This window comes from Pseudomonas sp. CFBP 13727 (genome assembly GCF_014841915.1).
GTDB lineage: Bacteria > Pseudomonadota > Gammaproteobacteria > Pseudomonadales > Pseudomonadaceae > Aquipseudomonas > Aquipseudomonas baltica.
Genome location: NZ_JACYUT010000007.1, coordinates 1 through 115,343, shown reverse-complemented (window position 1 = coordinate 115,343; position 115,343 = coordinate 1). Strand labels below are relative to the sequence as shown.

Sequence of the window (115,343 nt, the reverse complement as noted above, 5' to 3'; positions counted from 1 at the left end):
GATCGACGATGTAAAACTGCTGATCGATGGGAAGTGGGTCGCCTCGACCACCCAGGAATGGCGCGACATCGTCAACCCGGCCACCCAGCAAGTGCTGGCGCGGGTGCCCTTCGCCACGACCGACGAGGTCGATGCCGCAGTAGCCGCCGCGCAGCGTGCGTTCAAGACCTGGCGCCTGACGCCACTGGGTGCGCGCATGCGCATCATGCTCAAGCTGCAGGCATTGATCCGGGAACATTCCAAGCGCATTGCGCAGACCTTGAGTGCCGAGCAGGGCAAGACCATTGCCGATGCCGAGGGCGATATCTTCCGCGGCCTGGAAGTGGTCGAGCATGCGTGCTCCATCGGCAGCCTGCAGATGGGCGAGTTCGCCGAGAACGTCGCCGGTGGCGTCGATACCTACACGTTGCGTCAGCCCATCGGTGTGTGCGCGGGAATCACGCCGTTCAACTTCCCGGCGATGATTCCGCTGTGGATGTTCCCCATGGCGATCGTCTGCGGCAACACCTTCGTGCTCAAGCCTTCGGAGCAGGATCCGCTGTCCACGGTCCAGCTGGTGGAGCTGGCATTGGAAGCAGGCGTGCCGCCGGGTGTATTGAACATGGTGCACGGTGGCAAGGACGTCGTCGATGCGCTGTGCACCCATGCCGACATCAAGGCGGTGTCGTTCGTCGGTTCGACCGCTGTCGGCACCCATGTGTATGACCTGGCCGGCCGGCATGGGAAGCGCGTGCAGTCGATGATGGGCGCGAAGAATCACGCCGTGATATTGCCGGACGCCAACCGCGAGCAAACGCTCAACGCCTTGGTCGGCGCCGCCTTCGGTGCAGCCGGGCAACGTTGCATGGCCACATCGGTCGCCGTGCTGGTGGGCAAGTCGCGCGAGTGGATTCCCGATATGAAGGCGCTGGCGCAGAAGCTCAAGGTCAACGCTGGCAATGAACCGGGCACCGACGTCGGCCCGGTGATTTCCCGCCGTGCGCTCGAGCGTGTGACGGCCTTGATCGACAGTGGCGTCGAGGAAGGCGCGACGTTGGAACTCGACGGTCGCGGTGTGCAGGTGCCTGGCTACGAGCAGGGCAACTTCGTTGGCCCGACCTTGTTCAGCGGGGTCACCACGGACATGCAGATCTACACCCAGGAGATTTTCGGGCCGGTGCTGATCACCCTGGAGGTGGATACCCTCGATGAAGCCATCGCTCTGGTCAATGCCAACCCGTTCGGCAACGGCGTGGGTTTGTTCACCCAGAGCGGCGCGGCGGCGCGCAAGTTCCAGAGCGAGATCGACGTGGGCCAGGTAGGCATCAACATCCCGATTCCCGTGCCGGTGCCGTCGTTCAGCTTCACCGGGTCGCGCGGTTCCAAGCTTGGCGACCTGGGGCCCTACGGCAAGCAGGTGGTGCAGTTCTACACGCAGACCAAGACGGTCACCGCGCGCTGGTTCGACGATGACAGCGTGAACGACGGCGTCAACACCACCATCAACTTGAAATAGGGCATTGCCATGAACATTGCTTTCATAGGCCTGGGCAACATGGGCGCGCCCATGGCGCGCAACCTGCTCAAGGCAGGCCACACGCTGGATGTGTTCGATCTGAACCAGGACGTACTGGCGGAATTGGCGCAGTTGGGCGGCCACGTCAGTGCTTCGCCCAAGAACGCCGCTGCCCAGGGCGAACTGGTGATCACCATGTTGCCGGCAGCGGCGCACGTGCGCAGCGTCTACCTGGGTGAGGAAGGCGTGCTTGCTGGCATTCGCGCGGGTACGCCAGCAGTGGATTGCAGCACCATCGATCCGCAGACTGCGCGCGATATCGCTGCCGCAGCCTCCAGGCAGGGCGTTGATCTGGCCGATGCGCCTGTGTCGGGCGGCACCGGTGGCGCTCAGGCGGGTACCTTGACCTTCATGGTCGGTGCGTCGGCGCAATTGTTCGGCCAGCTGCAGCCGGTGCTGGCGCAGATGGGCCGCAACATCGTCCACTGTGGCGAGGTCGGCACCGGACAGATCGCCAAGATCTGCAACAATCTGCTGCTGGGCATCTCCATGGTCGGCGTGTCGGAAGCCATGGCATTGGGCAATGCCCTGGGCATCGACACACAGGTGCTGGCGGGCATCATCAACAGCTCTACCGGGCGTTGCTGGAGTTCGGACACCTACAACCCCTGGCCAGGGGTCATTGAAACAGCGCCCGCGGCCCGCGGGTACAGTGGGGGGTTCGGCGCCGAGCTGATGTTGAAGGACCTGGGGCTGGCTACCGAAGCGGCGAAGCAGGCACGCCAGCCGGTGATTCTGGGGGCCGTAGCACAACAGCTGTATCAGGCAATGAGCTTGCGGGGAGAGGGGCAGCTGGATTTTTCTGCGATCGTGAAGGCGTATCAGCGTCCTGCCGAGTAACACGGTCGCATAGCAAACGGGGGAGGGTGCGCGGTGCAGCGGACGCGGTTGCGCCGCTGCTACGCGCGGATTTCCAAATGGGCACAAGGGGACTAGACTCGGCTGATAGCTGAATCGATTCACCGCGTGATCCATAACTCCAAGAAAGGGCCCCCCCATGAAACTGCTTCCCCTCGCCTGTGCCATCTCCGCATTCACCCTCAGCGCCCACGCTCTGGCCCGGGACTTCGTGTTGCTGGACAGCGACAAGCCTGCGCAGAACCAGCGCATCACCAGCGAACAGTTGGGCGTCAAGGTCGACAAGCCGTTCTCCATCACGATGCGCACCCTGCACGGGGGGCGCCAGGAAGGTGTCAGCCTGATCGACATCGATAACGGCACCATGAAGCTGACGCTGGTGCCCACACGGGGCATGAACGTGCTCCACGCCCAGGTGGGCGACGCGCGCATGGGCTGGGATTCGCCCGTGAAAGAAGTGGTCAATCCGGCCTTCATCGAGCTCAACGGCCGGGGAGGCCTGGGCTGGCTGGAGGGCTTCAACGAACTGGTGACGCGCTGCGGCTACGAATGGGTCGGCCATCCGGGCATGGACAACGGTGAGCTGCTGACCCTGCACGGTCGTGCCGCGAACATTCCGGCCAGCAAGGTCACGGTGCACATCGACGAGGCGCCGCCGTATGCGATTCATGTGCGTGGCGAGCTGCAGGAGCAGGCCTTCAAGAAGGTCGATTTCACCGCGCAGACCGAGCTGGTGACCGAACCGGGGACGGCCCGTTTCGTGCTCAACGACACCTTGACCAACAACGGCGACTACCCCAAGGAATACCAGGCGCTGTATCACAGCAACTTCAGCACACCGTTCCTGGAAGAGGGCGCGCGGTTTGCGGCGGCGGTGAAGCAGGTGTCGCCTTTCAACGACAAGGCCAAGGCTGATCTGGGCGATTGGCAGACCTATCGCGCACCCACCAGGGACTATGACGAAACCGTGTACAACGTGGTGCCCTATGGCGATGCCAAGGGCGACACGCTGACCGTGCTGCACAACAAGGCCGGCAGCCTGGGCGTGGCGGTGGGTTTCAACGTCCAGCAGTTGCCGGTGTTCTCGTTGTGGAAGAACACCGACACGCAAGGCCAGGGCTATGTGACCGGGCTGGAGCCGGGCACCAGCTTTTCCTATAACCGCCGTTATCAGCGGCCTCTGAATCTGGTCCCGACCATCGAGCCCAAACAGCAGAAGCACTTCAGCATCAGCTACAGCCTGCTGGCGGACAAACCGGCCGTGGACAAGGCGCTGAAAACCATCCAGACGATTCAGGGCGAGCGCCAGACCGAAGTGCGGCAGACGCCGCTGGTGGACCTGACCAAGGAGTAGCAACAGCGTTGGCGGCAACCGCTCAGCCTTGCTCCGCGACGGTAGGGCCAGGGCGAGTTGCTGCCGACGACTACGCAACAATGGCTATTCATTCGTGACTCTCAAGCAAGAGAGATTTGCGCGCCGCCTGCTTACTCCTCACTGACAAGGCCTCTAGACTGCGCCCATCGACATTTCTCGCACAGTCAACGAGGCCACATTCATGAAAAAGATTCTCCTGCTCAACGGCGGCAAGCAGTTCGCCCACTCCGACGGTCGCTACAACCAGACCCTGCATGACGCCGCCGTGGCCTACCTGGACCGCGCCGGCTTCGACGTGAAGCAGACCTTCATCGACGGTGGCTACGACATTGCCGAGGAAGTGCAGAAATATCTCTGGGCCGACGTGGTCATCTACCAGATGCCGGGCTGGTGGATGGGGGCGCCGTGGACCGTGAAAAAATACATCGACGAGGTGTTCACCGAAGGCCATGGCAGCTTGTATGCCAATGACGGCCGGACCCGTTCCGATGCGTCGCAGCGATATGGCAGCGGTGGCTTGCTCAAGGGCAAGCAGTACATGATTTCGGCCACCTGGAACGCGCCGCAGCAGGCGTTCGACGATCCGGCCGACTTCTTCGAGGGCAAAGGCGTGGACGCGGTGTATTTTCCGTTCCACAAGGCCAACGAATTTCTCGACATGACCGCTTTGCCCACCTTCCTCAGCGTCGACGTGATGAAGATGCCGAACATCGACAACGATGTCGCACGGTATCAGGCGCACCTGGCCAAGGTGCTGGGCTGACGGCACGCTCGCCAGGGCGGGGATTGGTGTATGTTTCGCAGGTCCTGGTAGATCCGATGAGGCCTGCGTTGAAATCTCGATCCGATGAGCTGCAAGTCTTCGTCGCCGTCATTCAGAGCGGCTCCATTTCTGCCGCCGCCGAGCAGTTTGGTCAGACCCCTTCGGCGGTCAGCCGCACCTTGTCCAAGCTCGAGGCCAAGCTGGACACCACCTTGATCAACCGCACCACGCGGCGTATGGACCTGACCGAAGAGGGGCGGTTTTTCTTCGAGCAGGCCAAGGAGATCCTGGCGCGCATGGACGAGTTGGAAGAGCGCTTGGCGCTGCGTCACCAGACGCCGGCCGGACGCTTGCGCATCAATGCCGCGTCACCGTTCATGCTGCACGCGATCGTGCCGTACGTGGCGGAGTTTTGTCAGCGCTACCCGGACATTCTGCTGGAGCTCAACAGCAATGATCTGATCATCGATCTGATCGAGCACAGCACCGATGTCGCCATCCGTATCGGGGTATTGGCCGACTCTACCCTGCACGCCCGGTCGCTGGGTTGCAGCCCGCTGAACATCCTCGCCAGCCCCGCCTACCTCGAGCGCCACGGCGTGCCGGAAACGGTCGAGGCCTTGAGCCAGCACGTGCTGCTGGGCTTCACCCAGACCGAAACGCTCAACCACTGGCCGTTGCGCCATGCCGAGGGCGATCGACTGCAGATCCAGCCACGCATGGCGGCGTCCAGTGGCGAAACGTTACGGCAACTGGCGCTGGAAGGGCAGGGGATCGTCTGCCTGTCGCACTTCATGACCCACGAAGACATTCGCCAGGGGCGCTTGCAGGTGGTGCTGGCCGATGCCAACAGCGGTTACCGCCAGCCGATCAATGCGGTGTACTACCGCAACTCACAGCTGGCGTTGCGGATTCAGTGCTTTCTGGACTTCATTCAGGACAAGTTGGCGGCCTACGCCTGCTGAAGCGGCGGCGGGTGGATTGCGCCGCTTTCGATACGCCGCTTACCATGACGCCTGATCGCCATTCCCGGGACTCATCATGAAGCGCATCGCATTGCTCGCCGCCCTCGTCACTCTGGCCAGTTGTTCCAGCAAGGGGCCTGACGACGGCAGCCTTGGCAACGAACAGGCGCAGGACATGTTCAAGGAGGCGATGTCGCAGCCGCCCGTGCCGCAGAGTGTGCTGCGCAACGGTGATCGCCTGAGCTTCATGTTGCTGCAGCCCAAGACCGACACGTCGCCGTTCGGCTTTCTGCTGCAAGTCGAGGCGGCGTGTTCCAGCCCCAGCGCCAGCCTGATCTATCTGGACGGGGTAAAACGCATCTATTTCGCCAGCCCCGATGGCAAGTATGCGCCGGCCCGTCCGATCCCGGCTGCGCAGGTAGCGGCGTTGAATGCCAATCCCGCTTTCCAGCGCGCCTGCGCCGCCACTCCCCAGCCCGATTGGCGGGTGCTGTTGGGCAAGGGCGATGAACAATGGGTGCTGATCGACCGTAACAGTTTGGCTACCGTCGAGGGGCAGTTGCAGTTCTGGGCGGCCTACGACTCGCCGACCATCGGCCACGATCAGCCACACAACGCGCCCTATGCACAGAAACGCGAGCGCTATGCCCTGGACTGCGCCAAGCAGACGTTCAGCCTGCTGGCCGGGTATGACCTGGATGAGCACAACACGGTGACCGATGGTGGGGTGTTCTTCGAGCCCAAGACTTACAACGTGAAGGACAGCGACCCGGATTATCGACGGGTGTTCGACGCTGCCTGCGGCAAGCCCGAAGGCCTGGCCGGATTGCCGGCGTTCAAGCCGCGGAGCAAGGCTCCGTTGGTGCTGGCCACCCCGCGCGTGCAGGCGCCGGCGCTGTCGGCGGTCAAGCAGTTGAACCTGCCGAAACCGGTAAAGGTGCTGAAACGGGTAGTGGAAACCGGTACGGCCCATCTCAAAGGGCAGAGCGCACCGTTCACCGAGGAAAAATCGTTCAGCCAGGACAAGGCGTCGGGGCTGCTCTCGGTGCGCACCAAAGGCAGCAATTTCGAGGGGCAGGCGGTGAGCTTTCGCGGCTTGGTCGCGTTGGCCCAGCAAACCGTGTACAGCGGCGAAGCGCCGATGGTGGACAACGTCGGTTTGAATGCCATTGCGTTCAGCGGGGACTGGAAGAACATGCCGGTGGGTGCGCAGCTGGGCTATGTGACCGATGGCAAGATGAGCAACAGCGTGGTCGGCGAGTACGGCAAGCCGCGTCAGGCGTTCGACTGCCGTGTCGAGCAGCAGTTGCCTGCGACCCAGGTCAATGGCCGCTTGAGCGGTCAGGCGAAGAAGCTGCGCTGTGCGCATTTGGAAGACAATCTCAAGCGGGTGGAGACGCTGTATTACCTGGAGGATTACGGGTACTTTTTCCGCGCGGGTGTGGACCCGAACGCGTTCTTTCATGAAGAGCGGGTGTTGAAGGAAGTGGAGTGAGCGGGTTGGATCGTGTTGCGGCCGGACGCGGCTTGCGCCGCTGCTACAGGGGATCGGTTTCCGTAGCAGCGGCGTGAGCCGCGTCAGGATGTGAGCGTGCTTTCTTAGACGCGGAAATGGCTGACCATCATTTGCAACTGATTGCCCAGGCGTGCCAACTCGACGCTTGAGGCGGCCGTTTCTTCACTGGCGGCGGCCGTCTGCTCCGATACATCGCGCACGTTGATGATGCTGCGGCTGATTTCCTCGGCAACCGAGCTTTGCTGTTCGGCTGCAGCTGCAATCTGCTGGTTCATCGCCTGGATGCTGGACACCGTGCGGGTAATGTTCGCAAGCGAAGTGCCGGCGCGGCGTGTCAGCTCGACACTGCTGTCAGTCAGGCCACGGCTGCTCAACATCACACTGGCGACCTGTTGCGTACCCATCTGCAGACCGGCCACCAGACCTTCGATTTCCTCGGTGGATTTCTGCGTACGCTGGGCCAGACCGCGAACCTCATCGGCCACCACGGCAAAGCCACGTCCGGCCTCGCCTGCGCGGGCCGCCTCGATGGCTGCGTTGAGGGCCAACAGGTTAGTCTGCTCGGCGACTGCCTTGATCACGTCCATGACGCTGCCGATCTTGTCGCTTTCCTTTTGCAGAGCATTCATCGCTTCGGTGGAACGACGGACTTCGTCGGCTAGTTTCTCGATCTGCGCGATGGCTTCGCCTACCACCTTGTCACCTTCACGCGCTTCGTCGTCAGCGGTGGTGGCGGCCACCGAGGCCTGTTCGGCGTTGCGCGCCACTTCCTGAACGGTCGCGGTCATCTCGTGCATGGCGGTGGCGACCTGATCGGTTTCGACTTTTTGGTTGTTGACCCCGGCACTGGTCTGTTCGGTGACGGCGGATAATTCTTCGGCAGCGCTGGCGATCTGGGTGACGCTGTCGCGGATGCCGCCGATCAGCTCGCGCAGGGTTGCGCCCATGCGCTGAATGCCTTGTTGCAGCACGCCCAGCTCGTCCTTGCGGGTGACTTGCAGGTTCTGACTCAGGTCGCCGCCGGCAATGCGCTCGACAACTTCCAAGGTCTGCTGCAACGGGCGAGTGATCTGGCGGGTAATGATCCACGCGGCAAGGATCCCGAAGATCAGGGCCAGCAGCGCGGCGCCGATTTGATAGCTGCGCGCTTCGGCGCTTTCGGCATCGCGCCGCTGAATCTGGATCTTGTACAGCTCGTCGCTCAGGCGGACGATTTCAGCGCCTTCCACGGTCATCTCGGCACGCGCCGTAGCGATGTTGGCGATTGCCGCCTTGAAGCCGGCGACTGCAGTGCGGTAGTTGCCCAGCGCGGCGTTGAGTTGCTGGAAGCGGGACTGCTCGGTGGGCAGGCGGGCGGACAGCTGCTGCAGCTCGGCCACGGCGCGGTCCATCTGGGCGAAGGCGGCCTGTTCGGATTTTTCATTGACGTTGCTGGTATAGGCGAGCACGTCGTAGCGCGTCTGCTGGATCAGTTCACGGACGCGGGTAATGGCCTGGAATTCGTCGAAGCGCAGGTCGCCGTCGGGCACTGCAAGCACCGCCTGATTGATCTGGTTGACCAGCTCTGTGGAAGCCGTCGCCGTGGCGGTCATGTTCTGCCGCGCGACATTGCTGGCCTTGTAGCCGTCGCGCATCTGGTTCAGCGACTTCTGATACGCGTCGATCTGCTCGGACTGGGCCTTGAGGCGCTGCAGGTTCTCGGGGCTCTTGAAGCCGTCGATCAAGTTCTTCTGCTGGGTCTCGAAAGCGTCCAGTTGGGTCTGCACGGTTTGCGCAGACGCATCATCGCCGTTGGCGAGCATGTACTGCAGGCGCACGATGCGCAGCTTGGTCAGGCTGTTGTTCAGTTCGGAAATGTCGCTCATCCAGTTGCTGCGCTGGATCAGGCTGCTCAAGCTGGTCCAGCCGGTCAGCGCCAGCAGCGCGGTCAATACCAGCACCAGGCCAAAGCCCAGCGCAAGTTTTCGGGTAACGCTGATATTGCCGAACCAGCCGTTCATAAATGTGCTCCTGACAGTAAAGGATCAGACCTGGACGACCGTCGTTGTGGTTATGGGTGGTCGCCATGAAAAGGTCTTCTTGATCCCCCCATATCGGCACCTCGTCGCAGAGCTGAAACAAAAAGTCGGATCACCGAGGCAAAAAAAAACGGCGCGATCGAGATCGCGCCGTCTGGCTGTTGCGGCCGTTGCATCAAGCGATCGGCTGCGAACTCCACTCACCGTTCACCAGGCGTTGCAGGCCCAGCGGGTTGGCATTGCGCAGCGCTTCGGGCAGCAGCGCGTCCGGGTAGTTCTGGTAGCAGACCGGACGCAGGAAGCGGTCGATCGCCAGGGTGCCGACAGAGGTACCGCGCGCATCCGAGGTGGCTGGGTAAGGGCCGCCGTGGACCATGGCGTCGGACACTTCCACACCAGTCGGGTAGCCGTTGACCAGAATGCGGCCGACTTTCTGTTCCAGCACCGGCACCAGCCATTGGTACTTGACCAGGTCGGTGGCCGGTTCGCCGATCAGGGTGGCGGTCAGCTGTCCGCGCAGCGATTGCAGCGCGGTTTTGAGCTCGGCATCGTCGGCGACTTCGATCACCACGGTGGCCGGGCCGAAGACTTCTTCCTGCAACAGTTCGTCGCCATTGAGCAGCAGGCTCACATCAGCCTTGAACAGTTGCGCCTGAGCCTGTTGGCCTTCCTGCGGGTTACCGGCCAGGTGCGTGATGCCTTCATGGGCCAGCAGGTGTTCGACACCTTTGCTGTAGCTGCGCAGACCACCGGCATTGAGCATGGTTTGCGGCGCCTGGGCAGCCATCTGCGTTTGCAGCTGCTCGAGGAAAGCGCTGAAGGCCGGCGAGCGAACGCCGATCACCAGGCCCGGGTTGGTGCAGAACTGGCCACCGCCCATCACCACGGACGCCGCCAGTTCCTTGGCCACGGTTTCGCCGCGGGTGGCCAAGGCGTCCGGCAGCAGGACGACCGGGTTGATACTGGACATTTCAGCGAACACCGGGATCGGCTGGGCACGCTCGGCGGCCATTTTGCACAGCGCATTGCCGCCGTTCAGCGAGCCGGTGAAGCCGACCGCTTGAATGGCCGGATGCTTGACCAGCGGCTCGCCGACGCCGGCACCGAAGATCATGTTGAACACGCCCTTGGGCATGCCGGTCTTTTCTGCAGCACGGATGATGGCGGTGCCGACCAGATCGGCTGTCGCCATGTGCCCGCTGTGGGCCTTGAATACAACCGGGCAACCCGAGGCCAGCGCGGCGGCGGTGTCGCCACCGGCCGTGGAGAACGCCAGGGGGAAGTTGCTGGCGCCGAACACGGCAACCGGGCCGACGCCGATGCGGTACTGGCGCAGGTCGACGCGCGGCAGCGGCTTGCGGTCGGGCAGGGCGAGGTCGATCCGGGCACCGAGGAAGTCGCCACGGCGCAGTACTTTGGCGAACAGACGCATCTGGCCGCTGGTGCGACCGCGTTCGCCTTGGATGCGGCCGGCAGGCAGGGCGGTTTCCTGGCAGACGACTGCCACGAAATCATCACCCAGCGCATCGAGTTCGTCAGCGATGGCATCGAGGAATTCAGCGCGGCGAGCGGGGCTCAGCTGGCGATATTCCAGGAAAGCATCGTCGGCCGCCTGGCAGGCGGCGTCGACTTCGGCATCGGTGGCTTGGTAGAAGCTATAAGGAAGCGCCTCGCCAGTGGTGGCGTCGACACTCTTGAGTTTGGGCTCGCCACTGGCGCTGCGGTTGCCGCCGATGAAGTTGTGACCGAGGATGTTAGGCATTGTTGTCTCCGTGTCCTGTGGGCGGGTTGTTAACAGACATCATACAACTTGAGCATATACCGGGCAAGTTGCCCCCCGAACCCCCTACTGTAGCAGCGGCGCGAGCCGCGTCGGTGGTTGATGGGGTGAATCAGGTACAACGCAGCAGGGCCGGACGCGGCTTGCGCCGCTGCTACAGAGGCCTGTCGTGATCGATTCGCAACCCCTGTAGCAGCGGCGCAAGCCGCGTCGGCGGTCGATGCGGTGAATCAGGCAGACCGCGGTGAGCCCGGACGCGGCTTGCACCGCTGCTACAGAGGCCTGTCGTGATCGATTCGCAACCCCTGTAGCAGCGGCGCGAGACGCGTCGGTGGTTGAGGCGGTGAATCAGGCAGACCGCGGTGAGCCCGGACGCGGCTTGCGCCGCTGCTACAGAGGCCTGTCGTGGTCGATTCGCAACCCTTGTAGCAGCGGCGCAAGCCGCGTCGGCGGTCTATGCGGTGAATCAGGCTGAACGCGGTAAGCCACCTCGGCATTCGCGCCGAAAGAAAGCAAATAGCCAGCACGCAAGGTAGCGGCGAACAGGGCCTTGGAGGTAAGGTGAGCAATGGTGCATCAATGGCGATCATGCGCGTCGCCCCATGAAGAGAACGAGAGGCCATGCCGCCCATTCCCCTGCTGATCTGCGATGACTCGAACATGGCCCGCAAGCAGCTGCTGCGCGCCCTGCCAGCGGATTGGGACACCACCATCACCCAAGCGGTGAACGGCCGCCAGGCGCTCGAGGCGATTCGCGAGGGCAAGGGCGATGTCATGTTGCTCGACCTGACCATGCCCGACATGGACGGTTATCAAGTCCTGGCAGCACTGCGTGAGCACGGTTTGCGCTGCAAGGTCATCGTCGTCTCCGGCGACGTGCAGGATCAGGCCCTGCGCCGGGTACGCGAACTCGGTGCGCTGGCCTTCATCAAGAAGCCGGCCGAGCCCGACGAGTTGCGCCGAGTCCTGCTCCAGGCCGGCCTGCTGGAAAAGACCACCGGCGGCCCCTTGCGCGGCGGCAGCGACAGCACCATCCACATCGGCTTCATCGACGCTCTGCGCGAGGCCATCAACGTTGCCATGGGCCAGGCTGCTGCCATGCTGGCCAAGGTGCTCGGCGTGTTCATCCACTTGCCCGTACCCAACGTCAACCTGCTCGAAGCCAGCGAGTTGCACATGGTCCTGGCCGACGTGCAGAGTACACAGCCGATCACGGCAATCTGCCAAGGCTTCATCGGCGGCGGCATCGCCGGTGAAGCGATGCTGATCTTCCACGACTGCGACATCGCCGACCTGGCTCGACTGATGAACCGCAGTGCGCTGGACTACTCCGACCAGGAAATGCTTCTGGACCTCTCGTCGGTCATCATCGGCGCCTGCCTCAGCGGCCTGGCCCAGCAGTTGGACGTGATGTTCTCCCAGAGCCATCCGCACCTTCTCGGCGACCACGGGGCGATCGACGACCTGATCGAAGTCGGCAGGCACCGCTGGAAAAAGACCCTGACTGTCGAAATCAGCTACGCGCTGGAAGGCCACTGCATTCATTTCGACTTGCTGTTGCTGTTCACCGAAGACTCGGTGCAGTTGCTGCGCGACAAGCTCGACTACCTGATGAACTGAGCCATGAACAGACCTATCGAACTGGACGAATTTCACTGGCTGCTGGCGATCACGCAGAGCATCGACGTTGGCGTGGTGGTGCTCGACAGCGACTACCAGGTGCAGGTCTGGAACACCTTCATGGAAAACCGCTCCGGCGTGCAACCCAAGGACGCCATCGGCCAGGCCTTCTTCAGCCTGTTCCCGGAGATCGACCGCGAGTGGTTCCGCAAGAAGGTCAGCAGCGTGGTCACCCTCGGCACGCCGGCCTTCACCATCTGGGAACAACGCCCGTACCTGGTGCGCTTCAAGAACTATCAGCCGATCACCGGGCACGAAGCGTTCATGTACCAGAACACCACCATCCTGCCGTTGCGCTCCACCAACAGCGAGATCAAGCACATCTGCGTGGTCATCTACGACGTGACCGACGTGGCCACCAACCGCCGTCAGTTGCAGGCGTCGAACCTGCAACTGCAGAAGCTTTCCAGCACCGATCGCCTGACCGGGTTGTACAACCGTGGTCACTGGGAGGAAGCACTCAAGGTCGAGTACGCACGACACGGGCGCTACGGCCACGCGACCTCGTTGATCATGTTCGACATCGACCACTTCAAACGGGTCAACGACACCTATGGCCACCAGGTGGGCGACCAGGTCATCCAGCGCGTGTCGCAGGTGCTGCGCGCGATGGTCCGTGACTCGGACATTGCCGGACGCTACGGCGGCGAAGAGTTCGCCGTGCTGCTGCCGGACACCGACAAGGCGGGCGGTGCCATATTGGCCGATCGGCTGCGGCTGGCTATCGAAGCCGAAGTGGTCGAGCACGAAAGCGGCCCGGTGCGGTTCACCATCAGTCTGGGCGTCGCCGACCTGGGCTACCCCAGCAACGAGCACCAGCAGCTGATCGAATGGGCCGACCAGGCGCTGTATGCCTCCAAGCGCGGCGGCCGCAATCGCGTGAGCGTCTACGAGCGGCCCTGACGGCGCCGATCAGTCCTTGGTGGCATGCGCCCAGCGATAGTCCAGGCGTGGCGCGCGGACCTTGATCCGGCGCTGGGCCTTGCTGAAAAACGGCTCGTGCACCGGCTCCGGATCCTTCAGGAACACCGTCAGCACCGCACTCAACGCATACAGGCCGGTAAACGCCCATACCACCCCTTCCAGGCCGAAGCTTTCATTGAAGATCGCCACCACCGCAGGCCCCACCCAGGTGGAAGCACCCGCGCCCAGGCTCAACACCGACAGCGCCGCTGCCTTGTTGTGCGGCGCCAGTGCCGGTGCCAGTGCCGACAGCGGCACGAAGCACGCCAGTGTCAGGCCATACAGCGCGCCGAACACCGAGGCCAGCAGGAAGTTATCCGGGAAGGCTTGCGGCATGAAGAAGAACAGCGGCGTGGTGATCGTGCTGCCCACCGCGCCCAGCCAGAGGATGGTATTGCGGTAGCCGATGCGCGTGCTGATGACGCTGGAACCCATGTTGCCGATGATGTTGAACACGAAGACGATGGTCAGCAGCTGCAGCCATTGCTCCAGGGTGAAACCCACCGTGTCCATGAAGTACCCCGGCAGTACCACGAGAAAGCCGAACATCGACGAGGTATTGATGATGCGCACCACACCGGCGAGCGTGACCTTGGGGTGCGACCACATGATGGTGACGTTCTTGGCCATCGACACCAGCGGCTTTTCACCTTCGGGTGCCAGGCGCCGCATGCCGTGGGCCTCACGCATGCCGACCAGACCGATCACGCCGCCAACCACCACCAGCGCGAACGACAGCCAGAACGTCTGCAGCGCACCGATCAGTGGAATGCTCACGCTCGCCACCAATGAACCCAGGGTCGGCAGACCGGCTGCATAGGCCACCCAGAACCAGCCCACGGCCAGGCCCATCTTGCGCGACGGCGTCGCCGCGGCGATCCACACCAGAAATCCGTAGGCGAACAGCGGATAGCCAAAGCCGCGCAGGCCATAGGTCAGCAAGATCATCTGGTAGCTCAGGGTTTCCAGGCCGTAGATCAGGAACAGCACTTCGAACACGCTCCAGATCAACAGCCCGAGCATCATCACCCGTTTCGGGCCCCAGATATTGGACAGGGCACCGGCCAGCCATGACGAGATACCCACGGTGACGCCATACAGCGTGAACACCATGGCGATTTCACCGTCGGGCATGCCGCGGTCGCTGAGAAAAGGGGAGAGGTAGCCGAGTTCGACACCGTCGCCGATCATGAAAATCAACAGGCCGACGAAGCCCCAGAACAGGGGATAGGGAATGCCGATCTTGTCGCACAGGCGAGAGAGGCGGGTGTTCGGAGTGGATTGATTGCTCAATGGTCCGTTCCTTGTGTGCAGCACGGCGCTTGGGCGCGCCGAATGAATGGCCTCGATGAGGTTGAAAGGCAGGCTCGGTCAGGAGCAGGAGAACGCCACGAAGGGGTGGCACAAACGGCAGAGGCGGGCGCATGAGGATCGCCGATGTACGGCGTGCATGGGCCCTTTGATCTGCTTTATTCGAGATTTTCGCGCCGTTTGCTTATTTGTTATCGCATCTGAAACGATTCAGCGCAACCGCATGGCGGCCTGTTGCCTGCGACAACGTGCCCGGTGGTAATGGCCGCAGGCCACGTCTTATGGCGGCTAAGGTGTTGCAAAAAATGACTGAAAAAAAATGCCAGGAATGGCCTCGGGTCATGCCTTCGTCTCAGCATGTGAGAGCATGGCCGCATCCCTGCCAGAAGGGTTGCCGCTGGCCGTGCCAGAGCGTAAACCTTGGGTATCGACCTCGGCAGGAAGTCCCATGTACCCGCTCATTTCCCACGTCGACAGCGACACCTCACTGCCTGACAGCGCCGATGTGGTGATCATCGGTGGCGGCATTGTCGGGGTGTGCACCGCGTTTTTCCTGGCCGAACGGGGCGTGTCGGTGGTGCTGGTGGAAAAAAGTGGCATCGCCCATGAGCAGTCGTCGCGCAACTGGGGCTGGGTGCGCACCATGGGTCGCGATGTGGCCGAGGTGCCGTTGGCTATCGCCAGTCTCAAGCTGTGGGACGGTTGGGCGGCGAAATTGCAGCACGACACCGGCTTCACCCGCTCCGGCATTCTCTATGCCTGCGAATCCGCCGCAGAGCTGGCGGCCAAGGTGACCTGGCTGGATCAGGCGAAACCGCTGGGCATCGAGGCGCGGCTGCTCGACACCGCGCAGATTCAAGCCCGCCTCCAGGCCAAGGTCCCGTCCTCCTGGACCGGCGCGCTGTTCACCGAGAGCGACGGTCGCGCCGAGCCGGACATTGCCACCGCGGCCATCGCCGAAGGCGCCCGAGCACGCGGCGCGAAGCTGTTCGTGCGCTGCGCCGCGCGCAGTGTTGAAACCTCGGGCGGCAAGATCAGCTCCGTAGTTACCGAGCTGGGCGAAATCAAATGCAACAGCGTGGTGCTCGCGGCCGGTGCCTGGTCGAGCCTGTTCTGCGGCAACCTGGGTATCCGTCTGCCGCAACTGCGCGTGCTGGGTTCGGTGATGCGCACGGCGCCGTTACCGGGCGGACCGGAGTGCGCGGTAGCGACCGAAAAAGTCTCCTTCAGAAAGCGTGCCGACGGCGGCTACACCGTCGCCCTGCGCAACGCCAACGTCGCGGCGTTGGTACCGGACAGCTTTCGCTACCTGCCCGACTTCCTGCCCATGGTCAGGGCTCACCACCATGAATACCGCCTGCGCGTGACCCGCCAGAGCTGGCAGGAACTCAACACGCCCAAGCGCTGGAGCAATGCCCAGGCTTCACCGTTCGAGACACAGCGCCTGTATGACCCCAAGCCGGTGGATGCTTACCTCGACCAGGCTTTGAGCATGCTTGCCGAGCAGTTTCCGATCTTCGCCCAGGCCAGGATCGAGCAGCGCTGGGCCGGATTGATCGACGTCACGCCCGATATCGTGCCGGTGATGGACCAGGTGCAGAGCCTGCCCGGTTTCTACTTGGCCACCGGCTTCTCCGGGCACGGTTTCGGTATCGGTCCGGGCGCTGGGCATTTGATGGCGGACCTGATTACCGGCAGCGCGCCTTTGGTCGATCCCGCGCCGTTTCGTTTCGCTCGGTTCGCCCGATGACATTCTCATCTTCAAGCCCCGAGCCGTTGCGCAATGCGGTCCGCTTCCTGGCGCATGGCTTGCACCAGCCGTTGCTGATAAAGCGGGGTCATGCGCACGCTCGGCAGGGCGCAGCTCAGCGCGCCCACGGGGGCTGCGTCGGCGTCCAGAATCGGCACCGCCACGCCGGTGTGCAGCGGCAGTACCCGATCGGCCAGGCCGCAGGCGTAACCCTGTTGGCGCACCTGCTTGAAGGTCGAGCGCAGGGCGCTGTCGCTGATGGCGTATTCACGCAGCAGGCGCGGTGCGTTGTGTTCCAGAATCTGCGCGCGTGCCGCAGTGGGCAGGTGGCTGAGCAATGCCAGCGAGCCCTGGCCGACGCCGCTGAGCACGCGCGCGCCCACGCAATCGGCAAAGCTCTGGGTAGGATTGGCGCCCTCATGCAGTTCCAGGCACAAGGCGTAGTAGCCATCCTGAACGAACAGAAAGAAGCTGTCCTGGAAGGTTTCGCACAGGCGCAGCAGGGCTGGGCGGGCGAGCTCGCGCACGCCGCCGGTGTTGCCGGCCTGGGCACCCAGGCTGAGCAACTGGTAACCCAGGAAGTAAGGCCCGCGCAGCCGTGGCAGGCGCACGAAGCCGTAGGATTTCATCGCCTTGAGCAGCCGATACAGGGTCGCGCGGCTAAGCTGGGTATCGGCGCTGAGTTCTTCGATGGTCGCGCCCGGCGCGCCGCGCGCGGCAATCGCCTGAAGAATGTCGAAGGAGCGGTCCAGCGTTTGCGTGCCCTGGGTTGTGCAGCGCGGCAGACGAGCTGGGGATGAGTCGGTTTGGGGCATGTGTAGCTCTCCCTGGAAACGACAATGGCCGAACCCGCACCGAGCACAAGGCTGGGTCTGGCAGGCACGGCAAGTGCAGTGCAATATCCGGGCCCTCACGGCCCTTCTCACCACGATCCATAGGGATGACAGCAACCGATGCCTGGACCTCGCGTAGTACCTGTACAGGGCGATGAACACCTGCCGGACCGAGTCGATGTGGTGGTGATCGGCGGCGGCATCGTCGGTGCATCCACCGCCTTGGAGCTGGCCGAACGCGGCTTGAAAGTGGCCTTGTGCGAAAAAGGCGGCATTGGCCACGAACAGTCGAGCCGCAACTGGGGCTGGGTGCGCATCTCGCGCCGTGATCCGCGCGAGTTGCCCTTGATGGCCCATGCGCTGAACATCTGGAACGACCTGGCCGCGCGCATCGGCAAGGACGTCGGCTACACCCGCGCCGGCATTCTCTTCACCTGCGCGGATGATCAAAGCTACGCCGAACACGAGCGCTGGAAGGCCAACCTGGACGAGTACCCGGTGCGTGCGCGGATGGTCTCGGGCACCGACTTGGCCGGCTTGCTGCCCGGTGTCGCGCGGCTACCGATCAAGGGCGCGCTGTACACCCCCGACGACGGTCGCGCCGAACCTCAGCAGGCGGCCCCGGCGATTGCCGAAGCGGCCCGGGCCAGGGGCGCGGTGATCCTCACCGAATGCGCGGTGCGCGGCATCGAGCGCGCGGCGGGCCGGGTCAGTGGCGTCATCACCGAGCGTGGCCCGATCGCCTGCACGTCCGTGGTGCTGGCCGGCGGCGCCTGGTCGAGCCTGTTCTGCTCGCCATTGAAGGTGCACCTGCCCCAGCTCAAGGTACTCAATTCAGTGATCCGCACCACGCCGCTGCAGGGTGGTCCGGAAGCCGCCATCTGGGCGATGGATTTTGCCGTGCGCAAGCGTCAGGACGGTGGCTACACGGTTGCCTCTGGCCACGAGAACATTGCTGACATCGTGCCCGACTCCTTTCGCTACGCACGGCAGTTCTGGCCTGCTCTGCAGCAGGAACACAAGTCCCTGTCGTTTCGCCTGGGCCAGCGTTTCTTCCAGGAAGCGGTGCTGCCCAAGCGTTGGGCGCTGGACGAAGCCAGCCCCTTCGAATACCGCCGCGTGCTCGACCCGGTGCCGTCGATCCGCCAGTCCAACCGCGCCCTGGCCAGCCTCACCCACGCCTTTCCGGTGTTCGCCAACGTACGGATTGCGCAGCGCTGGGGCGGCATGATCGATGTCACGCCCGATGCCGTGCCGGTGATCTCGGCCGTGGAGGGAGTACCTGGCTTTTTCATCGCCACCGGATTCTCCGGTCATGGCTTCGGCATCGGCCCGGCGGCCGGGCGGCTGATGGCCAATCTGGTCACCGGCGAAACCCCGATCGTCGACCCGCAAGCGTTCCGTCTCTCGCGCTTCACCGACGGCTCCAACCCACGGCCCATTTCCGGATTCTAGAGCCACCCGTTCACCCGGCAATACCCTTCAGAAGCTCGTCCGAACGAGCCCGGGTCCAGCGTCCCTGACGCTTTCCAGCGCCTGCCACCTGCCCTTTCTTCCTCACAGTGGGAGCTTCAGCATGTCGCAACGCGATGACTCGGATAAAAGCAACGCTCTGTTGAACCCAACCCGCCGCCAGGCGCTGGCCATGGCCATCATCGGTGCTGCGGGAACTCTGCTGCCGTTGGGCCGCAGCAGCCAATCGTTCGCGGCCATGGCCGCGCCGCCGTCCGGGCAGGTGATCATCGGCCTGTCCCAGGAGCCCACGGTGTTCAACCCGCACATGCCGCACATCGAGGTGGATGACGGCATCCACTGGAACGTGTTCGACCCGCTGTTCGGCATTGCGCCCACGGGCGAATTCGTCCCGGCCCTGGCCACTGAAGTGCCAACCGTGGCCAATGGCGGCATCTCCGCCGACGGCCTGCAGTGGAAGATCAAACTGCGCAGCGACGCCAAATGGCACGACGGTCGGCCTTTCACCGCCGATGACGTGAAGTACACCCTGGAACTGATCGTCTCGCCGAATTTCCGCAGCGGCCGCCGCGCGGGGCATGACCTGCTGCGCGACATCACCGTGGTGTCGCCCACCGAAATCCACTGGCGCATGGAGAAGTCCTACGCGCCCTACGCGTCGATTCTGTCGTCCACGTTCATGCTGCCCAAGCACATCCTCTCGGCTGCCGCCGACGTCAACACCGCACCGTTCAACAATGCACCGATCGGTACCGGCCCGTTCAAGTGGGGCACGCGGGTGGCGGGCGATCATATCCAGCTCAAGGCCAACCCGGACTATTACGGCACCAAACCGCAGCTTGAAAGCGTGATCTTCAAGTACATCCCCGACCTCACCGTGCTTTACACCCAGTTCAAGACCGGCGACATCGACGTCACCGCGATGCAGGGCATCACCCCCGACCATTACGAGGAAGCCAAGGACCTGGCCGGACGCACCGTGGTGATCCTGCCGGTGGCCACCATCGAATCGGTAACGCTGAACATGGAGCGCCCGCAGTTCAAGGACCCCGTCGTGCGCCAGGCGCTGTACATGGCCATCGACAAGAAGACCATCATCGACGAGCTGTATTTCGGCCTGGTGCTGCCCACCGAAACCTACATGCCGCAGCAGTCGGCCTACTACAACCCCAACCTGCCCAAGCAAAGCTTCAACATCGAAGCGGCCACTAAACTGCTCGATGACGCGGGCTGGAAACCGGGTGCCGGCGGCATTCGCGAGAAGGACGGGGTGCGCCTGTCGTTCACCAACTCCACCACCGCTGGCAACCAGATCCGTGAACAGGCGCAGCAGTTCATCCAGCAGACCTGGCTGGCCATCGGCGTGGAAATGAAAATCTCCAACCTGCCGCCCGCCGTGATGTGGGGCGAGTACTGGGTGCAGTCCAAATTCGACTCGGTGATCGTCGGCAACAACTTCCTCACCGGGGCCGACCCCGACACCCGCGACTACTTCGGTTCGCAGTCGACCAATGCCAAGGGTGGCGCCGGGCAGAACAACTCGCAGTACGTCAACGCCAAGGTCGACGAACTGCTGGCCCAGGGCGCCTCCATGCAGGACGTCGCCCAGCGCAAGGCGGTGTACGTGCAGGTGCAGGACCTCATCCGCCAGGACCTGCCCATTCTGCCGCTGTTCCAGTACACCTACGTGCGCGGCTACAAATCGGGCCTCAACGGCTTCACCGGCAACATCAACCTGCGCATCGAACCCTGGAACGTCAACACCTGGTCCTGGACCTGAATGCACGCCCACGCCTGGCCGCACGGCCGGGCGTCGTTCGTACCGCAGAGGATCTGACGCATGCCCAACTACATTCTCAACCGCCTGGGGCAGAGCGCCGTGGTGCTGGTGCTGGTTTCGCTGATCGGCTTCATGGTGCTCAACCTGGCCCCCGGCGGGCCCATGTCGCAGTTCGCCCTGAACCCCGGCATGAGCCAGGCCGAGCTGGACCGCATCGCCGAGCAACTGGGCCTGAAGCGGCCGCTGCTGGTGCAGTACATCGACTGGTTCAGCCACCTGTTCGTCGGCGACTGGGGCCACTCGTTTCGCGACGGCCGCCCGGTGCTCAGCGTGATCGCCGGACACCTGCCCGCGACGTTGCTGCTGATGGGCACCTCGACCGTGCTGTCGATCGTCATCGGCACCTGGGTCGGCGTGTTCGGTGCGGTGCGTCGCTATTCGGTGTTCGACACCCTGGCCACGGTGGGTGCGATGGTGGCGCTGTCGATTCCCACCTTCTGGTTCGGTCTGGTGGCGATCTTCTTTTTCTCCCTGCACCTGGGCTGGCTACCGGCCGGCAACATGTACACCATCGGTGACCAATCCCTGGGTGACTACGCCATTCACCTGGTGCTGCCGGTGCTGGTGCTGGCCTTGGTCAACGTGGCGATCTGGAGTCGCTACATGCGCTCCGCCACCCTGGACGTGATCGATCAGGATTTCGTCCGCACCGCCCGCGCCAAGGGCGTGCCCTATCGTCGGGTGCTCACCCACCACGTCATCCGCAACGCGCTGCTGCCGATGATCACCCTGGCCGGGCTGCAGATCCCGACCATTCTCGGTGGCGCGCTGGTCACCGAAACGGTGTTCACCTGGCCCGGCATGGGCCGGCTGTTTCTCGACAGCCTGGGCTACAGCGACTACCCGGTGATCATGGGCATCCTGATGTTTTCGGCGGTGCTGGTGCTGTTGGGCAACCTGCTTGCCGACCTGCTGATAGGCGTCGCCGACCCCCGCGTACGACTGGCCTGAAGGAGTATTGCCGATGACCACTGCCACTCGCTACCTGCCTGCTTCGCCCCGTTGGGCATGGCTGGCCAACCCGACGTTGCGCCGTTTCATGCGCCACAAACTGGCCGTGCTCGGTGTGGTGATGATCACCGTACTGGTGCTGGCCTGCGTGTTCGGCCCCTACCTGCTGCACTACAACGACCTGACCATCGACATCCGCAACCGCTTCGCGCCACCGTTCACCGGCAATCACTACCTGGGCACCGACGCCCTCGGCCGCGACACCGCCGCGCGCCTGCTCAACGCCGGGCGTATCTCGCTGATGGTGGGTTTCTGCGCCATGCTCATCAGCATCGTCATCGGCACCCTGATCGGCGTCATCGCCGGTTACTACCGCGGCTGGGTCGGCGCCGGCCTGATGCGCTTCGTCGATGCGTTCCTGTCTTTTCCCAGCGTGTTCCTGGTACTGGTTCTGGCAGCCTTCACCAAGCCCAGCCCGATGATGATCACCCTGATCATCGCCGTGACCAGCTGGATGGAAATCTCGCGCATCGTCGAGGCTGAAATCCGTTCGCTGCGCGAGCGCGACTTCACCCTGGCCGCACGCATGATCGGCGCCAGCAACCGCTGGATCATGTTCCGCGAACTGATGCCCAACGCCATCGGCCCGATCATCGTCGCGGCCACCCTGACCATCGCCAACGCCATCCTGCTGGAGGCCTACATCAGCTTCCTCGGCTACGGCATCCAGCCGCCCTTGCCCAGCTGGGGCAACATGCTCAACGCCGCCCAGCAGTACCTGGGCAAGGCGCCCTGGCTGGCGATCATTCCCGGGCTGGCCATCACCCTGGCGGTGACCAGCTTCAACTTCATCGGCGACGGCCTGCGCGATGCGCTGGACGGCAGGAGCGACCTTAAATGAACGCAGATGAAAAGATCGCCGTGGCGCACCTCAACGTCGCCTTTCGCAAGGGGGCCGGCTACGTCCCTGTGGTGCACGACATCAACTTCACCATCGGCGCCGGCGAAACCCTCGCCTTGGTGGGTGAGAGCGGTTCAGGCAAGAGTGTCACCAGCCTGGCCATCATGAAACTGCTCGCCGAGGCGCCGAAAACCCGTATCGACGGCAGCGCCATCGTCGCCGACCACCACGGCAAACCCATCGACCTGGTGGCCATGGGCGAGCAGCAGATGCGCCACGTGCGCGGCAATCGGGTGGCGATGATCTTCCAGGAACCGCTCACCTCGCTGAACCCGGTGCACCGCGTGGGCGATCAGATCGCCGAGGCGATCCGCTTCCACCAATCGCTGAGCAAGGCCGACGCCCGTGCGCGTGCGCTGGCACTGCTGGAGCAGGTCGGCATTCCCGAGCCGGTCAAGCGCCTGGATTGTTACCCGCACGAGCTGTCCGGCGGCATGCGCCAGCGGGTGATGATCGCCATCGCCCTGGCCATGGAGCCGGACGTGCTGATCGCCGACGAGCCCACCACGGCGTTGGACGTCACCGTGCAGGCGCAGATTCTCGACCTGCTGCGCAGCCTGCAGAAGAAGAACGGCATGGCCATCCTGTTCATCACCCACAACTTCGGCGTTGTGGCGGAAATCGCCGACCGGGTCATGGTGATGTACGCCGGGCGTATCGTCGAACAGGGCAGCGTCAGCCAGGTGCTGTCTTCGCCGCGCATGCCCTACACCCGCGGCCTGCTGGCCGCCGTGCCGCGCTTCGAACAGGCCGGGCTGGCGCAGGGTGAGCTGGGCACCATCGCCGGCTTCGTCCCCGACCCCAGCTCGCCGCCCAGCGGCTGCGCGTTCCACCCGCGCTGCGCCTACAGCATCGCCGGCCGCTGCGACAGCCAGGCGCCCGATCTCGAAGAAATCGAACTGGGGCATGACCTGCGCTGCGTGCGCTGGCGCGAACTGCCCGTCGAACACGGAGGTGCACGATGAAAGAACGTCCCCTGATCGACGTCGTCGGCCTGAAAAAACACTTCCCTGTGCGCAAGACGTTTCTCGCCAGCCGCCGCGACCGCGACGACAACCTGGTCCGCGCCGTGGATGGCGTCGACCTGAGCATCGCCCGTGGCGAAGTGCTCGGCCTGGTGGGCGAAAGTGGCTCGGGCAAGAGCACCCTGGGCCGCAGCCTGATGATGCTCGACCCACCTACCGACGGGCACATCGTCTTCGACAACACCGAGATCACGCCCTTCAACGACCGCCTGCTCAAACCCTATCGCAAGCGCATGCAGATGATCTTCCAGGACCCCTACGGCTCCCTCAATCCGCGCATGAGCGTCGGTGAAATCCTCGCCATGCCCCTGCGTTTCCACAACCCCGAACTGGATGCCGCCGGGCGCCGCGAAAAGGCCGGGCAGGCCCTGGAAACCGTCGGCCTCGCGGCGCAGTACCTGGACCGCTACCCCCACGAATTCTCCGGCGGCCAACGCCAGCGCATCGGCATCGCCCGCGCCCTGACCCTGGAACCGGAATTCATCATGGCCGACGAACCGGTGTCCGCCCTCGACGTATCGGTCCAGGCCCAGGTGCTCAACCTGTTCGCGCGCATCCGCCGACAGATGAACCTGACCATGCTGTTCGTCACCCACGACCTGGCCGTGGTTGGCCACATCGCCGACCGCGTCGCCGTGATGTACTTGGGCCGCATCGTCGAAATCGCGCCCACGCGAGAGCTGTTCAGCAACCCGCGCCATCCGTACACGGAAGCACTGATGTCGGCGATCCCCATGCCCGAACCGGGGCAGCGGCGACAGCGGATCGTGCTGCAGGGCGATATCCCAAGCCCTATTTCACCGCCTTCGGGATGTGCGTTTCGCACCCGCTGCCCGTACGTGCTGCCCGCCTGCGCACAGGAGCGGCCACTGTTGAGGGAGGTGGGGGTGGCGCATGGGGTGGCGTGTATTCGGGATGATTTGGAGTTGGTTTCGCCGCTCACCGATCACGCTAGCCCGAGCGCCTCGACGACATCGCTGGCCAGCACCACCTCGGCGTACTCGCTACCGAGTATCGCCAACGTCAGATCATGAACGGTGCCCGCATCCCACACGGTCCCATCTGCCCCCGTCACGGGTACCGCCGTTGTGGCGTCCGAGGGGAGGGTGATGCTGTAACCCAGCGCCTTTCCTGCGCGAACGGTGGCATCCATGCTGTTGTGGATAACCACGCCCGTCAGCACGAAACGCGTCACCTGCATGGCCTTGAGCACGGCATCCAACTCGGTGCCAATGAACGCACAGTTCTGCTGTTTGGTGATCACCGGTTCACCATCCAAGGGGGCAACTTCCCGCTTGATGCCATTCCACGGCCCGTGAGTGTGGTACGTCGATGTGGGCGTTGGTTCATCGTGCTTCACGTGCATCACCGGCCAGCCATTCGTACGCCAAAGCTGCAGCAGCCGCTGAATGGTTTCCAGGTAGCCAGGGTTGCTTTTGCCATTCCACTTCGGCTGGTCGATGGCGTCTTGCACGTCGAGGATGATGAGAGGGATCGGGTTGGGCTGGTCGCTCATGGGAGGCCGTTTTATCGGAAAAGAATGGGGTCAGTGTGCGGTAAGGGGCAGGTGGCTTCAATGGGCGGTGGGAAATGTGGGGGCGTGGCAGGCGTATCTGAAACAGCTATGATCTTCAGCGCCGCAGGCCTGTGCACGCGCGAGTGATCCTCGGGGTGTGGATCCCGTGCGCCGCATCATTTCCATGAGGAAAGCCAATGAGCGAGAACAAGACCGCTATCGGCATCGACTGGGTTGACCCTGACGATGCTCCGGAGCTGACCGACGCCTTTTTCGAGCGCGCCGACGAGTACGAAGGTACTCCAGTGATCCGCCGTGGCCGGCCCAAGGCTGGCATCGTGCGTGAGCGTATTTCGATCCGCATCGAACCTGCCGTGCTCGCTGAATTCCGAGCCTCCGGGCCCGGTTGGCAAATCCGCATGAATGCGGCGTTGGCGGACTGGCTCAAGACTCATGACCCTTCGGATGTGCAGAGTTAACGGCGGGTTTTCGTCGTGAACGTCGCGGCCATGCCCAGCTTCTTACGGATGAACGCGCGGTTCTGCTGCTTCGTTCAGGACGCCTTTCCCCGGCTCTACCGGAACAGACAACCGTTCAAACAGCGGCCTCATCACCTGCCCCGGAGAGGGGATGGGATTGGACAACGGCTGATCATGCGCGATGTTTTCCTGCGTCCTGACGCCAATCACGATGCTGTGGTCAGGCTGCTCCTGTGCATAGGCCGTGTAACCGTTATCCAACGGGTGGATTCTCTCACCGGGTAGCACACCGGGGTAATTCGGGGCGGGGTGAAAATCGGCGATCACGGCAGTTGTTCTGATCGCCGATAGCACCCAAGGCTGATAGCTGTCAGTGAAGAACGAATAGCACGCAACCAGCACCATGCCAGCTGCAATAGCGCCTCCGGAGTGGAACAACGCCATAGCCGGATTGAACTGAGGAGAGTAATTAACGCCGAAGATTTTCAGGAATGAGGCACCCATCTGAATAGCCGCAAAAACAACCACCGCAATACCTGTGACTGCAAGCAGCAGCAGTCCACCAAGGAACAGCAAAAACGCCACCACCGCCATCCACGCCGGTATATAGAACAGCAACGCCAGCAGGCCAACCGTCAGATCAAAAGACTGCGGCGGCAAGCCCAATGCTTCGGAAACTGCAAAGCGCGATAACCCGGTTGCGACCAGCAGTGCTAACAAGTGCAACAGAACGATAGGCGTTTTGTACAACGGCTTATGCCATTTCTTACGCATCCAGCGGGCCACTGGCAGACACCACATGATGAAGCCCGCAATCATGAAGCCGGCAGCGATCATGCTGGTTACATCCAAAGCGGCAGTGCCCCAGCTTCTGGACAGTAACAAACCCAAGCAGACTAGAACTATCGAAACCATATAAAGCCGATGTGCCACTGAAGTGGCCGCGTACTTGTCCTTCAACCATTGCATATCTGTACCTGGAACCTTACCCGGGGGATCGATGACGATTGAGTCACAGGACATGGCCAGCTGTTGGCCACCCTTTCCGATGCGGCTGGAGGTGTTTTGTCCTGCCAGGCCAGCAAAGGGGGGGGCATCCTAACAGGGCTGTTTTCCAAGAGAAGGCCGGGGCAATAACTCGAAACCGAAATGGTGTGACGTGGTAATTCCCCAAGTTCATGCTGGTGCTATCCGAAGGTCATTACACAAGGAGCCCCATGACCCTACGAAATCTCCGGCTCGACCATCTTTGCCTCACCCTGCCAGATGGGCGCCTGCTGCTGGACAACCTCAATCACGGCTTCCATGCCAAAGCCACCGGCATCGTTGGCGCCAATGGCAGTGGTAAATCCCTGCTCGGTCAGTTGCTGGCCGACGAGCGTGCGCCTAGCAGTGGCTGCGTCCGTTGCGAGGGGCATGTCCATCTCGTCTCGCAGTTGCTCGAACCAGAGCGCTTTCCTACCGTGGCGGCACTTGCGGGCGTCGAACACATCCTGCGAGCGTTGCAACGGATTGCGGAGGGCAGTCTCGACGATCACGACCATACGCTCGCGATGGGCCACTGGGATTGCGCAGCACGTCTTTCCGCCGAACTGGACCTGAACGGTCTGGGTCACCTGTCCGCCGACACACCGACGTACACCCTCAGTGGTGGCGAGCGCCAGCGCGTGGCACTGCTCGGCGCCTGGCTATCCACCGCCGATTGGCTGATCCTCGACGAGCCTAGCAACCATCTTGACCGTGACCAACAGCAGAAGCTGGCGCAGCAAATCCAGCGCTGGCCGAATGGACTGGTGATGATCAGCCACGATCGCGCCCTGCTTGAGCTCATGAACGAAATCGTCGAACTGTCGCCCATCGGTCTTGCAGTTTACGGCGGCAACTACAGCCATTACGTCGCCGCCCGTGAGCAGGAGCAGCACGCCTTCCAGGCGACCTTGCAAAGCGAACGCACCCAAGCCAAACGCGAGCAGCGGGAAATGGCCGTGCAGATGGAGCGTCAGCAACGGCGCAATGCCCGCGGCGATCGTAACGCCCGTGATGGCAGCCAGACCAAGCTGATCACCAACGCGCAGAAAGAACGCAGCGAGAACAGCCAGGGCAAATTACTCCTCACGCAACAGCTCGCACGCGACCAGCAACTACAACGTATTGCCGATGCACGTGCGCGCTGCGCCACGGATGTCCAGCGCATCATGCTGCCTCCGGAAACCGTCGTGCCCAATGGCAAACTAGTACTGCAACTCAATGAGCTGACATTGCCATTCGGCCACGCCGCGCCGATCGATTTGACCCTCACCGGGCCCCTGCGCGTCGCAGTCAGGGGCGCTAACGGCAGCGGGAAGTCGACTTTGCTTCAGGTCATCAGCGGCCGTCTGCCCGCACGCGCAGGCGAGGTCATTTGCAATGTGGAGTTAGGTTGGCTGGACCAACACGCCGGGCTCGAACACCCGCAACGCACTGCGGTGCAGTGGCTTTACGAAAGCAACCCGGAACTGCCCGAAGCCGAAGCCAGGACCCGCCTGGCGCAATTGGGCATCGACGCCGACCGCGTGCAGCTGCAGACCTCACAGCTCAGCGGCGGAGAGCGTCTCAAGATAGCGCTGGCGGGGCTGCTGCACGCGCAACGGCCACCCCAGCTCTTGTTGCTGGACGAGCCCGACAACCACCTAGACCTGCCTAGCAGGCTGGCGCTGGAGCAGATGCTTGGTCAATACCAAGGTGCGCTAGTGGTTGTATCCCATGACGACGCCTTCATCGACGCGCTGGGCGTGGACCAGGAGTTGCTCCTGCATCATCCACGCCCATAAACATCACCCTTTAGAAATCCACCGTGCCGGAAAACTTCACCAGCCGTGGCTCGCCCTGGGTCAGGTAGCCGCCGTTGGCTGAGGCCCAGTAGTTCTTGTCGGTGATGTTCTCCACGTTCATGCGCAGGGTGACGGCCTTGCGCTCGACCTTGAAGGTGTAACGCGCGCCTGCGTCGAAGCGGTTCCAGGTGGGCAGGCTCAGGGTGTTCGCCTGGTCGGCATACTGCCCGCCGGTGCGCAGGGCACGGGCGTTGAGTGCCAGGCCGTTCAGCCCCGGCACGTCCCAGTCCACCGTTGCATTGAGCTGGAACGTCGGCACGCCGATAGCGTGGTTGCCGTCGTTCAAGCCGCCCGCTGTGTCCTCAAGTTCAGACTGCAGGCGCGTACCGCCGGCCATCAAGCGCAAGCCTTCCACCGGCTCGCCGAACACACTCAACTCCACCCCGCGGTTGACCTGCTTGCCATCGCGTACGTACACATCGACGGTACCGCCACCGGGCGCTGCAAAGCTCTGCGTGAAACCATCGGTTGGGCGCTCGATACGGAACGCCGCCAGCGTGGCACCCCACGATTGCTTGTCCAGCTTGATCCCTGCTTCCACCTGCTTGGTGCGCCCCGGCGGAAAGGCCTCACCCACGTTGACGACCTGGCCCGACGCCGTAGGCCCCGCCGACAACCCTTCGATACGGTTGGCAAACAGCGATACCGATTCAACCGGCTTGTAGACGATGCCATACACCGGCGTGGTGATCGCCTCGTCGTACATGGAAGTGCGCGAGCCGCCGACACCTGTGGTCGACTCATAGGCATAGTTCTGCACCAGCAATTGCTGGCGCCGCAGGCCGGCCGTCACCAGTACCTTATCGTCAAAGAAACCCAAAGTATCCGACACCGCCAGGCTGCGGTTGCGCGTCTTGCCGGTGATGCCCGGATCGCTCATGTCACCGGCCGCGAAGCTCACCGCAGTCGGCTTCGCCAAGGAGGCGGTGTTGTAGATATTGGTGGTACCCGTGGACTGATAGAACTCATAGGCATTGCGCTGCTCGGTCCAGATGCTCGACGCGCCCAGGCTGATCTGATGGCTGACCGGCCCGGTCTGCAGGTTGCCGTTGATCCCGGTCATGAACGTGGCATTGTCTTCGTCGTGCGGAATCTTCGACCCGCCGATGGTCGCCGCACCCGTGCTCGAATCCGTCAGCACCGGCGTGCCGTACACACCGTTCTCACGCGTGTGCTTCGCGCCACCCGCCACGTAGGCCGTCCAGTCCTCGTTGAGATCCCACTCGCCACGCAACATGCCGAAGGTGTCTTCTGTCTGGCTGTAGGTCCAATCCTGACCGTAGTTGTGGCTGGCATCCGGCGCCCGTGGAATGCTCGTGATCGTGCCTAAGCGCACCGAGTTGCGCAGGTTGTTGATGCGCTGTTTCTGATAACCAAAATCGCCGGACAGTCGGAAGTTGTCACCCCGATAATCCAGCCCCAGCGTAAACAGCTTGGTGCGCTGCGATTCGTCGTCGATCGCCGTATCACCCTCGCGCTGCGCCAGGTTCACCCGCGCACCGAAACGGTTGTCCTCGCCGAACCGCTGGCCCAGGTCCAGGTGCTCGCCCACGCGGCCATCCGTGCTGATGTCTTGCGTGTAGCGACGGATAGGCTCATCACCTGCCCGCTTGGGTACCAGGTTCACACTGCCGCCCAGCCCGGTCCCCGTCGGGCTCACGCCATTGATGAACGCGTTCGGCCCCTTGAACACCTCGACCCGCTCTACCGCATCGGTGGAAATGATCTGCCGCGGCAACACCCCATACAACCCGTTGTAGGAAATGTCATCACTGGACAGCGGCAAACCACGAATCACGAACACCTGCGCCTGGTTGCCGAAACCGAACGACTGACGCACCGACGGATCATTGAGCAACACATCGCCCACGTCCTCCGCCTGCTGATCTTCGATCAGCTTCGACGTGTAGCTGGTCAGCGTGAACGGCACATCCATGTTGTCCTGGTTACCCAGTACACCCATCTGCCCACCGCGCGCGACTTGGCCACCGGCAAACACATCGGGTGAAGCGCCCTTGGTGGTTCTGTTGGTTTGCGCGTCGATCGACGTGGCATCGAGCACGAGAGCGTCCGCCGCGTGGGCGCCGATGCTCACAGAGCAGCACAGCGCCAGAAGAGTAGGGCGAGAAGGAAAACGAAGGACCATGGAAGGAATTCCGACGAAGATAGAGGTTAAGGGGCGCCTTCCTGGCAGGTGCGAATGAATCTCAGTCGAATATCCTAGCAAGAGTTTCACGAAGCGTTAACGATTTTTTAAGGGATTTTTCACACGGCACTATGACGGTGCAGCGGAGGGGCAACGTCTAAAGAATGGCAAAGGGCTACCGATAGTTAGTTCAGTGATGGTGTTTCTACCTTTGTCTGGGAAATGGAATTCAAATGAGTCAGCAAGACGACCTGCTCGACGAGCCCATAGCGCCGCGACCACGCGTTCAACAACGTGTGCATCCGGGGTGGTGGTGTTGGCTGTTGGTGCCAGTGGTAGCGGTGGGGATGAACTGGTCGCGGATTGCGGCGTATCTGGAGCCGGCGCGCACGGCTGCGCTACCTCAACCGGTTGAGCGGTTGGAACGGCCAGTTGTTGAGCCTGCGCCTGTATCTGCGCCCGTTGTGCAAGCAGTGGCTCCAGCTGCGCCAAAAAGCTTGCAGGAGTGCATGGGCGGGGACAATGCGATTACTGATCAGACGTTGCGCTGTCGGTATGGCGATGCGCCCAGGCCTGCGCGGGAGGAACGGGCCGTGCAGGGGATGGTGTCGGCGCAGTATCTGGCGGAGTACAAGGCGGGGCAGGGTACTCAGCCGGTTCGGCGTGGTGGTAGCAGCAGTAGCTCTGAGTCGCACCAAATACTCGGTTGGGACAGGAAGAATTCATACACCGCTTCATGGAGTGTCAGCGATAACCGGGTGGATTACGGTAGCGTGTGCAGGGGTTACCGAGGTGGGTCGATTGAATACAGGGAGTGCAGGAAGGAGGCGAAGGAGGCAGTGAGTCCTCCGCCAACTATCTGCTCGTCTCGGTAAGCAAAGTCACAGCATGATTGAGCGCGCAACACAGCTTCTGATTGGCATCGTCCGTTTCAGCGGCAAGTACAGATGCAGTGTCCAGCAATTGGGTGGCGCATTGAAGGAACTGGTAAACAGCGAGACTTGGTTGACCATTCACGGCTGGCGACTTACGTATGTGATGGGAGATCTGCCAGCACTCGCCGTCAAACGAGTAGGTGGAAGCTATTCATGGGTTGACGGACCGGTCACATACGAACCCCGCACAAAGCCTTTACCCGCGCTCGGTCAGTAGATAAGGTGACCGGCATAGCAATGGAAGGTCGCGGTATCACAGGGATGGTCCTCAATATGCGTTGCTGCCGCAGCGTTACAGTGCACCTACCCTATTCACAGTCATTATTTGATTCGGATGGTACCTGTCAAGACTGGTGCCAGAGGGAGTTTGGTGCATGAATGAGTTGGTTGAGGCCTTGCTGGCCGCCGTCCCCCCCGATGGCTCCAGTATTGGAAACCAGTCGTTGTTAGAGCAACTCAGGATTCGGTTTCCACTTCTAAGAGATGAGTTTTATTGGCAAACGCGTGACGCCCTGATAGGACAGGGGGTATTGCGGGCCGGTAAAGGTCGTGGCGGCTCTGTACGGCGTACTGATATTGAGGTTCCACCGGCAAGTGATTGGGTTCAATTCCTACGTAGCTATGGGCCGTCATCGAGCAATCTGGCCATGTTCGACGAGTACGTTTCGAGGGCGTTGGCACAGGCAGGAGTAAAGCCGATAAGCCTATCGACACCTCTATTAGAGGACATGGTGCGGCACATTGAATCCAAGGCTCTAGGATCTATTTTGATAGCTGGAACTGCTGGTGATGGTAAGACGTACCATTGCCGTGCCCTGTGGGAGCGTATTGGCGGGGACCCCAAGGCTTGGGCAGCCAAGGGCAACGTGAAAGAGTTACACCTCGCGGATGGTCGCTTGGCTGTCTTTATCAAGGATCTTTCCGAGCTCAATGGCGAGGAGAGCGATCTGCCATTGCGGCGACTGGAACGATCGGTACTAGAAGGCGATGATTCTGAGGTAGTGATTCTTGCCGCAAACCATGGCCAAATTCTTGATCGTCTACGTGATTTAGGACGTCGCCAAGAGCGTGATCACCCACTTCGCAAGCCGCTGCAAGAGCGCTTCTTACAGGCCGGGCCAGCACCAGAGCGCCTGACTGTGTTCGATCTTAGTCGCTCGACTAGCCGCAAAACGTTAGATGAGGTGGCTACGGCTGTGGCGGGGCATCCCGAGTGGGACAATTGCAAACGCTGCGCACTTCAGGCCGACGGTAAAGTTTGTCCCATCGACGAGAATCGCCGCAGGCTTTTGGGTGAGGCGGATGGTAGACAGCTCTCTCGTCGCTTGGGCGATTTGGTTGAAATCGCCAGGCACAATGGGCTGCATCTACCTATACGCGACTTACTTGCGCTTTGTTCAAATATGATCCTCGGTTGCTCCGATGCCAAGCTGGCCAAGGACAACCTGCTGACCTGTGCTGATGTCGCTAAGATCCAGGAAGGAGGCAATCTTGGGGCGGCTAGTGTCTATGCCAACGCGTTCGGAGCCAATCTCCTTAAGCGCAGAACCTCTGACCGGCCCATCTTCAAGGCGATGTCCAGCTTTGGCGTGGGCGATGAGTCCACCAATGCTGCAGATGGGTTGCTGGTTTATGGGAAGGATGATTTGCGGCTGCAAGCCGACTTCGACCGTTTGGTCGCGATCGATCCTATCTATGGGGCCACGACTGCCTTCCACGCTTCCCAGAATTCTTATTTGGAAGGGTATGAGTGGGCACGCTTGGAAGGAGAAGCGGCTGAGTTCCTTGCGATGCTTGAAGACCAGCGACGTAGGCTCTTCTTCACACTTCCGGATGGGGAAATAGGTTATTCGCATTGGTCGATGACCGCATTCTGCTTTGCTGGAGACTACTTAGAAATCATAGAAGCGCTCAAGGCTCAGAAGCCCGTTAGCGAGATAGTCCGCGGACGCCTTGCTAAGGGCCTTAACCGCGTATTAACAGGTCTCCTTCTCGAAAACGAAGATCGTATTTTCATCGCTAGTTCGGGCGGTTTCACTCAAAGCCGAGTCAGCGTGCTTTGTGACCACGAGACGCTCTCCCGCAGGCAGGGCGGCGTAGGTATGGCGATCAAGCTTGTCGAGGATACGGGCCGCCCTCGACTCGACGTTTCGATCGCTGCGGGCCCGGGCAATTCGGTTGCTTTCGACTTGACCCCTATCCGTCATGAGTTTCTCTCGCGTGTGGCTGAGGGGGCTTTGCCAGCGAGCTTCTCCAATGAGTGCCTCGAAGATCTGCTGGCTTTCAAGGCGAAGCTCTTGCGGAAGGCCGAGATCGTCAAGAAAGCCAGTCTAGCAGGAGATGATGATGAAGTAGGTAGTGAGACCGCCATGCTGACACTCAACTTCATCGATATTGAGCCAGGTGGTCGCGGCTTTTCACGCCCTGTGACGGTGAGGATTTCGGAATGAGTGGAATAATCAAGAGGCCTGAGATTAAAAGCGTCGATTTTTGCGTCGACGAGAACATTTGGGGTCATCGCCTTTATGACGAGCAGCTTCCTCACCTGACTGTTCTAGAGTTCTTGGGCGTACTCGGCTCTAACTTGGATCAGCCGCTCAGGCCTCACCAGGATCAGGGCGGCTCAGTTATGTTCAAGCCGCAGCGGCAAGTCCGTTTGCGTGGGTTACTGTTCAACAACCCATACGTCGAATCGATTGCCGAGAACGCCGCATCTGATGAGGAGAAATGGAAGCAGTGGTTTGAGCGCTTTAAACAGGGGGCCACAGGTAATGGTGATGAAGACATGACTTATCTGCGCCGCTCATTCACTAGCTTTGATGACTTCGCAAAGGCTATCGAACTGCTGCGTTCCTCGTCATTCGAGTCTCGCAGTAACAAGCGCTGGAGTTCCAAGTTCGTCTTTCCTTTCGGCCCAGACGCTCTTTATGAGGACTTGGCGATCAATGCAAAAGGAAATATGAGCAACGATCGTCGCTTCTTTGCTCGTACAGGCGAGCTGCTCTATCTCATGCTCACACGGGCTAAGCGTGGAGCGGAGCTCGGTGACAGCCTTGCCAAGCGCCTATTCGATAACGAAGCAACGATGAATCGTTTGGTTAGGGCTCTGCAAGGTACGCCGCAGGGTGTCGAAGAGCCCCGGCTTTCGGGTTATCTACCCGAAATTGCCAATAATCGGTTCGATCAAATCTGCGACGACTGGTTGTCGATCTTGGACAGGGATATGCCGATCTATGATGCATTGGAGCATTTGATCGCGATCACTGGCCTGAACATGCTGCTCTATTTCTTGGAACGAGCTAAGCGGGTTGCTGGTGATGACGATCCGGTCGAGATTATCTGCGAAATCGTCTCCAAGGAGCGAACGAAGGTGCGAGCGCTTTCTGGCGATAGCTATCAATTCAATCAAGGGCTGCCAGCAAAGGCGGTGCGGGCTCATGTTGAGTCGATCCGGTTGAATGTTGAATGGGCTGCAGCTGAGTCTGCAGAGTTTCCGGATGCTGAGCGTGTAAAAATCATGCGTGACCGCTTCCAGTGGCCGCCGACTGATGGCGGCGACGACGAGGACTCCACCGATAAGAGTCCAGATGAGTTGGTTACCAAACTGGCTGATAATGCTTTGGCACGCCATCAGCAGCATGTTGGCAAAATTCATGCGTCATGGTCGCGTGCTATCGGGCTCAGCTCACGCAGACTATCGAGACGCACCCGCTATGCGCCGAACGATAGGTTACTCAAGTCGATTGTGGTTTCCATCGTGGAAGACAGGATGCAGTTCGATGAGTTTCTCGCCGAAGCCAAGTGCCGATATGGCCTGGTAATTGGTGACGCAGAGGGTGCGCGTTTAGTCAGCGCCAAGTTAGTAGACCAAGAAGAACTCAGCGAGAACCGAAACAATCTTGAGGCCCGTCTCGTCAGCTTGGGCTTGGTTCGCAGGCTTTCTGACTCCTGCTCATTTGTAGAAAACCCGTTTGCGTTTCAGGGAGAAGCGGCATGCTGACTGATCGCATTATTGGGCGTGTCGGCGCGAATATTCTCGCCCAACGCATATCTAATCCTGGCCAGTCTGGTGATTTGGCTGCGCTCTTCAGGCTAGACAAGCTTTCATCCAGTCAGATCGGGGCAGTCGCACGAGCCATCCTTGCCAATCCGGACCTGCTTGCCCGGGTAGAACTCATGATTCCGGAGGCCTTGGTAGAAGGCCAAGGCCTACCGTCTGACATTCTGATTCCACATAACGCAGGCTATGTGCGCAATAACGCTTTGACCGCCAAAGCGGCGATCCTGACTGCCAATGGGAACGAGCACAACCTCGCGGACACATTGGGTCATGTCATGGCCATTGGCGCCAAAGAGATGAGGGCTGACCCTGATCCGTGGGTCGAGGCCACGCTTCATTCGGGCGGTATTGCACCAGTCCTCGACGACCGATCGGTGTTCCATTCAGCCCTAGCCGGATTGTTAGCATCCTCGGAACTTTCGTTAGTGCAGCTTGGCGAGTTTTGTTCTGCAATTGTCGAGGCTATCGCCACGCACGGGCTGCCCATCCGTGATGCGGTTGGTTACGCCTTACCATGCGCGGGACTCCCCAGAGACAGCGCCTTCTTCTCGAATGCCAAAACTTTCTCAGCATCGCGTAAACCATGGCACAAGGCTTTCACCAAACTCTTTGCTCAGCGTGCGCCGCTGCTTAAAAAACTCCGCCAGAATGGCCAGCCTCTTGACTCGGAGGAAATTACTGAGCGAGTCGAGGCGAATACTGCAGAAATTTCGGAAGGGGCCCGCCAAGCCCTTGATGCATTCGTCGCAGCTCCTGCTGGAGATCAGGAGGCATCCGATGCCCTCGCCCAATTCGAGTGGGAAAGCGATGGCGTTTATCTTGCCTTTGACAAACCGAAAGAAAAGCAATTTGGCTTAGCAGAGTCCACGATCCGTTTCTTCGATCATGAGTGTGATCAGGAGGACTCACTCAATGCCGAGGGTCGCAAGCTATTGGAGGACTTGAAGGGGCGTGAGCGTCGCTCTGACTTCACGGAGGAGGACGAAGAATTTTTCGTTAAGCAGCGAAGGCTCTTGGAGCAAGACAGCAAACTTTGCTCGCGCTGGGAAAAAGCTCTCTATGGCAAGCCCATTGACTGCAATGACTTCTTCGAAGGCTTCGCTCGAGTGGTTAATAGCTTGCATGCCGGCCTGCGTGATTCGGAAGGAGAGCGGATCCTACGTTTCACTGTGACCAAAGGCCGTAAGGAGTGGCGCGAGCGATTCAACTACGACGCCGGCAGCTACTTCTCGGCTATGTACCGCGGTTTAAAGGAGCTCATGGGCTCCAAGGTAGAATGGAAGGTAGAGCGGTTGGGCAATGCAAACTTACCCGATCCCCTCTTCGACTATGAGGCCTTCTTCGCTAAGGAGAAGGAGCTTCGCAATGATAAGAAGAGCAAGGTTCGTCCGAATCCGTCGCTATCGCGCCTAGCCCTGCAGATCAAGTTTGACGTTGCCTTGATCCAGATCGCTAAGGACAAAGAGACAGTGTTAGCTAAAACGCAGCTCCTTTGGAGCTACAAGCCCATGTCAATTGGCCTGTCGATGGTCGCAGACATGGGCCGCCTCTTGGAGAAGGGCGGGGTAGGTTGTACCGAAGTCCCCCGCAAGTTAGTAAGCAAGAAGGGTGGGGTACAAAACGTCTCGTTGCTCGACACTGGGACGCTGGAGGCGACTTACTCGACTGATGCGGGGTCACTGGTTTCTTCGGCCAGCAAGCTCCAAAGCCTGCGCCATGTGATTAAGACCCGGATCAAAGAGCTCGCCGAGCAAGGTAGGCTGACGGCTCATCAGCAGAGCGAGGTAAAGGTATCGTGGGATAAGTTCGAGGAGGATTACATCAAGGCAATGGAGGACTTCGTCACGACTGGGCTACATGGCGATGCCGTGATGCGTCAAGCGGAGTCTTACGCCGAACTGTTGAACACCTTGATGGTAAATGCTCGTGGTGATGTGTGTCGCTCGCGGCTGGTCGCTGAAATACTATCGGTCGGGACGGTGCGTGTTGCCGGCGAGAACCCAGCAGTTATCATCCCGCCTTGGCATCCAGAACGAATGAAGGCTCTTGCGGTAAAGACGCGACGCGTTGCCGGTTTCGCTACACACTTGCTCTCAAGCGCTAGCATTCTCTATGGTGACCGCGAGATTTTTATGCGGGAACTTACCGACGAGATCGCTCATCCGTTCTATCCAGAGATTGCGGTTCTCAATCGGGGCGGCGCTTTGACGCTTGTCTCCGAGAGCAGCACGGTTAACGGATATAGTCTTTTGGAGTCACCGACGCGTGGCGCTCAGGAAGCCATGACCGATGTCGATCCAACGGCTGCAGCCAAACAGGCGCGCGAGCTCTTGGAGCGTTATGTTGGGCTGCAGCCCCACGAGGCAAGCAACCTTAGCGTTGTGCTTTATAACGCAGATGCAGCTGAGTTGCCGCTGGCCACAGTGCGCGAACTCTCCTCTATACAAGAGGATGGCAAGCTCCACTGCAGCGTTTCGGTACGTCATTCAGATCCAGGAAAGCTGCGGCGAATCTATGGCGAACTGGTCAACAAGGCTGGTGACGATCCTGATCTGCCAGTAGTCAGCGAAACCAGCGAAAACTTCATCTCGAAGCTGCGTATTTCTGTAATGCCCCTCTCGGCGACTCCAAGAGAGAGTGCGCTGGGTTTTAAGGCTTTCGATGTGGCTTTCCTGCATGACGTGGTCGCGCGCGAGGCCCAAACAGAATGGCTCCCAGTGCAGTGGACCAACGATCGGCCGAACTTAGATCATGCGCCTTCCCGCTGGTCTTACCGGAGCGTGTCAGGTGAGAACGAGCTGAAGTCGACCACATTCCTAGTTTGCCCATGGCAAACGGCATCAGGTTGGGCGTACGTGTCGGCTGTCGCCGCAGTTTGCCGGCAGACGGACGCTATGCCAGGGGAGCGATTCCTGCCTGCACGCCGCATTTCCCTTCAAAGCCCAGCTCTGGCTGAAATAATCAAGGACGCTCACGAGCTGGCCGAATGGGTAGCCACCTACGACGAGCTTCTCGACAAGCGCCAGCTTCAGCACAACGACATCACGGTGGTGCGCTACCGTAGAGGCTCGACTAATGGCCGCAATATGATTGTTAGCTCGACCTCGGAGCTTCGGTTGTTGAGCGTGTTGGTTCGTAGACGCTTGGATGAGTTGAATCTCCAGCTCGGATCCGATGAGATTCAAATCGCTGTCGATAAAGCGAAGCGCGACGCACTTTCAGTCTCCGGAGATATCGTACTGCGTGCAGCCAAGCGAGGTGTATCTGCCGGAGAGATGCTAGGCCTTGTGCTAAGTCGTTACTTGCTTGCAGAGGAGTTCCAAGCCTCAGCGAATGGTAGGCAGGTATTGACCGCCTATTTCCTACTCGACGATTACGCAAGCTGGCTATCTCAACCGGAAAGCCGTATCGCGGATATTTTGGCGCTCAACGTTGAGGAGTACGAGGAGACTGTTCGCGTTGTCATTTCAATTGTTGAGGCAAAATATGTTGGAGCCGATGGGGTGGCTCAGGCGCGACGAGGCTCCAAGGATCAGCTACTGGCAACATTGGGCATGTTCCGTGAGGCGCTCTTCGGTGATCCTGGTCGTCTTGATCGGGATATTTGGTTGGCCCGCTTGGCCGATATGCTTATAGATGCGGACATCCCGCCCGGTATGACGGGTTTGATGGAGCGTGCTCGCGCCAAGTTGCGAGATGGCGATGTAGAGATTTCCCTGCGTGGGTACTCGCACGTTTACGTTCACACTTCGGACGCAGGGTCTGCCTCGGCTTCTGACCAGGAGCTTCTTGAAGAGTCAGAGGGCGTGATGGCCTGGCAGGAGGTTTTCGATCGGCCGGACTTGCGAAAACTCGCCGAAGCTTATGCTAAAGGCTCTGGAGGTCACGAGGTTCGATCAGGTATTGGGGCCCAGCAACCTTGGGAAGGGCACTGTTTTAAATTGCCCGCCGCGCGAGTGCCATGGTTGGCCGCAATAGGCCAGCTATCGAGTGGGCAGATCGATACTTTTGTTGAAGAAGTCGCTTCGATAAGCAAAGACTCCGAGACGGCTGCGCCGAGTTGCACAGTGGTCGCGCCTCCAGCACTGACAGAGGAGCCGACTCTTGCATCTGTAACTATCGCAGATTCAACTTCTAGTCGGCTTTCTGTTACGAATTCCAACTTCGGAGGCGGGCTCTATGATCTGGTTGCGTCAAAGTTCTCCGGTGGTGCGCAAGCCGATGTCGAACGGGAGGAGTGGGCCCAAGAGGTCACAAAGAAGCTTAAATCTGCGCTTAATAGCTACGGTCTTCAGGCGGCTATTCTCGGCACTCGCTTGACTCCAAACGGCTGTCTCGTCCGTCTGGCAGGTTCTGATCGCTTGCGTGTCGAAGATATCGAGAACAAACGAACACAACTCCTTACTACTCACGCCATCAACCTCGTAACTGTCCAACCTAAACCAGGCGAGATCGTCGTTACGGTCGCAGGCGCAAAGAGGCAGGCTGTATCGCTTTGGGAGCTTTGGTCGCGTAGAGACCTCAATAGAAATGTTGCGGGTATCAACACCTCATTCCTTCTGGGGCTCCAGGAGATTAATGGAGCGTTGCTGTATCTGAATCTGGGTGCTGAATTTGGTGGGCTTTCATCGCATGAGCCACACTCATTGGTGGCTGGAGGTACGGGCAGTGGCAAATCAGTACTCATCCAGACTCTTATATTAGATATCGCTGCGACCAATCCCAAGGAGCTGGCCCAAATCATCTTGATTGATCCTAAGATGGGGGTGGACTACGCCCCATTGGCCGACTTACCGCATATGCGGGATGAAATTGTCACTACCAAGGAAAAAGCCGCGGAGGTTCTCGACGCTTTAGTTGAAGAGATGGAGGACCGCTACCGCGCTTTTGCCAAAGCCAGAGCTCGCGATTTACCGACCTACAACTCGAAAGTATCGACCGAAGAGCGATTGCCAATGGTCTTCCTGGTTCACGACGAGTTTGCAGACTGGATGCTCGACGATGCTTATAAGTCAGCAGTCGGTACGGCAGTTCAGCGTCTGGGAGTGAAGGCACGCGCGGCAGGTATTCATTTGATCTTCGCAGCACAGCGTCCAGATAAAGATGTGATGCCGATGCAGCTTCGCGAGAACTTGGGTAATCGTCTGATTTTGAAAGTGTCCAGTGAGGCGACTTCCAAGATCGCGCTTGATCGATCGGGCGCTGAGTTGTTGTTAGGGAGGGGGCATCTTGCAGCGAAGCTCAATGGCGAACAGGGACTAGTGTTCGCCCAAGTCCCATTCCTATCCGATCAGGACATTGACGCCGCTGTGGCCGTAATACGCGCGGACAACCAATAATGAGAGTCAAGGAGAAATCATGGCGAAGAAATGGCAATCAAGCCCGCACACAATCGCCGACATCCGAGAGTGGAATGGAAATGGAACACTGCTTCTTCAACCTGACTACCAACGACGCGAGGTTTGGGGTGATGCGGCTCGTGTGATGCTGATCGACAGTATCCTCAATGACATTCCGATGCCAAAAATCTTCGTTTCCAAAGCTATCAAGGATATGAGGACGTATCGAAGCGTTATCGATGGTCAGCAGCGGATCACTACGATCCTTTCATTTTTGAATGACGGATTCGCATTAGAGGAACCATACAGTGGGCCCTATGGGGGCAAGAAGTTCTCCGAACTGTCAGAGGGTATTCGAGATGACATCTTGCTTTATTCGATCGACTTCAACGAGGCCTCTGGCTTGGCACCTGAGGAACTTCGGGAGGTCTACGCTCGTGTCAACAAGTACCTAGTGCCGCTTAACAGGCAGGAACTGCGAAAGGCTGACTTTCCCGGTGAGTTTTTGAGAGTCACCGAGGAGATGGCCAACCTAGACGCCCTTGATGAGATGGGCTTATTCAACGCCACGGCGCGACGGCGTTCTCTCGACGTTGAATATGTCAGCGAGTTGTTGGCTGCACAGCTAAAAGGCATCAGCGATAAGAAGAATGCAATTGACGAGTGTTGTCGCGACTATGCGACGTGGCCATCGACTGAGTCCGCTGCCGCACGCTCGGAGTTCGAGGGCGCGATCGCAGACATTTCGAATATTTTCGACTCAACATACCCAATGAAGAAGACCCGCTGGAAGCAGAAAGCGGATTTCTACTCTTTCTTCTTTGCGGTTTTGTCTCTGAGGCGCTCTGGTTTCGTATTACCTGCAGACCTTAGCCTCTTGCGGCAGGACTTGACACTGTTGGACGCTCGGATTGCCCCCACCTCGGAGGTTCCTGCACTTAGCAAGTATGCTGTTTACTGCGTCTCCCAGGCCAACTCAGCATCTAGCCGAAATTGGCGCATGGCGCTCATTCGCGCGATCCTAAGAGGGACCTATGCCGCTGCGATGGATGACGAAGAGCAGCGCAAAATTGTGTCGGGAACGGCAAGCGATCTTCGGTTTGCGATCGATCCAACTTTCAACGGTGACGGGTGCCCGCCAGCGGAAGGTTTTGTCTGCGGTGGGTGTGACGGATTTGACGAAGGCGAGACTAGCTTAGGTAGCTCAGTTCTCTACTGGCCTGCTGGAAGCACGGTGTTTCAATTGTCAAACTCAAAGTGGGCACACGCTAGATGCGAAAGTAAAATCGACGCCGCTGTGGTCATCAATGGTGCTTCCATCCTGGGCGTAGTCGAGGATGATTACGACCTCGACGATGCAGAATACGGAGAGTAAAGAGATGGAAGCCCAAGCATGAGCCGTGTCGAGCTCTATCGGAACAAATCTAGTATCTATGCTGTTGACGACCATATCACGGGTGATGATGGTCGGGTCTACATCGTTGGCGAGCGAATTGCGGCCGGAGGTAACGCCGTTGTCCACGAATGTAACGAGAAGCTCTCAGGCGACAGCTACGCGGTCAAATTTCAACTTGAGCTGCGGCAACGTCGCCGGCAACGATTTCAACGCGAAGTCGAGCTGCTTCGTAGCTTCGACGACCCTCACATCATCCGGTTTGTCGCAACCGGTACTGTGCCAGGCATCCGAATGGAGCGCGTTAGGCGTCATGGTCGATTCGTGTCTCAGCAGCGAGGCCAAGCCGAGGATTTGCCCTTTGTCGTCCTCATGAAAGCATCAGACGACTTAGGCAAACACGCCAAAACTCCACAGCAGATTCCGTCAGCGACATATCTTGCGCAATTTCTTGGTCTTTCTAAGGCGTTAGTGAAGCTCAACGAAAAAGCCCTGCACCGCGACATCAAACCCGAGAACATTCTGGTTGTTGGCAGTGCTTGGGCAATCAGTGACTTCGGCTTATGCGATCTGCATGAGGGCGGGCCCGATCTGTCATTTGTGGGCGAAAGGATTGGCCCCGCGCTATGGATGTCGCCTGAGGCGTTCAACAAAAATTTGGGCTGCGCGGACTCTATTGGCCAAACCTCGGACGTATTCCAGTTGGCTTCAGTCTTTTGGTACGCAACATGCGGCCGGCACCCGACTGGGATAGTCCGCGCTGCTGATTGGCGTGGGCCAGCGGAGCTATTTCCCGTCATAGAGCGAGCTCTGCTCCATTGCAGTAATAACCGGTTTCAGACAAGCGCCGAGTTCTGTACAGCCTTGGAGGCTGCAATCATTAGGTGAGAAGTCTATTTATGACAGATGAGGCAGGAGCTATTGCCTTCGTCGTCTCCGTAAACGTCATCGATGTCCTCCGGGAAACTTTTTACTGGGCGGAGCGGGTTTATAGGGATATTTTTACGAAGGCGCGCACGGCGGACTTCATATTCGGCTTTTATCTCAATAATCCGAGCGGGCTTTTCTAGATCCCAAAGCGACTCCCCCTTAGACCAAGTGAAAGGAGAGCCATGCTCCAATGCATCTTTCTCAAGTTCCTTGGCTTTTTCGTAGTCCTCGGGGTGACGCTCTTTGAGGCGAACCCATTCGATCTTCTGTTGGAAGAAACAGAATGTGCAGCCACTGCGAGAGCGCCATTCGTAGTACTTTGGATAACCCAATCCCGAGGACTCGAGAATATCGACGACACTAGCTTTGTCGATGCCCGCCTCACGGAAGGGAAATTTCACAAGCATGTTTTCGGCTTTTGCTGAGTACCCCTCGCGGTACTCTTCATCAGCCCGGATCGCTACATAGGAGAAAACTTTATCTCCTGCTGCCAGCCATGGTTTGACCCACTGTTCGAACGGTGCCAGTTTGAGCTGACGCGTACACCAGCGAGTCTGTGCGCTGGGGAGGAAATGGTTGTATTCACGCAGCCAAAAGCGAAAGTCCCGACGGGGATTAAGTCGCTCTATGGGCTTGCCTAAATAGCCTTCGAGTCGTCCCAAGAACTCGTAGACCTCGGGAAGCTCCTCGCCGGTATCCGTAAAGAAGTAGTCGATATCCAGCTCGGGATGGTGATCACGCATCCACACTGCCAAAGCTGCACTATCTTTTCCTCCGGATAAACCCAGTACGTGTCGCTCAGTCATCCATCTGTTCCTTTTCGATAACCAGATTCATTCCGACTTTGGCCAAGATGGCAAGTAAGATGTCAGTATCAAGACCTTGAGCTTCCAGCATTTTGGCTATTTCACTGGCCTTTTCTTCTACTGTTTTACGGTGGCGTTCTGAAATAGAAAAGGATCTAGAAATCGTCGTTGTTTCCGCTCCTACGCCAATGACAACTGCGATTGCTTCACTTTGTGCTGGACGATCTTTGACAGCGACGAAGGCCTCAGCCTCGCGGAAACGTCTTGCGAATTGGACGAGTTCGAGCACCGCAGCGTCGATATGGCGGTCAACCCAGTCGCGTGGTGGTTTATCGGCGGCTAGGCTCAGAATACCTTCCAAGATGGAGCGGCTGCCATCGTAAGACGCCAGTCTTGTCGAGAATGCATCGAGCCTGAAGTTGCCTGAGACGCCTGCTACGGCCCGTGCTCTTTCACGGAGTGATTCCAAGTTGTCGAGAGGCGCATCGAGCGCTTTAAGCATCTTGGCTTCTACTTCGGATAGCATCATTGCATAAGCTGTTGCGATTTCTTTCAGGGGCGCGCGCAGAGCATTCACGTAGGCTTTGCCATCGGCTACCTCCAGCAGCGTTGGTAAGTCGACGAACAGAACTTTGTGCGGGTCGCTGGCCTTTAGCAGCATGTCACGAATTGCTTTGGCAGTTTCACCCAGCCGCTGTGTGCGCCGAGACCACTCTGGCAAATTAAAAATCAACGCCACAAGGCCACGCGCCGCCTCTAGAGGATCAGCAGCCCCTCCTATTTCCCCAACTTCCTCGAGGAGATGAGAAATGCCATCTAAAATTCGGCTCTTATCCTCATCAATCGCGATCCAGCGGAGCGTAAAGCGGGTCGGATCTTGGAGGCACTCGTCGATGTCAGCATCGCTGAGTCGAGAGATGAACATGCCTTCCTTGTATACGGCGATGTTGGCTTTGTGCACCAACAAGAATGCTGTCAGAAAAACTGGCAGTATGCCCCGCTTCATGCCGTACGGCGGCATGCTCCAATGGTCATAGATGGTGCTAACGCTTACGCGGGCGCTGGTATCGGCAAAGAGTTGCTGAGTGAACGCCCAGAACTCGGAAAAGCCTTTTGGTGAGGCCTCGCATGGCTCGCAGACGCGCCAAGCCTCTCCCTCTTTACGGTATAGATGTGATGCCACGAGCAGTGTTTCGAAAAGGCCGCGCTCGGCAGGGAAGCCTTCAATACCTAACCGCTCTTGGCCTTCGGCGTTGATCATTGCGTGTAACAGATCACGGCGGGCTTTAACGCTATTGCTCGACACACTATCGCGATTAACTAGCTCGCTCCACACTCGAGGACAATGCTCATAGAGGTCGTCGGCGAGGTCTGAAGCAATAGGTGATAGCTTTGCACCAGGCTCAATAACCTGGTCGTTACCATCATGCCATTTGCACAGTGAGGCAGCAGCTTGAAGTTGGTCCTCAAGGTCGGAGCGAGTAGCGGCCAAGCGGGCGAATACTTCGCGGCGGGCGACAGGGTCTCCTCCGAGCTCGTGGCGTTCCTTTACCTGCTCTAATGCAACCAATTCGGTCGACAGTTCCGCGATGCGGGCGTGATTATCCGGGATGCCTACTAGCACCGGCCAAGGTTCTTCGTAAGCACAGGCCTGAGCTCGCTTTCGAGCCTCACGAAGAGGCATGTCTCGGCCGGGAAGCGCAAGGATGAACTGGCCGAACTCTCCCCGCTGGGGTTTGTAAGTACTTGCAATCTTTTCCGCTTGCTCGATGCTTCGCAGAGAAATTTCCATCCAGCGCATTGAGCCCGTTTCGTGGTAGTGCCGCTTGGCGACCACTGGGTGCATTCCCATAAGCTGGGATAATTTGGCATAGTCAATGCCAGGAGATGACGCTACAGCTTGGGCAATAGCTGCATCGATATCGAAGTCGCTACCTTCGAAAACTGACCAAGCTCCAGTATAGCTCTTGAACAGAGCCACTTTGAGCGAGGCCAGTTTCTTCAGTGCGGCCTCGATCTCATCCTGTGGCACGCTGTGGAAAAGGGTCGACAATACTGGTAAGTCGGCGGCAAGCCCTGAACCAGTGCGGAAGAGGTCGATGACGGCGATGTTTTTAATCAGAGACACCTGCAGCAAGTCACCAGATTTGGCCTCAGCGCGCTCCACAGCTTCGACAGCTTGGGACCAGCGGTGCCCATCTGCAGAAGCTAGGATGGCAGGCTCTAGGTTCGCACGCAGATATTCCCAATAGTCGCTAGGGCGATACCAGTTCGATTGGTTCAGCGGAGTCGATTGTAGATAGGCGCGAAACCCATAAGGCTCGACTGAAGATAGGAAGCCAAATGTGCTCCGCTCATTTTGACCGAACTGCCGCTTCGATATTGGACCCAACAATGCAGCCATGGTTGGATGCAGCGGCCAGCAGCGTTCTAAAGCAACAGCGAAATCATTGCCGACGGCTGGGCGACGTGACCTGACGGCATCGGCAATAGAATCAGAGGCCCCCCGTATCCACTCGGGTCGCCGCTTTGCATTGATTGCACGGCCGATAAGCTCGACAACCTCGTCGCTTGCCGCCACGAAAGGGAGGTCAAGGTAACGGCCTTGAACCTTGCCCCAGTCGTCACGAGTGTCGATACCAAGACGGTTGGCGTACTGTGCGAAAGATTGATGCAGCACTCCAATCACAACCAGTCTGCCTTCAGCGCGGGCAGATGCTTCTGCGAGCTCTTGGAAGAAGTAGACGTCGTCGCCCACGCCTAAGGCCGAAGCTTCAAGGAACTTGCCCATCTCATCAATGAACACCAAGACACCATCGTTCGGGCGGTCTTTGGCTTCGGCGATCAGTTCATTGATAACGTCCTGTGCATTGGGTTTGCTGCGACCTTCAAAACCCTTGTCCTGAGCCTTGCGAAGGGCTAAGTCCAGTTCCTTGACGACACTACCGCGCCGGCCAACCACTGGGATTACGAGCCACCCGTCTTGAACTGGAAAAGCACTATCAAAGTTTGGCTTCGAGTCCAAATTTAGTGTAGATCGGGCTTTTGCGCGAAGGCTCTTATCAGTATGGAGGGCGCTCGCCAAAACTACGGCCAGAGATGATTTTCCGCCGCCGAAGGGGCCTGTCCAAGTGAAGCTGCGCTGATTGGTTGCGGCAAGCTGCCTACTCATGCCCTCTACCACAGTCGCTGCAGTCGAATGGAAGATATACCCGTCGAGTGCGTCGGATCTGCCAATGTCCGCGTCAATACGGATTGATCGTTGGTACTGATGAGAAATCTGGACGATGTCGGCGAGCACTGCCTCTTTTACCTCAGTCATATGCACGCCTAACCATGTCTTGTCGATCGTCATCAGAGAGGTGTTTTTTGTGGACTTGGCGAAGGCCAGCGGAGTCGGACCACGCTAACTTGCCTCCGGTCAGATCGGCCAAAGAGATTAAGCGCTGGGCTATCGACTCTTCGTCGAGCTTAAAGACTCGACCTGGAGAGCCTTCTGCATATGCGATGGTCTCGAAAGCTAGCGAACTTTGGCTGTCTGCAGTTCTGCGCCAAAAATCCATGAGGGCATAAGTGAAGACACCATCATGAAGTGAAGCCTTGGGGCCGCGCCGGAATGCATATTGCCCCTTGTGTACTTCTTGCAGTAGCCCCAACTCCCCTAGTAAAGGCTCGGCAAAATCTTCTGGAGAACCGGTTGCTGCCCGTGGCGCGTAGCTACGTAGACAGGTCTCCAAGTCACGCGAAATAGTCGCTGTAGAAAGGCGGTGCTTGGGATCTAGGCTTCGGGCATACAGCGCTAAAGGCTCTTCGAGTTCTTGGCGTGTAAAGGTTGGAGCTGTCACATGATTGAAGAGCCAATACCATGTGGTCGAGCGGTGGTGCCGCCCGGCGAGACGCCAATGTACGAGCCATGCTGTAGACGGGTTCTCCGCATAGGGGTCAAGACCTCCATTGTGCAGTATCTCCACTGCCAAGCTCTTTACGCGAAATGCATCGCCTTCTTCGGTCATGATCCCGCATGACAACGCCCAATGCCGGATCGATGAAACCATGTTTTTACCAACGCCGAAGGATGCAATTGCAGCCCCATCGGTGAATGTAGACTTGGGAATCAATCCGTCATTGCCCGCTTGATCGAACGCTTTCTTAAGCCACATTTGGCGCAGAGGAAACGTCTCATGTCCGGAGAGGTGAACGGAGGCTATTCGGTGTTTTGTGATGTTTGTGGTCGTCATGGCTCAAAGCTTACCCCGTACTGGTGGATTTCTCCAGTTGGAGAACCTATGATCTTATACTGTACATATGTACAGTAATTTACACTGATTCACAATGGCTCTGGCGTTTAAAAAGCCGCTGATTTGGGAAGAGGCGTCAAAATCACAACCTAGCAGTGAGGCTCTGTGACAGGGTTCGCTGTCGCAAATTCATGCCTTTTGATGGTCAAATGTAGGGGTTAGCAGCTTGAATCCTTACGTCTGGCTTTGGGTGTTCCAGAAAAAAGCAGCATTTGCAAGCTTGGAGTACCGTTTGGAGTAGCAGAACACATAGACCGGGGTAGAGGTCTATACGCGCCTATAGAACCAAGACTCTAATATTCCTTAGGTTTCAGCCACAAAAAAAGGCGCCCTAAGGCGCCTTCTTCTGCAGATTTGGTGGAGCCGGGGGGATTTGAACCCCCGTCCGCCAGTACTCCGCTGTCGGTACTACATGCTTAGCCGTGTCTATTGAGTTAATCCGCAGCCGCCCGACTGGCAGGGTGCATTGGACGAGCTGTGTAAGTTTTAGTCGCTTTGCCCACAGCGTGCTACACGACGATCCTGTTCTGCGTGACGATCACTTTGGGTTTACAGGCATCCCCTGATGATCGCTGGCACCGAAGTAGCCAGAAGAGCGGCTCAGCTACCGTTAGGCAGCGAGAGCTTGGCCCTCGTAGGTTTCGTCATTGGCAACTATAGAAAGTTGCAACAGTTGATTTACGACTTCTGTTACCAAGTCGGCATGCACCTAGAGTTTCGCAACCGGCGTCGAATCCTAATCGGCCCCAGTCCCTGCGGTTAGGCAGGGGAGACGTAGTCTACGTCATTTTGCGGCGTCAGGCCAACCCCATGGTTGGCTTGGCGATCAGCCTTTGCTTTTCTGAGCATCCATCAGGATGTTCATGGCGTCGGTGGAGTGCGAGATGCAGGCTTTTTCGTCCTTGGCAGCGTGGGCGGCCATGGCGGCTTTGTACGCGTCGTCGTATTGGCTCTTGGCTGGGTCGCCGAGCTGCATCGAAGTGGTCTTGGCGTCGTTCAGCTTCTGCATGTTCACTTCGCACAGGTCGTCAGCGGCGAACACAGGGGATGCGATCAGGGCGGAGGCTACGATCAGGCCGGACAGATAGGTACGCTTCATAAGAATCTCCTTACTCAAGGTGGACTCGGCGCTCCTCGGTAGGATCGGCGTCCGCAGTCAGAAATAGCCCAATTGCTTGCGGGCCTGATGAATGGACTTCGCCCTTTTGCAGGGGTTCTGTCGAAAACGTGTGCGGATGTAAATAAATTCAGTTAGCACCAAAAGGGGGCGACATCGCCCCCAGGTTGGGTGTGTTGGACGCATATCGGCCAGGGATCAGTGCACCAGCATGCCGGTGAACCAGTAGGCCTGCGCCAGGGTGATCAAGCCAATGATGGTGGCGAACAACAAGCTGTGCTTGAGCGTGAAACGCAGCAGGTCGGACTCGCGGCCTACCAGGCCGGTGGCGGCGCAGGCCACGGCGATGGACTGCGGCGAGATCATCTTGCCGGTCACGCCGCCGCTGGAGTTGGCGGCCACCATCAGTACGTCGCTGACGCCAAGCTGGTGCGCGGTGGTGGCCTGCAACGAGCCGAACAGGGCGTTGGACGAGGTGTCCGAGCCGGTCAGGAACACGCCCAGCCAGCCCAGGAACGGCGAGAAGAACGGGAACGCGGAACCGGTGCCCGCCAGAATCAGCGCCATGGTGGATGACATGCCCGAGAAATTGGTGACGAAGGCGAACGCCAGCACCATGCCGATGGACAGGATTGGCCAGCGCAGTTCGAACAGGGTTTCACCAAAGGTCTTCAATGCGGTCTTGATGTCGATGCGCAGCACCATCATCGAGATGATCGCGGCGAACAGGATCGCCGTGCCGGTGGCCGAGATCGGGTCGAATTTGAACACGGCGGGCATGGGTGTAGCAGTGGCGACGATGGGTGCCGTCTTGAGCACCAGTTGGTCCAGGTGCGGGATGGCGAAGTTGAACACGAAGTTGTACATGGCGCCGCCCGGCGCGAACATGGCTTTGAATGGCTTCAGGGTCCAGATGGTGACCAGCACGGTCAGGATCAGGAACGGCGACCACGCCTTGAGGATCTCTCCCAGGCTGTAGGGCGTTGGTGTGGAGCCGCCGACCGCAGAGGTTTTGCCCGCGGGCCCGCCACCCATTACGGCAGCACCACCGCTCACAGCCACTTGATCAGTGCTGGCGCTGCGCTTCGGCTGCCACACTTTCAGGAACAGCGTCAGGCAGACGATGCTGGTCAGTGCGGAGGTGATGTCGGGCAGTTCCGGGCCGATGAAGTTGGAGGTCAGGTACTGCACGATGGCGAAGCTCAGGCCTGCAACCAGTGCCGCTGGCCAGGTTTCCCGGACGCCGCGCAGGCCGTCCATGATGAACACCAGCCAGAACGGTACGATCAGCGACAGCAGCGGCAGTTGGCGGCCGGTCATGGCGCCGATCTTGAACGGGTCGATGCCGGTCACCTGGCCTGCGACGATGATCGGGATACCCAATGCGCCGAAAGCGACAGGTGCGGTGTTGGCGATCAGGCACAGGCCTGCCGCGTACAGCGGGTTGAAGCCCAAGCCGACCAGCAGGGCCGCGGTGATGGCGACCGGTGCGCCAAAGCCTGCGGCGCCTTCCAGAAACGCGCCGAAGCAGAAGCCGATCAGCAGCACCTGCAAGCGTTGGTCGTCGGTGATCGACAGTACCGAGCTGCGGATGATCTCGAACTGACCGCTCTTGACCGTGAGTTTGTACAGGAACACGGCAGCGACGATGATCCAGGCAATCGGCCACAGCCCGTACATGAAGCCGTAGCCAGCGGCAGCCAGTGCCATGTCGGCCGGCATGCCGTAGGCGAAGATCGCCAGCACGATGGACAGCGCCAGGGTGATGCTGCCGGCGACGTGCCCCTTCATGCGGAATACGGCCAGCGCCAGGAAGAAGAACACGATGGGTATGACGGCTACCAGGGCGGATAGCCCGAGGCTGCCGAGCGGGTTGTAGATCTGCTGCCAGGTTTGCATAGACTGAGGCCCCTTGTTTTTTTTGGAAGGCTTGGCGCTACGGCGCTGTATTGCAGGAATTGGTAATACCAATTTACAATAAGTTCCGGTCAGGTTAGGACGCAGCCGTGGGGCTGTCAATTTCCTTGTCTATGACTTTGGTCGAGTGCGGCCAGGGCAATCGTGTGTTGGAGCCACCCATGGGTATTGAGCAAGTCCGTCAGCGGCGTTTGTCCGATGGCATCGTCGAGCGTCTGGAGGCCATGATTCTCGAGGGCACGCTGAGGGCAGGCGAGCGTTTGCCGGCCGAGCGGGCGCTGGCCGAGCAGTTCGGCGTGTCGCGACCTTCCTTGCGCGAGGCCATTCAGAAGCTGGTGGCCAAGGGCATGTTAGTCAGCCGTCAGGGCGGGGGCAATTACGTCTGCCACACGCTCGGCTCGACCTTCAGCGATCCGTTGCTGGCCTTGCTGGAAAGCAATCCGGAAAGCCAGCGCGACCTGCTCGAGTTTCGCCATACCCTGGAAGCGTCGTGCGCCTTCTATGCAGCGCAGCGCGCCACCGAGATCGACCGCGATCGACTGAGGCAGGCGATGGATGTCTTGGAAGACTGTTATCGCCGAGTCGAGGACGCTACGCGGGAGGAGGAGGGCGTGGCCGATGCCAACTTCCACCTGGCCATCGCCGAAGCCAGTCACAACGCGGTGTTACTGCATACCGTGCGCGGCCTGTTCGACATGCTCAAGCGCAACATGGTGGTGAACATCGGTGGCATGCACCGGCATAGCGGGGAAACTCGAGACAAGTTGATCGCGCAGCATCGCCAGCTGTTTCAGGCCATCGTGAGCGGTCAGGCGGAGCAGGCACGTGAATTGGCCAGCCTGCATATCACCTATGTGCAGGGGGTGCTCGACGAGGCACGGCAGACGGTGCAGCGCACCGCTCGCGCACGGCGTCGCAGCGGCTTGCAGTAATCAAGCCGGTAAAGGCGGCAAAGCTAGCGCAGCAAGGGGAAGAAATCAGTCTTCCTTGCCCTTGTTGCGCACGGCACGCTGCAGCTCGCGGTTGGAATCGCGTTCGCGCTCGGTATCGCGCTTGTCGTATTCCTTCTTGCCCTTGCCCAGAGCGATTTCGCACTTGATCAAGTGCTTGCTCCAGTAGATCGACAAGGCCACGCAGGCATAGCCCTTCTGCTGAACCTGGGCGAACAGCTTTTCCAGCTCGCGGCGGTTGAGCAGCAGTTTGCGGGTACGCGTGGGGTCGGCGATCACATGGGTGCTGGCCGTGGTCAGGGGGGTGAAGTGGCTACCCATCAGCCAGGCTTCGCCGTCCTTGAGCAGCACGTAGCTGTCCACCAGTTGCGCCTTGCCGGCACGCAGGCTTTTTACTTCCCAACCGGCCAGGACCAAGCCAGCCTCGAAACGGTGTTCGATGAAGTAATCGTGTCGCGCTTTCTTGTTCTGCGCGATGGTCCCTGTAGGGTGTTTCTTTAATTTGGCCATAGGGCGCGCATTATAGGCAGTCGTTGCGCTCTCGGCTACGGTATTGCTATGCGCTTGAGCGCTTGCAATGAATACCGGACAATACCTGATCTTTATGGATAGCCTGCGCTTTGCCGCTGTCGACAAAGAAGCCCCGTGATTTCGTTGGCGTGCCCCCTGTCTGCTGGCATGCCTACCTTATTTTCAAGGCGCCGTTGGCGTCGTTCGGCCGACGCGGATTCTCGCGTCCGCCGCCCAGCTTTGGAAGTGACGCCCGCATGACTACCCATATTCAACGCTCGGCCCTGCTGCCTTATCCTGCTCAGGCCCTGTATGACCTGGTCAACGACGTGTCCCGCTACCCCGAGTTTCTGCCTTGGTGTTCGTCCACCACCATCCTCGAAGAAACCGACACCCTGATGCGCGCCAACCTGGACATTGCCAAGGGTGGGCTGAGTCAGCATTTCGTGACCCGCAATACCTTGGTGCCGGGCAGCTCCATTGAAATGAACCTGGAAGAAGGTCCGTTCAACCAGTTGCACGGAGTGTGGGTGTTCAAGCCGCTGGGCGAGAAGGCCTGCAAGATCAGCCTGGATCTGTCCTTCGACTATGCCGGCCCGATCATTCGCGCCACCCTGGGCCCGCTGTTCAACCAGGCCGCCAACACCTTGGTGGATGCCTTCTGCCAGCGCGCCAAGCAACTGCATGGTTGAGCATCTGATCGACATCGAAGTGGCGTATGCCGCGGTCGACGAGCAGGCATTGCTCGGGCTGAAAGTGCCTGAGGGCACAACCGTCGCCCAGGCGATCGAGATGTCAGGCATTGCTCAGCGCTTCCCTGACGTAGATTTCAATCAGTGCCCGGTAGGCATCTTCGCCAAGCTGCTGGATTCGCCCGCCGAGCACGTGCTGCAATCCGGTGACCGCATCGAACTCTACCGGCCGTTGCTCGCGGACCCGAAAGAGGTGCGACGATTGCGCGCGGCCAAGGCGGCGCAAGCGCGCAAGCCTCGTTGAGATAACTTTCCTTCGCCCATGAAAAAGCCCGGCATGACCGGGCTTTTTTCGTACCGCCTGCTTACTGCGGCGAAACGTCCAGCGGCTGGGGTGCCGGGACGGGGACGGTCTTCACGCCGTCCACGTCGCGCTGGATGTCGTCGAGCATCGAGCCAGGCTTGGGTGGCTCTTCGGCCTTCTGCGGCTCGCCCTGCTGGGGCGTAGCGGTGGTGTCGGTGTCGCTGCCCAGAATTGCCTGGTCCCTGCTGACGCCCGGCATGAAATCGCCAGAGAGGCCGACCAATTGGTCGTTGCCGTTGAACATGACACTCATGCGTTCCTGCTGGCGTTCGCCGCCGCCTGGCTGCAGGCTGTACAGGTAATCCCAGCGATTGGCGTGAAACGTGTCGACCAACAGGGGGTTGCCCATGATAAACCTTACTTGCCGACGGGTCATTCCGGGCCGTAACTGGTCTATCATGTCCTGTGTGACGACATTGCCCTGCTGGATGTCGATTTTGTAAACCCCGGGGAATGAACAACCGGCGAGTGCGAGCAGTCCCACGAAGGTGAGGCTGGTTAGCAAGTGCTTGGTGTTTTGCATCGGTGGGCGACTTCCACTATCTTGGCTGGGACAACGTAAACCCCGATCATACCCGTATTAAGAGATGCTGCGAAGCCGCATCGTTGAGAAAGCTGACCATGGTTGATAATAGCGAACTGCGTAAAGCCGGCCTCAAGGTGACCCTTCCACGGGTCAAGATTCTGCAAATGCTGGAGTCGGCACAGCAACGCCACATGAGCGCCGAGGAAGTCTACAAGGCGCTGATGGAAGCGGGCGAAGATGTGGGACTGGCCACGGTTTACCGTGTTCTGACCCAATTCGAAGCGGCGGGTCTGGTAGCACGTCACAACTTCGATGGCGGCCATGCCGTGTTCGAATTGGCAGACGGCGAGCACCACGACCACATGGTCGATGTCGACTCGGGTGATGTGATCGAGTTTACCGACCACGAGATCGAGCGCCGCCAGAAGGAAATCGTCAGCGAGCATGGTTACGAGCTGGTGGATCACAACCTGGTGCTGTACGTGCGCAAGCCAAAGTAACTTCAGGAGTGATGCAAAAAGGCGACCCTAGGGTCGCCTTTTTTGTTGGGGGTGAGTCAGTCAAGGCCTCTTCGCGGGCAGAGCCCGCTCCCACAGGTCAGCGCCACACCTCCTGTAGGAGGGGGCAGTGCCCCCGAAGAGGCCCCCCCAGCCACCATCACCCCTTAGCCGTCACCACCATCTTCTTCGCATGCGCCAGCGATTCCTTGGTCAAGTCAATCCCGCCCAGCATCCGCGCCACCTCTTCCACGCGCTCACCCTTGCCCAGGTTCGACACTGCCGTGCGCGTCTCGTCACTGCCGCGCACCTTGTGCACGAACAGGTGATGGTGCCCCTGCGCCGCCACCTGCGGCAGGTGAGTCACGGTCAGCACTTGCCCACGCTCACCCAGGCGTCGCAGCAACTGCCCGACGATCTCGGCTGTCGGGCCACCGATGCCCACGTCCACTTCGTCGAACACCAGGGTCGGAACCCGCGAGGTCTGCGCCGTGATCACCTGGATTGCCAGGCTGATCCGCGACAGCTCGCCGCCCGAGGCCACCTTGGCCAAGGGTTTCATTGGCTGGCCAGGGTTGGCGCTGACCAACAGCTCGACCTGCTCCAGGCCATTGGGGTGCAAGTCCTCGTGGGCATTGGCGCGCAGCTCGATGGTGAAGCGCCCACCGGGCATGCCCAGGCGCTGGATTTCCACCTCCACTGCGGCCGCCAGTTGCGCGGCGGCATGGGTGCGCAGTCCGGTCAGCTCACCGGCTTTTTCCTGGTAGTGGCGTGCATAGGCCGCCAGCTCTTCACCCAGTTGCTCGATTGATTCGTCGCTGGCGTTCAAACCTTCCAGCTCTTCGAGCAAGCGGTGTTGCAGCGCGACCACTTCGGTCGGGTGAACGCGGTGTTTGCGCGCCAGGGTATAGATGGTGTCGAGGCGCTCCTCGATATGCTGCAAGCGCGCCGGATCGGCTTCGAAGTGGTCGAGGAAGCGATTGAGTTCGCCCACGGCTTCTTCGACCTGGATCTGCGCCGTTGCCAGCATCGAGGCCGCTTCGCCCAGCGCGTTCGGAGCATTGCTGACGCCGCCCAGGCGATTAAGGCTGGCGGTCAGCGCGCTGAGCACGTTGCCCGAATCGTTTTCGCTGCAATGGTCGATGACTTGGCGGCAGATACCGAACAGGGCTTCGGCGTTGGTCAGGTTCTTGTGTTCCTGTTCCAGCTGCTCCAGCTCGTTCTCGCCCAGCCCGAGGTTCTCCAGCTCTTCCAGCTGGTAGCTGAGCAACTGGTGACGTGCGCGCTGTTCGTCACCGGAGTCCGACAAGCGCTCGAGTTCCTGGCGGGTCTGGCGCCATTTCTGCGCAGCCATGTGCACCTGTCGGGCCAGATCGCTGGCACCGGCGTATTCATCCAGCAGGCGGCGATGGGTATCGGTCTTGAGCAGCGACTGGTGCTCGTGCTGGCTATGGATATCGATCAGCAGCTCACCCAGCGACTTGAGGTCGCCGAGCGGGCAGGGGGTGCCGTTGATATAGCCGCGCGAACCGCCCTTGGCCGTGATCACGCGGCGCAGGATGCAGGGGCCGTCGGTTTCCAGGTCGCGCTCGGCAAGCCACGTGCTGGCCTCGGGAATGTCGACCAGATCGAAGGTGGCAAGGATGTCGGCCTTGTCTGCTCCGGGCCGGACCACGCCACTGTCGGCGCGGTCGCCCAGGGCCAGGCCCAGCGCATCGAGCATGATCGATTTGCCGGCGCCGGTTTCGCCCGTGATCACGCTCATCCCGCGCTCGAGTTCGAGGTCGAGATGTTCGACGATGGCATAGTTGTGTACGGACAGGTGCACCAGCATAAGACCGCCCCCAGGCATGAATGTCTGGTTATTTATACAGTGTTTTATGCAGAGCTGACAATATTGGCCCTTAGCTCGTTTTCGCCTGATGCCTGGGTTTTTTATCGCTTCGTTCGAAAGCCCCCACTCAGCCGCTGGTCGTCAGCCCTTGAAGCGCGAATTTGCGACCCCATATACCGGTCAGAAGCGCGAGTCGACCTCGCGGACGTTATCGAGAGGAGAGAACCAATGGCTGATGAACAGAATCTGGACGATCAGAATCTAGACGCTAATCAGGCTGCCAGCGCTGGCGCCGAAGACCTCACCGCGCGCGTGCAGTTGCTCGAAGAGCAGCTCGCCACCGCTCAGGACCAGTCGCTGCGTGTCGCGGCCGACCTGCAGAATGTTCGCCGCCGCGCCGATCAGGACGTGGAAAAGGCGCACAAGTTCGCCCTCGAGAAGTTCGCCGGCGACCTGCTGCCCGTGCTCGACAGCCTCGAGCGCGGTATCGAGCTGTCCAGCGCCGACGACGAAAGCATTCGTCCGATGCGCGAAGGCATGGAGCTGACCCTGAAGATGTTTCAGGACACCCTCAAGCGCTACAACCTGGAAGCCATCGACCCGCACGGCCAGCCATTCAACGCCGAGCATCATCAGGCCATGGCGATGCAGGAAAGCGCGGACGTCGAGCCCAACAGTGTCTTGAAGGTTTTCCAGAAGGGCTATCAGCTCAATGGACGCCTGCTGCGCCCGGCCATGGTCGTGGTCAGCAAGGCCGCTGCACCGGTTTCGCCTTCGATCGACGAGCAGGCTTGAAATCGGCCAAGTGGCCCCCATCTTAGTGTCAAGCGTTTAAGTGCTACCGCAGACAGCCACCACTGCTGCGGCAACCAAATCCAAAATTTTCGGGCCTTAGTGCCAGGAGAAGAAACATGGGCAAGATTATCGGTATCGACCTGGGGACCACCAACTCCTGCGTCTCCATTCTGGAAAACGGCAAGGCCAAGGTCATCGAGAACGCCGAAGGCGCTCGGACCACACCTTCGATCATCGCTTATGCCAACGACGGCGAAATTCTCGTCGGTCAGTCGGCCAAGCGTCAGGCCGTCACCAACCCGCATAACACGCTGTATGCAGTGAAGCGCCTGATCGGCCGTCGTTTCGCCGAAGACGTCGTGCAGAAAGACATCCAGATGGTCCCGTACAAGATTGTCGAAGCCGACAACAAGGACGCCTGGGTCGAAGTCAACGGCCAGAAAATGGCACCGCCGCAGATCTCGGCTGAAATCTTGAAAAAGATGAAGAAGACCGCCGAAGACTACCTCGGCGAAGCGGTCACCGAAGCGGTCATCACCGTGCCGGCCTACTTCAACGACAGCCAGCGTCAGGCCACCAAGGACGCCGGTCGTATCGCCGGTCTGGACGTCAAGCGCATCATCAACGAGCCGACTGCCGCTGCACTGGCATACGGCATGGACAAGGCCAAGGGCGACCACACTGTCATCGTTTATGACCTGGGTGGCGGTACCTTCGACGTGTCCGTGATCGAAATCGCCGAAGTCGATGGCGAGCACCAGTTCGAAGTGTTGGCCACCAACGGCGACACCTTCCTGGGTGGCGAAGACTTCGACATCCGCTTGATCGACTACCTCGTAGACGAATTCAAGAAAGAAAGCGGCATGAACCTCAAAGGTGACCCGCTGGCCATGCAGCGCCTGAAAGAAGCCGCTGAGAAAGCCAAGATCGAGCTGTCCTCGAGCCAGTCGACCGACGTCAACCTGCCGTACATCACTGCAGACGCGACTGGTCCGAAGCACTTGAACGTGAAGATCTCCCGCGCCAAGCTGGAATCGCTGGTCGAAGACCTGGTTCAGCGCACCATCGAGCCTTGCCGCATCGCCATGAAAGACGCCGGTATCGACGTTGGCGCGATCAACGACGTTATCCTGGTCGGTGGTCAGACCCGCATGCCGCTGGTTCAGAAGCTGGTCACCGACTTCTTCGGCAAAGAAGCCCGCAAGGACGTCAACCCTGACGAAGCCGTCGCCATGGGTGCTGCCATCCAGGGCGCCGTACTGGCCGGCGACGTGAAAGACGTGCTGCTGCTCGACGTCAGCCCGCTGACCTTGGGTATCGAAACCATGGGCGGCGTGATGACCGCGCTGATCGAGAAGAACACCACGATTCCTACCAAGAAATCGCAGGTATTCTCGACTGCCGATGACAACCAGGGCGCCGTGACCATTCACGTCCTGCAGGGCGAGCGCAAGCAAGCCGCGCAGAACAAGTCGCTGGGCAAGTTCGACTTGGCCGAGATCCCGCCAGCGCCACGTGGCGTGCCGCAGATCGAAGTGACCTTCGACATCGATGCCAACGGCATCCTGCACGTCGGCGCGAAGGACAAGGCCACCGGCAAGACCCAGTCGATCGTGATCAAGGCCAACTCCGGTCTGTCCGAAGACGAAATTCAGCAGATGGTGCGTGACGCTGAAGTCAACGCCGAGGAAGACCGCAAGTTCGAAGAGCTGGCTGCTGCCCGCAACCAGGGTGATGCACTGGTGCACTCGACGCGCAAGATGGTTGCCGACGCCGGTGACAAGGTCACTGCCGACGAGAAGACTGCCATCGAAGCGGCCGTCGTGGCGCTGGAAGCTGCGGTCAAGGGCGACGACAAGGCTGCCATCGATGCCAAGGTCGAAGAGCTGTCCAAGGTCTCCGCTCCAGTGGCGCAGAAGATGTACGCCGACCAGGCCGAGAAGCCTGAAGGTGCTGCTGCCCAGCCAGCGGAAGAAGCCGGCAAGCACGACGACGTTGTCGATGCCGAGTTCGAAGAAGTCAAAGACAACAAGTAAACACTTGTTGGTCGGCCGGTTGACTGTGCTTGCACGGTGACTGGTAGGATGTCGCCGCGCGGGGGCTTGCTCCCGCGTTGGCGTGTCTGGAATACACGAATTTTAACAACATGCGACAGCGATCGGATGTTGGCGGCGCGGTCAGCGGCGCCCCTGCGTGCTGGCTCCCAAAAGAGTAAAAAGACTTATGGCAAAGCGTGACTATTACGAGGTTCTGGGGGTGGAGCGCGGCTCCAGCGAAGCAGATCTGAAGAAGGCCTATCGCCGCCTCGCGATGAAGCATCACCCGGATCGCAACCCCGACAGCAAGGAATCGGAAGAGGCATTCAAAGAGGCCAACGAGGCCTATGAAGTGCTGTCCGATGCGAGCAAGCGCGCAGCATACGACCAGTATGGTCATGCCGGCGTCGACCCGAGCATGGGTGGCGGTGGCCAGGGTTTCGGCGGCCAGAATTTCTCCGATATCTTCGGCGATGTGTTCAGCGATTTCTTCGGTGGCGGTCGCGGCGGCAATGGCCGCGGTGGCGCCCAGCGTGGCAGCGACCTGCGCTACACCCTCGAACTGAACCTGGAAGAAGCCGTGCGCGGCACCACGGTCAGCATCCGTGTGCCGACGCTGGTCAACTGCAAGCCCTGCGATGGCAGTGGCGCGAAGAAAGGTTCGGCGCCGATCACCTGTCCGACCTGTGGCGGTATCGGCCAGGTGCGTATGCAGCAGGGCTTTTTCTCGGTGCAGCAGACCTGCCCGCGCTGCCATGGCCAGGGCAAGATCATCTCCGACCCGTGCGATTCGTGCCATGGCGAAGGCCGTGTCGAAGAGTACAAGACCCTCTCGGTCAAGGTGCCTTCGGGCGTCGACACCGGTGATCGCATTCGCCTGTCGGGTGAAGGCGAGGCGGGCATGCAGGGTGGTCCGACCGGCGACCTCTACGTGGTGATCAACGTGCGCGAGCACGCGATCTTCCAGCGCGACGGCAAACACTTGTACTGCGAAGTGCCGATCAGCTTCACCGACGCGGCATTGGGCGGCGAGCTGGAAGTGCCGACCCTCGACGGTCGGGTCAAGCTGAAGATTCCGGAAGGCACCCAGACCGGCAAGCAGTTTCGTCTGCGCGGCAAGGGCGTTGCGCCCGTGCGCGGCGGCGGTGCTGGCGACCTGATGTGCCGGGTGGCGGTGGAAACGCCGGTCAACCTCGACCGTCGTCAGCGTGAGTTGCTGGAAGAATTCCGCACTTCGCTTGAGGGCAACGAATCCCATTCGCCGAAGGCCAATGGTTGGTTCGAGGGTGTGAAGCGTTTCTTCGGCGACCTGTAAGGCATAAGGATTCGAGCATGCGACGTATAGCTGTGATGGGCGCCGCCGGGCGCATGGGCAAGACCTTGATCGAAGCGGTCCAGCTGGCGCCCGGCGCCGGTTTGACGGCGGCGGTCGATCGGCCGGACAGCACACTGGTCGGCGCCGATGCCGGCGAGCTGGCTGCGCTGGGGCGGATCGGCGTACCGCTGTCGGGCGACGTGGCCAAGGTGGCGGAGGAGTTCGATGTGTTGATCGACTTCACCCACCCAACGGTAACGCTGAAGAACCTGGCGTTCTGCCGCAAGGCGGGCAAGGCCATGGTCATCGGCACCACCGGTTTCAGTGCCGAAGAAAAGGCGTTGCTGGCCGAGGCGGGCAAGGATATCCCCATCGTCTTCGCCGCCAACTTCAGTGTCGGCGTCAATCTGTGCCTGAAGTTGCTCGACACCGCTGCGCGCGTGTTGGGCGACGACGTCGATATCGAGATCATGGAAGCCCATCACCGGCACAAGGTCGATGCGCCCTCGGGCACGGCCGTGCGCATGGGCGAAGTGATCGCCAGCGCGTTGGGTCGCGATCTGAAAAAGGTGGCGGTGTACGGCCGTGAAGGTCAGACCGGCGCGCGCGAGCGCCAGACCATTGGTTTCGCCACCGTGCGCGCTGGCGACGTGGTGGGTGATCACACCGTGCTGTTCGCCGCTGACGGCGAGCGCGTCGAGATCACTCACAAGGCGTCCAGCCGCATGACNGCAGGACGTGCTGGACCTGCATTGACCCAGCTGCGCCCGGCTCGCTCCTCCCGTAGGAGCGGTCATCGGCCGCGAACCAGACGCCGCGGTCTTGCTGACACACTGCGATGCCTATTCGCGGCCGATGACCGCTCCTACAGGGGGAGGCGCGCCAAAGTCGCATTCCCTCAAGTCCGCACCGCATTCGCGGTAGACCAAAACCCCTCTTTTCTGTAAGCTACAGCTTTAGTGTGTCCACTAAAAGCGCGCAGATAATTCGATGAAAAGAAGCGGGGTGACGTATCCATACGGCATTCCGCTTTTTTACAACCTGCGATCGCCCTTTCAGGCTTTATTTACGGGAGGTCTTCTTGACTAAGCCAGCCATACTCGCCCTTGCCGATGGCAGCATCTTTCGCGGCGAAGCCATTGGAGCCGACGGGCAAACCGTTGGAGAGGTGGTGTTCAACACCGCCATGACCGGCTATCAGGAAATCCTTACCGATCCTTCCTATGCCCAGCAAATCGTCACCCTGACCTACCCCCACATCGGCAACACCGGCACCACCCCGGAAGATGCCGAGTCCGATCGCGTCTGGGCCGCAGGCCTGGTGATCCGCGACCTGCCATTGGTGGCCAGCAACTGGCGTAACACCATGGCCCTGGACGACTACCTGAAAGCCAACAACGTGGTTGCCATCGCCGGCATCGACACTCGCCGCCTGACCCGCATCCTGCGAGAGAAAGGCGCGCAGAACGGCTGCATCATGGCCGGTGACGACATCAGCGAAGAGGCCGCCATCGCCGCCGCGCGCGCCTTCCCCGGCCTCAAGGGCATGGACCTGGCCAAGGAAGTCAGCACCAAGGACACCTACCAGTGGCGCTCCAGTGTCTGGGAGCTGAAATCCGACAGCCACCCCGATAGGCCCAACAGCGAGCTGCCTTACCATGTGGTCGCCTACGACTACGGCGTCAAGGTCAACATCCTGCGCATGCTGGTCGAGCGCGGCTGCCACCTCACCGTGGTACCTGCGCAAACCCCGGCCGCCGACGTGCTGGCGCTCAACCCCGATGGCGTCTTCCTGTCCAACGGCCCTGGCGATCCAGAGCCCTGCGACTACGCTATCCAGGCGATCAAGGAAGTGCTGCAGACCGAGATTCCGGTCTTCGGCATCTGCCTGGGCCACCAGTTGCTGGCTTTGGCCGCCGGCGCCAAGACCGTCAAGATGGGTCATGGTCACCACGGTGCCAACCACCCGGTGCAGGATGTCGACAGCGGCGTGGTGATGATCACCAGCCAGAACCACGGCTTCGCGGTAGATGAAGCGACGTTGCCGAGCAATGTCCGCGCCATCCACAAATCGCTGTTCGACGGCACCCTGCAGGGTATCGAGCTGACCGACAAGGCCGCGTTCAGCTTCCAGGGTCACCCTGAAGCCAGCCCCGGTCCGAACGACGTCTCGCCGCTGTTCGACCGCTTCATCGAATCGATGGCCAAGCGCCGCTGATCACTGTCGGACCCGTGTGTAACGCGCGCCCCGGCTGGCCCCGTCGAAGACGGACAGGCCGCCAGGGCGCCGCCCAATAAAGTTCAGGCGGGCAGCCGGCTGAACTGCGCAATTGAGTGAGAACCATGCCAAAACGTACAGACTTGAAAAGCATCCTGATTCTTGGCGCCGGCCCGATCGTCATCGGCCAGGCCTGCGAATTCGACTACTCCGGCGCCCAGGCCTGCAAGGCCCTGCGCGAAGAGGGTTACCGCGTCATTCTGGTCAACTCCAACCCGGCCACCATCATGACCGACCCGGACATGGCCGACGCCACCTACATCGAACCGATCAAGTGGCAGACCGTGGCCAAGATCATCGAGAAAGAGCGTCCGGACGCCGTGTTACCGACCATGGGTGGCCAGACTGCCCTGAACTGCGCCCTGGACCTGGAGCGCGAAGGCGTTCTGGCCAAGTTCGGCGTGGAAATGATCGGTGCCAATGCCGACACCATCGACAAGGCCGAAGACCGTTCGCGTTTCGACAAGGCCATGAAGTCCATCGGCCTGGCCTGCCCGCGCTCGGGTATCGCCCACAGCATGGAAGAAGCCAATGCCGTGCTGGAGAAGCTTGGCTTCCCGTGCATCATTCGTCCATCGTTCACCATGGGCGGTACCGGCGGCGGCATCGCCTACAACCGTGAAGAGTTCGAAGAGATCTGCGCCCGTGGCCTGGACCTGTCGCCGACCAAGGAACTGCTGATCGACGAATCGCTGATCGGTTGGAAAGAGTACGAGATGGAAGTGGTCCGCGACAAAAAGGACAACTGCATCATCGTCTGTTCCATCGAGAACTTCGACCCGATGGGCGTGCACACCGGTGACTCGATCACCGTCGCACCGGCGCAGACCTTGACCGACAAGGAATACCAGATCCTGCGCAACGCCTCGCTGGCAGTGCTGCGCGAGATCGGCGTGGAAACCGGCGGTTCCAACGTACAGTTCGGTATCTGCCCGGACACCGGCCGCATGGTCGTGATCGAGATGAACCCGCGCGTGTCGCGTTCCTCGGCACTGGCTTCCAAGGCCACCGGCTTCCCGATCGCCAAGGTCGCGGCCAAGCTGGCCGTCGGCTACACCCTCGACGAACTGCAGAACGACATCACCGGCGGCAAGACCCCGGCGTCGTTCGAGCCGTCCATCGACTACGTCGTCACCAAGCTGCCACGCTTTGCCTTCGAGAAATTCCCGAAAGCCGACGCGCGCCTGACCACCCAGATGAAATCCGTGGGTGAAGTCATGGCCATCGGCCGGACTTTCCAGGAATCCCTGCAGAAAGCCCTGCGCGGCCTGGAAGTGGGCGTCAGTGGCCTGGACCCTAAAGTCGACCTGAGCAGCCCCGAAGCCAACGGCATCCTCAAGCGCGAACTGACCGTGCCGGGCGCCGAGCGCATCTGGTACGTCGCCGATGCCATGCGCGCCGGCATGAGCGTGGACGACATTTTCGCCCTGACCATGATCGACCGCTGGTTCCTGGTGCAGATGGAAGACCTGATCAAGGAAGAAGAGAAGGTCAAGACCCTGGGTCTGGCCGATATCGACAAGGCCTTGATGTTCCGCCTCAAACGCAAGGGTTTCTCCGACCAGCGCCTGGCCAAGCTGCTGGGCATCACCGACAAGAATCTGCGTCGTCACCGCCACAAGCTGGATGTGTTCCCGGTCTACAAGCGCGTCGACACCTGCGCCGCCGAGTTCGCCACCGACACCGCCTACCTGTACTCCACGTACGAGGAAGAGTGCGAGGCCAACCCGACCGACCGCGACAAGATCATGATCCTGGGCGGTGGCCCGAACCGTATCGGCCAAGGCATCGAGTTCGACTACTGCTGCGTTCACGCAGCCCTGGCCCTGCGCGCCGACGGGTACGAGACCATCATGGTCAACTGCAACCCGGAAACCGTGTCCACCGACTACGACACCTCCGATCGCCTGTACTTCGAGCCATTGACGCTCGAAGACGTGCTGGAAATCGTGCGCGTCGAGAAGCCCAAGGGCGTCATCGTCCAGTACGGCGGCCAGACCCCGCTGAAACTGGCCCGCGCCCTGGAAGAGGCCGGCGTGCCGATCATCGGCACCAGCCCTGATTCCATCGACCGCGCCGAAGACCGCGAGCGTTTCCAGCAGATGGTCCAGCGCCTGAACCTGCTGCAGCCGCCGAACGCGACCGTGCGCAGCGAAGAAGAAGCCATTCGCGCCGCTGGCGTGATCGGTTACCCACTGGTCGTGCGCCCGTCGTACGTGCTGGGCGGCCGCGCCATGGAGATCGTCTACGAACTCGACGAGCTCAAGCGCTACCTGCGTGAAGCCGTACAGGTGTCCAACGACAGCCCGGTACTGCTCGACCACTTCCTCAACTGCGCCATCGAGATGGACGTGGATGCGGTGTGCGACGGCACCGACGTGGTCATCGGCGCGATCATGCAGCACATCGAGCAGGCCGGTGTTCACTCCGGTGACTCGGCCTGCTCGCTGCCGCCGTACTCGCTGCCGGCCCACGTGCAGGACGAAGTGCGCGAGCAGGTCAAGAAGATGGCCCTGGAACTGGGTGTCATCGGCTTGATGAACGTGCAGCTGGCGCTGCAGGGCGACAAGATCTACGTGATCGAAGTCAACCCGCGTGCTTCGCGTACCGTACCGTTCGTGTCCAAGTGCATCGGCACTTCGCTGGCGATGATTGCCGCGCGCGTCATGGCCGGCAAGACCCTGAAGGAAATCGGCTTCACCAAGGAAATCATTCCCAACTTCTACAGTGTCAAGGAAGCGGTGTTCCCGTTCGCCAAGTTCCCTGGCGTCGACCCGATCCTTGGCCCGGAAATGAAATCCACGGGTGAAGTGATGGGTGTCGGCGACACCTTCGGCGAAGCCTTCGCCAAGGCGCAGATGGGCGCCAGCGAAGTGCTGCCGACCGGCGGCACGGCCTTCATCAGTGTGCGTGACGACGACAAGCCGCTGGTGGCTGGCGTGGCCCGCGACCTGATCGCATTGGGCTTCGAAGTGGTCGCCACCGCAGGCACCGCACGCGTCATCGAAGCAGCCGGTTTGAAGGTACGTCGCGTCAACAAGGTGACCGAAGGTCGCCCGCACGTGGTCGACATGATCAAGAACGACGAAGTCACCTTGATCATCAACACCACCGAAGGCCGTCAGTCGATCGCCGATTCTTACTCGATCCGTCGCAACGCCTTGCAGCACAAGATCTACTGCACCACGACCATTGCCGCTGGCGAAGCGATCTGTGAAGCGCTCAAGTTCGGTCCTGAAAAGACCGTGCGCCGTTTGCAGGATCTCCACGCAGGACTCAACGCATGATCAAGTACCCAATGACCGTCCAGGGCCATCGTGCCCTGGAGGAAGAACACGAAAAACTCAGCAAGGTCGAGCGTCCGCGCCTGAGCCAGGCCATCGGTGAGGCGCGCGAGCTGGGCGACCTCAAGGAAAACGCCGAATACCATGCGGCCCGCGAAGAGCAGGGCATGGTCGAGGCGCGTATCCGTGACATCGAGGGGCGTTTGCAGAACGCCGTGGTGATCGACGTCACCACGATTCCGAAAACCGGCAAGGTGATTTTCGGCACGACCGTGGAAATCGCCAATGTCGAAACCGACGAGCGCGTGAAGTACAAGATCGTCGGTGAGGACGAAGCCGATATCAAGGGTGGCAAGCTGTCCCATGGCTCGCCCATCGCACGTGCCCTCATCGCCAAGGAAGAAGGCGACGTGGTCACGGTGAAAACCCCCGGCGGCGTGATCGAGTACGAGATCGTCGAAGTCGCCCACGTTTGATCGACTGCCGTGGCGGCGCGTGAGCGCCGCCATCTGGCAGCTGTGGTGCTACCAGCTGTTGGGCGTTAGCCTGGTGTTGGTAGGGCAGCCGGGCCCCTCGGCGGCGCGCAGGGCGCGACCTCGAGGGTCGGCCCGGGCATCAGCGAAAGCGATGCACGTTCGACAGTTGCTTGTTCACTTGCGGGTTCTTGCGGTAAACCAGGGCCATCTTGCCGATGACCTGGACCAGATCGGCACGGCCGACCTTGCACAATTCGGCAACGGCTTGCAGGCGCTGTTCGCGGTCGAGGATGTTGAGTTTGATCTTGATCAGCTCGTGATCGCTCAAGGCGCGTTCGAATTCTGCTAAAACACCTTCAGTCAAACCATTGTCGGCAACCATCAAAACCGGCTTCAAATGGTGACCAATCGATTTGTACTGTTTCTTCTGCTCTTGAGTGAGCGGCATAATCTGACCCTTCATCTGATCTTGTAAAAAGCGGCGGCCAGTTTACCCGAGCGCCCTCGGCTCCGCCCAGTTAATCACGACCTGTTATTCGAGGTGCCCCGTGGCCCGTTCCAAGACAAGCCTCAATTGGCTGAAAGAACACTTCAACGATCCCTACGTCAAGATGGCGCAGAAAGACGGGTATCGTTCGCGTGCAAGCTACAAGCTGCTGGAAATACAGGAGCGCGACCGCCTGATCCGCCCCGGCATGAGTGTCATCGACCTGGGCGCCGCGCCTGGCGGATGGTCCCAGGTGACCAGTCGTCTGATTGGTGGCCAGGGCCGACTCATCGCGTCCGATATCCTGGAAATGGACAGCATCCCCGATGTCACCTTCATTCAGGGCGACTTTACCGAGGATGCAGTGCTGGCGCAGATCCTCGAGGCCGTCGGTAATTCGCAGGTCGACCTTGTGATTTCCGATATGGCCCCCAATATGAGTGGACTGGCCGCAGTCGACATGCCGCGTGCAATGTTCCTCTGCGAGCTGGCGCTTGACCTGGCCAGCCGGGTTCTGCGCCCGGGCGGTGATTTCCTGATCAAGGTCTTCCAGGGTGAAGGCTTCGACGTGTATCACAAGACCGTTCGGCAGATGTTCGAGAAGGTGCAGATGCGCAAGCCTTCCTCGTCCCGTGACCGCTCACGCGAGCAGTACTTGCTGGGCCGTGGTTTCAAGGGTGCGGAAAAGCCGGACCATGAGGTCTGAGGCTGTCGATAGCTTTTATTAAATGGCGCGGCATGCTGAGCATAAACGAAGATTACGCAGTCAAAGTTTCACAAAAGGTTACAGACGCCGCCTGCGGAGCCGTAGGCAATGTAGTAAGTTTGGCCGGTGAACATCATGCGAAGCACGCCTGCGCGGGTTGCGGGTAGCAGGCTTCAGAGGGTAGCGAATTGAACGATATGGCAAAGAATCTGATCCTGTGGTTGATCATCGCCGCCGTCCTGGTGACGGTCATGAACAACTTCTCCAGCCCCAATGAGCCGCAGACCCTCAACTATTCCGACTTCATCCAGCAGGTGAAGGACGGCAAGGTCGAGCGCGTTGCCGTGGATGGCTATGTCATCACCGGCAAGCGTACCGATGGCGATGCCTTCAAGACCATCCGGCCCGCCATTCAGGACAACGGTCTGATCGGCGACCTGGTGGACAACAAGGTCGTGGTCGAGGGCAAGCAGCCTGAACAGCAAAGCATCTGGACCCAGCTTCTGGTGGCCAGCTTCCCGATCCTGGTGATCATCGCGGTGTTCATGTTCTTCATGCGCCAGATGCAGGGCGGGGCGGGCGGCAAGGGCGGCCCGATGAGCTTCGGCAAGAGCAAGGCGCGCCTGCTCTCCGAAGACCAGGTCAAGACCACCCTGGCCGACGTGGCCGGTTGCGACGAAGCGAAGGAGGAAGTCGGCGAGCTGGTCGAGTTCCTGCGCGATCCAGGCAAGTTCCAGCGCCTGGGCGGTCGCATTCCCCGCGGCGTGCTGATGGTCGGCCCGCCCGGTACGGGTAAGACGCTGCTGGCCAAGGCCATTGCCGGCGAAGCCAAGGTACCGTTCTTCACCATTTCCGGTTCGGACTTCGTCGAGATGTTCGTCGGTGTCGGTGCGAGCCGTGTACGTGACATGTTCGAACAGGCGAAGAAGCACGCGCCTTGCATCATCTTCATCGACGAAATCGATGCCGTGGGTCGCCATCGTGGCGGCGGCATGGGCGGTGGTCACGACGAGCGCGAGCAGACGCTCAACCAGTTGCTGGTCGAAATGGACGGCTTCGAAATGAATGACGGCATCATCGTCATTGCCGCGACCAACCGTCCGGACGTGCTCGACGCTGCGCTGCTGCGCCCTGGCCGTTTCGACCGTCAGGTCGTGGTGGGCCTGCCGGATATCCGCGGTCGCGAGCAGATCCTCAAGGTTCACATGAAGAAAGCGCCCTTGGGCGACGACGTGAACCCTGCGGTCATCGCTCGCGGTACACCGGGTTTCTCCGGTGCCGATCTGGCCAACCTGGTCAACGAAGCGTCGCTGTTCGCTGCCCGCAATGGCAAGCGCCTTGTCGAGATGAAGGAATTCGAGCTCGCCAAGGACAAGATCATGATGGGCGCCGAGCGCAAAAACATGGTCATGTCCGAGAAAGAGAAGCAGAACACGGCTTACCATGAAGCGGGCCATGCCATCGTCGGTCGCGTCGTGCCCGAGCACGACCCGGTCTACAAGGTCTCGATCATCCCGCGCGGTCGCGCGCTGGGTGTGACCATGTTCTTGCCTGAAGAAGATCGCTACAGCCTCTCCAAGCGCGCCCTGATCAGTCAGATCTGCTCGCTGTACGGGGGGCGCATTGCCGAGGAAATGACGCTGGGCTTCGATGGCGTTACCACCGGTGCGTCCAACGACATCATGCGTGCCAGCCAGATCGCTCGGAACATGGTCACCAAGTGGGGCCTGTCCGAGAAGCTCGGGCCGCTGCTCTATGCGGAAGACGAAGACCAGGGTTACCTGGGTCGTGGCGGCGGCGGTGGTGCGGCAGCAGTGTCGGGCGAGACTGCCAAGGTGATCGACTCCGAAGTGCGCAGCATCATCGACCAGTGCTACGGCACGGCCAGGCAGATCCTCACGGACAACCGTGACAAGCTGGATGCAATGGCGGACGCGCTGATGAAGTACGAGACGATCGATGCCGATCAGATCGACGACATCATGGCAGGCCGCACGCCACGTGAGCCTCGCGATTGGTCCGGCGGTGGTTCGGGTTCGTCGGGCACTACCATCGCCCCGGATCCACGTCCTGAAACACCCATCGGTGGGCCAGCGGCCGAGGTCTGATACAGACGCCTCAACGCTAGATACCTAAGGTTTGACATGACCCCTTCGCAATACCCCACTCGGTTGCCTTGCGGCAACCGAGTTCTCGATCTGGCCCAGACGCATGTCATGGGCATTCTCAATATCACTCCCGACTCCTTTTCCGACGGTGGCCGCTTCAACCAGCGCGATCTGGCCTTGCGCCATGCGCAGGCGATGGTCGATGCCGGCGCAACCCTGATCGACATCGGTGGCGAATCGACACGCCCCGGCGCTCGAGCGGTGTCTGCAGTGGAAGAGCTTGAGCGTGTAGCCCCTCTGGTGGAGGCGATCAACCGCGAACTTGATGTGATCATTTCGGTGGACACCTCCACGCCGGCAGTCATGCGCGAAAGTGCACGACTCGGCGCCGGTTTGATCAACGACGTGCGCGCGTTGCGCCGCGACGGCGCATTGGACGCTGCTGCGGCCACCGGCCTTCCGGTGTGTCTGATGCACATGGTGGGCGAGCCCGGCACCATGCAGGACCATCCCCACTACGACGACCTGCTGGGCGAGGTGGCGGGCTTTCTGTCCGAGCGCATGCACGCCTGTGCTTCGGTCGGCATCCCTGCAGAGCGTATACTGCTCGACCCAGGCTTCGGTTTCGCCAAGTCGCATGCGCACAACCTCAGCCTGTTCAAGCATATGCAGGCCCTGCATGCGCTTGGGCGGCCCTTGCTGGTAGGTGTTTCGCGCAAGAGCATGGTCGGGTTGGCCCTGAACAAGCCAGTGGCCGAGCGCCTCAATGGCAGCTTGGCCCTGGCGGCCTTGGCGATGACCAAGGGTGCGAAGATCTTGCGCGTCCACGATGTGGCCGAAACGATTGATGTCGTTCGGATGATCGCCGCCGTTGAAGCGGCCGAATAAGAATTACGGAGTACTTATGAGCAGGAAATATTTTGGCACCGACGGCATTCGTGGTCGTGTCGGCGAGTACCCCATTACCCCTGATTTCATGCTCAAGCTGGGCTGGGCGGCCGGTATGGCGTTCCGCAAGATGGGCGCGTGCCGCGTGCTGGTCGGCAAGGACACGCGGATCTCTGGCTACATGTTCGAATCGGCGCTGGAGGCCGGCCTGTCCGCGGCCGGCGCCGACGTCCTGTTGCTCGGCCCGATGCCCACGCCCGCCATTGCCTACCTGACGCGTACGTTCCATGCCGAGGCCGGCATCGTCATCAGTGCATCGCACAATCCGCACGATGACAACGGCATCAAGTTCTTCTCCGGCCAGGGCACCAAGCTGCCCGACGAAGTCGAGTCGATGATCGAAGAGCTCATGGATGCGCCGATGACGGTGGCCGAGTCCAGCAAGCTGGGCAAAGTTTCGCGCATCAACGACGCCGCTGGCCGCTACATCGAGTTCTGCAAGAGCAGCGTGCCCACCACCACCGACTTCGCCGGCCTCAAGCTGGTGATCGATTGTGCCCATGGCGCCACCTACAAGGTCGCACCCAATGTCTTTCGCGAGCTGGGTGCGCAGGTCACCGTGCTGTCTGCCGCGCCCGATGGCCTGAACATCAACGACAATTGCGGCTCGACCCACATGGAAGCGTTGCAGGCTGCCGTGCTGATAGGCCATGCCGACCTGGGCATCGCCTTCGACGGGGACGGTGACCGCGTATTGATGGTCGACCATACGGGCGCCATCGTCGATGGCGACGACTTGCTGTTCATCATCGCCCGCGATCTCCACGAGCGCGGCAAGCTGCACGGCGGCGTGGTCGGTACCCTGATGAGCAACCTGGGCCTGGAACTGGCCTTCCAGGACCTGTCCATCCCGTTCGTTCGCGCCAGCGTCGGCGACCGCTACGTGATGGCCGAGCTCAAGGAGCGTGACTGGCAATTGGGTGGCGAGAATTCGGGCCACATCGTCTGCTGCCATCACACCACCACGGGCGATGCGATCATCGCTGCGCTGCAGGTGCTGCTGGCCCTCAAGCGCCGTGACGAAACCCTCGCACATGCCCGTCAGGGGCTGCGCAAGTGCCCTCAGGTATTGGTCAACGTGCGCTTTGCCGGCGGCGACGTCAATCCGGTCGAGCACCCCTCGGTCAAGGAAGCCTGCGCGCGGGTGACCGAGGCCATGGGTGGTCGCGGGCGCGTGCTGTTGCGCAAGTCCGGAACCGAGCCGCTGGTGCGGGTAATGGTCGAAGGCGACGACGAAAAAGTCGTGCGTGGCTACGCCGATGAGCTTGCCAGGCTGGTGAGTGAAGTTTGCGCCTGAATACGGCTTGCCAGTGAACGTTGCGTTGGGTAACATCTGCGCCCACTTTGATCGACGAGGTACAGCATGCGTCGCCCCATGGTAGCTGGTAACTGGAAAATGCACGGTACCCGCGCCAGCGTCGCCGAGCTGATCAAGGGTCTGTCCGAACAGTCCTTGCCCGACTCTGTCGAGGTTGCGGTGTTCCCGCCCCTGTTGTTCGTCGACCGTGTGGTCGAGGGTCTGCAGGGCAGCCATATCGCTGTCGGTGCGCAGAACTGCGCGGTTCAGGCCGAGCAAGGTGCATTGACTGGCGAAACCGCCTCGAGCCAATTGGTTGATGCCGGTTGTTCGCTGGTTCTGATCGGTCACTCCGAGCGTCGCCAGGTCATCGGCGAAGGCGAGCAGCAACTGATCGAGAAATTCCGCGCCGCGCAAGCGGCCGGCCTGACGCCAGTGCTTTGCATGGGGGAAACCCTTGAAGAGCGCGAAGCCGGTCAGACTTTGGAAATTGTAGGTCGTCAGCTGGGCAGCGTCATTGCAGCCTTGGGTATCGAAGCTTTCACCCATGCGGTGATTGCCTACGAGCCGGTCTGGGCCATTGGCACCGGGCTGACTGCCACGCCGCAACAGGCTCAGGATGTGCACGCCGCCATCCGGGCTCAGTTGACGGCAGAAGATGCCAAGGTCGCACAAGCTGTGCGGCTGTTGTACGGCGGTAGCGTCAAAGCGGCCAATGCGGCCGAACTGTTCGGCATGCCGGATATCGATGGGGGCCTCATTGGTGGTGCTTCCCTGAATGCAGATGATTTCGGTGCGATCTGTCGCGCCGCGGGAAACTGAGAAAATGCTGGAAACAGTCGTAGTCGTTCTTCATCTGTTGGGTGCACTGAGCGTTGTCGCTCTGGTTTTGCTGCAGCAGGGTAAAGGTGCGGACGCTGGCGCGTCATTCGGGGCAGGTGCATCAAATACTGTCTTCGGAAGCCAAGGTTCCTCTACCTTTCTTAGTAAGTTTACTGCTATACTTGCCGCCTGTTTCTTCATAACCAGCTTGGGTTTAGGTTACTTTGCTAAAGAGAAAGCTCAACAGCTGACTCAAGTAGGTCTGCCAGATCCAGCGGTCATCGAAGCACCTAGGCAGAAGCCGGCAGCAGATGATGTTCCGGTGCTCCAAGAGCAAAAGACCGACGTAGCTCCTGCTACCGACGTTCCTCAGGCTCAAGGGCAAAAGTGATACTCGCAAGAGTGTCAGGGTTACAAAAGCGGTAAGGGTTTCACACGTTGTATTGCCGAGGTGGTGGAATTGGTAGACACGCAACCTTGAGGTGGTTGTGCCCATAGGGTGTAGGGGTTCGAGTCCCCTTCTCGGTACCAATTATCAGGAGAGCCCGCTGTTGCGGGCTTTCTTGTCGGTGGAAGCTTGGATTGACCCAAAACGGGTTCGGTCGTATACTTTCGCCCCAGCTTTGTCGCGGGATGGAGCAGTCTGGTAGCTCGTCGGGCTCATAACCCGAAGGTCGTTGGTTCAAATCCAGCTCCCGCAACCAGTTTTAGCAAAGCCCCTTTTCAAAGGGGCTTTTTGTTAGCTGGACAGTTCTTAGCGCCGGTATTCAACGGCGTATCCGGGATGGGCGCTTCGCCCATTTTTTATTTGCACAGCATGCACGAGGGGGTTCAGGTGTCGAGCAAGCTAGAACAGTTGCAGGCCTTGTTGGCCCCGGTGGTCGTGGCCCTTGGCTATGAATGCTGGGGTATTGAGTTTTCGGCTCAAGGCCGCCATTCACTTTTGCGTGTCTATATCGATAAAGAGGGCGGAGTGCTGGTGGACGATTGCGCCATTGTCAGCCGCCAGCTCAGTGGTGTACTGGACGTTGAAGATCCAATCACCGTCGAATACACCCTTGAAGTTTCTTCTCCAGGCATGGAACGCCCGCTGTTCAACATCGAACAGTTTGCCGCGTACGCCGGAGCACAAGTAAAGATAAAGCTGCGCGCCCCTTTCGAAGGACGACGCAACTTTCAGGGCCTTCTCCATGGTGTGGAGGACCAGGATGTCGTGATTCGAGTAGACGAACACGAATTCCTGCTGCCGATCGATTCGATCGACAAGGCCAATATCATTCCCAGTTTTGACTGAGACGTGCCAGATACTGCGGGTCCCGCGGATCCAATGGCTTGCGAAAGGCGAGGCGTACGATGAGCAAAGAAGTACTGCTGGTTGTTGAGTCGGTATCCAATGAAAAGGGTGTACCGGCAGGCGTAATATTCGAAGCGCTGGAGATTGCTCTGGCGACCGCGACCAAGAAACGCTTCGAAGACGAAGTGGATCTTCGTGTGGAAATCAATCGCCACACCGGCTCCTACGAAACCTTCCGTCGCTGGACGGTCGTCGAAGAAGACGACCTGGACGATCCGGCCATCGAAACCTGGCCGAGCAAGGTTGTACTGACACACCCCGAAGCCAAGGTGGGTGATGTCATCGAAGAGAAGATCGACTCCATCGAGTTCGGTCGCATCGCTGCCCAGACCGCCAAGCAGGTGATCGTGCAGAAAGTTCGCGAGGCCGAGCGCGCCCAGGTGGTGGATGCTTACCGTGAACGACTGGGCGAGATCATCTCTGGCACGGTCAAGAAGGTGACCCGCGACAACGTCATCGTCGATCTGGGCAACAACGCCGAGGCCTTGCTGGCTCGGGAAGATATCATTTCGCGCGAAACCTTCCGTGTCGGTGTGCGCCTGCGCGCGCTGCTCAAGGAAATTCGTACCGAAAACCGGGGTCCTCAACTGATCCTTTCGCGTACCGCGCCGGAAATGCTCATCGAGCTTTTCCGCATCGAGGTGCCGGAAATCGCTGAAGGCCTCATTGAAGTCATGGCCGCATCCCGTGATCCGGGTTCGCGCGCCAAGATCGCCGTTCGCTCCAAGGACAAGCGCATCGACCCGCAAGGTGCCTGTATCGGCATGCGCGGTTCGCGTGTGCAGGCTGTGTCCGGCGAGTTGGGCGGCGAGCGCGTCGACATCGTCCTCTGGGACGATAACCCGGCACAGTTCGTCATCAATGCCATGTCCCCGGCGGAAGTCGCGGCCATCATCGTCGACGAAGACGCCCATGCCATGGACATCGCCGTGGGTGCCGACAACCTGGCCCAGGCAATTGGCCGTGGCGGGCAGAACGTGCGTCTGGCCAGCCAGTTGACTGGCTGGACACTGAACGTGATGACCGAGTCGGACATTCAGGCCAAGCAGCAAGCGGAAACCGGTGACATCCTGCGCAACTTCATCGACGAGCTGGAAGTCGATGAAGAGCTGGCCCAGGTACTGGTCGACGAAGGCTTCACAAGCCTGGAAGAAATTGCCTACGTACCGTTGGAAGAGATGCTCAACATCGACGGCTTTGACGAAGACATCGTCAACGAGCTTCGCGCTCGGGCCAAGGATCGTTTGTTGACCAAAGCCATCGCTACAGAGGAAAAGCTGGCAGACGCCCATCCGGCCGAAGACCTGCTCTCGCTTGAGGGTATGGACAAGGATTTGGCGATGGAACTGGCGGTGCGCGGCGTAGTTACCCGCGAAGACCTGGCCGAGCAGTCGATTGACGACCTGCTCGACATCGACGGCATTGACCAAGATCGTGCCGGCAAGTTGATCATGGCCGCCCGAGCCCATTGGTTCGAGTAATTGGCGCGGCCTGAGGAGAGAAGTGCATGACGCAAGTCACGGTGAAAGAATTGGCCCAAGAGGTCGCCGCACCGGTAGAGCGCCTGCTTCAGCAGATGCGTGAGGCAGGTCTGCCGCACACCGACGCCGGACAAGTTGTGACCGACAATGAGAAGCAGGCTCTGCTGGCTCATTTGAAAAGCAGCCACAAGGCGAAAGCGGAAGAACCGCGCAAGATTACCTTGCAGCGCAAGACCCAAAGCACCCTGCGTGTGGCCGGTAGCAAGAGCATCAGCGTAGAAGTACGCAAGAAGAAGGTATTCGTTCAGCGCAGCCCGGAAGAGATCCAGGCCGAGCAGAAGCGCGAGCTCGACGAGCGTCGCGCAGCGAATGATGCTGCCCGCCAGAAGGTCGAGCAGGACACGCGTTCGCGTACCGACGAAGAAACGCGCAAGCAGCCTGGCAGCACCGCTCAGGCCGACGCCCCTGCCGCCGCAACCCAAGCTCCTTCGGCGCCAAGCGTCGATGTGGCTGCGGTCGCCCCGGCACCTGCACCGGCTCCTGAGCGCAAGAAGGAAGAGCCTCGTCGTCCCGACAAGCCGCGCAACGACGACCGTCGCAGCGGCAGTGGCAACAGTGATGGCGAGCGCAAGAACCAGCCTCACCGTGCCACCGTCAAGGAAAAGGCTCCGACGCCGCGTGCCGCACCGCGTACCACCGACGAAGAGAGCGATGGCTTCCGTCGTGGCGGTCGTGGCAAGGGCAAGCTGAAGAAGCGCAACGCTCACGGTTTCCAGAGCCCTACCGGCCCGCTGGTGCGTGACGTGAAAATTGGCGAGACCATCTCTGTTGGCGATCTGGCCGCACAGATGTCGGTCAAGGCTGCCGAGATCATCAAGTTCATGTTCAAGCTGGGCACGCCAGCCACCATCAACCAGGTGCTGGATCAGGAAACTGCCCAGTTGGTTGCCGAGGAGCTGGGTCACAAGGTGACTCTGGTCAGCGACACCGCCCTGGAAGATTCCCTGGCCGAATCGCTGAAGTTCGAGGGTGAAGCGTTCGCTCGTGCACCGGTCGTGACCGTCATGGGCCACGTCGACCACGGCAAGACCTCGCTGCTCGACTACATTCGTCGTGCCAAGGTTGCTGCGGGCGAAGCCGGCGGTATCACTCAGCACATCGGTGCCTACCACGTCGAAACCGAACGCGGCATGGTCACCTTCCTCGACACCCCGGGCCACGCCGCGTTTACCGCGATGCGTGCCCGTGGTGCCAAGGCGACGGACATCGTGATCCTGGTGGTCGCGGCGGACGACGGTGTGATGCCACAAACCATCGAAGCCGTTCAGCATGCGAAAGCCGCTGGCGTGCCACTGGTGGTTGCAGTGAACAAGATCGACAAGCCGGGCGCCGACCTGGACCGTATCCGCAGCGAGCTGTCGGTTCACGGTGTGACTTCGGAAGAGTGGGGCGGCGACACCCCGTTCGTACCGGTTTCGGCCAAGCAGGGTACTGGCGTCGACGAATTGCTCGAAGCCGTGTTGCTGCAGGCTGAAGTACTGGAACTGACCGCAACGCCATCGGCTCCTGGCCGCGGTGTGGTCGTCGAATCGCGCCTGGACAAGGGCCGTGGCCCGGTGGCCACCGTGCTGGTTCAGGACGGTACGCTGCGTCAGGGCGACATGGTGCTGGTCGGTTCGAACTACGGCCGTGTACGTGCCATGCTCGACGAGAACGGCAAGCCGATCAAGGAAGCCGGTCCGGCCATCCCGGTCGAGATCCTCGGCCTTGACGGTACCCCGGATGCGGGCGACGAGATGAGCGTGGTTGCCGACGAGAAGAAAGCCCGTGAAGTGGCTCTGTTCCGTCAAGGCAAGTTCCGCGAAGTCAAGCTGGCCCGTGCTCACGCCGGCAAGCTGGAAAACATCTTCGAAAACATGGGTCAGGAAGAGAAGAAGACGCTCAACATCGTCCTCAAATCCGACGTCCGTGGATCGCTGGAAGCGTTGCAGGGTGCCTTGAATGGCTTGGGCAACGACGAAGTGCAAGTGCGTGTGGTCGGTGGCGGCGTCGGTGGTATCACCGAATCCGATGCCAACCTGGCGCTGGCTTCGACAGCGGTACTGTTCGGCTTCAACGTGCGGGCCGATGCCGGCGCGCGCAAGATCGTCGAGCAGGAAGGTCTGGATATGCGTTACTACAACGTGATCTACGACATCATCGAAGACGTCAAGAAAGCCCTGACCGGTATGCTGGGCAGCGATGTTCGCGAGAACATCCTGGGTATCGCCGAAGTGCGTGACGTGTTCCGTTCGCCGAAGTTCGGTGCGATCGCCGGCTGCATGGTCATCGAGGGTGTGGTCTTCCGCAACCGTCCGATCCGTGTACTGCGCGAAGACATCGTGATCTTCGAAGGCGAGCTGGAATCGCTGCGTCGCTTCAAGGACGATGCGTCCGAAGTGCGTGCCGGCATGGAATGCGGTATCGGCGTCAAGAGCTACAACGACGTCAAGGTCGGTGACAAGATCGAAGTCTTCGAGAAAGTCCAAGTGGCTCGTACTCTCTAAGCTGCGACCTCCAGGAACCTGTCCGGCCAGCGCCGGGCCGGTTCTAAACGCAACGCCCGATCCGGCCCAGCCTGATCGGGCGTTTGCCGCTCTAGTTACAGGTAATGAAACATGGCAAAAGAATACAGCCGTACCCAGCGTATCGGCGATCAGATGCAGCGCGAGCTGGCGCAACTGATCCGTCGCGAGGTCAAGGATCCACGCGTTGGCCTGGTCACCATCACAGCGGTCGAAGTCAGCCGCGATGTCGGTCATGCCAAGATCTTCATCACCGTCATGGGCCAGGACAGCGCTGCCGACATCGCCCAGAGCATCAAGGTGTTGAACTCGGCCGCCGGTTTCCTGCGCATGCAGTTGGCCAAGGAAATGAAGCTGCGCAGCGTGCCGCAGTTGCACTTCCACTACGACGAAAGCGTGAGCCGTGGCGCTCATCTGTCGGCGTTGATCGAGCGTGCCGTGGCCGAGGACAGCCAGCATCACGCGGACGAGTCGGCCAAAGAGACCAAGGAGTAATCCCGGTGGCTCAGGTCAAGCGTATCCGTCGCAATGTCAGTGGCATCATCCTGCTGGACAAGCCACTGGGGTTCACTTCCAACGCCGCGCTGCAGAAAGTGCGCTGGCTGCTCAATGCCGAGAAGGCCGGTCATACCGGCAGTCTCGACCCATTGGCCACCGGTGTGCTGCCGCTGTGTTTCGGCGAGGCGACCAAGTTTTCCCAGTACCTGCTCGAATCCGACAAAGGCTACGAGACCCTGGCACAACTGGGCAAGACCACGACCACGGCCGATGCCGAGGGCGAGGTTCTGCAGACCCGCGAGGTGACCGTCGGTCACTCCGACATCGAGGCGGTATTGCCTCGTTTCCGTGGCCAGATCAGCCAGATACCGCCGATGTACTCGGCGCTCAAGCGCGATGGGCAGCCATTGTACAAGCTGGCGCGTGCCGGTGAAGTAGTGGAGCGCGAGCCGCGTTCTGTTACTATTGCGCGGCTGCAATTGCTTGGCTGCGAGCAGACCACTGCAAGGTTCGCCGTGGACTGCAGCAAAGGCACCTACATTCGGACCCTGGTCGAAGACATCGGCGAGGCGTTGGGGTGTGGTGCGTACGTTGCAGAACTGCGTCGCACGCAAGCGGGCCCGTTCAGCCTGGCGCAGACGGTCACGCTCGAAGAGCTCGAAGCCGTGCATGCCGAAGGCGGCAACGAGGCAGTGGACAGGTTCCTGCTGCCATCGGACAGCGGCCTGCAGGATTGGCCGCTGCTGCAGTTTTCGGAGCACAGCGCGTTTTACTGGCTCCACGGCCAGCCGGTGAGGGCTCCCGAAGCTCCCAAGTTCGGCATGGTGCGGGTACAGGATCACAATGGTCGCTTCATCGGAATCGGTGAAGTGAGCGAAGACGGGCGCATTGCGCCACGTCGCTTGATTCGGTCGGAATGACCGATCCCGGTCGTCACGGTATTCGTGGCGGCTGGTCGAGGACGGCTGTCAACAGGCACGGTCGCGCCTCTTCTCATGAAAACAGGGTTTTGCCCTGGCCTGTTGGACACTGCATGCAGTGCCCTTGATAGTGGAGATGCCTCATGGCTCTTAGCGTTGAAGACAAAGCTCAAATCGTTGCCGACTACCAGCAAGCCGTTGGTGATACCGGTTCGCCAGAAGTGCAGGTTGCACTGCTGACGCACAACATCAACAAGCTGCAGGGTCACTTCAAGGCCAACGGCAAGGACCACCACTCGCGTCGTGGCCTGATCCGTATGGTCAACCAGCGCCGCAAGCTGCTGGATTACCTGAAGGGCAAGGACGTCACCCGTTACAGCGCCCTGATCGGTCGTCTGGGTCTGCGTCGCTAATAGCGGCTCGACACGCGGTGACAAGCGTGGTTTGCCATGTTCGCAGGCCTGGGCTCAAGCCCGGGCCTGCGAGGGCGCCACGCGCAATCCTGAGGTTGGTTGTCTGTCGTACCCCAGCGGGTTTTCCGCGGGGGCGGGCAGGTTTCCAGCCTCAAGTTGTATCTGGACGGTCAACGGGGCCGATTCCCCGCTCTGCCCAAGAATTTCGCAAGAAACCAGTTCCCCCAAGAGCCAACAGAAGGTAGGAAACCGTGAACCCGGTAATCAAGACGTTTCAATTCGGTCAATCGACCGTAACCCTCGAAACGGGCCGTATTGCCCGTCAAGCCTCCGGCGCCGTGCTGGTCACCGTCGATAACGACGTGACCGTACTGGTGACCGTGGTAGGTGCCAAGCAAGCCGATCCAGGCAAAGGCTTTTTCCCGCTGTCCGTGCACTACCAGGAAAAGACCTACGCTGCCGGCAAGATTCCCGGTGGTTTCTTCAAGCGTGAAGGCCGTCCTTCCGAGAAAGAAACCCTGACCTCGCGTTTGATCGATCGCCCGATCCGTCCGCTGTTCCCCGAAGGCTTCATGAACGAAGTGCAGGTCGTCTGCACCGTCGTTTCCACCAGCAAGAAAACCGATCCAGACATCGCTGCGATGATCGGTACCTCGGCGGCCCTGGCCATTTCCGGCATTCCGTTCGACGGCCCGATCGGCGCTGCGCGTGTGGCCTTCCACGAGAGCACTGGCTACCTGCTGAACCCGACCTACGAGCAGCAGCAGGCTTCGAGCCTGGACATGGTCGTGGCCGGTACCAAAGACGCCGTGCTGATGGTTGAATCCGAAGCCAAAGAGCTGACCGAAGACCAGATGTTGGGCGCCGTGCTGTTTGCCCACGATGAGTTCCAGTCGGTCATCAAGGCCGTCGGCGAGCTGGCTGCAGAAGCCGCCAAGCCTACCTGGAGCTGGACCCCGAAAGCCTGGAACACCGAGCTGCTGGGCGCGATCCGTGGCGAATTCGGCGATGCCGTTTCCCAGGCCTACACCATCACCGTCAAGGCCGATCGCTACGCGAAGTTGGGCGAGTTGCGTGACCAGGTGATCGCCAAGTTCTCCGGCGAAGAAGGCAAGCCGACCGCAGCCGAAGTGAAGGAAATCTTCGGCGAGATCGAATACCGCACCGTTCGTGAAAACATCGTCAACGGCAAGCCGCGTATCGACGGTCGCGACACCAAGACCGTGCGCCCGCTGAACATCGAAGTCGGTGTTCTGCCGAAAACCCACGGTTCGGCCCTGTTCACCCGCGGTGAAACCCAGGCGCTGGTCGTGGCGACTCTGGGCACTGCCCGCGACGCTCAGTTGCTGGACACCCTGGAAGGCGAGAAGAAAGACCCCTTCATGCTGCACTACAACTTCCCTCCGTTCTCGGTGGGCGAGTGTGGTCGCATGGGCGGCGCGGGTCGTCGTGAAATCGGCCACGGCCGTCTGGCCCGTCGTTCGGTACAGGCCATGCTGCCGGCCGCCGACGTGTTCCCGTACACCATCCGCGTGGTATCGGAAATCACCGAGTCCAACGGTTCCAGCTCCATGGCGTCGGTCTGCGGTGCTTCCCTGGCACTGATGGACGCCGGTGTGCCGATGAAGGCGCCGGTTGCCGGTATCGCCATGGGCCTGGTCAAGGAAGGCGACAAGTTCGCCATCCTCACCGACATCCTCGGTGACGAAGACCACCTCGGCGACATGGACTTCAAGGTAGCCGGTACCGCCAAGGGCGTTACCGCGCTGCAGATGGACATCAAGATCAACGGTATCACCGAAGAGATCATGGAAATCGCCCTGGGCCAGGCGCTGGAAGCGCGCCTGAACATCCTCGGTCAGATGAACCAGATCATCGGCACTTCGCGTACCGAGCTGTCGGAAAACGCGCCGACCATGATCGCGATGAAGATCGACACCGACAAGATCCGCGACGTGATCGGCAAGGGTGGCGCTACCATTCGCGCCATCTGCGAGGAAACCAAGGCTTCGATCGACATCGAAGACGACGGCTCGATCAAGATCTTCGGCGAATCCAAGGAAGCGGCTGAAGCAGCACGTCAGCGCGTTCTGGGTATCACCGCAGAAGCCGAGATCGGCAAGATCTATCTGGGCAAGGTCGAGCGCATCGTTGACTTCGGTGCCTTCGTCAACATCCTGCCTGGCAAGGACGGTCTGGTTCACATCTCGATGCTCAGCGATGCGCGCGTCGAGAAAGTGACCGACATCCTTAAGGAAGGCGAAGAAGTGGAAGTACTGGTACTGGACGTGGATAACCGCGGCCGTATCAAGCTGTCCATCAAGGACGTTGCTGCTGCAAAGGCTTCGGGCGCGTAAACCCGCTGGCTTGAGAAAAGGAGCCCTGCGGGGCTCTTTTTTTTCGTCTAGAGTCTGGAGGTGGCCTGCTATTTGACGCCGCTACTCGGTCAAGACACGGTAAGCGCAAGGGAACTTTTGCGAGCTTGCAACTTGCACGCAAAATTACCCACAGGCGTGCAAGTTGCACGAACATGGTTTTCAGAAAGAAACCTAAATCATTGATTATTAAGGATTTTATTAGCTCGATCGGGTTGGCATGAGGTCTGCAATATTCTTGTCACCTGCAGCCAAGACATTAAACGTCTGCAGACCTTTTAAAAAACAGGAGTGACTCGTATGAAGAAGTTCGCTATTGCTGCCGCTGCTGCTACCGCGCTGACCTTGACCATGGCCAACGCTGCTTTCGCTCAACAGTCCACCCAAGCTCCAATGGTTGTTGCTGCTGGTGAAGTGACTCACGCCAAAGAAGCAACCTCCGACACTTGGATCACCACCAAGGTCAAATCCGATCTGGTCACCGAGAAAGGCATTCCAGGCACCGACATCAAGGTAGAAACCAACAAAGGCGTGGTATCCCTGTCGTCGACCGTTGCTGTGACCGATGCTCAGAAAGCTACTGCCGTGCGTATCACCAAGGCAATCAAAGGCGTGAAAGCAGTTTCCGCCGATGGCCTGAAAGCCGAGTAAGTTTCATGCGAAGGCCACAGGGACGTGGCCACTGAGAGCCCCGGCGCCATGCGACGGGGCTTTTTTTATGGGCGTTGTTCATGCGCTCGAATAATGCGTCAGTTGCGGCTGCTTTCGATCTGCACCAGTTTGCTGCCGACGAACTTCAGGTATTGGCTCATGCCATTGGAAGGTCCATACACCCACTCTTCTATCGGCAGTTCGACGCGTCGATTGATCGGCCCCGAGCGTTCGTAGCCTGTCTGCGCCTTGCTGGCAGGCGCACCACACTTCTGCTCTACCTGAACCGTGCGATCGTTCAGCGACACCAGGGTGTTGCCACAGCGCATCGTCGAGGCAGCGCTGGCTGTGTTGCACAGCGCCAGCAGCAATGGCACGCAGGTCATCCAAGTCAATTTGTTCATTCGGCATCCAGATGCAGGGGGGTGATGATGCGCCCATCTTTTTCGGCCTGGCCCAGGGCTGCATCGATGAAGTACACACGCTCGTCCGCCAACTGGCCCTTGTCGACCAGAAAGTCCTTGATGCTGCCTGCACGGGCCTGCCCAAGCTGACGCAGCAATGCATTGTTCGAAGCCCAGGACTTGAGCACCGCTTCACGTAGCTTGTCGGTGCGGACCTTGCTTTCTAGCTGTTGCCATTCCACCGGTGGCTGACCTTTGAGCCGGGTACGGTAGATGGCTTCGAGCATCGCCGGCTTGTCGTCGTCAGGCACTTGCATCTCGGCTGCGGTGGCGGGGACTTTGTCGCCACGGCGCTGGGCCATTTTATAGTAGGTGCTTTGGTATTCGCGCTCCAGGCGTTGCTGCGCAATGAGCGGGCCGTCGCTGGCCTGGGCGCTGGTGCCTTCGATTTCCAGGCGCAGGGTCGGGCGCTCCTTCAAGGCCGCCGCCAGCTTCACCAGGGCCGCCTGGGCCTCTGGGCTCAATTCGTCCGAACCTGGGCGGAACGACACGGTGCTCAGGTCTTCCGAGCCGCCGCCATTGACCAGCCCACCGATGAACTTGAACGGCGCCTGAGCGGCACGAACCATCAGGTTGCGCAGGGTCTGCCAGACGATCGGCATGACGCTGAACTGCGGGCTGTTCAGATCTCCGCTCACCGGCAGTTCGATGGCGATCCTGCCTTGGGAATCCTTGAGCAGCGCGATGGCCAGGCGCAGCGGCAGATCGACCGCATCCGGGCTGTCGACCTTGTCGCCCAGTTGCAGCTGTTCCACCAGCAGCTTGTTCTCTGCCTTGAGCTGGCCTTTGGTGATCAGGTAGTGCAAGTCGAGGTTCAGGCGGCCCTTGCGGATGCGATACCCGGCGAACTTGCCCGAATAGGGCGTCAGGGTGGTCAGCTCCACGCGTTTGAAGCTGGTCGTGATGTCCAGGCTGGCCATCGGGTCGAACGGATTCAGCGCACCAGCGATGGTCACCGGCGCATAGCGGTCGACCTTGCCCTGGATGTCGATGCGTGCGGGCTTGGCCTGACGGTTGTCGATCGTACCTATGCGCCCGTTGAGTTGCTGAACGGCCGTGGCAAAGTTCGGGGTGAGGCTGAAGTCGGCAAAGTTGGCCGAGCCATTGTCGATGTCCACGGCGCCGATGCGAATACCGAGAGGTTTTTCGGCACCTGCGGGTTTCCCCGCGTTGGCCGGGTTGGCGGGCTGCGCCGGCTGCGGAATCAGCAGGTCGTCGATATTGGTGGTACGGTCTTCGTTGATCATGAAGCGTGCGTAAGGCTGTTGCAGCTGCACCCGCTCGATCTGCAGACGATCGCCGTGGCGATAGTCGAGACCGTCGAGAGTCAGGTGCTGCCATTTGACGAAATCGCGCTCCTTGAGCGTATCGAGCGTGTGCAGCTGATCGATTTCGGCGCGGCCGGACACCGTCATCGTCAGGGGTTCAGTACTGGTCAGTTGCACAGCGAGATCGCTGTCGAGCATGCCGCTGCGCAGCTCCAGGCGAATCAGCGGGCTGATGTAGGCCTGCGCGACACGCAGGTCGATGTCCTGGGTGCTGACCTTCAGGCGTGCGCCAACCGGGGCCAGGCTGACCTCGCCGCTGGCTTGCAAGTGACCTTGCTTGCCCAGCCCGGTGTCCAGCTTGAGCGTGAAGGGAGCGCCGTTGAGGCTGTCGAAGTCACGCAGATCCAGGTTGAGGGGGCCAAGCTCCACCGCTACATTGTCGGTCGGCACGCGGTCTGCCAGATGCACGCGGTAGTCACGCAGCTGGACATCCTTGAGCAGAACCTGCCAAGGCTTGGCTGGCGCGGCTGGCGGCTTGCTGGGTGCTGGCGTCTGTGCCTGCACCTGCGCCGTCGTCGGGCTGGCGAACAGCTTTTGCCAATCGAGCTGCCCATCCGCTTCGCGGGCGGCCCAGGTTTCCAGGCCGCGACTGCGTATCTGGCCGACCCTGACCAACTGCTTGACCAGATCGACCGATGTGTCGCTGACCTCCAGGCGCTCGAGCCGCGCTAGGGGGCGACCATCGGGGGCAGTGATCGCGAAGGGCGCAACGGTGAGGGCTACCTTGTCCAAGGTGAGCTCGGTCTGCTTGGCCAGGTTCAGGTTGTAGTCGGCACTGAGGGAAAGTACGCCCTTTTCCAGCACCAGGGGCACGCTGTCACGCACGTACGGCCACCAGACGCTCATCTGTGCATCGGTCACCTTCAGCGAGCCCTGGGAAGACACCGGGCTCAGACCAATTCGCCCGCGCCAGTCGATACGACCGCCTTGAGGGCTGTTGGCCACCAGGGTCATATCGGCGTGGTCGTCCGGCAGCGTACTAAGGTTCTGCAGCTCCAGATTCATCGAGTCGTAGAGAAACTCGATCGGCTGGCTGGGACGCAAGTCCTTGAAATGCAGATAGCCGTCAACCAGTTTGATACTGCCGATGCGCAACGCGAAAGGTTCGGACGGTGCGTCCTGCGCAGCAGGGTCGCTGGCGGGAAGCTTGAACAAGCCGCTCAAGTTGAGCTTGCCGGTCTTGTCGAACAGCACTTCGGTGCGAGGCTTTTCCAGCTCCACCGCAACCAGATGCAGCGCGCCGGTCCACAGGCTGTCCAATTGCAGATTGGCGTACAACCGCTCGAAACCGATCTGCTCCGCGCCGGGCTCACCGATCTTCAGTCCCCACAGGGTCAGCTCGAGGCTGAACGGATTGAATTCCAGGCGCTGCAGCTGAGCAGGAACAGTGGAATAGTCTGCCAGCTGCTGATTGGCAACCCGCAGGGCGATGCCAGGCAGGATCAGGAAGCCGAGCAGAGCGTACAGCGCTACCAGCGCCACAAGGGTGGCGGCGGTGCGTTTCAATCCTTTGGACATGGAAAAGAGGCCATCTGACGTGATCGGAGGTGCTTGGAGTATGGCACGTCAATGCGGTTCCTATGACTCAGGCCGCGTAAGTCATGGAATTTTCACCAGTTGCTGTAGGAAAACTAGAAATTCAGGATCAGCGTCTTCAACGGTGGCTGGCCGTCGCTGGAAGGGAAATCGGCCGCCGGGCCCATTACCGAGCATTCACGCACGGGCCGCCCGGCTTTCTCGGCGCAGCGCAACACCTGATCACGCCAGTCGTCGAGGCTGACCTTGGCCAAATTGTTACAGCAGACCAGTACACCGCTGTCGGCCGTGGCCAGGATCGCGGGCTTGAGCAGGCTCTGGTAGTCGCGCAGCAGATCGACCGTGCCGAACGCACTCTTTGCCCAGGCGGGCGGGTCCAGAAAGACCAGATCGTACTGGCGTTGTTGCAGGCGCGGGTAGGATGGCAGCTTCTGCCCGCGACGCGGGGTGATGGGCAAACCAGCCAGTTGGCGGATGGCGGGAAAGTAATCCGACTGGATGAATTGCATGGGCGCAAGGTCGGGGTTCAGTGCACCGTTCTCGGCGCCGACTGCCAGGTTGCCTTCGGCAAAATCCAGGTTGCACACCTCGCGGGCGCCGCCTGCTGCTGCGCTCAGGCCCACGCCGCAGGTGTAGGCGAACAGGTTCAATACGCTTTTGCCAGCACTGTGTCGCTTGACCCACCCGCGCGCGTTGCGCAGGTCGAGAAACAGCAACGGGTCCTGCCCGGGATGCCGTCCGCGCACGCGATAATTCAAGCCCCATTCGTGTCCGATCATGTCGGCCAGCGCCGCGTCTTCGGCACGATACACCGTGTCTTCCCGATCGATCCGCGAGTTGCCCCGCGAACGGTCGTTGTACACCAGCAGCAGCGGCGTCTGCAGGTGTTGCTCGACGGCGCCGTGCAGGGCCAGCAGATCTTCGCGTGTCAGCGTCTGATGGAAGCTTTGGATCAGCAATTGCGGACCATAGCGGTCGACGGTCAAGCCACCGGCGCCTTCCTGGCTGCCATGGAACAGGCGATAGCAATCAGTGCCCTGTTCATGCAGTTGCTCGAGCAGCGAGGAGCGGACGTCGAGGGCGGCGCGCAGCGCCTGGATCAAAGCGGACATGCACGGAGCCTGACGCAAAAAGAAGGGAGGCAATTCTACATCAATTGCCCGGCGCAACGGGGTATCGAACCACCGCGACGCTGGCTTGCAGCGCCGCGGGGTATCCAGGGTCAGCCGCGATGACGACCGCGGAAATAGTTGATCAGGCCCTGGGTAGAGGCATCTTCGGCCAGCGATTCGTTTTCACCGATCAGGCGCTGGTAGACACCCTTGCCCAGCTCCTTGCCCAGTTCCACGCCCCACTGATCGAAAGCATTGATGCCCCACAGCACGCTCTGCACGAACACCTTGTGCTCATACATGGCTACCAGGGCGCCGAGGCGACGTGGGCTGATGCGCTCGACCACCAAGGTGTTGCTCGGACGGTTGCCGGGAATGACCTTGTGCGGGGCCAGCTTCTGCACCTCGTCTTCAGCCATGCCGCGCTCGCGCAGTTCGGCTTCGGACTCGCTGCGGCTCTTGCCCAGCATCAGCGCCTGGCTCTGCGACAGGCAGTTGGCGAACAGCCACTGGTGATGATCGGCGACCGGATTGAAACTCACCACCGGGACGATGAAGTCGGCCGGGATCATGTGGGTGCCCTGGTGCAGCAACTGGTGATAGGCATGCTGGCCGTTGCAGCCCACGCCACCCCAGATGACCGGGCCGGTGTCGATATTCACCGGCGTGCCGTCCTGGCGCACGCTCTTGCCGTTGGACTCCATGTCCAATTGCTGCAGGTGTTTGGTGATGTTGCGCAGGTAGTGGTCGTACGGCAGGATCGCGTGGCTCTTGGCATCCCAGAAATTGCCGTACCAGACCCCCAGCAAGGCCAGCAGCACCGGCATGTTCTGTTCGAACGGCGCCGATTGGAAGTGCTGGTCCATGGTGTAGGCGCCCGACAGCAGCTCCTTGAAGTTGGCCATGCCGATCGACATGGCAATCGGCAAGCCGATGGCCGACCACAGCGAATAACGCCCGCCGACCCAGTCCCACATCGGGAAGATGTTTTCTTCGCGGATCCCGAATTCGACGGCTGCGGCATTGTTGCTCGACACCGCGATGAAGTGGCGGTAAAGCTCGGCTTCCGAACCGCCCTGGGCCAGGTACCAGCCACGCGCAGCCTGGGCGTTCTTCAGCGTTTCCAGGGTGCTGAACGATTTCGAGGAAACGATGAACAGAGTGGTCTCGGCACGCAGCTTGGCCGACAGCTCGTGGAATTCGCTGCCATCGATGTTGGCCAGGTAGTGGCAGCGCACGCCTTTCTGGGCATACGGCAGCAAAGCTTCGGACACCAGTTCCGGGCCGAGGAAGGAGCCACCGATACCGATGTTCACTACGTCGGTGATCGGCTTCTCGGTGTAGCCACGCCACAGGCCGTCATGGATGCGCGTGACCAACTCGGTGATCTGGTTGAGCACCTTGTGCACGTCCGGCATCACGTTGACACCGTTGACATTGAGCTTGTCGCCCACCGGGCGGCGCAATGCGGTGTGCAACGCCGGACGGCCTTCGGAAGCGTTCAGCAGTTCGCCGGCAAACATCGCCTTGATCGCGCCTTGCAGGTCCACTTCGTTGGCCAGTTGCACCAGCAGATCGCGGGTTTGGGTGTCGATCAGGTTTTTCGAATAGTCGAGGAACAGCCCGCAGGCGCTCAGGGAGAAATGCTCGAAGCGCTGAGGGTCGGCATTGAAGGCATCGCGCATGCTGAAGTCTTGCATGGCAGCGCGGTGCTGGGTTAGCGCCTGCCAAGCGGGCAGGGTGGTCACGTCATGCGGGGTTCGGTAGTACGCCATCGCTGCAAATTTCCTTTTTCTTGAACTGCCTTTGGACATTGGAACGCTCGGCCGGTTGCGTGCCTGCTGCATCGAAAGATCCAGCAGGCGGCCAGGGTGGTTGCGGGCCGCTGATCGGCTGCCAATGCACGGTTCGGACGCTGCACCACCTTAAACCGCCGCGCGCGTTCTGTCTGCGCCTAGTGAACGATGCGCGAGGGACTTTCAGGCTGTCGCGGTTCAGCTGTGTTGAGTGTCGTGATCGAGGTCCAGGTGCAGGTTGTCGATCAGTCGTGTGGTACCCAGATTCGCCGCGAGCAGAATCACCAGGTCGCGGTCTTCGGCAGTGGCCGGACGCAGGGTCACCGCATGCCGGATTTCCAGGTATTCAGGAGCGAAGCCGGCTTGGGCAATGACCTGCTTGGCATGGTCCAGCAGCAGCGGGTAATCGCGACGGCCCTGGCTTATCTGCGCCGCGACCTGGCTGAGCACCTGATACAGCAGAGGTGCCTGGGCACGCTGCTCCTGGCTCAGATACCCATTGCGCGAAGACAGCGCCAGGCCGTCTTCGGCACGCACGGTCGGCTCGCCGATGATCTGGATGGGCATATTGAGGTCGCGTACCAGCGCGCGAATCACGGCCAGTTGCTGGTAGTCCTTCTGGCCAAACACGGCAAGGTCCGGCTGGACCATGTTGAACAGCTTGCTGACCACCGTCGCCACGCCTTCGAAATGGCCTGGACGACTGCTGCCGCACAAGCCCTCGGACAATTGCGGAACGCTCACTCGGGTCTGCCCGGCCATGCCGTCGGGGTACATTTCCGCTGCCGATGGTGCGAACAGCAGGCTGCAGCCTGCCTGCACCAGCCGTTCCTGATCGGCCGCCAGGGTGCGCGGATACTTGTCCAGGTCTTCGCCAGCGCCGAATTGCAACGGGTTGACGAAGATACTCGCCACGACGAAATCGACACGCTGGGTGGCCTTGGCGACCAGCGCGGCATGACCGCTGTGCAGGTTGCCCATGGTCGGCACCAGGCCGATACGCTTGCCTTCGCCACGGGCACGGGCCACGGCGGCGCGCAGTTCTCGTACGGTCTTGACGGTGTTCATGAGGCGAATCCATGTTCAGGTGCGGGGAAATCCACCGCCTTGACGGCGGCTACGTAGGCGCGCATTGCGCCTTGAATATCGCTCTGCCCGGCCATGAAGTTTTTCACGAACCGCGGCACGCGGCCGCTCAGGGAGAGCCCGAGCATGTCGTGCAGAACCAGCACCTGGCCGTCGACTCCGCTGCCGGCGCCAATGCCGATCACCGGCACTTTCACTGCCTGGGCAATATCGGCAGCCAACTCGACGGGCACGCATTCGAGCAGCAGCATGGCCGCTCCGGCCTGCTCCAGGGCGATGGCGTCGGCACGCATCTGGCGTGCCTGGATGTCCTGGCGCCCTTGCACCTTGTAGCCGCCCAGCAAGTTCACCGATTGCGGGGTCAGCCCCAGGTGGACGCAGGCTGGAATACCGCGCTCGGCCAGCAGGCGCACCGATTCGGCGAGCCAGGCGGCGCCTTCGAGCTTGACCATGTGCGCCCCGGCCTGCATCAACAGTGCACTGTTGGCCAGGGTTTGCTCGCAGGTGGAATAAGCCATGAACGGCAGGTCGGCAACGATGAAGGCCCCCTGGTTGCCACGTTTCACACAGCCGACATGGTAGGCCATGTCCGCCACGGTCACCGGCAAGGTACTGTCATGCCCCTGCAGCACCATGCCCAGCGAATCCCCCACCAACAATACTTCGACGCCGGCCGCGCAGGCGGCGTGGGCGAACGTCGCGTCGTAGCAGGTCAGCATGGTGATCTTTTCGCCCTTGAGCTTGAGGCTCTGCAGGGCGGTCAGGGTGAGTTCGGGCATGAAAAGTATCCTCGGGCTGGCGCTGTGTCGACACAACATCATCTGTCGTGATGTTTGGAAACCCACTCATAAAGGTTGGTTTCGCGCCGTTTGGCACCTCGGGGGTGCAACGGGCCGCCTATAGTCGTGAGCACGACCGGGGAAGTCAATTGGGTTGACGGCTTCTGCGCGAACAGAGCCTGCGAAGAGGCCTGCCTGCGCTACAGCCTCTCCAGCCCTGCGAACGGGCAGGCAGCCAGCAACTCGCGCAGGCTGCGGCCGTCCGCCAGCATGAAGCCCTCTTCAACCACTTCGGCCAGCGGATACAGCACGAATGCACGGGCTTGAAGGTGGTAGTGCGGCACTTGCAAACGAGGCTCGTCGATCACCCGGTCGGCATAGGTGATGATATCCAGGTCCAGGGTGCGCGGCCCCCAGCGCTCGGCACGCTCGCGGCCCTGCTCGTTCTCGATCGCCTGCAGCGCATCGAGCAGTGGCAGCGGCGCCAGCCCGGTGTCCAGGGCTGCTACGGCATTGCTGTAGCGGGGCTGGCCGGGCAGCAGTGAATCGCTGGTGTAGAACGAAGAAACCGCGGCCAGCGTGGTGTCCGGCAGTGCGGCCAGGGCCTGCAGGGCCTCATGCAGTTGCCGTTGCGGGCTGTCCAGATTGCTGCCCAGCCCGATGTGCACGCGCACCATGCTTATTCGTCGCCCTCGGCGCGCTTGCGCTTGGTGCCGGTACGGCGACGCTTGCGTGGCGCACCTGATTCGTCCTTGCCGCCCAGGTCCGCGATCATCTCGCGGCGCTGACTGTCGTTGCAGTCCTGATAGTCGGTCCACCACTCACCCACGCCTTCGGTCTCTTCGCCGGCTTTTTCGCGCAGCAGCAGGAAGTCGTAGCCGGCGCGGAAGCGCGGATTGTCGAGCAACAGATCAGCACGCTTGCCGCTGCGGCGCGGCAGGCGCTCCTGCATGTCCCAGATCTCGCGAATAGGGATGGTGAAACGCTTGGGAATGGCGACGCGCTGACATTGCTCGGCAACCAGCTCATGGGCCGCCTCCTGCATTGCCGGGATCGGTGGCATGCCACGGCTCTGCAGGCGCAGTACGCGTGCCGGCAACGCCGGCCAGAGCAGGGCGGCGAACAGAAAGGCCGGCGTCACCGGCTTGCCCTGCTTGATGCGCAGGTCAGTGTTGCGCAGCGCCTCGCTGATCAACGTATGGGTGTAGGTCGGCGTGTCTTCCAGCGCCTGCGTGGTCGCCGGAAACAGCGAATCGAACAGGTGCAGGTCGACCAGCATCTCGAACGTGTCGGCGGCATAGCCGGACAGGAACAGCTTGAGCACTTCCTCGAACAGACGTGCCGACGGTATCTCGCGCAGCATCGGCGCCAGCTCGCGAATCGGCGCAGCCGTGTGCTTCTCGATGCCGAAATCCAGCTTGGCGGCAAAGCGTACGGCCCGCAGCATGCGCACTGGATCTTCCTGATAGCGCTGAGTCGGATCACCGATCAGGCGAATCAGACGGTTGCGCACGTCGTGTACGCCATTGGCGTAGTCCAGGATGCGTTCGCTGACCGGATCGTAGTACAGGGCATTGATGGTGAGGTCGCGGCGCTGGGCGTCGTCTTCCAGGGTGCCGTAGACGTTGTCGCGCAGGATGCGTCCGCTCTCGCTGCTCGAGGAGCGATGCACGTCCTGTTCGTCGTCTTCTTCCGGGTGATTGGCGCGGAAAGTCGCGACCTCGATGATCTCGCGGCCGAAATGGATGTGCACGAGCTTGAAGCGTCGGCCAATCACTCGCGCATTGCGAAACTCGGCACGTACCTGTTCGGGCGTGGCGCTGGTAGCGACGTCGAAATCCTTGGGCACGATGCCCAGCATGAGGTCACGTACGCAACCGCCTACAAGATAGGCCTGGTAGCCAGCAGTCTGCAGGCGTTCGACGATGCCCACGGCGTGGCGGCTGAACTGGCTGCGCTGCAGCGAGTGTTGGCCAGCATTGAGCACTTCGGGCGTGGTACGCCGGTGCTGCGGATGACGCGCGGGAGTATTCAAAGACTTGAACAGCTTCTTCAGCATGGGATGCACTGTTTGAAGGGATTTTCGGCCATATACGAAGAACGACCGCATGATGGGCGGGGATTCTAGCATTTAGTCGAGGGATGGTGTAGGAGGCTGCGCCGGTCGGCACAAGCGGCAGGACAAAAGCCGGAAACTACAAGGGGAGCCGAAGCTCCCCAAGAAGTAGTTGCGTGCTCTGTTTTTGTTTTTTGTCGGGCTTTTTGTTTTTGTTGAGTGCCCTGCCCACCGAACCTGGGTTCAGGGGTGTCTCCCTATTCGGGAGCAAGAGCAAACGGATTGCTTTGGTCGCTGTGCTGTGATGATCGATGTGATCCAACCAGTTCTGGCATCTGCTTCAAAGCAGTTGTTGTAGTTCTCTGCCTGGCTGCGGGTTTCCCCAAAAACAACGCCTCTCCAAAAGAATCAGTTAGCTGCGCCTCCGCCGTGTTGTTCTTGTTATGCGTGAGTCGATTCGTCTTGTTCTTGTTATGAGTTTGCTTGCTTGTTGTTGTTCTTGTACCAGAGATATAGCAGGTCCCATGCCAACTTTTGCAAACCCCTCAAGAACGGGGCTTTACGAGGAGGAGGGCGGTGATCGAGGGCTGAAATTGACCCTGTATTCGTTACCGATGGAACCGTGTCTTGTTACGTCGCAGGCCTAGGGTAACAGTTTGTCACGGCTACCCGTCAACCCGCGCAAACCCGCGGGCTAGAGCTGAAACGTATCAGCTTTCGCTCGCTACGCTCGACTTGCGCCGTGGAATCCCCAGGCGCTGACGACGCTCCCACAGGCACTTGCGACTGACGCCCAATTTGCGCGCCAATTCGGTCTCGGTCATGTGGTCTTGATGCTCCAGCACGAAGTGCTGGAAATAGTCTTCCAGGGAAAGATCTTCGGTGGGATCGTGGGCCGTGTTGTTCGCCCCGTTCTGCTGGGATGGCAGGCCGACGAAGTCATCGGTGTCCTGCAGGTCGGCAAGTTCGATGTCGATGCCCAGCAGTTCGGCCGATATCTCGGTGCTCTCGGTCAGGATCACCGAGCGTTCGACGGCGTTCTCCAGTTCCCGCACATTGCCGGGCCAGGAATACTGGCGGATGGCCTGTTCGGCATCGGCGGCAAAGCGCAGGTCGGTCCGCCCGATCCGTGAGCTCTGGCGAATGAGGAACGCCTTGGCAATTTCGCCGACATCGGCGCCGCGCTCGCGCAGGGGCGGCAACTTCAAGGCAATCACGTGCAGCCGGTAGTAGAGGTCTTCGCGGAACTGCCCCAGCTTGGCCAGGCTTTTCAGGTCCCGGTGGGTTGCGGCAATCAGGCGAACGTCGACTTTCTGCGACTGCACCGAGCCTACGCGGCGAATCTCGCCTTCCTGCAGAACCCTGAGCAAGCGCGCCTGGGCCTCGAGAGGTAACTCGCCGATCTCGTCGAGAAACAGCGTTCCGCCATCGGCAGCCTCGACCAGCCCGGCGCGCCCGGCGCTGGCGCCGGTGAAGGCACCTTTCTCGTGACCGAACAGTTCGGATTCGATCAGGGTTTCCGGGATCGCCGCACAGTTCACCGAGATCATCGGTGCCTTCGCGCGCCGGGACAGGTTGTGCAGTGCCCGCGCCACCAGCTCCTTGCCGGTGCCGGACTCACCCTGGATCAGTACGTTGGAATCAGTCGGGGCGACCTTGCGGATCTTGCTGTAGAGGTCCTGCATGGGCGGGCAGGAACCAATGATACCGATGTCGCCATTGGCATTCTGCGCGGCGGGTTTTTCCGCACCGGCCTTGTTCGCCGGGCGCTCCACCGCTGCCGCGGGTGCGTTGTGGCGATCGCGCAGGATACGTGCGGCGGCCTGGAGCATTTCATCGTGGTCGAAGGGCTTGGCGATATAGTCGACCGCGCCCATTTTCATCGAGTCCACTGCCGAGCGCAGGCTGGCATAGCTGGTCATGATGAGCACCGGGGTGCCCGCGCCCAGCTTGATCAATTCGGTGCCCGGTGCACCCGGCAGGCGCAGGTCGCTGATGATCAGGTCGAACGATGCGATGCTGAACCGCTCCTGCGCTTCCTGCACGGAGCCGGCCTCACTGACCTGATACTGGTTGCGTTCGAGCAGGCGACGCAGGGCAGATCGAATGATGGTTTCGTCTTCGACGATCAAAATATGCGGCATTGATTCAATTCTCTCGACGGTCTCAGTTCACAGCGGACGTCGCTTCGACATGACGCGGCAATGTCACCCGAATTCGGGTACCGCGCTGGCTCAGGGGATCGGCCGGGCTGTCGATGGTGATCTGTCCATAATGCTCTTCAACGATGGAATAGACCAGAGCGAGCCCCAGTCCGGTTCCTTCGCCCGGGTCCTTGGTAGTGAAGAACGGTTCGAATAACCGATCCATGATGTTCTTGGGAATACCGCTGCCTTCGTCCTCGACGATGAGGTCGACGGTGTGTTCGCACGCTTCGGTCTTGACCCGCACCGCACCTCCGGCCACAGAGGCATCCCGGGCGTTGGACAACAGGTTGATCAGCACCTGGGCCAGGCGTTGTGGGTCACCCACGGCCCAGTGCTCCGGATCGCACAGGTTGTAGAACTGAATCTCGAAGTTGCGCCTGTTCAGCGCCAACAGGCCGATGGCATCTTGCGCTACCTGAGCCAAGTTGACCGGCTCGTCACTGTGCTGGTGGCCGCCGGCATGGGCAAAGCTCATCAGCGACTGGACGATGCGCGACACGCGCTTGGTCTGCTCGAGAATCTGGCTGCTCAGTTCGGTGATCTCGCTGTCTTCCTCGCGCTCCTCGCGCAGGTTCTGCGCCAGGCAGGCGATGCCGGTGATCGGGTTGCCGATCTCGTGGGCGACCCCGGCCGCCAGCCTGCCGATGCTCGCCAGCCGCTCGGAATGCACCAGCTTGTCTTCGAGCATCTGCGTTTCGGTCAGGTCCTCGACCAACACCACCAGCCCGCTGTTGCCGGGCGCGAGCGGCTCGTCGATGGCGGCCTTGTGCAGGTTCAGCCAGCGTGTCTGCCCATCCAGGGCCAGGCGTTGCTTGTGCAGGTGCTCATCGGGCACGTTGATGAAGTCGATCAGCAGGCTGCGCCATGGCTGGCTGATGGTTACCAGGCGCGAGCCGACCACATGCTGCGCGGGCACGCCGGTCAGGTCTTCCATGGCCTTGTTCCACATCAGGATCTCCTGGTCCTTGGCCAGCGAGCAAACGCCCATGGGCAGCTCCTGCAGGGTCTGTCGATGATAGCGGCGCAAGGCATCGAGCTCGGCGGCAAGGCCGGTCAGGCGCGAGTGATAATCTTCCAGCCGGCTTTCGATGAAGTGGATGTCCTCGGTGACATAGTTCTCGCTGCCTGATTTATAGGGCAGGAACGTTTCCACCATATCCTGCGCCACGCTGGGGCCCATCAGCCCGGACAGATTGGCTTCGATCCGGTCCCGCAGGCGCCGCAATGCGTAGGGCCTGCGCTCGTCGAAGGGCAGGTAGAGGTCACGCAGGGCCTGCTCCACCTCGCGCTGGGCGGCTTTGGCGCCCAGCGGTTTGGCCAGTTGCGTGGCGAACTCCTGGGGGGATGCGGCATGCAGTTCGCGCCGCTGCGGGCGCCGCACGTTATCCACGGCACAGGCTTCGGCAGCACTGACTTCTTCGCTGCTGGCAGCGGTGAACAGCGAGATCAGCGTGAACAGCAATACGTTGGCAGCCAGGGAAGCGATGGCTGCCATGTGCCAGCTGGTATCGTCGAGCACGTAGATCATGTTCAGGCGCGGGATGTAGAAGCCTTGCAGGTTGCCGATCAGCGGCAGCAGCATGGTCACCAGCCAGACGGCCATGCCGGCCAGCAGACCGGCGATGAATCCGCGTCGATTGGCGGTGGGCCAGTACAGCACCGACAGCACGCCCGGCAGAAACTGCAGCGTGGCGACAAAGGCGACGATCCCCAGGTGTGCAAGGTCCTGCTTGGCGCCCAGCAGCAGGTAGAAGGCATAGCCGGCCATGATGATGGCGACGATCAGCGCCCGGCGTGTCCACTTCAGCCAGCGGTAGATGTTGCCTTCGGCCGGCGGCTGGTACAGCGGTAACACCAGATGGTTGAGCATCATGCCCGACAGCGCCAGGGTGGTGACGATGATCAGCCCGCAGGACGCGGAAAGTCCGCCTACATAAGCCAGCAGCGCCAGTGACTTGCTGTTGGCGGCAATACCGATGCCCAGGGTGAAGAACTCGGGGCTGGTCGTCGCGCCCAGGCGCAGGCCGGCCCACAGGATCAGCGGCACCGCCAGGCTCATCAGCAGCAGGAACAGCGGCAGCCCCCAACTGGCACTGACCAGTGCACGCGGATTGAGGTTCTCAGTGAAGACCATGTGGTACATGTGCGGCATGACGATCGCCGAGGCGAAGAACACCAGCAGCAGCGTGCGCCAGGGTCCCTCTTGCAGCGGCGCATGCAGCGAAGCGAGGGCCGTCTGGTTCTGCAGCAGCCATTGCTCCAGATCGTGCGGGCCGTCGAACACCCCGTACAGGGCATACAGGCCAATCCCGCCCAGGGCGATCAGTTTGATCACGGATTCGAAGGCGATGGCAAATACCAGGCCTTCATGCTTCTCGCGGGTGGCGATGTGGCGTGAGCCGAAGAAGATCGTGAACAGAGTGATCAGTACGCAAAAACTCAACGCCACGTGGTTCTGCACCGGTTCGCGAGTCATGATGCCAATGGAGTCGGCCACCGCCTGGATCTGCAACGCGAGCAGGGGCAGTACGCCGACCAGCATGAACACCGTGGTCAGCGCGCCGGCCCAGGTGCTGCGAAAACGAAACGCGAAAAGGTCTGCCAACGACGACAATTGGTAGGTACGGGTGACCTTGAGTATCGGATACAACAACACCGGCGCCAGCAGGAACGCGCCGGAAACCCCCAGGTAGCAAGCCAGGAAACCATAGCCGTATTGATAGGCCAGGCCCACGGTGCCATAGAACGCCCAGGCGCTGGCATAGACACCCAGCGACAAGGTGTAGGTCAGCGGATGGCGGATGATCGCCCGCGCGATCATGCCGCGCTCGCTGACCCAGGCCACGGCGAACAGCACCAGCAGGTACGCGGCGCTGACCAGCAGCATCTGGGTAAGGCTAAAGCTCATCGGCATCACGCTGGCTCTGCAGGATAAAGGTCACCACGATCAGAATCAGCCACAGCAGGTAAGGTCGATACCACGCGCCCGTGGGCTCGATCCACCAGTCCATGATGGCGGGGGAGAACAGGTATATCCCCACCACCAGAAGCAGGACCAAACGATAGATATACATGCTGGCCTCGGGGTAGGGTAAGTGTGCGAAAACAGTGCGGCGATGGTAGCGGATCGGCGTGTCGCTGCGAAGAGCCGGGCACCAGCCGATCGCTACTCCAGCTGCGCTTCCGCCACCGTGCGCACCGGGGGAATCGCACCACTGTCCCAATGCTCCACACCCCAGCGCAACACATCGTCCACACTGCCGTGCGCCAGGTCCGCCTCGGGCCGCTGGCCCAGCGCCCGCAGGGCACGCACCAGCAGTGGCGCAGCCTGGTCCGCATCCAGGGGCGGCGATCGGTAGCTTTTGCCCAGCTTGTTGCCGTCTGGCTGGGTGATCAAGGGAACATGCAGGTATCGCGGCTGCGGCAACCCGAGCAGCTCCTGCAGATACAGATGGCGCGGCGTCGAACCGAGCAGGTCGGCACCGCGCACGATGTCGGTCACTCCCTGCCACGCATCGTCCAGCACCACCGCCAGTTGATAGGCATACAGACCGTCGCGACGACGAATGATTAAATCCCCCGACTCGCTGCCCAAATGTTGTGCATACGTTCCCTGGACACGGTCCTCGAAGCGATACCGCAGTTCCGGGACGCGCAGGCGGATGGCTGCATCCTGCGTGGAATGTCCGGCATTGCGGCACGTGCCGGGATAGATCCCTTGGTAGGGTTCCAACTGCTTGCGTGAGCAGGTGCACGCATAGGCCAGCCCCTGCGCCAACAGGCGGTCGATCACCTGTTGATAGGCCGCATGCCGCTGGCTCTGGTAGACCACCTCGCCATCCCACTGCAACCCGTAGCGCTCAAGGGTCTTGAGGATCGCTGCCGGTGCGCCGGCGACTTCCCTGGGCGGGTCCAGGTCTTCCATGCGCAGCAACCAGCGGCCACCTGCGGCGCGCGCGTCCAGCCATGAGGCCAGAGCGGCCACCAAGGAGCCGAAATGCAGGTAGCCGCTCGGGGTCGGAGCAAAGCGACCTATATAAGGAAGGGTAGTCATGGGTGCGGGATTCTACGGGCAATACAGAAACAAAAGGGCGCCGTGGCGCCCCTTTGTCGACAGGTCACTTGCCGACCTGTTTTTCCTTGATTTCCGCCAAGGTCTTGCAGTCGATGCACAGATCGGCGGTCGGACGTGCCTCGAGACGACGAATGCCGATCTCGATGCCGCAGGATTCGCACCAGCCGTACTCTTCGTCTTCGATCAGCTGCAGCGTCTTGTCGATCTTCTTGATCAACTTGCGCTCGCGATCGCGCGCGCGCAGTTCGAGGCTGAATTCCTCTTCCTGGCTGGCCCGATCGGCCGGGTCTGGAAAGTTGGCGGCTTCATCCTTCATGTGGTCGACGGTGCGATCCACTTCCTGCATCAAGTCTTGTTTCCACTTGTTCAGGATCTTGGTGAAGTGAGCACGCATCGGCGCGCCCATGTATTCCTCGCCCTTCGTCGCAACGTAGGGAGCGAAGCCGGAAAAGTTGCCAGTACTTTGTTGCTTTTCATTGGTGGGCATGAATCAACCGCCTCTCGCTCTACTAATCCATTGCGCAGGATGATCCCTCTCCGACACCCGCCGGCCCTGCGACTGCAAGCCGGCGAACTTACCAGATCGAACCAGCACGCGCTACTCCCGGTTGTCGTGCCCGGAACGCCTGCGTCGCAGGCACGATGTGGTGGGTTTCGATCGCACGTTCGGCGAAACGTTCGATGCAAAGGTTGGGTAGAATCGGCTTTTTTCCTCGTCCCAAGGAATACCCATGGCTTCGCTCTACAGCGCACGCAGTCGCGCCATCGAACCTTTTCACGTGATGGCGCTGTTGGCCCGTGCCAATGAACTGCAGAGCCAGGGTCACGACGTGATCCACCTGGAAATCGGCGAACCAGACTTCACCACGGCGGCCCCCATCGTTGCCGCCGGGCAGGCCGCATTGGCCGCTGGCCATACCCGCTACACCGCAGCGCGAGGCCTGCCGGCGCTGCGCGAGGCGATCGCCGGTTTCTATCAGCAGCGCTACGGCCTGGACATCGACCCGCAGCGCATCATGATCACCCCGGGCGGCTCGGGAGCCTTGCTGCTGGCCGCCAGCCTGCTGGTCGATCCGGGCAAGCACTGGCTCCTGGCAGACCCCGGCTACCCGTGCAATCGGCACTTTCTGCGCCTGGTCGAGGGCGCCGCGCATCTGGTGCCGGTGGGCCCCGAACAGCGCTACCAGCTCAACGCCCAACTGGTGGAGCAGCACTGGGACGAGCACAGCGTCGGCGCCTTGGTGGCATCGCCTGCCAACCCTACCGGCACACTGTTGAACAAGGACGAACTGAGCGCATTGAGCCAGGCCGTCAAGGCGCGCCAGGGGCATCTGGTGGTCGACGAGATCTACCACGGCTTGACCTATGGCACGACGGCCGCCAGCGTGCTTGAAGTGGACGACGACGCATTCGTCCTGAATAGTTTTTCCAAGTATTTCGGAATGACCGGATGGCGACTTGGCTGGCTGGTCGCGCCGCCCCAAGCCATTCCTGAGCTGGAAAAACTGGCGCAGAATCTGTACATCAGTGCGCCGAGCATGGCGCAACATGCAGCATTGGCCTGCTTCGAACCGGCCACGCTGGAGATCTTCGAGCAACGCCGCGAAGCCTTCGGTCACCGCCGTGATTATCTGCTGCCCGCCTTGCGTGCCTTGGGCTTTGCGATTGCGGTCGAGCCTGAGGGTGCCTTCTACCTGTATGCCGATATCAGTGCATTCAGCGACGATGCCTTCGCGTTCTGCCAGCATTTCCTGGAAACCGAGCACGTCGCTTTCACGCCCGGCCTGGATTTCGGCCGCTACAAGGCCAGCCACCATGTGCGCTTCGCCTATACCCAAAGCCGTCCCCGATTGGAGCAGGCTGTGGCGCGGATTGCCCGTGGCCTGCAGAGCTGGCAGGCGCGATGATTTTTTCGCCGGCCCTGGAGCAGGGGCGCCTGATCCAGCGCTACAAACGGTTTCTGGCCGACATCGAACTTGAAAGCGGTGAGCGGATGACCATCCACTGCCCCAACACCGGCTCGATGCTCAACTGCATGATGCCCGGTGGCCGCGTGTGGTTCACCCGCTCCAGCGACCCCAAGCGCAAGCTTCCAGGCACGTGGGAGATCAGCGAAACACCGCAAGGTCGGCTGGCATGCATCAATACCGCGCGAGCCAACGCTCTGGTCGAGGAGGCATTGCACGCAGGTCGCATACCGGAGCTTGCCGGCTTCGTTGCGCTCAAGCGCGAAGTGCCCTATGGCCAGGAGCGCAGCCGTATCGACTTCCGGCTGGACTATCCTGGCGCGTCCGCATGGGTCGAAGTAAAGAGTGTGACCCTGGGCTTTGCCGGCAGCCGCATTGCAGCGTTTCCCGACGCTGTCACCCAGCGCGGCGCGAAGCACTTGCGCGAGCTGGCCGTACTGGCGCGCAGCGGAGTGCGGGCCGTGCAGTTGTACTGCGTCAACCTCGACGGTGTGGATGCTGTACGCCCCGCTACCGAGATAGACGCAGGCTACACATTGGCATTGCGCCAGGCAGTGGAGGCTGGTGTTGAAGTGCTGGCTTATGGGGTGCATCTGGATACGCACGAGATTGTCATCGACCATCGCTTGCCGGTGATCCTGCAAGGCTGAGTGGGCGAGGTGCTGCAAAAGTCGAGGCAAAAAAAGACCCGGCAAAGTGCCGGGTCAATAACCGTGATTAGCCTGATGAGGAGACATCTGAAAGTCCGAACCAAGGGCCTTCCAGAGATCACCAGTCTCGCGACTGGATGTGATAATCATAACGATTCTCATTTAAGAGTCAAGCGCTACGTGCAATTATTTCATCCGCCCGCGGACCGTCGGTCTAGAGCCTGCGAGGGGGCGACAGGGCTTCGACCTGGCTATTGAGACTGTTTTTCCGTTCGCACGACAGCTCACTCCAATGCACATTGCGCAACGCCCCTTCGATGGCATAGAGAAGCACTTTCGAGGCGCGGAAACCGCGCTGCCTCACCGCGCAGTACGCCTGCACGGCACCTGCCCGGCGCAGGTCGGAAGCACTGTGGATGCCGACGGCATGCAGCCACTGCGCGGATGTCTTGCCCAGATTCTTCAGGGCCAGAAGTTCATCGGTCATCAAACCTCCTGGCCTCGGCCAAGGAATCAGCGGGGGGCGATGAAGCAGTTGCCAATCTGGCAGTGTAGCGGTGGCAGAGCGGCCTGCCGAATGGCCGATCTGCCTTCCGGGTCTGGCTGTATGTTACAGCCCTGGCAGGCGTTGCCGGATCTGCTTGACCAGCTTGTCCAGGCTGCCGCTTTCGTTGGTTTCCACGCGGCGTGTCTGCAGCAGCTCGGCTTCGCTCAACGGCTCGCGGCCGGCCTGCTGAGCGTCGATCACGGCCTGGGTAGCATCCGAAGGATCCTCGGCCTGTGCCTGGCGCTGCTGCAGCCAGCTGGATATCACGGCTGCGGGCGCGTTGCAGTCCAGGATCAGGAACGGCACTCCGGTGGATTCGGCGATTCGAGCCGCTGCCGCCCGTTGGTCAGCCTTGAGATAGGTCGCGTCGATCACCACCGGCAGGCCGGCGCGCAGCACGTGCTCGGCCAATGCGTGCAAGTGCAGGTAGGTCGCTTCGCTGGTGCTGGCGTCATACAGGCCCGTTTCGGCGGTCTGGGCACCGAACAGGCGTTTGCGCTCCACGTCCGAGCGCAGGCGGATGGCGCCCAGCGCTTCGACCAGGCGCAGCGCGACGTGGCTCTTGCCTACGGCCGACACACCGCTGGTAACGGCCAGAAAACGCGAAGGAATGGCGCTGTAGCTTTCCGCCAGGTTCGCGTAATTGCGGTATTGGCGCAGCGTCGTTGCACGCTGCACTCCACTGGCATCGGGCGACATGCTGAACAGGGCCACCTTGGCCCGTACCAATGCGCGGTAGGCCTTGTAGAAGTTGAGCAGCTCCAGCCCCTGGTAGTCACCGGTCAATTCCAGGTACTGGCTGACGAAGCGCCGCGCCAGGCTTTTCAGCCCGCGGTCTTCGAGGTCCATGGCGAGGAAGGCGATATCGGCATACACATCGGTGAAACGGAAAGGCTCGTTGAACTCGATGCAGTCGAAAATCACCACTTCGCCGTCGATGACGGTGGCGTTGCCCAGGTGTATGTCGCCATGGCACTCGCGGATGAACCCTTCCTGCTTGCGCAGCGCCAACAGCGGCTCCAGGCGCACGTAGCTGCTTTGGGCCCAGGCCTGCAAGGCATCCAGCTGGGCCAGATCATCCTTTTCGGTAAGGAACGGGCGAATCTGTTCGAAGTTCTGCTCGACGGGGGCCATCGCCGCCTTCGGCGTGCCGGCCTCGTGCGCCTCCGGCACAACAGGCGCGGCGCGGTGGAAATCGGCAATCTGCCGCGCCAGCGAATCCACGTGCTCCTGGGTCAGCTCACCATTGGCCTGCAGGGTGCTCAGCAGGTTGCCGCCTTCGAATTGGCGCATCTGCAAGGCATACTCGATGGGTGCGCCTTCGCCGCCCAGTCGAGGCGTTTGCGCGCTGCCGGTGATCGGCAGAACCTGCAGATACAGGTCGGTGGTCAGGCGCTGGTTCAGTCGCAGCTCCTCGGCGCAGAAGTGGGAGCGGGCGGACAGTTCGGTGAAGTCCAGAAAGCCGAAATTCATCGGTTTCTTGATCTTGTAAGCGTAAGGCCCGGTCAGTATCACCCAGGAGATATGCGTCTCGATGACCTGGAACCCTTCTACCGGATGCGGGTACAGGGCCGGGTTTTGCAGGGCGGCGATCAGGGTCTGGCTCACAGGCGATCCTTCATTGGCAGAGGTGATTTCAAGGCGGTCATTATGGCCACTGCCACCGATGATGCAAACCGCCGACGGTCCCTGCCCGCGACAATTCAAAGTGCGTATAATCCGCCGCCATGACTCGAACCCGATCTTCCCGTACCCCCAAAAAACCTCCTTCCGGCGGCTTGCGCACCTGGCTTGGCTGGGGCCTCAAGCTGGGTCTGGTAGGCCTGGTGATCCTGGCCGGCTTTGCCGTCTACCTGGACGCCGTTGTGCAGGAAAAATTCTCTGGCAAGCGCTGGACCATTCCCGCCAAGGTCTACGCACGCCCGCTCGAGCTGTTCGTCGGTCAGAAACTGGCAAAGAATGATTTCCTCACCGAGCTCGATGCGCTCGGCTACCGTCGGCAAACGACCGTCGACGGTCCCGGCACCGCCTCGGTCAGTGGCAACACGGTCGACCTGAATACCCGCGGCTTCCAGTTCTACGAAGGGCTCGAGCAGCCGCAGGCGGTGCGCGTCAAGTTTTCCGGCGACTACGTCTCCGAACTGGGTGGCGGCGCAGGCAAGAAGGTCGCGGTGGTGCGCCTGGAGCCGTTGCTGATCGGCGGCCTGTACCCGAAAAACCTCGAAGACCGCATCCTGATCAAGCTCGACCAGGTGCCGCCGTACCTGCTTGACACGCTGGTCACCGTCGAAGATCGCGACTTCTACCACCATTTTGGCGTCTCGCCCAAGTCGATCGCCCGCGCCATCTGGGTCAACACGTCCTCGGGCGCCATGCGCCAGGGCGGCAGTACCCTGACTCAGCAGTTGGTCAAGAACTTCTACCTGACCAACGAGCGCAGCCTGACCCGCAAGCTGACCGAAGCGATGATGGCGGTGTTGCTGGAGCTGCACTACGACAAGGGTGAAATCCTCGAGGCCTACCTCAACGAGGTCTTCGTTGGTCAGGACGGCCAGCGCGCCGTGCATGGCTTCGGTCTTGCCAGCCAGTTCTTCTTCAGCCAACCCTTGTCCGAACTCAAGCTGCATCAGGTGGCCTTGCTGGTGGGCATGGTCAAGGGGCCATCTTCCTACAACCCGCGGCGCAATCCGGAACGAGCGATGGAACGCCGCAACCTGGTACTCGATCTGCTGGCCCAGCAGGGCGTGGCGACCCAGGAGGCGGTTGATGCGGCCAAGAAGATGCCATTGGGCGTGACCAAGCGCGGCAGCCTGGCGGACAGCTCGTTCCCTGGCTTCCTCGACTTGGTCAAGCGCCAGTTGCGCGACGACTACCGCGACGAGGACTTGACCGAAGAAGGCCTGCGCATCTTCACCAGTTTCGACCCTATCCTGCAGACCAAAGCCGAATCGTCCGTGACCGATACCTTCAAGCGCCTGGCCGGGCGCAAGGGCTCGGACGAGGTCGAGGCGGCCATGGTCGTCACCAACCCTGAAAGCGGTGAGGTCCAGGCGCTGGTCGGCAGCCGCGTACCGGGTTTTGCCGGCTTCAACCGCGCGCTCGACGCCGTACGCCCGATTGGCTCGCTGATCAAGCCTGCGGTGTACTTGACGGCGCTGGAGCAGCCGAGCAAATACACCCTGACCAGTTGGGTGCAGGACGTACCGTTCTCGGTCAAGGGTGCGGACGGCCAGATCTGGAAGCCACAGAACTACGAACGTACCTCCAATGGCACGGTGTTCCTGTATCAGGGCCTGGCCCATTCCTACAACCTGTCGACGGCTCGGTTGGGTCTGGAACTGGGCGTGCCCAATGTGCTCAAGACCCTCGGCGAACTGGGCGTGCAGGTCGACTGGCCAGCCTACCCGTCGATGTTGCTCGGTGCCGGTGGCTTGTCGCCCATGCAAGTGGCAACCATGTACCAAACCCTGGCCAACGGCGGTTTCAACACGCCTATGCGTGGCATTCGCAGTGTCCTGACGGCCGAAGGCGAACCGCTCAAGCGCTACCCGTTCCAGATTCAGCAGCGCTTCGATCCTGCCTCCATCTACCTGATCCAGAACGCCATGCAGCGCGTGATGCGCGAAGGTACCGGACGTTCGGTCTACAACGTGCTGCCGAGCAGCCTTAACCTGGCCGGCAAGACCGGCACCAGCAACGACTCGCGCGACAGCTGGTTCGCCGGCTTCAGCCAGGACGTGCTGGCCGTGGTCTGGCTGGGCCGTGACGACAATGGCAAGACGCCGTTCACCGGTGCCACCGGTGCGCTGCAGGTCTGGACCAGCTTCATGAAGAAAGCCGATCCCTTGCCTTTGGATACGCCGGTCCCGGAAAACGTGGTGCAGGCCTGGATCGACGCCAAGACCGGACAGGGCTCGGATGCCAGCTGCCCCAACGCTGTGCAGATGCCGTATATTCGTGGCAGCGAACCGACGCCAGGCACCGCATGCGGCGGTGCCAATCCGGCGGCCGACGATTCGGTGATGGACTGGGTCAAAGGCTGGTTGAACTAAGCAAAGGGGAATGAAGTGAACAAGTGGTGGTTTCCTGCCTTGACGGCATTGGCTTTGCTCAACGGTTGCGCCAGCGTGGAGCGTGGCTCCATTCCAGTGGTCGATTCCGGCTCTGCGGTCACCAATGGCGAACGCGTGTCGCGTACCGGCGGCTTCCGCCAGACCACCGTGGTCCGGCCCAAGGCGCAGGCCCAGGCGATCACCGAAGATTCCGGCGTGGTGGTCATGGTTCCGCAGGGTGCAGGCTCGCAGCCGATCCAGAGCTTTCCGGCGCCGGGCAACAGCGCGCCGATCAGCACCGGCCCGATCACACCAGGCCCGATCGTCCCCGGTCCGAGCAGCTCGGCCCCGGCCTATGCCCCGCCGGCGCCCAGCACGACCTACAACATGCCGGCCAGCGCTCCTAGCGGGATTCCGCGTGCCAGCGGCAACAGCGCCGGCCTTTCCGCCGATGAGCAGTTGGACGGGCCGGTGCTTGCCCTGTTGACCACGGCCCAGCAACAGCAGGGCGGTGGCGACTTGAACGGTGCGTCATCGAGCCTGGAGCGTGCACAGCGGATCGCACCGCGCGAACCGCAGGTTCTGTACAAGCTGGCTCAGGTGCGCCTGGCCCAGGGTGATGCGGCCCAGGCCGAGCAACTGGCCCGTCGCGCGCTGACCTATGCCAATGGCCGTCCGGATCTGCAGGCGAGCCTGTGGAACACCATTGCCCAGTCGCGCGACAAGCAGGGTGATGCCGCCGGGGCCAATCTGGCCCGTCAGAAAGCCAAGAGCGCGTCTTGATGGATAATCGTTTCCTGGCGATTGCCGAACACCTGCTGTTGATCGAACGCGAGCTGCGCCAGCAGGGGTGGTGGCAGGACGTGCCACCCAGCGCCGAAGCGCTGGCCAGTGTCGAGCCGTTCAGCGTGGACACACTGGATTTCGATCAGTGGCTGCAGTGGATCTTCCTGCCGCGCATGAAAACCATTATCGAGCAGGACCTGCCATTGCCCAATGCGTCGGGCATCCTGGCCATGGCCGAAATGGTCTATGCCGATCGCGCCGAGCAGAGCCGCGGCCTGCGCGCCAGCCTGGCGCGCTTCGACGAACTGATCGGGCAGGTGCGCTAGCCCTTCACGTGCATTGCTCGTCGATCACCTTGCGCACTTCCTCGATTCTCGCCTGACGCTCCTGCTCTGTCAGGCGCTTGACCTCGCCGTTGACCTGTTGAAGCACCCGCGGATTGTTCTTCAGCTGCGCCAGGTTGGTCCTGACGCCGGTACAGAATTCGTTGCGTCGCGCTGCCTCGTCGGCAACCTGCGATTTCACTTTGCGGTCGATCCTGCGTTGCTCGGCTTCGCCACTGGCTTTCATCACCGCTTCGTTGGAGATCGGCTCGGGCGGGGTCACCGGTTTCACGCCTTCGACGGCTGTCGCCTGAACACCGTTGGGCGGTCGTGCATCAAAATGCGTCACACCTTGGCTATCGACCCATTTGTAGATTTGCCCTGCCATTGCCAACGGGCACAGGGCAAGCAGCAGGATACTCACAGCAATGGTTGAACGCATGGCGCCTTCTCTGAGGGTGGGTTACGCATGAAACTACCATAGCCTGGCAGCTCGGCAGGGTTTATTGCGCCGTTTGGGTGCAGGCGCGCAATAAAATGCACGCATCGCTTGACTTGCAGCAGACGAATCACAACAATCGAAAGTCCGCTGTACAGGGACTGCCAGAAGCAGACCCACACAGCAGAGCACAGGCGCACACCAGCGCCGACACGTTATACCCGCAACGCGTTACCTCGCGCTGGGTGGGAAAAACCCGTGACACTTGGGTACTCCCAATACTTGCTCAGTCAGTGCTGACGTACGTCGGCGACCACCGTCGCTCATGCTCTGCTGGCAGTAAACCTATTAAGACCCGTTCCCATGGAACGGTATTCTGGCGTTTTAGAGGTGAACAACGTGGAGCTTTTATCTGGCGCTGAAATGGTCGTCCGCTTCTTGCGCGACGAAGGCGTTAAGCACATCTACGGGTACCCCGGCGGTGCCCTCCTGCATGTATACGATGCCCTGTTCAAGGAGCCCGCTGTCGAGCACGTGCTGGTCCGTCACGAGCAGGCAGCCACCCACATGGCCGACGGCTATGCCCGTGCCACCGGCAAGGCCGGTGTCGTGCTGGTGACCTCCGGTCCGGGTGCCACCAACGCCATCACCGGTATCGCTACTGCCTACATGGACTCCATCCCGATGGTGATCCTCTCCGGGCAGGTGGCCAGCACGCTGGTGGGTACCGACGCGTTCCAGGAAACCGACATGATCGGCATCTCCCGGCCCATCGTGAAGCACAGCTTCATGATCAAGCACGCCTCGGAGATCCCCGAAGTCCTGAAAAAGGCCTTCTACCTGGCGCAGTCCGGTCGGCCCGGCCCGGTCGTGGTCGATATTCCCAAGGACATGACCAACCCGGCCGACAAATTCGAATACGTCTATCCCAAGAAGGCCAAGCTGCGTTCCTACAGTCCGGCGGTCCGTGGCCATTCCGGGCAGATCCGCAAGGCTGTCGAAATGCTCCTGGCGGCCAAGCGCCCGGTCATGTACGCCGGTGGCGGTGTCATCCTCGGTGGAGCTTCCGCTGCCTTGACCGAGCTGGCCCAGATCCTCGACCTGCCGGTCACCAACACCCTGATGGGGCTGGGCGCCTACCCGGGCATGGATCGCCAGTTCGTCGGCATGCTCGGCATGCACGGCAGCTACACGGCCAACCTGGCCATGCACCACGCCGATGTGATCCTGGCCGTGGGCGCACGCTTCGACGATCGCGTGATCAACGGCGCCGCCAAATTCTGCCCCAACGCCAAGATCATCCACATTGACATCGACCCGGCGTCGATCTCCAAGACCATCAAGGCGGACGTGCCCATTGTCGGTCCGGTGGACAGCGTTCTGACCGAAATGCTCGCCACCCTCAAGGACATCGGTGAAACCCCGAACAAGGACACCGTTGCCAGTTGGTGGAAGCAGGTCGAGGAGTGGCGTGGCGAAAACGGCCTGTTCCCCTACGACAAGGGCGATGGCTCCAAGATCAAGCCGCAGAAGGTCATCGAGACGCTGTGCGAGGTCACCCAGGGCGACGCCTACGTCACCTCGGACGTCGGCCAGCACCAGATGTTCGCGGCCCAGTACTACCTGTTCAACAAGCCCAATCGCTGGATCAACTCCGGTGGCCTGGGCACCATGGGCTTCGGTTTCCCAGCGGCCATGGGCGTCAAGATGAGCTTCCCCGAGGCCCACGTTGCCTGCGTGACCGGGGAGGGCAGCATCCAGATGAACATCCAGGAGCTGTCTACCTGTCTGCAGTACGGCTTGCCGGTCAAGATCATCCTGCTCAACAACGGCGTGCTCGGCATGGTGCGCCAATGGCAGGACATGAGCTACGGAGGTCGCCATTCGCATTCCTACGTCGAATCCCTGCCTGACTTCGTCAAGCTGGTCGAAGCGTATGGCCACGTCGGCATGCGCATCACCGATCTCAAGGATCTCAAGCCGAAAATGGAAGAAGCCTTCGCCATGACCGACCGCCTGGTGTTCCTCGACATTCAGGTCGACGTCGGCGAGCACGTCTATCCGATGCAGATCAAGGACGGCTCGATGCGCGACATGTGGCTCAGCAAGACGGAGCGGACCTAATCATGCGGCACATCATTTCGCTTTTGCTCGAGAACGAACCCGGCGCCTTGTCGCGCGTGGTAGGGCTGTTCTCGCAGCGCAACTACAACATCGAAAGCCTGACCGTGGCGCCTACCGAAGACCCGACCCTGTCGCGCCTGACGTTGACCACGGTAGGGCAGGATGAAGTGATCGAACAGATCACGAAAAACCTCAACAAGTTGATCGAGGTGGTCAAGCTGGTAGACCTGTCGGAAAGCGCGCACATCGAACGCGAGCTGATGCTGGTCAAGGTCAAGGCCACTGGCGCCCAACGCGCCGAGATCAAACGCACCACGGACATCTTCCGCGGGCAGATCGTTGATGTCAGCAGTAGCGTCTACACCGTTCAGCTGACGGGCACCAGCGACAAGCTGGATAGCTTCCTGCAGTCTATCGGCACCGCCTCGATCCTCGAAACCGTGCGCAGTGGCGTGACCGGTATCGCTCGTGGCGACAAAGTGCTGAGCATCTAACTCAATTAGCGACCGGCCGAAACGGCCTAGATAACAGGTGATATTCAATGAAAGTTTACTACGACAAAGATTGCGACCTCTCGATCATCCAGGGCAAGAAAGTAGCCATCATCGGTTACGGCTCCCAGGGCCACGCCCAGGCGTGCAACCTGAAGGATTCGGGCGTCGACGTCACCGTGGGCCTGCGCAAGGGCTCGGCTACTGTCGCCAAGGCCGAGGCCCATGGCTTGAAAGTAGCCGACGTCGCCACTGCCGTTGCCGGTGCCGACCTGGTCATGATCCTGACCCCGGACGAGTTCCAGTCCCACCTGTACAAGAACGAAGTCGAGCCCAACATCAAGCAGGGCGCAACCCTGGCTTTCTCACACGGCTTCGCCATTCACTACAACCAGGTCGTGCCGCGCGCCGACCTGGACGTGATCATGATCGCGCCCAAGGCGCCGGGTCACACCGTACGTACCGAATTCGTCAAGGGCGGCGGTATTCCTGACCTGATCGCCATCTACCAGGATGCCTCGGGCAACGCCAAGAACGTCGCGCTGTCCTACGCTTCCGGTGTGGGCGGCGGCCGTACCGGCATCATCGAAACCACCTTCAAGGACGAGACCGAAACCGACCTGTTCGGCGAGCAGGCCGTTCTCTGTGGCGGCACCGTGGAGCTGGTCAAGGCCGGTTTCGAAACCCTGGTCGAAGCCGGCTATGCGCCTGAAATGGCCTACTTCGAGTGCTTGCACGAACTCAAGCTGATCGTCGACCTCATGTACGAAGGCGGTATCGCCAACATGAACTACTCGATCTCCAACAACGCCGAATACGGCGAGTACGTGACCGGCCCTGAAGTCATCAACGCCGAATCGCGCCAGGCCATGCGCAATGCACTCAAGCGCATCCAGGATGGCGAGTACGCCAAGATGTTCATCAACGAAGGCGCTACCAACTACCCTTCGATGACCGCCAAGCGTCGCAACAATGCCGCCCACGGCATCGAAGTCATCGGCGAGCAGCTGCGTTCCATGATGCCTTGGATCGCCGCCAACAAGATCGTCGACAAAGCCAAGAACTGATACAGTTCCAGGCGACAAAAACGCGGCCTCGGCCGCGTTTTTTCGTTATGGTGGCAAGCTTCTGGTATAAAGCGGCAACGTTTTGCGGTCGAACCCTCGACCCAGACGCCTGTCGAAACTTTCCACACCGTTGCAAGGTATTGTCCATGAGCGAACGTCCCGAAGAGCCAAACAAGGCTCCTGACGCCGAAAGCCTCCTGCCGATCGATGAGCATGTCGAAGAAGGGCATGACGCCGAAGGACGTAAAGTCCGGCACCGCGGCATCTATCTCCTGCCCAACCTGTTCACCACGGCAAACCTGTTTGCGGGCTTCTACTCGATCATCAACTCGATCAGTGCCCAGAGCGCCGGCAATGCTGCCGAAGCCAGCAAGTATTTTGCATACGCTGCCATCGCCATCTTCGTGGCCATGGTGCTCGATAGTCTGGACGGTCGCGTTGCGCGCATGACCAATACCCAGAGCGCCTTCGGTGCGGAATACGACTCCCTGTCCGACATGGTCGCATTCGGTGTCGCACCCGCGCTGCTGGCCTTTGGCTGGGCACTGGGTGACATGGGCAAGGTCGGCTGGATGGTGGCCTTCATCTACGTCGCAGGTGCGGCACTGCGCCTGGCGCGGTTCAACACCCAGGTCGGCACCGCCGACAAGCGCTACTTCATCGGCCTGGCCAGTCCGGCTGCTGCCGGTGTGGTCGCAGGTCTTGTGTGGGCGTTCAGCGACTACGGCATCCAAGGCTCGAAGATGTCCTTCCTGGTCGCCCTGCTGGTGGCGGCCGCAGGCATGCTGATGGTCAGCAACATCAAGTACAACAGCTTCAAGGAGCTGGATCTCAAAGGTCGTGTGCCCTTCGTAGCCATCCTGGCGGTCGTTCTGGTGTTCGCCGTGGTGTTCAGCGATCCACCCCGCATCCTGCTGCTGATCTTCCTCGCCTATGCCGCTTCCGGTCCGATACAGTATTTGTTACGCATGCGCCGTCACAAAAAAGCAGAGTAAATTCAATTTCACGCATAATCCGTAGTCTCTTGGTATGTTGAACACAGCCAAGGCTACGGAGGCACCATGCTTATCAAGCTATCGCGTGCTTCGGACTGCAAAGAGTCCGAAGTCACCCCCGAATCGATCTATCTCTCGCGCCGCTCGCTCATGGGCGCCACCGCAACAGCCTTGGCCGTTTCGGCACTTCCCTCCTGGGCATCCGCTGCCGACCCATCGCGCTACGAAGGCGTCGACCCCAGCGGTGCGCCCGCCTGGTTGAACGACAAGCTGGGTCAAACCCGCTGGGGTGCGGTCACCGTGCAAGGCGAGGCGATCACGCCTTTCAAGGATGCTACCCACTACAACAACTTCTATGAGTTCGGCACCGGCAAGGGCGATCCGGCAGCCAATGCCGGCACCTTGAAGACCGAACCTTGGTCGGTGGTCATAGACGGTGAAGTGGCCAAGCCTGGGCGCTATGCCCTCGAAGACTTCATGAAGCCTTATCAGCTCGAAGAGCGGATCTATCGGCTGCGCTGCGTCGAGGCATGGTCCATGGTCATCCCCTGGATCGGCTTTCCCATCTCGGCCTTGCTCAAGCAGGTCGAGCCCACCTCGAAAGCCAAGTACATCCGCTTCGAAACCTTGCAGGATCCCAAGAGCATGCCCGGTCAGCGCTCCGGCTTTGCCCTGATCAACTGGCCGTATGTAGAAGGCTTGCGCCTGGACGAGGCAATGAATCCGCTGGCAATCCTTGGGGTAGGCATGTACGGCCGCGAGTTGCCCAACCAGAACGGCGCACCCTTGCGCCTGGTAGTGCCGTGGAAGTACGGGTTCAAAAGCGTCAAATCCATCGTGCGTATCAGCCTGGTCAGCGAACGGCCAGAGACGACCTGGGAAAACATCGCTCCCAGCGAGTACGGCTTCTATGCCAACGTGAACCCGGAAGTCGACCATCCGCGCTGGACACAGGCGCGTGAACGGCGTCTGCCCAGCGGGCTGTTCAGCCCCAACGTGCGTGAGACCGCGATGTTCAATGGTTACGCGGAGGAGGTTGCTTCCCTCTATACCGGCATGGATCTGCGGAAGAACTACTGATGCGTTATCCGTTATGGCGTCTGAGTGTGTTCGTGGTGGCGTGCGTATGGCCTTTGTTATGGCTGTACCAGGCCTGGATATTTGCCTTGGGGCCTGATCCAGGCAAGGTGCTGGTCGATCGGCTGGGGTTGGGCACCCTGATACTGGTGATGATCACGCTGTGCATGACGCCCCTGCAGAAGTTGTCTGGCTGGGCCGGCTGGATAGCAGTGCGACGGCAGTTGGGCCTGTGGTGCTTTGCCTATGTATGCCTGCACCTGGCGGCCTATCTGTTCTTCGTTCTAGGGCTGGACTGGAGTCAGCTTGGGGTCGAGCTGATCAAGCGTCCCTACATCATCGTCGGCAGCCTTGCGTTCCTTTGCCTGCTTGCACTGGCCGTGACGTCCAACCGGTACAGCCAGCGTCGGCTGGGTCGGCGCTGGAAGCAGCTGCATCGCCTCATCTATGTGGTGTTGGGCCTGGGGTTGCTGCACTTCCTCTGGATCGTCCGCGCCGATCTGGAGGAATGGTCGATCTACGCTGCCGCGGGTGCATTGCTCCTGCTGCTTCGCGTTCCTGCCATCGCTCGGCGGATTCCCCGTGTAATGGGGCGAAAACCGCCCATTGTGAAAAAGACCTGAATTAACGGTTGACGGGCTCGCCAATCGCTCTATAATTCGCCCCACTTCCGGCGCAGCCGAAACGATAAACTCCTTTATAATCAATGAGTTGGCCGTTTCAGAAGGTTCGGAAAGGTTTCGATCGTCAAGGTCGGAAGCGGTGAAAAAGGCAGTTGACAG

At 60.6% G+C, this 115,343-nt stretch carries 89 protein-coding genes, 2 tRNA genes, 1 other RNA gene and 2 pseudogenes (1 of these 94 running past the window's edge); 60 read left to right on the top strand and 34 right to left on the bottom strand.

Annotated elements, in window-relative coordinates:
• From IFT76_RS20095 to IFT76_RS20070, 6 genes are all read left to right on the top strand, one after another.
• Positions 1 to 1,495: the 3' portion of a CoA-acylating methylmalonate-semialdehyde dehydrogenase gene (locus IFT76_RS20095; RefSeq protein WP_192059995.1), read on the top strand. 32 nt of this gene lie to the left of the window's left edge; the window shows 1,495 of its 1,527 coding nt (coding positions 33-1,527); its start codon lies beyond the left edge, outside the window; its stop codon occupies positions 1,493 to 1,495.
• A 9-nt stretch (positions 1,496 to 1,504) separates the two neighbouring features.
• A complete protein-coding gene (gene mmsB / locus IFT76_RS20090; RefSeq protein ID WP_192059993.1) occupies positions 1,505 to 2,395 on the top strand; it encodes a 3-hydroxyisobutyrate dehydrogenase in 891 nt (296 codons plus the stop codon).
• 157 nt (positions 2,396 to 2,552) lie between these two features.
• A complete protein-coding gene (locus tag IFT76_RS20085) occupies positions 2,553 to 3,767 on the top strand; it encodes an aldose 1-epimerase family protein (protein ID WP_192059991.1) in 1,215 nt (404 codons plus the stop codon).
• Positions 3,768 to 3,969: 202 nt separating this feature from the next.
• Positions 3,970 to 4,551 (top strand): NAD(P)H-dependent oxidoreductase, encoded by a 582-nt coding sequence (locus IFT76_RS20080; protein ID WP_122480247.1) that lies wholly within the window; start codon positions 3,970 to 3,972, stop codon positions 4,549 to 4,551.
• A gap of 68 nt (positions 4,552 to 4,619) precedes the next feature.
• Positions 4,620 to 5,516 carry a LysR family transcriptional regulator gene (locus IFT76_RS20075; protein ID WP_192059989.1) on the top strand — a complete coding sequence of 299 codons (897 nt, stop codon included), beginning with the start codon at positions 4,620 to 4,622 and terminating at the stop codon, positions 5,514 to 5,516.
• Positions 5,517 to 5,592: 76 nt separating this feature from the next.
• Entirely contained in the window at positions 5,593 to 7,011 is a 1,419-nt protein-coding gene (locus IFT76_RS20070) for a hypothetical protein (RefSeq protein ID WP_192059987.1), read from the top strand.
• A gap of 104 nt (positions 7,012 to 7,115) precedes the next feature.
• Here IFT76_RS20070 and IFT76_RS21105 read toward each other — a convergent pair whose 3' ends face one another.
• The 3 genes and pseudogenes from IFT76_RS21105 to IFT76_RS20060 form a co-directional block, all read right to left on the bottom strand.
• Positions 7,116 to 7,829, bottom strand: a complete 714-nt coding sequence (locus IFT76_RS21105; RefSeq protein WP_425312042.1) for a methyl-accepting chemotaxis protein — start codon at positions 7,827 to 7,829, stop codon at positions 7,116 to 7,118.
• Positions 7,830 to 7,970: 141 nt separating this feature from the next.
• Positions 7,971 to 8,897, bottom strand: a pseudogene (locus IFT76_RS21100) (methyl-accepting chemotaxis protein); the annotation flags it as partial.
• A gap of 328 nt (positions 8,898 to 9,225) precedes the next feature.
• On the bottom strand, positions 9,226 to 10,812 hold the full coding sequence (locus IFT76_RS20060; protein ID WP_192056342.1) for an aldehyde dehydrogenase (NADP(+)): 1,587 nt from the start codon (positions 10,810 to 10,812) through the stop codon (positions 9,226 to 9,228).
• Between the two features lie 639 nt (positions 10,813 to 11,451).
• Between IFT76_RS20060 and IFT76_RS20055 the strand changes: the two genes are divergently transcribed.
• Positions 11,452 to 12,450, top strand: a complete 999-nt coding sequence (locus tag IFT76_RS20055) for a response regulator (protein ID WP_122480242.1) — start codon at positions 11,452 to 11,454, stop codon at positions 12,448 to 12,450.
• A 3-nt stretch (positions 12,451 to 12,453) separates the two neighbouring features.
• The gene (locus IFT76_RS20050) at positions 12,454 to 13,413 is read left to right on the top strand and encodes a sensor domain-containing diguanylate cyclase (RefSeq protein WP_192059984.1); all 960 of its coding nucleotides are present in this window, start codon (positions 12,454 to 12,456) and stop codon (positions 13,411 to 13,413) included.
• A 9-nt stretch (positions 13,414 to 13,422) separates the two neighbouring features.
• Here IFT76_RS20050 and IFT76_RS20045 read toward each other — a convergent pair whose 3' ends face one another.
• Positions 13,423 to 14,766: an MFS transporter gene (locus tag IFT76_RS20045; RefSeq protein WP_213014976.1), complete on the bottom strand. Its 1,344-nt coding sequence runs from the start codon at positions 14,764 to 14,766 to the stop codon at positions 13,423 to 13,425.
• A 466-nt stretch (positions 14,767 to 15,232) separates the two neighbouring features.
• On the opposite strand from IFT76_RS20045, the gene IFT76_RS20040 reads away from it, so the two are divergent.
• Positions 15,233 to 16,534: an NAD(P)/FAD-dependent oxidoreductase gene (locus tag IFT76_RS20040; protein ID WP_192059982.1), complete on the top strand. Its 1,302-nt coding sequence runs from the start codon at positions 15,233 to 15,235 to the stop codon at positions 16,532 to 16,534.
• A gap of 11 nt (positions 16,535 to 16,545) precedes the next feature.
• Here the strand turns inward: IFT76_RS20040 and IFT76_RS20035 are convergent, their stop codons facing one another.
• The gene (locus IFT76_RS20035; RefSeq protein WP_192056350.1) at positions 16,546 to 17,349 is read right to left on the bottom strand and encodes an IclR family transcriptional regulator; all 804 of its coding nucleotides are present in this window, start codon (positions 17,347 to 17,349) and stop codon (positions 16,546 to 16,548) included.
• Between the two features lie 138 nt (positions 17,350 to 17,487).
• Between IFT76_RS20035 and IFT76_RS20030 the strand changes: the two genes are divergently transcribed.
• From IFT76_RS20030 to IFT76_RS20005, 6 genes are all read left to right on the top strand, one after another.
• Positions 17,488 to 18,822 (top strand): NAD(P)/FAD-dependent oxidoreductase, encoded by a 1,335-nt coding sequence (locus IFT76_RS20030; protein ID WP_192059980.1) that lies wholly within the window; start codon positions 17,488 to 17,490, stop codon positions 18,820 to 18,822.
• 121 nt (positions 18,823 to 18,943) lie between these two features.
• Entirely contained in the window at positions 18,944 to 20,620 is a 1,677-nt protein-coding gene (locus tag IFT76_RS20025) for a peptide ABC transporter substrate-binding protein (RefSeq protein WP_192059978.1), read from the top strand.
• Positions 20,621 to 20,680: 60 nt separating this feature from the next.
• Positions 20,681 to 21,631 (top strand): ABC transporter permease, encoded by a 951-nt coding sequence (locus IFT76_RS20020; protein WP_192059976.1) that lies wholly within the window; start codon positions 20,681 to 20,683, stop codon positions 21,629 to 21,631.
• A gap of 13 nt (positions 21,632 to 21,644) precedes the next feature.
• Complete coding sequence (locus tag IFT76_RS20015; protein WP_192059973.1) at positions 21,645 to 22,532, top strand: ABC transporter permease; 888 nt, start codon at positions 21,645 to 21,647, stop codon at positions 22,530 to 22,532.
• Positions 22,529 to 23,557: an ABC transporter ATP-binding protein gene (locus IFT76_RS20010; protein WP_192059971.1), complete on the top strand. Its 1,029-nt coding sequence runs from the start codon at positions 22,529 to 22,531 to the stop codon at positions 23,555 to 23,557. The genes IFT76_RS20015 and IFT76_RS20010 overlap by 4 nt, the downstream gene beginning before the upstream one ends.
• On the top strand, positions 23,554 to 24,651 hold the full coding sequence (locus tag IFT76_RS20005; protein ID WP_192059969.1) for an ABC transporter ATP-binding protein: 1,098 nt from the start codon (positions 23,554 to 23,556) through the stop codon (positions 24,649 to 24,651). The genes IFT76_RS20010 and IFT76_RS20005 overlap by 4 nt, the downstream gene beginning before the upstream one ends.
• Here IFT76_RS20005 and IFT76_RS20000 read toward each other — a convergent pair.
• Entirely contained in the window at positions 24,564 to 25,133 is a 570-nt protein-coding gene (locus tag IFT76_RS20000; protein ID WP_192059967.1) for an isochorismatase family protein, read from the bottom strand. The two genes, IFT76_RS20005 and IFT76_RS20000, sit on opposite strands and share 88 nt — an antisense overlap.
• A gap of 197 nt (positions 25,134 to 25,330) precedes the next feature.
• Between IFT76_RS20000 and IFT76_RS19995 the strand changes: the two genes are divergently transcribed.
• Positions 25,331 to 25,612, top strand: a complete 282-nt coding sequence (locus tag IFT76_RS19995; protein WP_192059965.1) for a BrnA antitoxin family protein — start codon at positions 25,331 to 25,333, stop codon at positions 25,610 to 25,612.
• A 42-nt stretch (positions 25,613 to 25,654) separates the two neighbouring features.
• Here IFT76_RS19995 and IFT76_RS19990 read toward each other — a convergent pair whose 3' ends face one another.
• Positions 25,655 to 26,581: a hypothetical protein gene (locus IFT76_RS19990; RefSeq protein ID WP_192059963.1), complete on the bottom strand. Its 927-nt coding sequence runs from the start codon at positions 26,579 to 26,581 to the stop codon at positions 25,655 to 25,657.
• Between the two features lie 248 nt (positions 26,582 to 26,829).
• On the opposite strand from IFT76_RS19990, the gene IFT76_RS19985 reads away from it, so the two are divergent.
• Positions 26,830 to 28,422, top strand: a complete 1,593-nt coding sequence (locus tag IFT76_RS19985) for an ATP-binding cassette domain-containing protein (RefSeq protein WP_192059961.1) — start codon at positions 26,830 to 26,832, stop codon at positions 28,420 to 28,422.
• Between the two features lie 10 nt (positions 28,423 to 28,432).
• Here IFT76_RS19985 and IFT76_RS19980 read toward each other — a convergent pair whose 3' ends face one another.
• Positions 28,433 to 30,628 carry a TonB-dependent receptor gene (locus tag IFT76_RS19980; protein ID WP_192059959.1) on the bottom strand — a complete coding sequence of 732 codons (2,196 nt, stop codon included), beginning with the start codon at positions 30,626 to 30,628 and terminating at the stop codon, positions 28,433 to 28,435.
• Between the two features lie 1,309 nt (positions 30,629 to 31,937).
• Here IFT76_RS19980 and IFT76_RS19975 point away from each other — a divergent pair.
• The 5 genes from IFT76_RS19975 to IFT76_RS19955 are packed head-to-tail and all read left to right on the top strand — an operon-like array spanning position 31,938 to position 43,243.
• Complete coding sequence (locus IFT76_RS19975) at positions 31,938 to 34,013, top strand: hypothetical protein (protein ID WP_192059956.1); 2,076 nt, start codon at positions 31,938 to 31,940, stop codon at positions 34,011 to 34,013.
• A complete protein-coding gene (locus IFT76_RS19970; protein ID WP_192059955.1) occupies positions 34,010 to 35,563 on the top strand; it encodes a hypothetical protein in 1,554 nt (517 codons plus the stop codon). The genes IFT76_RS19975 and IFT76_RS19970 overlap by 4 nt, the downstream gene beginning before the upstream one ends.
• Entirely contained in the window at positions 35,557 to 40,962 is a 5,406-nt protein-coding gene (locus tag IFT76_RS19965) for an FtsK/SpoIIIE domain-containing protein (protein WP_192059953.1), read from the top strand. The genes IFT76_RS19970 and IFT76_RS19965 overlap by 7 nt, the downstream gene beginning before the upstream one ends.
• 19 nt (positions 40,963 to 40,981) lie before the next feature.
• Positions 40,982 to 42,337, top strand: a complete 1,356-nt coding sequence (locus IFT76_RS19960) for a DUF262 domain-containing protein (protein WP_192059951.1) — start codon at positions 40,982 to 40,984, stop codon at positions 42,335 to 42,337.
• Positions 42,338 to 42,355: 18 nt separating this feature from the next.
• Positions 42,356 to 43,243, top strand: a complete 888-nt coding sequence (locus tag IFT76_RS19955) for a protein kinase domain-containing protein (protein ID WP_192059949.1) — start codon at positions 42,356 to 42,358, stop codon at positions 43,241 to 43,243.
• 5 nt (positions 43,244 to 43,248) lie between these two features.
• Here IFT76_RS19955 and IFT76_RS19950 read toward each other — a convergent pair whose 3' ends face one another.
• From IFT76_RS19950 to IFT76_RS19925, 6 genes are all read right to left on the bottom strand, one after another.
• Positions 43,249 to 44,091, bottom strand: a complete 843-nt coding sequence (locus IFT76_RS19950) for a phosphoadenosine phosphosulfate reductase domain-containing protein (protein ID WP_192059947.1) — start codon at positions 44,089 to 44,091, stop codon at positions 43,249 to 43,251.
• Positions 44,084 to 47,446, bottom strand: coding sequence for an ATP-binding protein (locus IFT76_RS20875; protein WP_244647989.1), 3,363 nt, complete (start codon positions 47,444 to 47,446; stop codon positions 44,084 to 44,086). Before IFT76_RS20875 ends, IFT76_RS19950 begins: the two co-directional genes overlap by 8 nt.
• Positions 47,406 to 48,329, bottom strand: coding sequence for a DUF4007 family protein (locus IFT76_RS19940; RefSeq protein WP_192059945.1), 924 nt, complete (start codon positions 48,327 to 48,329; stop codon positions 47,406 to 47,408). Before IFT76_RS19940 ends, IFT76_RS20875 begins: the two co-directional genes overlap by 41 nt.
• A gap of 415 nt (positions 48,330 to 48,744) precedes the next feature.
• Positions 48,745 to 49,137, bottom strand: a transfer-messenger RNA (tmRNA) gene (gene ssrA / locus IFT76_RS19935).
• Between the two features lie 78 nt (positions 49,138 to 49,215).
• A complete protein-coding gene (locus IFT76_RS19930) occupies positions 49,216 to 49,488 on the bottom strand; it encodes a hypothetical protein (RefSeq protein ID WP_122480206.1) in 273 nt (90 codons plus the stop codon).
• Positions 49,489 to 49,704: 216 nt separating this feature from the next.
• Positions 49,705 to 51,405: a lactate permease LctP family transporter gene (locus tag IFT76_RS19925; protein ID WP_122480205.1), complete on the bottom strand. Its 1,701-nt coding sequence runs from the start codon at positions 51,403 to 51,405 to the stop codon at positions 49,705 to 49,707.
• A 179-nt stretch (positions 51,406 to 51,584) separates the two neighbouring features.
• Between IFT76_RS19925 and IFT76_RS19920 the strand changes: the two genes are divergently transcribed.
• Complete coding sequence (locus tag IFT76_RS19920) at positions 51,585 to 52,355, top strand: FCD domain-containing protein (protein ID WP_192059943.1); 771 nt, start codon at positions 51,585 to 51,587, stop codon at positions 52,353 to 52,355.
• A gap of 45 nt (positions 52,356 to 52,400) precedes the next feature.
• Here IFT76_RS19920 and smpB read toward each other — a convergent pair whose 3' ends face one another.
• On the bottom strand, positions 52,401 to 52,883 hold the full coding sequence (smpB, locus tag IFT76_RS19915) for an SsrA-binding protein SmpB (protein WP_043190812.1): 483 nt from the start codon (positions 52,881 to 52,883) through the stop codon (positions 52,401 to 52,403).
• Positions 52,884 to 53,140: 257 nt separating this feature from the next.
• On the opposite strand from smpB, the gene IFT76_RS19910 reads away from it, so the two are divergent.
• Both IFT76_RS19910 and IFT76_RS19905 read left to right on the top strand, forming a co-directional pair.
• Positions 53,141 to 53,575, top strand: a complete 435-nt coding sequence (locus IFT76_RS19910; protein ID WP_122480203.1) for a type II toxin-antitoxin system RatA family toxin — start codon at positions 53,141 to 53,143, stop codon at positions 53,573 to 53,575.
• Entirely contained in the window at positions 53,568 to 53,879 is a 312-nt protein-coding gene (locus tag IFT76_RS19905; protein ID WP_192059941.1) for an RnfH family protein, read from the top strand. The genes IFT76_RS19910 and IFT76_RS19905 overlap by 8 nt, the downstream gene beginning before the upstream one ends.
• Positions 53,880 to 53,940: 61 nt before the next feature.
• On the opposite strand, the gene IFT76_RS19900 is transcribed toward IFT76_RS19905, so the two are convergent.
• Positions 53,941 to 54,462: an outer membrane protein assembly factor BamE gene (locus IFT76_RS19900; RefSeq protein WP_122480201.1), complete on the bottom strand. Its 522-nt coding sequence runs from the start codon at positions 54,460 to 54,462 to the stop codon at positions 53,941 to 53,943.
• 98 nt (positions 54,463 to 54,560) lie between these two features.
• Here IFT76_RS19900 and fur point away from each other — a divergent pair, with 98 nt between their 5' ends.
• Complete coding sequence (gene fur, locus IFT76_RS19895) at positions 54,561 to 54,965, top strand: ferric iron uptake transcriptional regulator (protein ID WP_122480200.1); 405 nt, start codon at positions 54,561 to 54,563, stop codon at positions 54,963 to 54,965.
• Positions 54,966 to 55,122: 157 nt separating this feature from the next.
• Here the strand turns inward: fur and recN are convergent, their stop codons facing one another.
• The gene (recN, locus tag IFT76_RS19890; protein WP_192059939.1) at positions 55,123 to 56,796 is read right to left on the bottom strand and encodes a DNA repair protein RecN; all 1,674 of its coding nucleotides are present in this window, start codon (positions 56,794 to 56,796) and stop codon (positions 55,123 to 55,125) included.
• 228 nt (positions 56,797 to 57,024) lie between these two features.
• On the opposite strand from recN, the gene grpE reads away from it, so the two are divergent.
• From grpE to greA, 7 genes and pseudogenes are all read left to right on the top strand, one after another.
• On the top strand, positions 57,025 to 57,591 hold the full coding sequence (gene grpE / locus IFT76_RS19885; RefSeq protein WP_122480198.1) for a nucleotide exchange factor GrpE: 567 nt from the start codon (positions 57,025 to 57,027) through the stop codon (positions 57,589 to 57,591).
• A gap of 116 nt (positions 57,592 to 57,707) precedes the next feature.
• Positions 57,708 to 59,627, top strand: coding sequence for a molecular chaperone DnaK (gene dnaK, locus IFT76_RS19880; RefSeq protein WP_122480197.1), 1,920 nt, complete (start codon positions 57,708 to 57,710; stop codon positions 59,625 to 59,627).
• Between the two features lie 187 nt (positions 59,628 to 59,814).
• Complete coding sequence (dnaJ, locus tag IFT76_RS19875; protein ID WP_122480196.1) at positions 59,815 to 60,942, top strand: molecular chaperone DnaJ; 1,128 nt, start codon at positions 59,815 to 59,817, stop codon at positions 60,940 to 60,942.
• 17 nt (positions 60,943 to 60,959) lie between these two features.
• Positions 60,960 to 61,672: pseudogene (gene dapB, locus IFT76_RS19870) on the top strand (4-hydroxy-tetrahydrodipicolinate reductase); the annotation flags it as partial.
• A gap of 351 nt (positions 61,673 to 62,023) precedes the next feature.
• Positions 62,024 to 63,160 carry a glutamine-hydrolyzing carbamoyl-phosphate synthase small subunit gene (carA, locus tag IFT76_RS19865; RefSeq protein WP_192059937.1) on the top strand — a complete coding sequence of 379 codons (1,137 nt, stop codon included), beginning with the start codon at positions 62,024 to 62,026 and terminating at the stop codon, positions 63,158 to 63,160.
• Positions 63,161 to 63,285: 125 nt separating this feature from the next.
• A complete protein-coding gene (gene carB, locus IFT76_RS19860) occupies positions 63,286 to 66,507 on the top strand; it encodes a carbamoyl-phosphate synthase large subunit (protein ID WP_122714823.1) in 3,222 nt (1,073 codons plus the stop codon).
• Positions 66,504 to 66,980: a transcription elongation factor GreA gene (gene greA, locus IFT76_RS19855; RefSeq protein WP_122480192.1), complete on the top strand. Its 477-nt coding sequence runs from the start codon at positions 66,504 to 66,506 to the stop codon at positions 66,978 to 66,980. Before carB ends, greA begins: the two co-directional genes overlap by 4 nt.
• A gap of 139 nt (positions 66,981 to 67,119) precedes the next feature.
• On the opposite strand, the gene IFT76_RS19850 is transcribed toward greA, so the two are convergent.
• Positions 67,120 to 67,428, bottom strand: a complete 309-nt coding sequence (locus IFT76_RS19850; RefSeq protein ID WP_049858703.1) for a YhbY family RNA-binding protein — start codon at positions 67,426 to 67,428, stop codon at positions 67,120 to 67,122.
• A 100-nt stretch (positions 67,429 to 67,528) separates the two neighbouring features.
• Between IFT76_RS19850 and rlmE the strand changes: the two genes are divergently transcribed.
• The 16 genes from rlmE (at position 67,529) to IFT76_RS19770 (ending at position 83,604) form a co-directional block, all read left to right on the top strand.
• Positions 67,529 to 68,173, top strand: a complete 645-nt coding sequence (gene rlmE / locus IFT76_RS19845; protein ID WP_122480191.1) for a 23S rRNA (uridine(2552)-2'-O)-methyltransferase RlmE — start codon at positions 67,529 to 67,531, stop codon at positions 68,171 to 68,173.
• Positions 68,174 to 68,370: 197 nt separating this feature from the next.
• Positions 68,371 to 70,281 carry an ATP-dependent zinc metalloprotease FtsH gene (gene ftsH, locus IFT76_RS19840; protein ID WP_185795388.1) on the top strand — a complete coding sequence of 637 codons (1,911 nt, stop codon included), beginning with the start codon at positions 68,371 to 68,373 and terminating at the stop codon, positions 70,279 to 70,281.
• 36 nt (positions 70,282 to 70,317) lie between these two features.
• A complete protein-coding gene (folP, locus tag IFT76_RS19835; RefSeq protein ID WP_122480189.1) occupies positions 70,318 to 71,169 on the top strand; it encodes a dihydropteroate synthase in 852 nt (283 codons plus the stop codon).
• A gap of 16 nt (positions 71,170 to 71,185) precedes the next feature.
• Positions 71,186 to 72,526, top strand: a complete 1,341-nt coding sequence (gene glmM, locus IFT76_RS19830; protein ID WP_122480188.1) for a phosphoglucosamine mutase — start codon at positions 71,186 to 71,188, stop codon at positions 72,524 to 72,526.
• A gap of 66 nt (positions 72,527 to 72,592) precedes the next feature.
• Positions 72,593 to 73,348, top strand: a complete 756-nt coding sequence (tpiA, locus tag IFT76_RS19825) for a triose-phosphate isomerase (protein ID WP_122480187.1) — start codon at positions 72,593 to 72,595, stop codon at positions 73,346 to 73,348.
• A gap of 4 nt (positions 73,349 to 73,352) precedes the next feature.
• Entirely contained in the window at positions 73,353 to 73,739 is a 387-nt protein-coding gene (gene secG / locus IFT76_RS19820) for a preprotein translocase subunit SecG (protein WP_122480186.1), read from the top strand.
• Positions 73,740 to 73,793: 54 nt separating this feature from the next.
• Positions 73,794 to 73,879, top strand: a tRNA-Leu gene (locus IFT76_RS19815).
• A 96-nt stretch (positions 73,880 to 73,975) separates the two neighbouring features.
• Positions 73,976 to 74,052: transfer RNA gene (locus tag IFT76_RS19810), tRNA-Met, on the top strand.
• 131 nt (positions 74,053 to 74,183) lie between these two features.
• On the top strand, positions 74,184 to 74,642 hold the full coding sequence (gene rimP / locus IFT76_RS19805) for a ribosome maturation factor RimP (RefSeq protein ID WP_163007671.1): 459 nt from the start codon (positions 74,184 to 74,186) through the stop codon (positions 74,640 to 74,642).
• Between the two features lie 59 nt (positions 74,643 to 74,701).
• Positions 74,702 to 76,183 carry a transcription termination factor NusA gene (gene nusA, locus IFT76_RS19800; RefSeq protein WP_122480184.1) on the top strand — a complete coding sequence of 494 codons (1,482 nt, stop codon included), beginning with the start codon at positions 74,702 to 74,704 and terminating at the stop codon, positions 76,181 to 76,183.
• A 26-nt stretch (positions 76,184 to 76,209) separates the two neighbouring features.
• Positions 76,210 to 78,729 (top strand): translation initiation factor IF-2, encoded by a 2,520-nt coding sequence (gene infB, locus IFT76_RS19795; protein WP_122480183.1) that lies wholly within the window; start codon positions 76,210 to 76,212, stop codon positions 78,727 to 78,729.
• 111 nt (positions 78,730 to 78,840) lie between these two features.
• Positions 78,841 to 79,242, top strand: coding sequence for a 30S ribosome-binding factor RbfA (gene rbfA, locus IFT76_RS19790; protein ID WP_122480182.1), 402 nt, complete (start codon positions 78,841 to 78,843; stop codon positions 79,240 to 79,242).
• Between the two features lie 5 nt (positions 79,243 to 79,247).
• Entirely contained in the window at positions 79,248 to 80,165 is a 918-nt protein-coding gene (truB, locus tag IFT76_RS19785) for a tRNA pseudouridine(55) synthase TruB (protein ID WP_122480181.1), read from the top strand.
• A gap of 143 nt (positions 80,166 to 80,308) precedes the next feature.
• Positions 80,309 to 80,578 (top strand): 30S ribosomal protein S15, encoded by a 270-nt coding sequence (gene rpsO, locus IFT76_RS19780; RefSeq protein ID WP_043190760.1) that lies wholly within the window; start codon positions 80,309 to 80,311, stop codon positions 80,576 to 80,578.
• A gap of 251 nt (positions 80,579 to 80,829) precedes the next feature.
• On the top strand, positions 80,830 to 82,935 hold the full coding sequence (gene pnp / locus IFT76_RS19775; RefSeq protein WP_122714828.1) for a polyribonucleotide nucleotidyltransferase: 2,106 nt from the start codon (positions 80,830 to 80,832) through the stop codon (positions 82,933 to 82,935).
• Between the two features lie 318 nt (positions 82,936 to 83,253).
• Positions 83,254 to 83,604, top strand: a complete 351-nt coding sequence (locus IFT76_RS19770; protein WP_192059934.1) for a BON domain-containing protein — start codon at positions 83,254 to 83,256, stop codon at positions 83,602 to 83,604.
• 98 nt (positions 83,605 to 83,702) lie between these two features.
• Here IFT76_RS19770 and IFT76_RS19765 read toward each other — a convergent pair whose 3' ends face one another.
• The 13 genes from IFT76_RS19765 to dksA form a co-directional block, all read right to left on the bottom strand.
• Positions 83,703 to 84,008: a DUF2845 domain-containing protein gene (locus tag IFT76_RS19765; protein ID WP_122480178.1), complete on the bottom strand. Its 306-nt coding sequence runs from the start codon at positions 84,006 to 84,008 to the stop codon at positions 83,703 to 83,705.
• Positions 84,005 to 86,914 carry a DUF748 domain-containing protein gene (locus IFT76_RS19760; protein ID WP_192059932.1) on the bottom strand — a complete coding sequence of 970 codons (2,910 nt, stop codon included), beginning with the start codon at positions 86,912 to 86,914 and terminating at the stop codon, positions 84,005 to 84,007. The genes IFT76_RS19765 and IFT76_RS19760 overlap by 4 nt, the downstream gene beginning before the upstream one ends.
• A 113-nt stretch (positions 86,915 to 87,027) precedes the next feature.
• Complete coding sequence (locus IFT76_RS19755) at positions 87,028 to 88,044, bottom strand: class I SAM-dependent rRNA methyltransferase (protein ID WP_185795381.1); 1,017 nt, start codon at positions 88,042 to 88,044, stop codon at positions 87,028 to 87,030.
• Positions 88,045 to 88,154: 110 nt separating this feature from the next.
• Complete coding sequence (pgi, locus tag IFT76_RS19750) at positions 88,155 to 89,819, bottom strand: glucose-6-phosphate isomerase (RefSeq protein ID WP_122480175.1); 1,665 nt, start codon at positions 89,817 to 89,819, stop codon at positions 88,155 to 88,157.
• Positions 89,820 to 90,038: 219 nt separating this feature from the next.
• Complete coding sequence (gene panC, locus IFT76_RS19745; protein ID WP_122480174.1) at positions 90,039 to 90,908, bottom strand: pantoate--beta-alanine ligase; 870 nt, start codon at positions 90,906 to 90,908, stop codon at positions 90,039 to 90,041.
• The gene (panB, locus tag IFT76_RS19740) at positions 90,905 to 91,705 is read right to left on the bottom strand and encodes a 3-methyl-2-oxobutanoate hydroxymethyltransferase (protein ID WP_192059930.1); all 801 of its coding nucleotides are present in this window, start codon (positions 91,703 to 91,705) and stop codon (positions 90,905 to 90,907) included. Before panB ends, panC begins: the two co-directional genes overlap by 4 nt.
• Positions 91,706 to 91,905: 200 nt before the next feature.
• Positions 91,906 to 92,382 carry a 2-amino-4-hydroxy-6-hydroxymethyldihydropteridine diphosphokinase gene (gene folK, locus IFT76_RS19735; RefSeq protein WP_185795378.1) on the bottom strand — a complete coding sequence of 159 codons (477 nt, stop codon included), beginning with the start codon at positions 92,380 to 92,382 and terminating at the stop codon, positions 91,906 to 91,908.
• Positions 92,383 to 92,384: 2 nt separating this feature from the next.
• The gene (locus tag IFT76_RS19730) at positions 92,385 to 93,764 is read right to left on the bottom strand and encodes a polynucleotide adenylyltransferase PcnB (protein WP_192059929.1); all 1,380 of its coding nucleotides are present in this window, start codon (positions 93,762 to 93,764) and stop codon (positions 92,385 to 92,387) included.
• A 707-nt stretch (positions 93,765 to 94,471) separates the two neighbouring features.
• Complete coding sequence (locus IFT76_RS19725; RefSeq protein ID WP_192059927.1) at positions 94,472 to 95,905, bottom strand: sigma-54-dependent transcriptional regulator; 1,434 nt, start codon at positions 95,903 to 95,905, stop codon at positions 94,472 to 94,474.
• 22 nt (positions 95,906 to 95,927) lie between these two features.
• On the bottom strand, positions 95,928 to 98,882 hold the full coding sequence (locus IFT76_RS19720) for a sensor histidine kinase (protein WP_163007662.1): 2,955 nt from the start codon (positions 98,880 to 98,882) through the stop codon (positions 95,928 to 95,930).
• Positions 98,866 to 99,042, bottom strand: coding sequence for a hypothetical protein (locus IFT76_RS19715; protein WP_003250005.1), 177 nt, complete (start codon positions 99,040 to 99,042; stop codon positions 98,866 to 98,868). The genes IFT76_RS19720 and IFT76_RS19715 overlap by 17 nt, the downstream gene beginning before the upstream one ends.
• Before the next feature lie 92 nt (positions 99,043 to 99,134).
• A complete protein-coding gene (gene gluQRS, locus IFT76_RS19710; protein ID WP_192059925.1) occupies positions 99,135 to 100,022 on the bottom strand; it encodes a tRNA glutamyl-Q(34) synthetase GluQRS in 888 nt (295 codons plus the stop codon).
• Positions 100,023 to 100,086: 64 nt separating this feature from the next.
• Positions 100,087 to 100,530, bottom strand: a complete 444-nt coding sequence (dksA, locus tag IFT76_RS19705; protein ID WP_122480168.1) for an RNA polymerase-binding protein DksA — start codon at positions 100,528 to 100,530, stop codon at positions 100,087 to 100,089.
• 244 nt (positions 100,531 to 100,774) lie between these two features.
• Here dksA and IFT76_RS19700 point away from each other — a divergent pair, with 244 nt between their 5' ends.
• The gene (locus IFT76_RS19700) at positions 100,775 to 101,950 is read left to right on the top strand and encodes a pyridoxal phosphate-dependent aminotransferase (RefSeq protein WP_192059923.1); all 1,176 of its coding nucleotides are present in this window, start codon (positions 100,775 to 100,777) and stop codon (positions 101,948 to 101,950) included.
• Entirely contained in the window at positions 101,947 to 102,660 is a 714-nt protein-coding gene (gene sfsA, locus IFT76_RS19695) for a DNA/RNA nuclease SfsA (protein WP_192059921.1), read from the top strand. Before IFT76_RS19700 ends, sfsA begins: the two co-directional genes overlap by 4 nt.
• A 214-nt stretch (positions 102,661 to 102,874) precedes the next feature.
• Here sfsA and IFT76_RS19690 read toward each other — a convergent pair whose 3' ends face one another.
• Positions 102,875 to 103,147, bottom strand: a complete 273-nt coding sequence (locus tag IFT76_RS19690; protein ID WP_122480165.1) for a TfoX/Sxy family protein — start codon at positions 103,145 to 103,147, stop codon at positions 102,875 to 102,877.
• Positions 103,148 to 103,270: 123 nt separating this feature from the next.
• Complete coding sequence (locus IFT76_RS19685) at positions 103,271 to 104,815, bottom strand: AAA family ATPase (RefSeq protein ID WP_192059918.1); 1,545 nt, start codon at positions 104,813 to 104,815, stop codon at positions 103,271 to 103,273.
• A 119-nt stretch (positions 104,816 to 104,934) separates the two neighbouring features.
• Here IFT76_RS19685 and mrcB point away from each other — a divergent pair, with 119 nt between their 5' ends.
• The 3 genes from mrcB to IFT76_RS19670 are packed head-to-tail and all read left to right on the top strand — an operon-like array spanning position 104,935 to position 108,371.
• A complete protein-coding gene (mrcB, locus tag IFT76_RS19680) occupies positions 104,935 to 107,259 on the top strand; it encodes a penicillin-binding protein 1B (protein ID WP_122480163.1) in 2,325 nt (774 codons plus the stop codon).
• Between the two features lie 15 nt (positions 107,260 to 107,274).
• Positions 107,275 to 108,042 (top strand): hypothetical protein, encoded by a 768-nt coding sequence (locus IFT76_RS19675; protein WP_122796322.1) that lies wholly within the window; start codon positions 107,275 to 107,277, stop codon positions 108,040 to 108,042.
• Complete coding sequence (locus IFT76_RS19670; protein WP_185795370.1) at positions 108,042 to 108,371, top strand: YqcC family protein; 330 nt, start codon at positions 108,042 to 108,044, stop codon at positions 108,369 to 108,371. The genes IFT76_RS19675 and IFT76_RS19670 overlap by 1 nt, the downstream gene beginning before the upstream one ends.
• Before the next feature lie 4 nt (positions 108,372 to 108,375).
• On the opposite strand, the gene IFT76_RS19665 is transcribed toward IFT76_RS19670, so the two are convergent.
• The gene (locus IFT76_RS19665) at positions 108,376 to 108,810 is read right to left on the bottom strand and encodes a DUF4124 domain-containing protein (protein WP_192056412.1); all 435 of its coding nucleotides are present in this window, start codon (positions 108,808 to 108,810) and stop codon (positions 108,376 to 108,378) included.
• 396 nt (positions 108,811 to 109,206) lie between these two features.
• Between IFT76_RS19665 and IFT76_RS19660 the strand changes: the two genes are divergently transcribed.
• The 6 genes from IFT76_RS19660 to msrQ all read left to right on the top strand — a co-directional run bounded on the left by IFT76_RS19660 (position 109,207) and on the right by msrQ (position 115,184).
• Positions 109,207 to 110,931 (top strand): acetolactate synthase 3 large subunit, encoded by a 1,725-nt coding sequence (locus IFT76_RS19660; RefSeq protein WP_122480255.1) that lies wholly within the window; start codon positions 109,207 to 109,209, stop codon positions 110,929 to 110,931.
• 2 nt (positions 110,932 to 110,933) lie between these two features.
• Entirely contained in the window at positions 110,934 to 111,425 is a 492-nt protein-coding gene (ilvN, locus tag IFT76_RS19655; protein ID WP_043190700.1) for an acetolactate synthase small subunit, read from the top strand.
• 47 nt (positions 111,426 to 111,472) lie between these two features.
• Positions 111,473 to 112,489 (top strand): ketol-acid reductoisomerase, encoded by a 1,017-nt coding sequence (gene ilvC / locus IFT76_RS19650; RefSeq protein ID WP_122480159.1) that lies wholly within the window; start codon positions 111,473 to 111,475, stop codon positions 112,487 to 112,489.
• A gap of 146 nt (positions 112,490 to 112,635) precedes the next feature.
• Entirely contained in the window at positions 112,636 to 113,484 is an 849-nt protein-coding gene (pssA, locus tag IFT76_RS19645) for a CDP-diacylglycerol--serine O-phosphatidyltransferase (RefSeq protein ID WP_122480158.1), read from the top strand.
• Positions 113,485 to 113,550: 66 nt separating this feature from the next.
• On the top strand, positions 113,551 to 114,564 hold the full coding sequence (gene msrP / locus IFT76_RS19640) for a protein-methionine-sulfoxide reductase catalytic subunit MsrP (protein WP_192056414.1): 1,014 nt from the start codon (positions 113,551 to 113,553) through the stop codon (positions 114,562 to 114,564).
• Positions 114,564 to 115,184 (top strand): protein-methionine-sulfoxide reductase heme-binding subunit MsrQ, encoded by a 621-nt coding sequence (msrQ, locus tag IFT76_RS19635; protein WP_185795368.1) that lies wholly within the window; start codon positions 114,564 to 114,566, stop codon positions 115,182 to 115,184. The genes msrP and msrQ overlap by 1 nt, the downstream gene beginning before the upstream one ends.
• Positions 115,185 to 115,343: the final 159 nt, after the last annotated feature.

Bases quoted from the DNA above. Each gene is read 5' to 3' on its own strand.
- mmsB (WP_192059993.1), top strand. From the start codon at position 1,505: ATGAACATTGCTTTCATAGGCCTGGGCAACATGGGCGCGCCCATGGCG.
- IFT76_RS20085 (WP_192059991.1), top strand. From the start codon at position 2,553: ATGAAACTGCTTCCCCTCGCCTGTGCCATCTCCGCATTCACCCTCAGC.
- IFT76_RS20080 (WP_122480247.1), top strand. From the start codon at position 3,970: ATGAAAAAGATTCTCCTGCTCAACGGCGGCAAGCAGTTCGCCCACTCC.
- IFT76_RS20070 (WP_192059987.1), top strand. From the start codon at position 5,593: ATGAAGCGCATCGCATTGCTCGCCGCCCTCGTCACTCTGGCCAGTTGT.
- IFT76_RS21105 (WP_425312042.1), bottom strand. From the start codon at position 7,829: ATGCACGAGATGACCGCGACCGTTCAGGAAGTGGCGCGCAACGCCGAA.
- IFT76_RS20060 (WP_192056342.1), bottom strand. From the start codon at position 10,812: ATGCCTAACATCCTCGGTCACAACTTCATCGGCGGCAACCGCAGCGCC.
- IFT76_RS20055 (WP_122480242.1), top strand. From the start codon at position 11,452: ATGCCGCCCATTCCCCTGCTGATCTGCGATGACTCGAACATGGCCCGC.
- IFT76_RS20050 (WP_192059984.1), top strand. From the start codon at position 12,454: ATGAACAGACCTATCGAACTGGACGAATTTCACTGGCTGCTGGCGATC.
- IFT76_RS20040 (WP_192059982.1), top strand. From the start codon at position 15,233: ATGTACCCGCTCATTTCCCACGTCGACAGCGACACCTCACTGCCTGAC.
- IFT76_RS20035 (WP_192056350.1), bottom strand. From the start codon at position 17,349: ATGCCCCAAACCGACTCATCCCCAGCTCGTCTGCCGCGCTGCACAACC.
- IFT76_RS20030 (WP_192059980.1), top strand. From the start codon at position 17,488: ATGCCTGGACCTCGCGTAGTACCTGTACAGGGCGATGAACACCTGCCG.
- IFT76_RS20025 (WP_192059978.1), top strand. From the start codon at position 18,944: ATGTCGCAACGCGATGACTCGGATAAAAGCAACGCTCTGTTGAACCCA.
- IFT76_RS20020 (WP_192059976.1), top strand. From the start codon at position 20,681: ATGCCCAACTACATTCTCAACCGCCTGGGGCAGAGCGCCGTGGTGCTG.
- IFT76_RS20015 (WP_192059973.1), top strand. From the start codon at position 21,645: ATGACCACTGCCACTCGCTACCTGCCTGCTTCGCCCCGTTGGGCATGG.
- IFT76_RS20010 (WP_192059971.1), top strand. From the start codon at position 22,529: ATGAACGCAGATGAAAAGATCGCCGTGGCGCACCTCAACGTCGCCTTT.
- IFT76_RS20005 (WP_192059969.1), top strand. From the start codon at position 23,554: ATGAAAGAACGTCCCCTGATCGACGTCGTCGGCCTGAAAAAACACTTC.
- IFT76_RS20000 (WP_192059967.1), bottom strand. From the start codon at position 25,133: ATGAGCGACCAGCCCAACCCGATCCCTCTCATCATCCTCGACGTGCAA.
- IFT76_RS19995 (WP_192059965.1), top strand. From the start codon at position 25,331: ATGAGCGAGAACAAGACCGCTATCGGCATCGACTGGGTTGACCCTGAC.
- IFT76_RS19990 (WP_192059963.1), bottom strand. From the start codon at position 26,581: ATGCAATGGTTGAAGGACAAGTACGCGGCCACTTCAGTGGCACATCGG.
- IFT76_RS19985 (WP_192059961.1), top strand. From the start codon at position 26,830: ATGACCCTACGAAATCTCCGGCTCGACCATCTTTGCCTCACCCTGCCA.
- IFT76_RS19980 (WP_192059959.1), bottom strand. From the start codon at position 30,628: ATGGTCCTTCGTTTTCCTTCTCGCCCTACTCTTCTGGCGCTGTGCTGC.
- IFT76_RS19975 (WP_192059956.1), top strand. From the start codon at position 31,938: ATGAATGAGTTGGTTGAGGCCTTGCTGGCCGCCGTCCCCCCCGATGGC.
- IFT76_RS19970 (WP_192059955.1), top strand. From the start codon at position 34,010: ATGAGTGGAATAATCAAGAGGCCTGAGATTAAAAGCGTCGATTTTTGC.
- IFT76_RS19965 (WP_192059953.1), top strand. From the start codon at position 35,557: ATGCTGACTGATCGCATTATTGGGCGTGTCGGCGCGAATATTCTCGCC.
- IFT76_RS19960 (WP_192059951.1), top strand. From the start codon at position 40,982: ATGGCGAAGAAATGGCAATCAAGCCCGCACACAATCGCCGACATCCGA.
- IFT76_RS19955 (WP_192059949.1), top strand. From the start codon at position 42,356: ATGAGCCGTGTCGAGCTCTATCGGAACAAATCTAGTATCTATGCTGTT.
- IFT76_RS19950 (WP_192059947.1), bottom strand. From the start codon at position 44,091: ATGACTGAGCGACACGTACTGGGTTTATCCGGAGGAAAAGATAGTGCA.
- IFT76_RS20875 (WP_244647989.1), bottom strand. From the start codon at position 47,446: ATGACGATCGACAAGACATGGTTAGGCGTGCATATGACTGAGGTAAAA.
- IFT76_RS19940 (WP_192059945.1), bottom strand. From the start codon at position 48,329: ATGACGACCACAAACATCACAAAACACCGAATAGCCTCCGTTCACCTC.
- IFT76_RS19930 (WP_122480206.1), bottom strand. From the start codon at position 49,488: ATGAAGCGTACCTATCTGTCCGGCCTGATCGTAGCCTCCGCCCTGATC.
- IFT76_RS19925 (WP_122480205.1), bottom strand. From the start codon at position 51,405: ATGCAAACCTGGCAGCAGATCTACAACCCGCTCGGCAGCCTCGGGCTA.
- IFT76_RS19920 (WP_192059943.1), top strand. From the start codon at position 51,585: ATGGGTATTGAGCAAGTCCGTCAGCGGCGTTTGTCCGATGGCATCGTC.
- smpB (WP_043190812.1), bottom strand. From the start codon at position 52,883: ATGGCCAAATTAAAGAAACACCCTACAGGGACCATCGCGCAGAACAAG.
- IFT76_RS19910 (WP_122480203.1), top strand. From the start codon at position 53,141: ATGACTACCCATATTCAACGCTCGGCCCTGCTGCCTTATCCTGCTCAG.
- IFT76_RS19905 (WP_192059941.1), top strand. From the start codon at position 53,568: ATGGTTGAGCATCTGATCGACATCGAAGTGGCGTATGCCGCGGTCGAC.
- IFT76_RS19900 (WP_122480201.1), bottom strand. From the start codon at position 54,462: ATGCAAAACACCAAGCACTTGCTAACCAGCCTCACCTTCGTGGGACTG.
- fur (WP_122480200.1), top strand. From the start codon at position 54,561: ATGGTTGATAATAGCGAACTGCGTAAAGCCGGCCTCAAGGTGACCCTT.
- recN (WP_192059939.1), bottom strand. From the start codon at position 56,796: ATGCTGGTGCACCTGTCCGTACACAACTATGCCATCGTCGAACATCTC.
- grpE (WP_122480198.1), top strand. From the start codon at position 57,025: ATGGCTGATGAACAGAATCTGGACGATCAGAATCTAGACGCTAATCAG.
- dnaK (WP_122480197.1), top strand. From the start codon at position 57,708: ATGGGCAAGATTATCGGTATCGACCTGGGGACCACCAACTCCTGCGTC.
- dnaJ (WP_122480196.1), top strand. From the start codon at position 59,815: ATGGCAAAGCGTGACTATTACGAGGTTCTGGGGGTGGAGCGCGGCTCC.
- carB (WP_122714823.1), top strand. From the start codon at position 63,286: ATGCCAAAACGTACAGACTTGAAAAGCATCCTGATTCTTGGCGCCGGC.
- greA (WP_122480192.1), top strand. From the start codon at position 66,504: ATGATCAAGTACCCAATGACCGTCCAGGGCCATCGTGCCCTGGAGGAA.
- IFT76_RS19850 (WP_049858703.1), bottom strand. From the start codon at position 67,428: ATGCCGCTCACTCAAGAGCAGAAGAAACAGTACAAATCGATTGGTCAC.
- ftsH (WP_185795388.1), top strand. From the start codon at position 68,371: ATGGCAAAGAATCTGATCCTGTGGTTGATCATCGCCGCCGTCCTGGTG.
- folP (WP_122480189.1), top strand. From the start codon at position 70,318: ATGACCCCTTCGCAATACCCCACTCGGTTGCCTTGCGGCAACCGAGTT.
- glmM (WP_122480188.1), top strand. From the start codon at position 71,186: ATGAGCAGGAAATATTTTGGCACCGACGGCATTCGTGGTCGTGTCGGC.
- tpiA (WP_122480187.1), top strand. From the start codon at position 72,593: ATGCGTCGCCCCATGGTAGCTGGTAACTGGAAAATGCACGGTACCCGC.
- secG (WP_122480186.1), top strand. From the start codon at position 73,353: ATGCTGGAAACAGTCGTAGTCGTTCTTCATCTGTTGGGTGCACTGAGC.
- nusA (WP_122480184.1), top strand. From the start codon at position 74,702: ATGAGCAAAGAAGTACTGCTGGTTGTTGAGTCGGTATCCAATGAAAAG.
- infB (WP_122480183.1), top strand. From the start codon at position 76,210: ATGACGCAAGTCACGGTGAAAGAATTGGCCCAAGAGGTCGCCGCACCG.
- rbfA (WP_122480182.1), top strand. From the start codon at position 78,841: ATGGCAAAAGAATACAGCCGTACCCAGCGTATCGGCGATCAGATGCAG.
- rpsO (WP_043190760.1), top strand. From the start codon at position 80,309: ATGGCTCTTAGCGTTGAAGACAAAGCTCAAATCGTTGCCGACTACCAG.
- IFT76_RS19770 (WP_192059934.1), top strand. From the start codon at position 83,254: ATGAAGAAGTTCGCTATTGCTGCCGCTGCTGCTACCGCGCTGACCTTG.
- IFT76_RS19765 (WP_122480178.1), bottom strand. From the start codon at position 84,008: ATGAACAAATTGACTTGGATGACCTGCGTGCCATTGCTGCTGGCGCTG.
- IFT76_RS19760 (WP_192059932.1), bottom strand. From the start codon at position 86,914: ATGTCCAAAGGATTGAAACGCACCGCCGCCACCCTTGTGGCGCTGGTA.
- IFT76_RS19755 (WP_185795381.1), bottom strand. From the start codon at position 88,044: ATGTCCGCTTTGATCCAGGCGCTGCGCGCCGCCCTCGACGTCCGCTCC.
- pgi (WP_122480175.1), bottom strand. From the start codon at position 89,819: ATGGCGTACTACCGAACCCCGCATGACGTGACCACCCTGCCCGCTTGG.
- panC (WP_122480174.1), bottom strand. From the start codon at position 90,908: ATGAACACCGTCAAGACCGTACGAGAACTGCGCGCCGCCGTGGCCCGT.
- panB (WP_192059930.1), bottom strand. From the start codon at position 91,705: ATGCCCGAACTCACCCTGACCGCCCTGCAGAGCCTCAAGCTCAAGGGC.
- folK (WP_185795378.1), bottom strand. From the start codon at position 92,382: ATGGTGCGCGTGCACATCGGGCTGGGCAGCAATCTGGACAGCCCGCAA.
- IFT76_RS19730 (WP_192059929.1), bottom strand. From the start codon at position 93,764: ATGCTGAAGAAGCTGTTCAAGTCTTTGAATACTCCCGCGCGTCATCCG.
- IFT76_RS19725 (WP_192059927.1), bottom strand. From the start codon at position 95,905: ATGCCGCATATTTTGATCGTCGAAGACGAAACCATCATTCGATCTGCC.
- IFT76_RS19720 (WP_163007662.1), bottom strand. From the start codon at position 98,882: ATGCCGATGAGCTTTAGCCTTACCCAGATGCTGCTGGTCAGCGCCGCG.
- IFT76_RS19715 (WP_003250005.1), bottom strand. From the start codon at position 99,042: ATGTATATCTATCGTTTGGTCCTGCTTCTGGTGGTGGGGATATACCTG.
- gluQRS (WP_192059925.1), bottom strand. From the start codon at position 100,022: ATGACTACCCTTCCTTATATAGGTCGCTTTGCTCCGACCCCGAGCGGC.
- dksA (WP_122480168.1), bottom strand. From the start codon at position 100,530: ATGCCCACCAATGAAAAGCAACAAAGTACTGGCAACTTTTCCGGCTTC.
- IFT76_RS19700 (WP_192059923.1), top strand. From the start codon at position 100,775: ATGGCTTCGCTCTACAGCGCACGCAGTCGCGCCATCGAACCTTTTCAC.
- sfsA (WP_192059921.1), top strand. From the start codon at position 101,947: ATGATTTTTTCGCCGGCCCTGGAGCAGGGGCGCCTGATCCAGCGCTAC.
- IFT76_RS19690 (WP_122480165.1), bottom strand. From the start codon at position 103,147: ATGACCGATGAACTTCTGGCCCTGAAGAATCTGGGCAAGACATCCGCG.
- mrcB (WP_122480163.1), top strand. From the start codon at position 104,935: ATGACTCGAACCCGATCTTCCCGTACCCCCAAAAAACCTCCTTCCGGC.
- IFT76_RS19670 (WP_185795370.1), top strand. From the start codon at position 108,042: ATGGATAATCGTTTCCTGGCGATTGCCGAACACCTGCTGTTGATCGAA.
- IFT76_RS19665 (WP_192056412.1), bottom strand. From the start codon at position 108,810: ATGCGTTCAACCATTGCTGTGAGTATCCTGCTGCTTGCCCTGTGCCCG.
- ilvN (WP_043190700.1), top strand. From the start codon at position 110,934: ATGCGGCACATCATTTCGCTTTTGCTCGAGAACGAACCCGGCGCCTTG.
- ilvC (WP_122480159.1), top strand. From the start codon at position 111,473: ATGAAAGTTTACTACGACAAAGATTGCGACCTCTCGATCATCCAGGGC.
- pssA (WP_122480158.1), top strand. From the start codon at position 112,636: ATGAGCGAACGTCCCGAAGAGCCAAACAAGGCTCCTGACGCCGAAAGC.
- msrP (WP_192056414.1), top strand. From the start codon at position 113,551: ATGCTTATCAAGCTATCGCGTGCTTCGGACTGCAAAGAGTCCGAAGTC.
- msrQ (WP_185795368.1), top strand. From the start codon at position 114,564: ATGCGTTATCCGTTATGGCGTCTGAGTGTGTTCGTGGTGGCGTGCGTA.